This window comes from Rhodococcus aerolatus (genome assembly GCF_054783215.1).
Window position 1 is genome coordinate 113,376 of record NZ_BAAGQZ010000044.1, and the last position, 113,891, is coordinate 227,266.

Genomic DNA, 113,891 nt, shown 5'->3' on the forward strand with positions numbered 1-113,891 from the left:
GTCGAGGCCGCGGCGGTTGGGGACGAGCACGGGCATGCGCACCCCGTCGGGGGCCGGGCCCAGCGCGGCCAGCACCTCGGCGGCGTCGGCCAGCTGGGGCACCCACTCGGGCCGCACGAAGCTGGTGGTCTCCACGGCGGTGTGCCCGGCGGCCAGCAGCCGGCGGAGGAACTCGACCTTGACGTCGGTGGGCACCAGCGCGCGCTCGTTCTGCAGGCCGTCGCGGGCGCCGACCTCGTAGACCCGGACCCGCTCGGGCAGGTCGGTCGCACGGGTCACCCCGGGGTCAGGCACCGGTCTCCTCCTCCTCCTGCACGTCCACCGTGGCCAGCAGCGCGTCGACGGCGACGGACGCGCCGGCCCGGACCTCCACCGCCGAGACGGTGCCGGCGTGCGGGGCGCGGATCGTGTGCTCCATCTTCATGGCCTCCACCACCAGCAACGGCTGGCCGGCCGTCACCTCGTCGCCCGCCGAGACGTGCACGGCCAGCACGGTTCCCGGCATGGGGCTGCGCAGCTGCGCCTCCCCGGCCGCGGCGTCGCGGGCGCGGTCGGCGGTGAGCTCGCGCACGGCCCAGGCGTCCCCGTCGTGGCCCAGCCACGTGGTGGCCGTGGCGGTGTCGGTGGCGACGAGCCAGCGGGTGGTGCGTCCCTCGACGGTCAGGGCCACCTCCCCGGGCCCGAGCTCGCGCAGGGTCGCGGTGCGCTCCGGGCCGTCGTCGACGGCCACCCGGTCCCCGCGCAGGGTGACCGCGCCGAGCGAGGTGGCCCAGCGCAGCGGGGCGTGCTCGCCGGGCCGCCACCCCGACGGCTGCGCCCACGGGTCGCCGTCCTCGGTGGGGTGGTGCGCCCGCGCGTGCAGAGCAAAGGCGGTGAGCGCGTCAGCCGGGTCGGGGGCGACGGTCAGCCCGGCCAGGTCGCGCTCGATGAGCCCGGTGTCGAGGTCGCCGGCGCGGACGTCGTCGTGGCGCAGCAGGGCGCGCAGGAACGCGACGTTGCTCGTCACCCCGAGCACGGCGGTGCGGCCCAGCGCGGCGTCGAGCCGGGCCAGGGCGGTGGCGCGGTCGGGGCCGTGGGCGATCACCTTGGCCAGCATCGGGTCGTAGGCCGAGCCGGTGTCGACGCCCTCGACGAGCCCGGAGTCGACCCGCACCCCGGGCCCGGCGGGCTCGCGGACGAGCAGCGCGGTGCCGCCCGTGGGCAGGAAGTCCCGGCTGGGGTCCTCGGCGTAGACGCGGGCCTCGACGGCGTGCCCGCGCAGCACCACGTCGTCCTGGGTCAGCGTCAGCGGCTCCCCCGCGGCCACGCGCACCTGCTCGGCGACGAGGTCCACCCCGGTGACGAGCTCGGTGACGGGGTGCTCGACCTGCAGCCGGGTGTTCATCTCCATGAAGAAGAACTCGTCCGGGTCGGCCGCGGCGACGATGAACTCGACCGTGCCCGCACCGGAGTAGCCGCACGCGCGGGCGGTCTCGCAGGCGGCGGCGCCGATGCGGGCCCGAGTGGCCTCGCCGGCCGCGTCCTGGCCGAACAGCGCCGAGGGGGCCTCCTCGACGACCTTCTGGTGGCGGCGCTGCAGCGAGCACTCCCGCTCGCCGAGGTGGATGACGCCGCCGTGGCCGTCGGCGAGCACCTGCACCTCGATGTGGCGCGGCGTGAGCACGTACCGCTCGAGGAACAGCGTGTCGTCGCCGAAGCTCGCCGCGGCCTCGCGCCGGGCGCTGACCAGCGCGGCGGGCAGGTCCGCCGCGTCGTGGACGAGGTGCATGCCCTTGCCGCCGCCACCGGCGGACGGCTTGACCAGCACCGGGTAGCCGACGTCGGCCGCCGCGGCGACGAGGTCGTCGTCGGTCATGCCCGGCTCGGACCGGCCCGGCACGACGGGAACCCCTGCCGCGCTGACGGTCCGCTTGGCGCTGATCTTGTCGCCCATGAGCTCGATGGCCGCGGACGACGGTCCGATGAAGACGATCCCGGCGTCCTCGCACGCCTTCGCGAAGCCGGCGTTCTCGGCCAGGAAGCCGTAGCCGGGGTGCACGGCCTGCGCGCCGGTCACGGCGACGGCGCGGAGCACCTCGGCGACGTCGAGGTAGCTCTCGACGCGGACGGCCGTGTCGGCCTCGCGGACGTGGCGGGCGGCGGTGTCGGCGTCGGTGTGGACCGCGACGGAGGTGGTGCCGAGCTCGCGCAGGGTGCGGAACACCCGGCAGGCGATCTCGCCGCGGTTGGCGACCAGGACGGTGTCGAAGGTGCGGGCAGCAGTGGTGGGCATCGCGCTCACATCCGGAAGACGCCGTAGCCCGTGGGCTCCAGCGGGGCGTGGGCGGCGGCGCCGAGGGCGAGGCCGAGGACGGTGCGGGTGTCGGCGGGGTCGATGACGCCGTCGTCCCAGATGCGGGCGGTGGAGTAGTACGGGTTGCCCTGCGTCTCGTACTGGTCGCGGATGGCCTGCTGGTCGACGTCCCCCACCGAGCCGAGCACCTGCGCGGCCTGCTCGCCGCCCATGACGGAGATGCGCGCGTTGGGCCACATCCACAGGAACCGCGGCGAGTACGCCCGGCCGCACATGGAGTAGTTGCCGGCGCCGAAGCTGCCGCCGATGACGACGGTGAGCTTGGGGACCCGTGCGCAGGCGACGGCGGTGACCATCTTCGCCCCGTGCTTGGCGATGCCGCCGGCCTCGTACTCCCGGCCCACCATGAACCCGGTGATGTTCTGCAGGAACAGCAGTGGGATCTTCCGCTGGTCGCACAGCTCGATGAAGTGCGCCCCCTTCACCGCCGACTCGGCGAACAGCACGCCGTTGTTGGCGACGATGCCGACGGGGTGGCCGTGCAGGTGGGCGAACCCGGTGACCAACGTGGACCCGTACTCGGCCTTGAACTCGTGGAACCGGCTGCCGTCGACGAGCCGGGCGACGACCTCGCGGACGTCGTAGGGGGTGCGGACGTCGGCGGGGACGACCGCGGCCAGCTCGGCGGGGTCGTGCACCGGGGGCTCGCTCGGCCGACGCTCCCACGGGGTGGGCGTCGGCGGGGCGAGGGTGTCCACGATGGACCGGACGATCGCCAGCGCGTGGGTGTCGTCGTCGGCGAGGTGGTCGGTGACCCCGGAGGTGCGGCTGTGCAGCAGCCCGCCACCGAGGTCCTCGGCGCTGACGACCTCGCCGGTGGCGGCCTTCACCAGCGGCGGGCCGCCGAGGAAGATGGTGCCCTGGTCGCGGACGATGACGGCCTCGTCGCTCATGGCGGGGACGTAGGCGCCGCCGGCGGTGCAGCTGCCCAGCACGGCGGCCACCTGGGGGATGCCGCGGCCGGACATGGTGGCCTGGTTGAAGAAGATGCGGCCGAAGTGCTCCCGGTCGGGGAAGACGTCGTCCTGGCGCGGCAGGAACGCCCCGCCGGAGTCGACGAGGTAGACGCACGGCAGGTGGTTGTGCAGCGCCACCTCCTGCGCGCGCAGGTGCTTCTTCACCGTCATCGGGTAGTAGGTGCCGCCCTTGACGGTGGCGTCGTTGGCGACCACGACGCACTCGCGCCCGGCGATGCGGCCGACGCCGGTGATGATGCCGGCGCCGGGGGCGTCGTCGTCGTAGAGGCCGTTCGCGGCCAGCGGGCTGAGCTCGAGGAAGGGGCTGCCCCGGTCGAGCAGGGTGTCGACGCGGTCGCGCGGCAGCAGCTTGCCGCGGGCGACGTGGCGCTCACGGCTGCGCTCGGAGCCGCCGCGGGCCGCGGTCGCGAGCCGCTCGCGCAGCTCGGTCACGAGCGCGCCCATGGCGGCGGCGTTGGCGCGGGCCTCGTCGGAGGTGGGGTCGAGCAGCGTGCCCAGCACCGGTGCCGGGCTCGTGGTCGTCGTCACGTCGGCGACGTTAGCAGACGTTAACACCGCGGTGTTAGCGATCGATAACCCCGTCGGGACCGTGCCACGATCGCGCCGTGCTCCTCGTCACCGGCGCCACCGGCTTCGTCGGCTCCGCCCTCGTCGCCCACCTGACCGACCGCGGCCACCGGGTGCGGGTGGTGGTGCGCGACCCGGCCCGGGCGGACGTGCTGCCCGACACCGCGGAGCGGGTGCGGGCCGATCTCGCCGACCCCGACGCGCTGGCCCGGGCCGTCGACGGGTGCGAGGGCGTGTTCCACCTGGCCGCGGCCGTGGGCGCGCCGGGCCCGGAGGCCCACGAGCTCAACGTCGGCGGCACCGCCCGGGTCGTCGAGGCCTGCCGGCGGGCGGGGGTGCGCCGCCTCGTCCACACCTCGACGAGCGCGGCGATCTGCGTGCCCGACCCGGACGGTCCGGGTGCGCTGGTCGACGAGGACGCGGCCGGCGGCACGGCGCTGACCGACACCTACTCCACGACCAAGGCCGAGTCGGAGGCCGTGGTGCTCGACGCGGTGCGCGACGGGCTCGACGCGGTGGTCGCCACCCTGGTCAACGTCTACGGCCCCTCCCCGCGCGGCCCGCTGAGCTACGACCAGCTCTTCGCCGCCGCCGCCCGGGGCGAGGTCGGCGAGGTCGTCGACACCCGCGTCGGCTGGGTGCTGGCCGACGACGTGGCCGCCGGTGAGCTGGCCGCCTACGAGCACGGCGAGGCGGGCCGGCGCTACGTGCTGTGCGGCGAGGTCGCGGCGTTCCCCCGCGTGCTCGACACCTACTGCGCGCTGGTCGGCAGCCCGCACCGCGTCCGGGCGCTGCCGCAGGGCAGCGAGCTGGTCGACCCGCCCCCGTTCGCCGAGCGCTCCGTGGTCTACGGCCACCTCGGCGGCTACCGGGTGCGCGACGACCGCGCCCGCGCCCTGGGGTTCGCCCCGCGCGGGGTGGACGAGGGCCTCGAGCTCACCGCGCGGTGGATGGCCGAGCACGGCTGAGGTTCAGGCGTCGGCGCTCACCCGGACGACCCGCACCGCCTGCGCCGCGGCCACCCCCTGGCGCGCGCCGAGCTCCGCGGCCGCCTCGCGCAGCACCTCCTCGGGCGTGCTGCCGAGCACCTCCCAGTACGTGGCGTGCGCGCGCAGGGCGGCCATGCCCCGGTCGATCGTGGCGCTGATGTCCACGGCGTGGGTGGCCTGCTCGTCACCGACGAGGCCGATCCACCGGACCCCGCCGAACGGCTCGAGGCCCAGGTCGCGGTGCACCCAGCGGTTGCCAGCGTCCCGCACGCCGTCGAGCAGGACCGCGGCGAGCGCGCGGTGGTCGGCCTGGTCGGGCACCCCGCCCCAGTCCTGCGACGCGGGGGCGAGGACCACGTCGGGGCGGACCCGGCGCACGGCCCGGGCGACCTCGCGGCGCAGCGGGAGCCCGGCCTCCAGCACCCCGTCGGGCAGGCCGGCGAAGGCCACGTCGTCCACCCCGACCGCGGCCGCGGCCGCGCGCTGCTCGGTCTCCCGCAGCGGCCCGGCCTGCTCGGGGTCGAGGGTGTCGATGCCGGCCTCGCCGCGGGTGAGCAGCAGGTAGGCGACGCGGGCCCCCCGGTCGGTCCACCGGGCGACGACGGACGCGACGCCGTACTCGAGGTCGTCGGGGTGCGCGGCGACGGCCAGCACGGTGGTGGCGTCGTCGGGCAGGGGGGGCAGCGGCACGGTCACGGACCCACCCTGGCACCCGGGGCCGACGAGTCGCGGCCGACGGTGCGCCGATCCGTGGCGACCGCGGTCCTGGGCGGCGAAGGGGTTAACGACGGCTAACCTCGGGGCGTGAGCACCCCCCGGCGAGAGCAGCTGCTGGGGGTGGCGGCCGGCCTCATGGCCGAGCGCGGCTACCACGGGGTGTCCATCAACGACCTCGGCGCGGCGGCCGGGGTGAGCGGGCCGGCGCTGTACCGGCACTTCGCCAGCAAGCAGGCCGTGCTCGGGGAGATGCTCGTCGGGATCAGCCGCCGGCTGCTCGAGGGCGGTCGGGCCCGGGCCGAGCAGGGCGTGGACGCGTTGCTCGCCTTCCACGCCGACTTCGCGCTCACCGAGCCCGAGCTGATCCGGGTGCAGGACCGCGACCTCGCCTCGTGCTCGGCCGAGGACGCCCACCAGGTCCGTCGGCTGCAGCGCGCCTACACCGAGGTGTGGGTGGCCGCGCTGCGCGTCGAGCTGCCGGGGCTCGGCGAGGACGAGGCACGGGCCCGGGTGCACGCCGTGTTCGGCCTGCTCAACTCGACGCCGTACGCCGGCCGGGGGCTCGACCGGGACCGGATGGCCGCGCTGCTGCGCTCGCTCGGGGCCGCGGCCCTGCGCACCCCCGCCTGACCCCCGCACTCCTCTGGCGGGTCCCCCAGCTCGTCGCGCTCGGCCGGGCCCCGGACCGCGCACTGCCCGCAGTTCGGGCGGCGGCCCGCGGGGCCCCGAGCGCAGTGCCCGCAGTGTGGGCACTGTGCCCGCGGGGGCCCGGGCACAGTGCCCGCAGTGTGCGGGGAGCGGGGCGTAGGGGCGGGGCTGCAGGAGCGGTCAGGGTGACCGTTCGTCCTGCGGGCACGACCGGTCGTCGCACGGGACGGTCAAGAAACGGTCACGGTGTGACGGGGGTCTCCACCTGGGGGAGGCGCGAGCCTGTGGCCCCGGTCACGCTGCCCGCCATGATCACGGTGACTGACCTCGCCGTCCGCTACGGCAAGGCTGTCCAAGCCCTGCACGGAGTGGACCTCGAGGTCCCGGACGAGGGGATCGTGGCCGTCCTCGGCGGCAACGGTGCGGGCAAGTCGACGCTGCTGCGGGCCATCAGCGGCACGCTGGGGCTGCACCGCGGCTCGGTGGTGAGCGGCGAGGTGACGATGGACGGCACCCGGCTCGACACGATGGCCCCGGCGCAGGTCGTCCACCACGGCGTCACCCAGGTGCCCGAGGGCCGCCAGGTGTTCTCCCGGATGAGCGTCGAGGAGAACCTCAAGGCCGGCGCGGCGACGGTGCGGAGCAAGTCCGACACCACCGCGGCCCGGTCGAAGGTGCTCGACCTGTTCCCCCGCCTCGGCGAGCGGCTGTCCCAGCGCGCGGGTCTGCTCTCCGGCGGTGAGCAGCAGATGCTCGCCATCGGCCGCGCGCTGATGAGCGGGCCGAAGGTGCTGCTGCTCGACGAGCCGTCCCTCGGCCTGGCGCCGAAGATCATCACCCAGATCGGCGAGATCGTGACCGAGATCAACCGCACCGGGGTGGCCGTCGTCCTGGTGGAGCAGAACGCCACCATGGCCCTCTCGGTCGCCCACACCGCGACCGTCCTCGAGGTCGGCCGGGTGGCCACCTCCGGCACCGCGGCGGACCTCGCCGACACCGACGACCTCGCCCGGCTCTACCTGGGCGGGCACGCGGAGTCCGACGCGCAGGCCCACGAGGAGGAGGAGGCGGCCGAGCTCGCCGTCCACTCCAGCGGTCACCGCGGCCTGGCCCGGTGGCAGGGATGAGCACCCCCACGCCCAGCCGGGCCCGCCGCCCCGAGGCCTCCGGGCGCCGCGACGACGTCCCCGCCCTGCACCTCGACGAGCTCACCGTCCGCTTCGGCGGCATCACCGCGCTGGACTCGGTGTCGACCACCGTCGAGCCGGGCACGGTGCACGCGCTCATCGGGCCCAACGGCGCGGGCAAGTCGACCTGCTTCAACGTCGTCAGCGGCGTCTACTCCGCCACCTCCGGGCACGTCCGGCTCGGCGACAAGGACATCACCGGCACCCCGGCGCACGCCCGCGCCGGGCTCGGCATCGGCCGCGCGTTCCAGAACATCGCGCTCTCCCCCACCTCCACGGTGCTGGACAACGTGATGCTCGGCCGCCAGGCGCTGACCCGGGGCGGCTTCGCGGCCGCGGCGCTGTACCTGCCCGGCATGCGCAAGTCCCAGAAGCGGCACGCCGCCCGGTGCGCCGACATCTGCGACTTCCTCGGCATCGGCCACGTGCTGGGCCAGCCCGCCGGGACGCTGAGCTACGGCGACCAGAAGCGCGTCGACATCGCCCGCGCCCTCGCCGTGGAGCCGACCCTGCTGCTGCTCGACGAGCCCGCGGCCGGCATGAACGCCACCGAGACCGCGGCCATGGCCGCCACCATCCACGAGGTCCGCGACACCCTCGGCATCTCCGTGCTGCTCGTCGAGCACGACATGAGCCTGGTCATGGACATCGCCGACCGCATCACCGTCCTCGACTTCGGCCGGCGCATCGCCGACGGCACGCCCGCCGAGGTCCGTGCCGACCCCGCCGTCATCCGCGCCTACCTCGGGGGCGCCGACGACGACAGCGACGACGCGGCCGACGACACCCCGGCTGGCACCCACCGCAGCCCCGACAGCACAGAGCTGGAGACCGCACCGTGACCACGTTCCTGCAGCTGGTGGTGAACGGCCTGGGCAAGGGCGCGGTCTACGCGCTGCTCGCCCTGGGCTTCGTCATCATCTACAAGTCCACCGAGGTGGTGAACTTCGCCCACGGGGCGCTGGTGATCCTCGGCGGCTACGTCGTGGTGGTCACCCTGCCCACGCTGGGCTGGTTCCCGGCCTTCGTGCTCGGGGTGGCCAGCGCCGGCCTCGGGGCGCTGGTGCTCGAGCGGCTGCTCATCTCCCGGGCCCGGCTCGCCGACGCGAACAGCCTGGCGCTCATGACGATCGGGATCGACGTCGTCATCACCGAGGAGGTCATCCGCCGCCTCGGGGTCGAGCTGCCCTTCCTCGGCGAGCCGTTCGACGCCAAGCCCATCCAGGTCGGCGACCTCACCATCTTCCGCACCCAGCTGGTGGCGCTGATCGTCGGCGCCGTGCTCATCACCGCCTTCTTCCTCGCCTTCAAGTACACGAGCTGGGGCATCGCGATGCGGGCCCAGGCCGAGAACAAGGAGGCCGCGGCGCTGATGGGCATCCGCTCGTCCCGCGTGACCGCCACGGCGTGGTTGGTCGCCGGGGCGCTGGCCGGGATCGCCGTGGTCTTCATCGCCACGCAGGACTTCTCGGGCATCGGCCTGGGCCGCACCACCCACTCGGTGGCGCTGGCGGCGTTCCCGGCCGCGATCATCGGCGGGCTCGACTCCACCCTCGGGGCCGTCATCGGCGCGATGGTCGTCGGGGTCACCGAGGCCCTGTCAGCGCAGTACATCTCCTACGACTTCTCCAAGAGCGCGGTCTTCATCGTCATGCTCGTCGTCCTCGTCGCCCGGCCGTCCGGGCTGTTCGGCACGAAGGAGCTCTCCCGTGTCTGACACCCTGACCCGCCCCACCGCCGGGGCCGCCCCCGCACCGGCCACCCCGTCCGGACCGCCGCTGTGGCGCCGCCTGCTGGGCCCGGTGGTCGCCGTCGTCGCGCTCGTCGTCCTGCTGGCGCTGCCGCTGTACCTGACCACCGGCTACCTCAAGGCCGGGCAGTACATCATGATCGGCGCCGTCGGGGCCATCGGCCTGACGCTGCTCATCGGCCAGGCCGGGCAGCTCTCCTTGGCCCACGGCTTCTTCCTGCTCGCCGGAGGCACCACCTACACCGTGCTGTCCGGGGAGTCGACGGAGGACCTCGTGGGGTTTGGCCTGCCCCCGCTGGTCGCGCTGCTGGCCGCGGCGCTGGTCAGCGCCCTGCTGGGGCTGGCGTTCGCGCCCGTCGCCGGCCGGGTGCGCGGCATCTACCTGGGCATCGCCTCGCTGTCGCTGGTGTTCATCGGCCTCTACGTCGGCCAGCGGTACTCGGGCCTGACCGGGGGCACCTCGTCGGGCCGGCGCCCGGAGACGTTCTCGCTCTTCGGCTTCTCCTTCGGCAGCTCGGACCCCGACCTCTACGTCCTCGGCGTGGAGTTCGGCCGCACCGAGCGGCTCTGGTACCTGTTCCTCGCCCTCACCGTCATCGCCTACCTGCTGGCCCGCGGCGCGGTGCGCAGCCGCCCCGGCCGGGCCTGGCGGGCGGTGCGCGACAACGAGTCCGCCGCCGCCGTGATGGGCGTGAACGTGGTGCGCACCAAGGCCGTCGCGTTCGCGGTCTCCTCCGGGTTCGCCGGCGTCGCCGGGGCCATGACGGTCATGTGGCTGACCATCCTCAAGCCGGACGAGAGCGAGTTCGGCACCTACGGCATCAACGCCTCCATCGCGTTCCTGGCCATGGTCATCATCGGCGGGCTCGGCTCGATCCCCGGCGCGGTCGTCGGCGCCGTGGTCGTCAACGGCCTGCCGCAGTTCCTGGCCCTGGCCACGGCCGACCAGGCCACGACGGCCAGCGGGGCGTTCACCCCGGTGTTCATCACCCAGATGATCTACGGCGCCGCGATCGTGCTGCTGGTGCTGCTCGAGCCCCGCGGGCTCGTCGGCCTCGGCCACCGGCTGCGCGACGCCACCACCCGCTCGGGGCGCAGCTCCCCGGGCCGCGGCCGCGGCGGGTCCGCGGCCACCCACAGCACGGCCGACGGTGCTCCGCCGCCGGCCACCACCTCGCAGGATGGAGACAAGTGACCGTGACCAACAACTCGACGCAGCGTCGCGCTGGGTTCGGCCGGAGCCGACGGGTCGCGGCCGTGGCCGCCCTCGCCGCCGCCACGCTGACCCTCGCCGCGTGCAGCACCAAGGCGCCCGACAGCTCGGGCGGCAGCAGCGGCGGCGGGGGTGGGGCCGGGGCGATCAAGACCGACGTCGGCGTCACCGCCGACACCATCAGCCTCGGCGCCTTCACCGACCAGTCCGGGGTGTTCAAGAACCTGGGCCTGGGCATCGTGCACGGCAACCAGCTGTGGGCCGACTCGGTCAACAACGCCGGCGGCATCTGCGGCCGCAAGGTGGCCATCGAGGTCGCCGACCACGGCTACAAGGCCGACACCGCGACCACCCTGTACCCGGGGCTGTCGGAGAAGGTCCTCGGCTTCGTGCAGATGCTGGGCTCGCCCGTCGTCGCGGCGCTGGGGCAGAACCTGCAGGAGGACAAGCTCACCGCCATCCCGGCGTCGTGGTCCTCCGAGCTGCTCTCCAACCCCTACATCGCCATCGTGGGCACCACCTACGACCTCGAGATGATCGACGGCATGTCCTACCTGCAGCAGCAGGGCAAGCTCAAGGACGGCGACAAGGTCGGCCACATCTACATCGACGGCGAGTACGGCAAGAACGGCCTGCGGGGCGCGCAGTACTACGCCCAGCAGCACAACATCTCCATCGTCGAGGGCAAGATCGCGTCCACCGACACGGACATGACGAACATCGTCACCGGGTTCAAGGACCAGGGCGTCAACGCCATCCTGCTGACGGTCGCCCCGTCCACCACGGCCTCGACCCTGGCCGCCAACGCCGCGCTCGGGCTCAACGTCCCGGTCATGGGCAACAACCCCACCTGGGACCCGGCGCTGCTGCAGTCCCCGGCCAAGGACGCCCTGGGCAACCTCTACGTCTCCGCCAGCTCGGTGCCCTACTCCTCCGACGTGCCCAAGGCGCAGGAGGTCGCGAAGGCCTACGAGGCCAAGTTCACCGAGCCGCCCAACGCGGGCATCGACGTCGGCTACGCCGAGGGCATGGTGTGGCAGGCGTTCCTGGAGAAGGCCTGCACCAACGGCGACATGACCCGTGAGGGCCTGCACACCGCCGTCGGGCAGACCACCTCGGCCAGCACCGAGGACCTCGTCGCCCCGCTGGACTTCTCCAACCCGGGCTCGCCCGCGACCCGGCAGGTCTACATCGCCCAGCCGGACGCGTCCGCCCCCGGTGGGCTCAAGCAGGTGCAGCCGCTGTTCGAGGCCCCCGAGGCCGCGTCCTACGTGGCCCCGCACCAGAAGTAGTCCCCCGCTCCACCGCTCGAGCCGACGGGCCGGGCCTCCCACACCGGAGGTCCGGCCCGTCGGCCGTGCGGGCTCAGCCCGGCAGCGCGAACGGGTCGTAGACGTGGCTCGGCGGGGCCGGCCGCCGCTCGACGAGCGCGTCGGTGAGCAGCGTGACCAGCGTCTGCAGCTGCACGTCGACGGAGGTGACCTCCTCGTCGGCCCCGTCCAGGGCGCGCGCGGCCAGCCCGGCCTTGCCGTCGATGAGCCCGGCGATGCGGGCGTCGAGGGTCTGCGCGGCGATGATGCGCCACGCGGTGACGGGCTCGGTCTGGCCGATGCGGTGGCTGCGGTCGATGGCCTGGGTCTGCTCGGCGTCGGTCCAGGACAGCTCGGCGAGCACCACGTCGGAAGCCACCTGCAGGTTGAGCCCCACCCCGGCCGCGGTCAGCGAGCACACGGCCACGGCGACCTCGGGGTCGGTGACGAACGCGTCGACGTTGCGCTGGCGCACCGTCGGCGTCTGGTCGCCCCGGATCGAGGCGTACCGCACGCCGCGGGCGGCGAAGGTCTCCTCGGCGGCATCCATGACGTCGACGTGCTTGGCGAAGAAGACGACCTTGCCCGCGCTGCGCGCCAGCTGGGCGGCGTAGTCCGCCGCCAGCCCCGCCTTGGCCCGGCCGATGCGCCGCATCACCGCGAAGACGTTCTCCCCCACGATGTCCGGGCCCGCCTTCTGCTCCGAGCGGGCCACCCGCAGCACCAGCTCGTGGTCGATGCCGTCGTCGAGGGGGTCGGGGGTGCGGGTGCTCGGGCCGCGTCGGGCCAGGGCCGTCTCGTAGCGCTCGACGAGCCGCGCGGCCAGCGCCTGCTCCGCTGCCCGGATGGTGCGGCCCGCGGGGCCGTCGAGCTCGACGGGCAGGTCGGCGACGCGGCGGGCGGGGATGTCCGCGGCCACGTCGACCTTGCGGCGCCGCACGATGCCCTGGTCGACCACGCACTGCCGGGCCGCGGCGGCGAACCCCGGGTCGGCCGGGGTCAGCCCGGTGTCCTCCAGCGCGTCGAGCAGCGCGCCGACGGGCCGGGTCTCGTCCACCCAGCCCAGGAACTGCCAGATGACCCGGAAGTCCTCGATGTCGTTGATCAGCGGGGTGCCGGTCAGCGCCATGAGCAGCGGGGCGGGCCCGCGGGAGCGGATGCGCTGGGAGAGCTCGAGCACGTGCCGCGAGCGCTGCGCGGACTTGTTCTTGATGAAGTGCGCCTCGTCGACGACCATCCCGCGGAAGCCGAAGTCGCCGACCCAGCCCACGTGGCGGTCGAGGACCTCGTAGTTCACGACGACGATGTCGGCGAACCCGTCGATGGTGTCGCCGTCGCCGTTGATCACCGTCGTCCGGCGGTGCGGCGTCCAGCGCTGCGCCTCCCGCGCCCAGCTGGTCTTGACCACGCTCGGCACCACGACCAGCAGCGGGTAGGCGTCCGCGGCCTGGGCGGCGAGCAGCGCCTGGGCCGTCTTGCCCAGCCCCGGCTCGTCGGCGAGCAGGAAGGTGCGGTGCCCCTCGGCGGCGGCCGCGACGAGCCGCGCCTGGTGGGGCATCAGCTCGAGGCCCTCGGGGGCGCGGACCCAGGACGGCCCGGGCAGCGTCATGCACGCCGGGGAGCCGGCGCCGGCGCGCTCGAAGGAGCGCAGCAGCGGCTCGATGAGCTCCCACCCGGCCAGGCGGCGCGGCACGGACACCGTGGCGCGCGCGGCCTCGAAGTCGGGGGCGAGGAAGGGGTTGGCGAGCTGGCGGGAGATCACCGACTGCGGCACCACCTGCCGCTCGGGCGCGGCGCCCACCGCGGTGGCGACCGGCGCGGCCGGCTCAGTGGTGAGCTCGGGCTCGCTGCGGCCCAACAGCTCCCGGGTCCTGGCGCGGGCGGCGGGCGAGACGGTCGCGTCGTCGGAGAGCAGCGCCAGCAGGCCCGCGTCGCGCACCGCGGTGCGGGCCAGCAGGGTGCCGGTGCGGTCGAGCCGCTTGAGCTGCTCGCCGCGCTTCGCCGAGCCGATCGTCTCGTCGGCCCCGACCCGGTCGCGCTCCGCGCGCACGGCGAGGGCGACGGCCTGGAACGTGGTCCGCACCGTGGCGGTGACCCGGCCGCGCTGCACGGCGGTCTCGACGTCCTGGGCGGCGCGGGCGAGGGTGCCGACCACGTCGGTGTCGCGGGCGGCGGGTCGCCGCTGCCGGGCCCCGCCGCGAGCCCTCGTAGGGCGCTGACCGGACCGTGCCACTCGTACCTCCCTGACCTCGCACCACGACCGGTCGGTCGTGGTGCCGCCCGCACGTCCCCACGGACGTCGGCACCCGTCGCGGCCGGCGCGGGGCCGGCGGACGGGCTGCGGGTGCACCCTCCCCCGGGTGGGCCGGACGGCCACGACCAGGACGGGCGAGCACCCCTCGGGGTCCACCACCTCGGACCCGCTACGTGCAGTTTACGGCGTCGCCGGGGGTTGCGCCCCGCACCCGGGCCCCGACCGGGCGCTACGGTCTGCGGCCATGGCCCCACCGACCCGTCTCGGCACCCCGCGCAGCCCCGGCGCGACGCGCGTCATGCTCCTCGGGGCGGGTGAGCTGGGCAAGGAGGTCGTCATCGCGCTGCAGCGCCTCGGCGTGGAGGTCGTGGCCGTCGACCGCTACGACGGGGCGCCGGGCCAGCAGGTCGCCCACGCCCACCACACCCTCGACATGACCGACGCCGCGGCGCTGACCGCGCTGGTCGAGCAGGTGGCACCGGACCTCGTCGTGCCCGAGATCGAGGCCATCGCCACCGACGCCCTGCTGGCCCTGGAGCAGGCCGGGACCACCGAGGTGATCCCCACCGCGCGGGCCACCCGGCTGACCATGGACCGGGAGGGCATCCGCCGCCTGGCCGCCGAGGAGCTGGGCCTGCCGACCTCGCCGTACCGCTTCGCCGACTCGCGCGCCGAGCTGGCCGCGGGGGCGGGCGCGGTCGGCTACCCGTGCGTGGTCAAGCCGGTGATGAGCTCGTCGGGCAAGGGGCAGTCGGTGCTGCGCTCCGCCGACGACCTCGACGCGGCGTGGGAGCACGCGATGTCCGGCGGCCGGGTCGGGGGCGGGCGCGTCATCGTCGAGGGCTTCGTCGACTTCGACTACGAGATCACCCTGCTCACGGTGCGCGGGGTCGGGGGCACGGAGTTCTGCGAGCCCATCGGGCACCTGCAGCGCCAGGGCGACTACGTCGAGTCGTGGCAGCCGCAGGCGATGAGCGCCGCCGCGCTGGCCGCCGCGCAGGACGTCGCCCGCCGGGTGACCGACGACCTCGGCGGGCGCGGGGTGTTCGGGGTGGAGCTCTTCGTCCGTGGCGACGAGGTGTTCTTCTCCGAGGTCTCGCCCCGGCCGCACGACACCGGCCTGGTCACCCTGGCCACGCAGCGGCTCAGCGAGTTCGAGCTGCACGCCCGCGCCTTCCTGGGCCTGCCGCTGGACACCACGCTGCGCTCCCCCGGCGCCTCGGCCGTCATCTACGGCGGGGTGGACGCCGCGGGCATCGCGTTCGAGGGCGTGGCCGAGGCGATGGCCGTGCCGGGGGTGGACCTGCGGCTGTTCGGCAAGCCGGAGAGCTTCGTGCGGCGCCGCATGGGGGTCGCGGTCGCGGCGGCCGACGACGTCGCCACCGCCCGGGAGCGCGCCACCCGGGCGGCGGCGCTGGTCCGGCCCGTCCGCGCCTGACCCCGGGCCTCCCACCGCGAGCGCCGGTGTGTGGTGCCCGTTCGGGGGTCCGACGCCGCGACACACCGGCGCTCGGCGGGGTCAGAACAGGGTGTGCGCGGCGAGCTCGGCGACCATGAGCACACTGGCGTGCGGCCCGCGGCGCGGCACCGTCGGCAGGACCGAGCCGTCGACCACCCGCAGCCCGTCCACCCCGCGGACCCGCAGCCGCTCGTCGACCGGGGACGCGCTGGTGCGGCCCAGCGCGGCCGTCCCGCACGTGTGCTGCGAGGTGCCCAGCCGTGCGGCGACCCACGCGTCGAGCGCGGCGTCGGGCCCGTCGGCCACCTCGTCGGCCGCGGTCGCGCCGGCCACGCCGCCGTCGAGCAGCAGCGCCCGGGCGGCGCGGACGCCGTCGCGCAGCACGGCCCGGTCGTGCGGGTCGGCCAGGTAGGCGAGGTCGACGTGCACCCCGTCGTCGGTCACGGTGAGCGTGCCGCGTCCGCGGGGGGCCATCGCGGCGACCCCGACGACCAGGTCCCCGGGCGCGCCCGAGCCGGGCACGAGGCGGTCGAACCCGGCGACGTAGGGCCGCAGCTCGAGCTCGTCGCCCGCCGGGTGGACGGCCACCTCCAGCCCCGCGCGGTGGGTCCCGTCGACGGGCACCGCGGGGGTCCAAGTCAGCGGCAGCTCGGGGTGGTCGGACAGGCCCTCGACGTGGTGCGGGCCCAGGCCGGAGCGGGCGAGCAGCGCCGGGGAGGCGAGCGCGCCGGCGCTGAGCACCACCTCGTCGGCGTCGACGACGGTGCCGTCGGCCAGCTCGACGCCGGTGGCGCGGCCGTGGGCGTGGACCACCCGGCGGACGACGGCGTCCCCGCGGACGACGAGGCCGTGGCGCAGCACGGCGGGCACGGCGGCGGCCAGGCCGAGGTTCTGCCGCACCCCGTCGCGGACGGTGAGCGGGACGGGGCCGACGCCGTGCGCGCCGGGGGCGCTGAGGTCCGGCTGGGCGGGGTACCCGGCGGCGAGCGCGGCGGCGGTGACGGCCGCACTGACCGGGTGGTACTGCTCTGCAGGCGTCCGCGCAACGGGCACCGGCCCGCCGCTGCCGTGCCCTGGGGTGCCGCCCAGGTCGGCGTCGTCCTCGGCGCGCACGCACGCGGCGGTGGTGGCCTCGACCGACCACAGCGGCCCGCCGACCTCGGCCAGCTCCTGCAGGTCCGCGGTGGTGGCCCGGACGAGGTAGCCGCCGTTGACCGCGGACGACCCACCCAGCGCCCGGCCGCGGACGAGCACGGTCGTCCGGTCGGCCGTGAGCCGCGCGGGGACGTCCCAGATCCACCGGCTGCCGGCCGCGGCGGGGATGACGCGGGCGTCGAGCAACGCATCCGGCCAGCCCTCGACCCCGCCGGCCTCGAGCAGGCACACCGAGCGCGTGGCCGAGAGCCGGGCGGCGAGCAGGCAGCCGGCCGAGCCGCCGCCCACCACCACCACGTCGTAGCCCACGGACCCATCCTCCCCGCCCGCGCCGGGCACGGTCGGGCAGCACCCGTCGTCACCACGACCACGCCCGCTGCCCGATCGCGACCGAAGCCGTCGCCGGATGCACGTTTCCCCGGTTCCCGGCGCCGGTCGGGCAGCACCCGTCGTCACCACGACCACGCCCGCTGCCCGATCGCACCCAGGGCCGCCGCCGGACGCACGTTCCCCCGGTTCCCGTGCCGGTCGGGCAGCACCCGTCGTCACCACGACCACGTCTGCTGCCCGATCACGGCTGGCCCCGGCCGATGCCCAGTTGCGTAGGAACCCCCACGTCCGGGCGGGGGTCCCGGACGTCCCACCGTCATGGACGAGACAGCGCTGCACCGGACTCTGGCCACCCACGCCGGGGTGGTGACCCTCGCGCAGGCGCGGGCCGCGGGGTTCACCGCCACCATGATCAGCGACCGCGTGTGGGCCGGGCGGTGGCACCGCGTCGGTCCGCGCACCTACCAGGTCGCCGGGCACGACTTCGGCGACGAGGCCCGGCTGCGGGCGGTCGCGGCGTCGACGGACGGCGTCGTGCACGGCCTGGCCGCCGCGTGGTGGCACGGCCTCGTCGCCCGGGCCCCGGAGACGCCCACGGTCACGGTGCCGCCCGGGAGCTGCCCCCGACCGCTCGACGGGGTGCGGGTGCGCCGGCGCGACCTCGACCCGCTCGACGTGGTGGAGCGCCACGGCCTGCGGGTGACCGGGGTGCCGCTGACCGTGCTCGAGGCGGCGGTCGCGATGCGGGGCGGCTCGACGTTCCTCGACCGCGTGCTGCAGCGCGACACCTCGCTCGGCGCGCTGCTGCGGGCCCACGAGCGCAACCTCGGCCGCACCGGGTCGGCGGCGGCGGGTCGGCTGCTGGCCGCGGCGACGGACCCGGGCAGCTCGGCCGCGGAGCGCCTCCTGCTGCGGCTGCTCCGCCGGGCAGGGGTGCGTGGGGCCCGCTGCGCCTACCCGGTGGCGGGGTACGAGGTCGACGTCGCGTTCCCGCTCGCCCGCGTCGCCGTCGAGGTCGACGGGTGGGCGTTCCACAGCGACGCGGTCCGCTTCGGCCGCGACCGGGTGCGGCAGAACGTGCTCGTCGCCGACGGCTGGCGGGTGCTGCGCTACACCTGGCACCACCTCAACGACGAGCCGGACCGCGTGGTCGCGGAGATCGCCGCTGCCGTGGGGGCGACGTCGACGCGCTGACCGGTCGCGATCCGGCAGCGTCCGTCGTCACCACGACCACGCACGCTGCCCGATCGGCCGGACCGCGCTCGGCCAGGCGATCGGCTGCCGGTCGACGGGCGATCCGGCAGCGCCCGTCGTCACCACGACCACGCACGCTGCCCGATCGGCCGGACCGCGCTCGGGCGCGCAGTCGGCTGCCGGTCGACGGGCGATCCGGCAGCGCCCGTCGTCACCACGACCACGCACGCTGCCCGATCGGCCGGACCGCGCTCGGGCGCGCAGTCAGCGGCCGGCCCAGGGGCCCATCCGGCAGCGCCCGTCGTCACCACGACCACGCACGCTGCCCGATCGGCCGGACGCCTCGGCCGACGCCGCCGGCCGCCCGACCCCGGACGCACCGGAGGCCCGGCACCACGTGGGTGCCGGGCCTCCGGGGTGGATCAGGGGGCGGGACTCAGAAGTCCATGCCGCCCATGCCGCCCATGTCGGGCGCCCCGCCACCGGCGGGGGCCTTCTCGGGCTTGTCGGCGACGACGGCCTCGGTGGTGAGGAACAGGGCCGCGATGGACGCCGCGTTCTGCAGCGCCGAGCGGGTGACCTTCACCGGGTCGTTGATGCCGGAGGCAAGCAGGTCCTCGTACTCCCCGGTCGCGGCGTTGAGGCCGTGACCCTGGGGCAGGTTGCGGACCTTCTCGGCGACGACGCCGGGCTCGAGGCCGGCGTTGAACGCGATCTGCTTGAGCGGGGCCTCGAGGGCGACGCGGACGATGTTCGCGCCGGTGGCCTCGTCACCGGTCAGGGACAGGGTGTCGAACGCGGCGGTCGCCTGCAGCAGGGCGACGCCACCACCGGCGACGATCCCCTCCTCGACGGCGGCCTTGGCGTTGCGCACGGCGTCCTCGATGCGGTGCTTGCGCTCCTTGAGCTCGACCTCGGTCGCGGCGCCGGCCTTGATGACGGCGACGCCACCGGCCAGCTTGGCCAGGCGCTCCTGCAGCTTCTCGCGGTCGTAGTCGGAGTCGCTGTTCTCGATCTCCGCGCGGATCTGGTTGACCCGGCCGGCGATGGCGTCGGTGTCGCCGGCGCCCTCGACGATCGTGGTCTCGTCCTTGGTGACGACGACCTTGCGGGCACGGCCCAGCAGGGAGATGTCGGCGGTCTCGAGCTTGAGGCCGACGGTCTCGGAGATGACCTCGCCACCGGTGAGGATCGCGATGTCGCCGAGCATGGCCTTGCGGCGGTCACCGAAGCCGGGGGCCTTGACGGCGACCGACTTGAAGGTGCCGCGGATCTTGTTGACGACCAGGGTCGCCAGCGCCTCGCCCTCGACGTCCTCGGCGATGATCGCCAGGGACTTGCCCGACTGCATGACCTTCTCCAGCAGCGGCAGGAGGTCCTTCACGGTCGAGATCTTCGAGTCGACGATGAGGACGTACGGGTCGTCCAGCGACGACTCCATGCGCTCGGTGTCGGTGGCGAAGTAGGGCGAGATGTAGCCCTTGTCGAAGCGCATGCCCTCGGTGAGCTCGAGCTGCAGGCCGAAAGTGTTGGACTCCTCGACCGTGATGACGCCTTCCTTGCCGACCTTGTCCATGGCCTCGGCGATCAGCTCGCCGATGGACGGGTCGCCCGCGGAGATCCCGGCGGTGGCGGCGATCTGCTCCTTGGTCTCCACGTCCTTGGCGGACTTGAGGAGCTCGGAGGTGACGGCCTCGACGGCCTTCTCGATGCCCTTCTTCAGCGCCATCGGGTTCGCGCCGGCCGCGACGTTGCGCAGGCCCTCGCGGACCAGGGCCTGGGCCAGCACGGTCGCGGTGGTGGTGCCGTCGCCGGCGACGTCGTCGGTCTTCTTGGCGACCTCCTTGACCAGCTCGGCCCCGATCTTCTCGTAGGGGTCCTCGAGCTCGATCTCCTTGGCGATGGAGACGCCGTCGTTGGTGATCGTGGGGGCGCCCCACTTCTTCTCCAGCACGACGTTGCGGCCCTTGGGGCCGAGCGTCACCTTGACCGCGTCGGCGAGGCTGTTCAAACCCCGCTCGAGGCCGCGGCGGGCCTCCTCGTCGTACGAAATGATCTTGGCCATTGGGAAGTGATTCCTCCGATGGGGGGGTGACACGACGGCTGGTCGGTCCAGGTGCCCGCGACGGACGACCGGGGCTCACGTCCGCCCGGTCTCACCGATCCGACCTGGCACTCGGGTGTCGGGAGTGCCAGGTCAATTCCTAGCACTCGCCCCCGACGAGTGCAACGTCCTCCCGGGCGGGATCAGCCCAGGACGAGCACCAGCAGCAGCACCACGAGCACCAGGGCGAGCACCCCGACCGCGGGCCAGACCCAGGCGGGCGTCGACGAGCCCGCGGCCGGGCCGGTGAACGCGTTGCCCGAGCGGGTCGGCGCGGGCGCCCGGACCCGCATGGCGTCGATCCCGACCGGCGGCGGGGCGCCGGGCACGGTCGGCGGGCCGTAGCCCCCGGTGTCGGACGGCGACCACGCCGCGGCGGGCACCGGGCCGGACGGGCCCGAGCCACCGGGACCCGACGGGCCCGACCCGAGGGACCCCCCGGCGGGGCCCGACCCGAGGGACCCCCCGGCGGGACCCGACCCGAGGGAGCGCCCGGCGGGGCCGGAGCCGGGGTCGGGCGCACCGGGCCGGCCGGCGCCGCGCGGCCGTGCCGGGGTGTCCTGCGGCGCGCCGGCCAGGGCGCGGCGGGCCAGCTCGACGAGCTCGGTACAGGAGCCGGGACGCCCGGCCGGGGTGGGGGCCATGCCGCGGGCGAGCACCTCGTCCACCGCGGCGGGCACCTCGACCTCGTCGCCGACCCGCGGCACCCGCCCGGCGAGGTGGCCGTCGATGACCTCGTCGACCGTGCCGCGGTACGGCGCGTGCCCGGTGAGGCAGGCGTGCAGCACGCAGGCCAGGGAGTAGACGTCGGTGCGGGCGTCGACCCGGTCGCCGCGCAGGTGCTCCGGCGCGGCGTAGGTCGGGGAGCCGAGGAAGTCGCCCGAGGCGGTGCGCTGGCCGGTCACCCCGCGGCGGGTGAGCCCGAAGTCGGCCAGGTAGACGTGCTCGGTGCCGTGGCCGGCCCGGCGGGTGACGAGGATGTTGGCGGGCTTGATGTCGAGGTGCACGAGGTTGCGCGCGTGCAGCGCGTCGAGCGCGTCGGCCACCTGGGCCAGCAGCGCGACCGCGCGTCCCGGGGCCAGCGGCCCGTCGGCGAGAAGCTGGGCCACGTCCACGCCCTCGACGTAGCGCATGGCCAGGAACAGCGTGCCCTCGAGGTCGCCGAAGTCGTAGAGCGGCACCACGTGCGGGTGGTCGAGCGCGGAGGTGTTGCGGGCCTCGTCGACGAAGCGCTCGCGGAACTCGGCGTCGTCGGCCAGCGCCTCGGACATGATCTTCAGCGCGACCGCGCGGCCGAGCCGCAGGTCGGTGGCCCGGTAGAGGATGCTCATGCCACCGCGGCCGATGACGGCCTCGACGCGGTAGTGGCCCAGCCGCCGCCCGACGAGGTCGCTCGCGGGCGCGTCGGCCTCGGGCTCGGGCACGGGATCGGGCACGCCCCGCACCCTAGCGTCGCCGCCGCCCACCCACCGGCGCCCCGACGGGCGCCCCCACGGTCGACCTTGCCCTGGCCTGGCGTGTCACTGACGGTGTCTTTACCATCACGGAGCGACACACGGCGACGAGGGGGCGGCACGATGGCGGGTCCGACGGCGGGGGCACGGGCACGACGCGGCGGGGTGGTCGGTGTGCTGGCCCTGACGCTGCTGCTGCCGGCGTGCAAACCGCTGGCGGGAGGCTCGCCGGGCGGGTCGGGCACCGCGGCGCCGAGCGGGACTTCGGCACCGGGCTCCTCGCAGCCCGGGTCGTCCGTGCCCGGCTCGTCCCAGCCCGGGACCCCGACGACGTCGAGCACGCCACCCACCACCCCGACGACCACCACGACGACCGCCCCGTCGACCACGAGCACCCCGCCCCCGGACCGCGTCCCCACCCTCACGGTGACCGAGGAGATGACGGGGCTCACCAAGCCCTGGGACGTCGTCGAGCTGCCCGACGGGACGCTGCTGACGGGGGAACGCAGCGGCACGGTGTTCGCCGCCGCCCCCGGCGGGCCGCGTCGGCAGGTCGCGTTCGACACCACCACGCTGTACGCCAACGGGGAGACCGGGCTCATGGGCCTCGAGCTCTCGGCCCGGTTCGCCGACGACCGGACCGTCTACGCCTGCCAGGGCCGCCTCGCCGACGCGGGCGGGCCCAACCGCATCGAGGTCGCCCGCTACACCCTCGACGCCGGCGCCACCGCGCTCACCCGCACCGGCACCGTGGTCGACGGCATGCCCACCGCGACCGGCCGCCACGGCGGCTGCCGCGTCCGTGACCTCGGGGACGGCTCGCTCGTCATCGGCACCGGGGACGCGGCCATCGGCACCACCCCGCAGGACCGGTTCTCCCTCGGCGGCAAGACGCTCCGCGTGGACGCCGCGACCGGCGCCGGGTGGCCCGGCAACCCGTTCCTCGGCGGTGGCGGTGACCCGCGCGTCCAGAGCTACGGCCACCGCAACGTCCAGGGCCTGGCCGTGCGGCCGACCACGGAGCAGCTCTACAGCGTCGAGCAGGGCACCTACCGAGACGACGAGGTCAACCTGGTCACCGCGGGCGCGGACTACGGGTACAACCCGGTCTACCCCTTCGGCGCCGCGGGCTACAACGAGACCGTGCCCATGACCCGTCCGGGCGGCACCCCCGCGGTGTGGAGCTCGGGCCCGTCGACGATCGCGACCAGCGGCGCGGCGTTCACCCGGGGGGCCGCCTGGGGCCGCTGGGCCGACTGGCTCGCCGTCGGGGTGCAGAAGGGGAACGAGCTCATGCTGCTGCAGCTGCCCGCCGACGGCGGCCCCGCCACGGCGCGGGTCGACGTGCTCACCGACCGCGGACGGCTCCGCTCGGTCACGGCCGCGGCGGACGGCTCGCTGCTCGTCACCACCGACAACGGGGGCGGCACCGACGTGGTCCTGCGGGTCACCCCGGGCTGAGGCGTCGCCGGACCCGCGGCGCGTGCGGACAACCCCGGGAGCGGGGGGCAGGATCGGGCGCGTGCGCACCGTTGCCGAGCACCAGGCCCTCGTGGCCTCGCTCCTGCCCCCGACCACCCCCGTCGCGCTGCCGCTGGAGCGGGCCGCGGGACGGGTGCTCGCCCACGACCTCGTCGCGGCCCGGCCGCTGCCCGCCTTCGACAACTCGGCCATGGACGGCTACGCCGTGCGCGCCGCGGACGTCGCCGGCGCGAGCGCCGAGCACCCCGTGCGGCTCGTCGTGGCCGCGGACGTCCCGGCCGGGCGGGTCGACGGCCCGCCCCTGGAGCCCGGCACCGCGCACCGCATCATGACCGGTGCCCCGCTGCCCGAGGGCGCCGACGCGGTGGTGCAGGTGGAGGCGACCGACGGGGGCACGGGCACCATCGGCGACGGCGGCACCGTGGAGGTCCGCGAGGCCCGCGAGGCGGGGCACCACCTGCGCCGCGCCGGGGAGGACGTCGCGGCCGGGGAGACCGTGCTGCGGGCGGGCACCGTGCTCGGCGCCGCCCAGGTCGGCCTCGTCGGGGCGCTCGGCGAGGCGACGGCGACGGTGCACCCCCCGGTGCGCGTGCTGGTGCTCTCCACCGGCAGCGAGCTCGTCGCCCCCGGGGAGCCGCTGGCCCACGGCCAGATCCACGAGTCCAACGGCGTCATGCTGGCGACCGCGGTCCGCGCGGCCGGGGCCGTGGCCGAGCAGCTGCTGTTCGTGCCCGACGACGTGGACGCCTTCCTCGGCCGGCTACGTGAGCGGCTGGCCGACGTCGACCTCGTCGTCACCTCCGGCGGGGTCAGCGCGGGCGCCTACGAGGTGGTCAAGGACGCGCTGGCCGACCGGGGCGTCGAGTTCACCAAGGTCGCGATGCAGCCCGGCATGCCGCAGGGCGCGGGCACCCTCGACGGGGTGCCGGTGGTGACGCTGCCGGGCAACCCGGTGAGCTCGCTGGTGTCGTTCGAGGTGTTCGTCCGCCCCGCGCTGCGCCGGGCCATGGGCTACCCGGACGTCGACCGGCCCGTGGTGCGGGCCCGCCTCGGCGAGCCGCTGCGGTCCCCGGCGGGCAAGCGGCAGTTCCGCCGCGGCAGCCTGGACCTCGACACGGCCACGGTGGTGACGATGGGCCCGCCGGCGTCGCACTTCCTGCGCTACCTCGCCGCGTCGGACTGCCTGCTCGACGTGCCCGCCGACGTCACCGACGTCGGTGTCGGCGACGAGGTCGACGTCTGGCTGCTCGACCCCGCCTGAGCCCCCCGCGCCGGGACGGTGGCCCGCCGCGTCCCACCCGTCCCACCGGCCCCGCAGCCGTCGTTGGGTGCTCGATGATCGTTGGTGCCACGATCGTCGCGAGGACCGCCCGGACGGGCGGCCCACCCAACGGAGGAGTCGTCATGCTCGGTCTCGGAATCATCGGCTGGATCATCATCGGCGGGCTGGCCGGCTGGATCGGCAGCAAGGTCATGGGCACCGACGCCCAGCAGGGCATCATCCTGAACATCGTGGTCGGGATCGTCGGGGGCCTGCTCGGCGGCTTCCTGCTCAACCTGTTCGGCGTCGACGTCAAGGGCGGCGGGATCATCTTCTCGTTCCTCGTCGCGCTCCTCGGCTCGATCATCCTGCTCTTCATCGTCAAGGCGGTCACGGGCAACAAGGCCCGTCGCTGAGCCACGTCCCGGGGGCCGCCCAGCCGGCCCCCGGACGCCCCCAGCGCCGCCTGCCTCTCCCGTAGCGTGGGGCGGGCCGGCGCGAACCGGGGCCAGCCGTCACCACCCCCGGCCCGCGCGCCCGTCGCGCCGACCGCCGGAGCAGCCGGCCCGACGACCGAGGAGTGACGGACGAGATGGCCCGCCGACCCCGCCCCGCGCGAGACGAGGCCACCGCCCCGCTCGAGCACCCCGGCCCCGCGCGCGAGGGGCTCGACCCCGGCCACGTGCTGGCCCTGGTCCGCGAGGCGGTGCCCCCGCTGCACCCCGCCGGCCTCCCGTTCGTCGTGGCCCCGGCCGTGGTGGGCCTGCTGGGCCGCCGCTCGCGGCTGGTCCGTCGCACCGCCACGGCCACCGCGCTGGCGTGCGCCACGTTCTTCCGCCACCCGGCCCGCGTCCCGCCGACCCGGCGCGGCGTGGCCGTCGCCCCCGCCGACGGCACCGTCGCCCTCGTCGACACGGCCGTGCCGCCCGCCGAGCTGGGCCTGGGCCCGGCCGCGCGCCCCCGGGTCAGCGTCTTCCTCTCGGTGCTCGACGTCCACGTGCAGCGCAGCCCCGTCGGCGGCCGGGTCGTCGACGTGCACCACACCCCCGGGGCGTTCCTCTCGGCGGACCTGCCCGAGGCCAGCGAGCGCAACGAGCGCACGGCCCTGCTGCTGCGCACCACCGAGGGGGACCACGAGGTCGTCGTCGTGCAGATCGCCGGGCTGCTCGCGCGCCGCATCGTCTGCAGCACCGCACCGGGCGCCACCCTGGCCCGCGGCGAGACCTACGGGCTGATCCGCTTCGGCTCCCGCGTCGACACCTACCTGCCCGAGGGGTCCCGGCTGCTCGTCGAGGTCGGCCAGCGCACGGTGGGGGCCGAGACCGTCCTCGGCGAGCTGCCGTGACCGCGGGCCGCGCCGGGGGCCGGTCGGCGCCGTCGCGCCGCCGCGGCGACGCCCCCGGCGGGTCGCGCGCCGCGCCGCGCACCCCCGGCCGCATCGACGCCGCCGACACCGAGACCCGCAGCACCGTGCGGGTGCTGCCCAGCGCCGTCACCGTGCTCGCGCTCTGCGCCGGCCTCTCGGCCATCAAGTTCGCCCTGGACGGCACCCCCGCGGCGAGCCTGGCGATGATCGGCGCCGCCGCCGTGCTCGACGCCCTCGACGGCCGCATCGCCCGCATGCTCGACGCGACCAGCCGCATCGGCGCCGAGCTCGACTCGCTGGCCGACGCGGTGTCCTTCGGCGTCGCGCCCGCGCTGGTCCTCTACGTCACCCTGCTGGAGGGCTCCCGGCTGGGCTGGGTGGTCTCCCTGCTCTACGCGGTGTGCCTGGTGCTGCGGCTGGCCCGGTTCAACACCCTGCTCGGCGGGGAGGACGAGCAGCCCTCGTGGACCAAGGAGTTCTTCGTCGGGGTGCCCGCCCCCGCGGCCGCGGTCATCGTGCTGGCCCCGGTCACGGCGTCGCTCGAGCTCGGCGAGGGCTGGTGGAGCTCGACGGTCGTCGTCGAGGTGTGGGTGGTGCTGGCCGCCGGCCTGGCCATCAGCCGGGTGCCGACGCTGTCGCTGAAGTCCGCGCGGGTGCCGCCGCGGCTCGCGGCCGCGCTGCTCGTCGGGGTCGGCGCGCTCGCGGCGGGCCTCATCACGTTCCCGCTGCTGGTCCTGCTCGGGCTCGTGCTGGCCTACCTCGCGCACATCCCCTACGCGGCGCACCGCAGCCGGTGGCTCGCCGCGCACCCCGTCGCCTGGGACTCCTCCCCGCGGGAGCGCCGCGCCATCCGCAAGTCGCTGCCCCGCCGCCGCCCGCGGCTGCGGCGCCGCTCCCGCGCCGTCGCCGGGCGCAGCCGCCCCGCCCGCTGAGCCGGACCCGCACGGTGCGCACCCCTAGCCTGGGGCGGTGGCGCCGACCCTCACGCTGACCGTGCGGCTCAACCCGTCCGCGGCCGACGCCCGGCGCGGGGTGGTGCGGCTGCACCCGGAGGTGCTCGCCGCGCTGGGGCTGCGCGAGTGGGCGGCGGTCTCGCTGCTCGGGGCGCGCCGCACCGCCGCCGTGGCCGCCGCGGCCCCTGGTGACACCGCCCCGGGCACGGCCCTGCTCGACGACGTCGCCCTGTCCAACACCGGGCTGCGCGAGGGCGCGGCGGTGGTGGTCGAGGCCGTCTCCCCCGCTCCGGCCCGCCGGGTCACCCTCGCCGGGTCCACGCTGGCCACCCGCTCGGTGCCGGCGACGACGCTGCGCCAGGTCCTGCTGGGCAAGGTGCTCACCACGGGCGACACCGTGTCGCTGCTGCCCCGCGACGTCGGGCCGGACACGGGCGCAGCCGCGGCCCGCGGCGCGCTGTCCGGGGCCATCGGCCCGACGTGGACCACGGAGCTGCTCACCGTCACCGCCACCGAGCCTGCCGGACCGGTCGCGGTCGGGCCCGGCTGCGCCGCCGGCTGGGCGGGCGCCGCCACCACCGACGGCGCGGCCGGCGGCGCGGTGGCAGGCGGCGCGGTGGCGGACGGCGGGGCGGACGGTGCCGCTCCTGACGGCCACCCCGCCGCGGCGCCGACTCCCCCGAGCACGCCGTCCCGCCCCGACGCCACCGGGCCGGACCTGCGCTCCCGCGCCCACGCCGGCGAGCCGTCCCCACCCACCCCGGTGACGCGGCCGCTGGCCGTCGCGGACCTGCTCGGCGCGCAGGACGTCGCCGCGCGGTTGGCCGAGTGGCTCGAGCTCAGCCTCGACCACCCGGCGCTGCTCGCGGGCCTCGGGGCGAGCGGGCACCTGGGGGTGCTGCTCTCCGGCCCGGCCGGGGTCGGCAAGGCCACCCTGGTGCGCACCGTGGCCGCGGACCGCACCGTGGTCGAGCTCGACGGCCCCACCGTGGGCGCCGTGGACCCGGGCACCGCGCTGGACCGGGTGCGCGCCGCCGTCGCCCGGGTCTCCGGCGGGGGCGTGCTGCTCGTCAGCGACGTGGAGGCGCTGCTGCCCGACGCGAGCCGCACGCAGGTGCCGCCCGCGCCGGTGGCCACCCTCGTGCTCGACGAGCTGCGCGCGGCCACCGCCCGCCCCGGGGTGGCCCTCGTCGCCACCACCTCCGAGCCCGACGCGGTGGACCCCCGGCTGCGCGCCCCGGACCTGTGCGACCGCGACCTCGGCATCGCCCTGCCCGACGCGCGGGTGCGGGCGGGCCTGCTCGAGCTGCTGCTGCGCGACCTGCCCACCACCGGGGTCGACGCCGCCGCGGTGGCCGCCCGCACCCCCGGCTTCGTCGCCGCCGACCTGCTGGCCCTGCGCCGCGACGCCGCGCTGCGGGCCGCCGCCCGGGCCCGCCGCGGGAGGGCCGAGCCGGCGATCAGCCAAGCGGACCTGCTCGCCGCGGCGGCCGCGACCCGGCCGCTGTCGCGCTCCGGCACCGACGAGCTCGCCGTGGGCAGCCTCGCCCTCGACGACGTCGGGGACATGGTCGAGACCAAGGCCGCCCTGACCGAGGCGGTGCTGTGGCCGCTGCAGCACCCGGACTCGTTCACCCGCCTCGGGGTCGAGCCCCCGCGCGGGGTGCTGCTCTACGGCCCGCCCGGGTGCGGCAAGACGTTCCTCGTCCGGGCGCTGGCCGGCTCGGGACGGCTCTCGGTGCACGCCGTCAAGGGCGGCGAGCTGATGGACCGCTGGGTGGGTGCGTCGGAGAAGGCGGTGCGCGACCTGTTCGCCCGCGCGCGCGGCTCGGCGCCGTCGCTGGTGTTCCTCGACGAGGTCGACGCGCTGGCGCCGCGGCGCGGGCAGAGCTCGGACTCCGGGGTGGCCGACCGGGTGGTGGCCGCGCTGCTCACCGAGCTCGACGGGGTGGAGCCGCTGCGCGACGTGGTGGTGCTGGGGGCGACGAACCGGCCTGAGCTGGTGGACCCGGCGCTGCTGCGCCCGGGCCGCCTCGAGCGGCTGGTGTTCGTCCCGCCGCCCGACGCGCAGGCCCGGGCGGCGGTGCTGCGCGCGGCGGGGGCGGCGGTGCCGCTGGCCGACGACGTCGACCTCGACGCGCTGGCCGACGACCTGGACGGCTTCTCCGCCGCGGACTGCGCCGCGCTGCTGCGGGAGGCGGCGATGGCAGCGATGCGCCGGTCGGTCGACGCGGCGGCGGTGTCCGCCGCCGACGTGGCCGCCGCCCGCGCGGCGGTGCGGCCGTCGTTGGATCCGGTGCAGGTGGCGGCCCTGCAGGCCTACGCCGACCGGCGCTGACCGCGCAGCCGACTCGCGCTGACGGCGCAGCTGTCCGGCGCTGACCGCGCAGCCGCGGCGGCCCCGTCGCGCCCCCCGGTAGGCTGGGAGCACGCTGTGGCGCAGCCGGACGACATCGTCGCGCGCCCCCGCCGGCCACCGCCCGACCGCTCGCCCTGACCGACGGAGCTCCCCCCTTGCTCGCCCTGCTGCTCGTCCACGCCCTGGCTGCGCTCCTCGCGCCGCTGCTGGTGCGCGTCCTGGGCCGCTCGGCGTTCCTGCTGCTCGCCCTCGCCCCGCTGGCCGCGCTGGTGTGGACCGCCCTGCACTGGGGCCAGGAGCTGCGTGCCGAGGTGGCGTGGGCCCCGTCGATCGACCTCAGCGTCACCCTGCGGTTCGACTCCCTCGCCCAGGTGATGGCCGTGCTGGTCTCCGGGGTGGGGGCGCTGGTGCTGGTCTACTGCGCCCGCTACTTCACCGACGGCGAGCCGCGGCTGGGCCGCTTCGCCGCGTACCTCACCGCCTTCGCTGGCACGATGCTGCTGCTCGTCGTCAGCGACAACATGCTGCTGCTCTACGTGGCGTGGGAGCTGACGACGGTGCTGTCGTTCCTGCTCGTCGGGCACTACAACGAGCAGGCCACCAGCCGCCGCGCCGCCACCCAGGCCCTGCTGGTCACCACCACCGGCGGGCTGGCGATGCTGGTGGGCATCGTCGTGCTGGGCCGGCTCGCCGGCAGCTACCTGCTCTCCGACGTCGTCGAGCGCGCCCCCCACGGCTGGCTGGCCGGGGTGGCCGTCGCGCTGGTGCTCGTCGGTGCGCTGAGCAAGTCCGCCATCATCCCCATGCACTTCTGGCTGCCCGGTGCGATGGCCGCCCCGACCCCGGTCAGCGCCTACCTGCACGCCGCGGCCATGGTCAAGGCCGGGGTGTTCCTGCTGGCCCGCCTCGCCCCCGCCTACGCGGACTCGGCGCCGTGGCGGCCGGTGGTCATCACCCTCGGGCTGGTCTCCATGCTCGTCGCGGGGTGGCGCGCCCTGCGGGAGTACGACCTCAAGCTCGTCCTCGCGTTCGGCACCGTCAGCCAGCTCGGCTTCCTCGTCGTCCTCGTCGGGTCGGGCAGCCGCGACGTCGCCCTGGCCGGGCTCGCGATGGTCGTCGCGCACGCCCTGTTCAAGTCGACGCTGTTCCTCACCGTCGGGGTCATCGACCACGCCAGCGGCACCCGGGACCTGCGCGACCTCGCCGGGCTGGGCCGCCGCCACCCCGTGCTGGCCGCCGCCGGCGGGGCCGCGGCGCTGTCCATGGCCGGCATCCCGCCGTTCATCGGGTTCGTCGGCAAGGAGGCGGCGTTCGAGACGCTGCTGCACGACGGCATCCCCACGACCGCGGGCGTGCCGGCCGCGGTGTGGTCGGTCACCGCCCTCGTCGGGGTGGTCCTGGGCTCAGTGCTCACCGTCGCCTACAGCCTGCGCTTCGTCTGGGGCGCGTTCGGCGCCAAGGGCGACTCGCGGCCGTCGCGCGCGGTCCGGGAGATGCACGCGCCGGGGTGGCTGTTCCAGGCGCCGCCGGTGGTGCTGGCCGTGCTCAGCCTCGCCGCCGGGCTGGCCGCCCCGCTGCTCGACGACCTGCTCGCCCCCTACGCCGACACCCTGCCCCCGGCGCCTGGCGTCGAGGAGACCTACCACCTCGCGGTGTGGCACGGCCTCGGCGTGCCCGTGTGGCTCTCGTTGTTCTGCATCGTCGGCGGGCTGGTGCTGTTCCGCTACACCGACCAGGTCATCCGGCTGCAGTTCGCCAGCCCGGCCCTGGGCAACGCCGACCGGGTCTACGACGGCTCGCTGCGGCTGGCCGACACGCTGTCGCTGCGCTTCACCCAGCTCACCCAGCGCGGCAAGCTATCGGTCAACCTGGCCACCATCGTGCTCACCCTGGCCGTGGTGCCGGGCGTCGCGCTGCTGGTGGGGGACCGACCCGCGCTGTCGGTGCGGCTGTGGGACTCCCCCGGGCAGGCCGTGGTGCTCGCGCTGGCCACGGTCGCCGCGGTGGCCGCCGTGGTGGTGCGCGGCCGGCTCTCCGCGGTGCTGCTGGTCGGCGCCACCGGGTACGCCGCGGCCGTGGTGTTCGCCCTGCACGGTGCGCCCGACCTGGCCCTGACCCAGGTGCTGGTGGAGACCCTGACGCTGGTCATGTTCGTGCTGGTGCTGCGCAAGCTGCCGCCCCGGATCGCCCAGCGCAAGCCCGTGGCCCGGCGCTCGCTGCGGGTGCTGCTGGCGGTGTCGGTGTCGCTGGTGCTGACCACCCTGGCCGCGTTCGCGGTCAACGCCCGGAGCACCACGCCGATCTCGGTGCTCTTCGCGGAGGCCGCCTACGGCCGGGGCGAGGGGAAGAACGTCGTCAACGTCACGCTGGTCGACATCCGCGCCTGGGACACGATCGGCGAGATCTCGGTGCTGCTCGTGGCGGCGACCGGGGTGGCGAGCCTGGTGTTCCGGCACCGCCGCTTCGGCAGCGCCCCGCGGGTGACCGACGCCCAGCTCGCGAACGCCCCGGACAGCGCGCGGGAGGGCGGGACGACCTGGCTGCGCGGCGGCGAGCTCGTCGACCCCGAGCTGCGCTCGCTGGTGCTCGAGGTCGCGGCCCGGCTGGTGTTCCCGACGATCATGGTGCTCTCGGTGTACTTCCTGTTCAGCGGGCACAACGCCCCGGGCGGCGGGTTCGCGGGCGGCCTGACCGCCGGGCTGGCCCTGGTCGTGCGCTACCTGGCCGGGGGCCGCTACGAGCTCGGCGAGACGGTGCCCGTCGACGTGGGCGCGATCCTCGGCGTGGGCCTGCTGCTGGCCGGCGGCACCGCGGCGGCGTCGATCGCGCTCGGCGCCCCCGTGCTCTCCTCGGCCGTGCTCGAGGTGACGCTGCCCGTGCTGGGCGACGTCAAGCTCGTCACCGCCCTGTTCTTCGACGTGGGGGTGTACCTGATCGTGGTCGGCCTGGTGCTCGACGTGCTCCGCAGCCTGGGCGCGGGCCTCGACGCGACCGACGAGGGGGAGGACGCGGACGACGCGAACCCGACGCTGGCCGACGCCGGCACCGACACCTCCCCCGCCATCCGCGAGGGGTACCGGGCGTGACGGGCGACGGGGTGCAGCCGTGAGCGCCAACCTGGGGCTGCTGGCGGTGGTGGCCGTGCTCTACGCGTGCGGGGTCTACCTGCTGCTCGAGCGCAGCCTGACCCGCCTGCTGCTGGGCGTGCTGCTGCTGGGCAACGCCACCAACCTGCTGCTGCTCACCTCCGGCGGGTCGGGGGGCGGGCCGCCGATCGTGGGCCGCTCCGGGGACGGGCCGGTGGCCGACCCGCTGGTGCAGGCGCTGATCCTCACCGCGATCGTCATCACCATGGGTCTGACGGCCTTCTTCCTGGCCCTGACCTACCGCGCCTTCGTCAACTCCCGCGCCGAGGAGGTCCAGGACGACCCGGAGGCCGCCGCGGTGGCCCGCCGCACCGGGGCCGACGCGCCGGACCGCGACCGCTCCGACGACCCCGCCACCGGCGCCGACACCGCCGCGGGCGACCGCTTCGGACCCGACGGGAGCCCCACGTGACGGCCACCTCCGCGGCGTCCGTGCTGACCCCGCTGCCGACCCTGCTGCCCCTGCTGGGCGCGGGGGCCACCCTCGTGCTGGGGCGCCGCCCGCAGCTGCAGCGCCTGGTGAGCACCGGTGTGCTGACGGCGACGCTCGCCGTGGCCGTGACGCTGCTGGTGCTCGCCGACCGCGACGGCCCCACGGCGCTGCAGGTGGGCGGCTGGGCGACCCCGATCGGCATCACCCTGGTGGTGGACCGGCTCTCGGCGCTGATGCTCGTCGTCGCCGCGGTGGTGCTGCTCTCGGTGCTCGTCTACGCCATCGGCCAGGGGGTGCGCGACGGCGACGAGCGGCAACCCGTCTCGATCTTCCAGCCGACCTTCCTGGCCCTGGCCGCGGGGGTGAACAACGCCTTCCTCGCCGGGGACCTGTTCAACCTCTACGTCGGCTTCGAGGTGCTGCTGGTCTCGAGCTACGTGCTGCTGACCCTCGGCGGCGGGCAGGACCGCACCCGCGCCGGGGTCTCCTACGTGGTCGTCAACCTGCTGACCTCCCTGGTCTTCCTGGGCTCCATCACGCTGGTGTACTCGGCCGTCGGCACGCTGAACATGGCCGAGATCTCGCTGCGCACCGGGGAGCTGCCCGGCGGGGTGCGCACCGCGATCCACGCCGCGCTGCTGGTGGCCTTCGGGGTCAAGGCGGCGGTGTTCCCGCTCTCGGCGTGGCTACCGGACTCCTACCCGACGGCCCCCGCCCCGGTGACGGCGGTGTTCGCGGGGCTGCTGACCAAGGTCGGCGTCTACGCCATCATCCGGACGCAGACCATCCTGTTCCCCGACGGGGACCTCGACACGGTGCTCATGGTGGCGGCGCTGCTGACCATGGTGCTGGGCATCTTCGGCGCCATCGCCCAGGCCGACGTCAAGCGCCTGCTCTCGTTCACCCTCGTCAGCCACATCGGCTACATGGTCTTCGGCGTCGCGCTGGGCACGGCCGCCGGCCTGTCGGGGGCCATCTACTACGTGGCCCACCACATCGTGGTGCAGACCGCGCTGTTCCTCGTGCTGGGGCTCATCGAGCGCCAGGGCGGCTCGGCGTCGCTGCGCCGCCTCGGCGGCCTGGCCGTGGTCAGCCCCTTCCTGGCCGGGCTGTACCTGGTGCCCGCGCTCAACCTGGGGGGCATCCCGCCGTTCTCCGGCTTCATCGGCAAGACCGCGCTGATCCAGGCGGGCGTGGCCGACGGCAGCGTGCTGGCGTGGGTGCTGGTCGGCGGCAGCGTGGTGACGAGCCTGCTCACCCTCTACGTCGTGGCCCGGGTGTGGACGAAGGCGTTCTGGCGCTCCCGAGACGACGCGCCCGAGGGCGACCGCACCGACGAGGGCCCCATCGAGCAGGTCGACGACGCCGCCAACAGCGCCGTCGCGCAGCGCACCCTGGCCGGGACCATGCCGGCCGGGATGGTCGCCCCCACCGTCGCCGTCGTCGGGGTGAGCCTGCTGCTGACGGTGGTGGCCGGGCCGCTGCTCGGCGTGGCCGACCGGGCGGCGACGGACCTGCACGACCGCAGCAGCTACGTCACCACCGTGCTGGGCGGCGCCCCGGGCGGGGAGCAGCCGCGGTGAGGGGCGGACGCGGCCCGGGCCGGCTGGGCACCACCGTCGCCGCCGTGGTGTGGCTGGCCGCGGTGTGGGTGCTGCTGTGGGGCACCCTGTCGTGGGCCAACGTGATCGCCGGGCTCGCCGTCGCCGTGCTGGTGCGCTGGGCGCTGCCGCTGCCGCCGGTGGTGCCGGAGGGGCGGCTGCGGCTGCTGCCCTCGCTGCACCTGGTGGCCATCGTGACCGGGCAGCTCGTCGCCTCCAGCCTGCAGGTGGCCCGCCTCGCCCTGCGCCCCGGGCCGCCGCCGCGCACCGCGGTGGTGGCCGTGCAGCTGCAGACCGACTCCGACCTGGTGCTGGCCCTGGTCGCCCTGGTGGTGACCCTGGTGCCCGGCAGCATGGTCGTGGAGATCGACCAGGCCCGGCGGGTGCTCTACTCCCACACGCTCGACTGCGACGAGGACGGCGGGGCGGCGCAGCACCGCGCGCAGGTCCGCCAGCTGGAGGACCTCATGATGCGTGCCCTGCCCACCCGGACCCGGAGCGACGTGACCGTCGTGGCGGAGGAGCCGCGGTGAGCGTCGTCGCCGTCGTCGTCGCGGTGCTGCTGCTGTCCGCCGCCGCGCTCACCGTGGTCCGGCTGGTGCGGGGCCCGACGAGCCTGGACCGGGTGGTGGCCACCGACACCCTGGTGGCCGTCGCCATGTGCGGGGTGGCCGCGCACACCGCGTTCACCGGGGACTCGACCGTGCTCGCCGGGGTGGCGGCGCTGACGCTGCTCGGCTTCCTGGGGTCCATCTCGGTGGCCCGCTTCCGCGCCCGGGGTGAGCAGCGGTGAGCGCCGTGCTCGACGTCGTCTCCGCGGTGCTGCTGATCTCCGGCTCCGCCCTGGCCCTGACCGCGGCGATCGGCCTGCTGCGCTTCCCCGACGTGGCCACCCGGATGCACGCCGGGACCAAGCCGCAGACCCTGGGCCTGCTGCTGGTGCTGCTGGGCACCGCGCTGCAGCTGGGCAGCTCGATCGACCTCGGGCTGCTGGTGCTGGCCGGGTTGTTCCAGCTCATCACCGCCCCGCTGGTCGGGCAGCGGCTGGGCCGGGTGGCGTACCTGGAGGGCGAGGCCTCGCAGGACCTGCTGGTGGTCGACGAGTGGGCGCGCGACCGCGAGGCGGCAGCCGCCGACGCGGAGGACGACGCCCGCTCGCAGGCCGGGGCGCCGGAGCGGCCCGAGGCCTGACGGGCGGCCGCGCTCAGCCGGGGAAGTCGTTGGTGACGATGAGGATGACGCCCGGCGAGGCGTCCTCCAGCCCCGCGAAGCGCTGCTCCACCCGGGTGCCGAAGGTGCTGGCGATCTGCTGCGCGGCCGCCTGCTCGGCGGTGCCCGGGCGGTAGTAGACCGTCGAGGTGGGGATGATGCCCTGCGGGTAGTTGCCCACGGTGACGTCCCGCCAGCCCGAGCGCTGCAGCTGGGAGGCGGCGTCCGCGGCGAGGCCCGTGGTGGTGCTGTTGTTGAGCACGCGCACCGGGACGGCGAGGTCCGGCGTGGCCGTGCCGCCCGAGGTGCCCGACCCGCCACTCGAGGTGCCGGTGCCGCCCGCGGTGCCCGTGCCGCTGCCTGCTGTGCCGCCGGTGCCGCCGCCCGCGGCGCCCGTGCCGGGGGCGGGGGACGCGGCCGGCGGGCTGCCCGGCGTGTTGGCGGTGCTGCCGGGTGCGCTGCTGCCGGGGGCGCCGGACGGGTCGGTGCTGGACGGGGACGCGCTGGACGGGGACGCAGCGGAGGGGTCGGTGCTGGACGGAGACGTGCCGGACGGAGAGGTGGTCACCGTGCCGGTCGGGGTGCCCTCGGCGCTCGCCCCGGAGGAGTCGTCGCTGCTGGAGAGCACCCCCACGGCGCCGAGGACCAGCGCCACGGCGACCAGGCCGACGCCGGCCGCGCGCAGGACGGGCGAGGGCTGCCCGGACGGGGTGCTCACCGGCTGAGGTCGATGCCGAGCCGCCGCGCCGCGCGCGCCTTCTGCCGCGTCGCCCGGAGCCGGCGCAGCCGCTTGACCAGCATCGGGTCGGCCACCAGGGCCTCCTGGCGGTCCACGAGGGCGTTGAGCACCTGGTAGTAGCGCGTCGCGGACATGCCGAAGAGCTCCTTGATGGCGTCCTCCTTGGCGCCGGCGTACTTCCACCACTGGCGCTCGAAGGTGAGGATGTCGTGCTCGCGGCGGGTCAGCCCGTCGGCCGGGGTGCCGTCACCGGGGCTGTCCTCGCGGGCCGCGGAGGCGTCCATGGGGGCTCCTCGCCAGGATCTGCGGGCCGGGCGGCGCCCGGCGCGGGGGTCTGCTGCTCCGCCGGTCGGCGGGCGCACCGGGACGAATGACACGGGTGTAGTTCGCCCGTGGTGCGTGGTCATTCAACCACGCTGGGGCGGGCTGCCCGGGGAGCGCGCGGGCGTGGCGCGGGCGGTGTCGGGGTGCAGAGTGTCGCGGCGGTGCTGCAGCGGTGCTCAGGCCGGCCCGGCGCTCGAGCCCGCGGTGGTGCCGGTCGGGTCGGTGGTCGCGTCGGTGGTCGTGCCGGTGCGGGCGCGGCGGCGGCGGACGCGGAGCACGACGAGCAGGACCACCAGGGCGACGGCGAGCACCACCAGCGCCCCCCAGGTCACGTCGTGCAGCGCGGTGATGGCCGCGTCCCCGAGCAGGTAGACCGCGGTGACGGTGCCCCCCGCCCACACGACGCCCCCGGTGACGTTGGCGACGAGGAACTTCGGGTACGGCATGTGCAGCGAGCCGGCGAGCGGGCCCGCCAGCACGCGCAGCAGCGCGACGAAGCGACCGGCGAACACAGCGAGCGCCCCCCAGCGCTGCACCAGCCCCACGGCCCGGTCCTGCCGCGCCTGGCCGAGGTGGTGGGGGAACCGCACGGCGAGGTGGGCCAGCAGCCGGACCCCGTGGCGGCGGCCCAGCGCGTAGCCCACGGAGTCGCCCACGACCGCGCCGACCATCGCGGCCAGCGCCACCCACCACGGGGCGACGACGCCCTGGGTCGCGAGGAGGGTGGCCGCGATGAGGACGGCCTCCCCCGGCAGCGGGACGCCGATGCTCTCCACACCGACCACGAGCCCGACGACCACGACCACCCACAGCGGGGGGATCGAGGTCAGCAGGTCGATCACGGGCGCGGGCTCACGTGGTCGGCACGCCCAGCTGGCTGGAGAACTCGTCGGTGCACTGCTGGACCTTCGCCTGGTCGCCGCCGGCGTCGTTCACGCAGCTGATGAAGTCGCTCCCGCCCGAGCTGTTGAACAACGACACCCCGACGACGACGAGCAGGATGCCCAGCACCAGGCCGACCAGGCCGGTGATGATGCCGGCGAGGGCGACCCCGCCGTTGGTGGCCTGCCCCTTCTTGGCACGGCCGCGGCCGACGAAGCCGAGCACGACCGCGAGGAGGCCGAGGAGCACCCCGCCGATGACGGTGAACGAGGTGAGGATGGCCAGGATGCCGAGGACGAGGGCGGCGACGCCCAGCCCGTTGCGCGGCGACGCCGGCGGCTGCCCGCCCCACGGGTCGCCACCCTGCTGCGGGTAGGACCCTTGCTGGTAGCCGCCCTGCTGGGGGTAGGACCCCTGGCCGCTCTGCTGGTAGCCACCCTGGCCGTACCCGCCCTGCTCGTACCCGCCCTGCTGGGAGCCGACGTCCCGGAAGCCGCCGTCGCCGGAGCCGGCGGCGTGGGAGCCGCCGCGGTCGGCGTCGCGGCCGCTCTCGGACGGGTCGTGGGGCTGGCTCACGGGAACCTCCAGGAATGGGGCGGATCGGGCGTCGCCGCTCACGCTAGCGGCCCGGGGCCCGTGCGGACCAGGACGGCGCGGGCGGGGGCGACCCCGTCACTCCGGCGGGGCGTCGGCCTCCGTCATGGAGCGCTCCAGGGCGGTCAGCCCCACCAGCAACCCCTCGCGCTGCGCCTCGTCGAGGCTGCGCATCCGCTCGGCCAGGGCGCGGGAGCGCTGCGAGGTGACCCCGCGCACCAGGGCGGTGCCGGTCTCGGTGGCGGCCAGCAGCTGGGCGCGGCCGTCGCTGGGGTCCGGCGTGCGGCTGAGGTAGCCGGCCTGCTCGAGCACCGTGACGATGCGCGACACCGTGGGCGCGGCGAGCTGCTCCCGGGCGGCCACGTCCCCGAGGCGCAGCGGGCCGGCCCCCACCACGGTCGCGAGCACCGACGCCGACCCCGGGGAGAGGTCGGCCGCGGTCCCCGCCCGCCGCAGCAGGCGCAGCACCCGGCCCAGGGTCAGGTAGAGCTCGGCGGCCTGACCCACCACGGGGTCGGCGGGCTCGGTGCCGTCCAGCGCGTGCGCCACGGGCGGTGCTCCTGCTCGTCGTCGGGTCCCGGCCTGGGCACCCGGGGGTCCGAGGCTACCGGCGCGGGCACCCACAGGACCCTCACAGCGTTCCCCCAGTGACGGGGCAGCGGGTCACCGCAGGGTGGTCACCAGGACGCCACGCACCCACCCGCACCACCACCCCGCACAACCCCCCGGAGGAACCATGGATCCCGCCACCGGCCGCCGCCGCGCCCGTCTGGCCACCGCGGCCCTCGTCGCGCTCGGCGCGCTGGGGATCGGCGGTGCCACCGCCGCGGCCGCCGGCCACACCGCCGACGCGGCCTCGACCGGCACCGCGGCCACCAGCACCGAGTCGTCGAGCAGCACGAGCTCGTCCAGCACGAGCACGACCAGCAGCACCCCGACCACCAGCAGCACCCCCACCTCGACGCAGACCACGGCACCGACGACGGTGTCCCCGGGCTCCGGCGCGGCCCAGACCCGGTCGAGCGGCTCGTGAGCACCCCGGAGCCGGTGGCCCGACGCTGGTCGGTCTGGAGCACCACCGCGGAGGTCGTCGTCACCGACCCGACGGTGGCCGCCGAGGCGGAAGCCCTGGTCCGCGACGAGCTCGCCGCCACCGACGCCGCGTGCAGCCGCTTCCGCCCCGACTCCGAGCTGGCCGCCGTGCAGTCCGCGGGCGGCCGCCCGGTCGCGGTGACGGCCGTGCTCGCCGACCTCGTCGCGGTCGCGGTGCAGGCGGCCGTCGACACCGACGGGGCCGTGGACCCGACCCTGGGCGGGGCGATGGCCGCGCTCGGCTACGACCGGGACCTCACCCTGCTCGAGGCACCCCGCAGCACCGACCCGGGCGCGCGGACCGCGCCGCCGCGCGTCGTCGTCCGCCGCCGGCCCAGCTGGTCGCGCATCGTCCTGGACGGGCGCACCCTCACCCTCCCCGCCGGCGCCGAGCTCGACCTCGGGGCCACCGCGAAGGCCCGCACCGCCGACCGTGCCGCGGCCCGGGTGCGCGCCGAGCTGGGCTGCGGCGTGCTGGTCAACCTCGGCGGTGATCTCGCCACGGCCGGACCCGCGCCTGCCGCCGGCTGGCAGGTCGAGGTGGGCGACCCGGGCGACGAGCCCCGCACCCAGGTCTGCCTGCCCGGCGGGCACGCGCTGGCCACCTCCTCGACCCTGCGTCGGCGGTGGCGCCACGACGGCACCACCCACCACCACGTGCTCGACCCCGCGACGGGGCTGCCCTCGGCCCCCGCCTGGCGGACGATGAGCGTGGCCGCGGCGACGTGCCTGCGGGCGAACACGCTGGCCACCGCGGCCCTCGTGCACGGCGCCGGCGCCCGGGCCGACCTCGACCGCGCCGGCACCCCCGCCCGGCTCGTGGCCGCCGACCGCCGGGTCCACCTGCTCGGCGGCTGGCCCACCGAGGTCGCGGCGGTGGCGGCGTGAGCGGCGTCAGCTCCGAGGCGCTGTGGGCGCTGGGCCGGGGCGCCGGGGTGGTCCTGCTCGTGCTGATGAGCACCACCGTGCTGCTCGGCCTGCTCACCCGCTCCGGGCGGCCCGCCCCCGGCCTGCCCCGCTTCGCGGTCACCCTCGTGCACCGCAACGCCTCGCTGCTGGCGGTGGTGTTCCTCGTCGTCCACATCGGCACGCTGTACTTCGACCCCTACGCCCAGCTGTCCCTGGTCGACGCGGTGGTCCCCTTCCTGGGCAGCTACGAGCCGTTCTGGCTCGGCCTGGGCACCCTCGCCCTGGACCTCACCGCGGCCGTCGTGGTGACCAGCCTGCTGCGCGCCCGGCTCGGCCCCCGCGCGTGGAAGACCGTGCACTGGGCCGCCTACGCGCTGTGGCCCCTGGCCGTCGCCCACTCCCTGGGCACCGGGACCGACAGCGGCTCGGCGTGGTTCCTCGTCGTGCTCGCCTGCTGCGTGGTCCCCGTCCTCGCCGCCACCGCGTGGCGGGTCAGCACCGGGTTCACCGAGCACGCCCACCGCCGCGCCGGTGCCGCCCCCGACCGCCGGCTCGACCCCACCCCGAGCAGAGAGGTCGCCCACCCGTGACCACCACCGCGCCCGCACCCCGCACGCCCGTCCCCCCACCCGACCCGCGCGACGCGGCGACGCACCGTCTGCTGCCGCCGGGCCCCGAGAACCTGGCCGCGCACCGCCAGCGCGTCGGCCCGCTGCACCCCCTCGGCGCCGACGAGCTCCTCGCCCTGCTCCGCGACAGCGGGCTCACCGGCCGCGGCGGCGCCGCCTTCCCCACCTGGCGCAAGCTCGACGCCCTGCTGCGCGCCACGGGCGGGCGCCGGGGCCGCGCGGTCGTCGTCGCCAACGGCGCCGAGGGCGAGCCGGCCAGCCACAAGGACGCGCTGCTGCTGGCCACCGTGCCGCACCTCATGCTCGACGGCCTCGCGCTCGTCGCCGCGGCGGCGGGCACCGAGCGCACCCACCTCTACGCCCCCGAGCACACCCACCCCGCGCTGACCCGGGCGCTCGCCGAGCGCCGCGCCGCCGGCTGGGCAGGCGCCACCCCCGCCCTGGTCGTCGCCCCGGACACGTTCGTCGCCGGGGAGGAGTCCGCCGTCGTCGCCGCCGTCGAGGGCCGCCGCGCCCTGCCGTGGGACCGCACCGAGCCGGTCGTGTCCCGGGGCGTCGGGGGGCGGCCGACGCTGGTGCACAACGTCGAGACCCTCGCCCACGTCGCGCTGCTCGCCCGCTGGGGCGCCGCCTGGTTCCGGTCCGTCGGCTCGGCGGACGACCCCGGCACCCGGCTGCTCACCCTGTCCGGCGACGTCACCCACCCAGGCGTGGTCGAGGTGCCCGGTGCCGTGCCGCTGGAGTCGGTGCTGGCCGCGGCCGGGGTGACCGCCCGCGACCTGCGCGCGGTGCTCGTCGGCGGCTACCACGGCACCTGGCTGGGCCCGGCCGCGCTGCGGGGGGCGCGGCTCTCCCGCGGCGAGCTCGCCGGGCACGGCGCCACCCCCGGAGCGGGGGTGGTCGTGGCGCTGCGCCACGACCACTGCGGGCTCGCCGCCGCCGCCCACGTCGCCGGCTGGCTGGCCGGGCAGAGCGCCGGGCAGTGCGGGCCGTGCGCCAACGGCCTGCCCGCCACCGCGGCCGCCCTGGGCCGGCTCGCCGCCGGGGACCGCGACCCGTCGCTGCCCGGCGAGGTCGCCCGGCTGGCGTCACTGGCCGAGGGCCGCGGATCGTGCCGGCACCCCGACGGCACCGCCCGGCTCGTCCGCAGCACGCTGCACGAGTTCGCCTCCGACGTCCGCGCCCACCTGGCCGGCGGCTGCGAGGCCCGCACCCACCACGACGGAGGACCCCGATGAGCCGCACCCGAGCAGCCACGAGCGCACCCGTGCTCCACGTCGACTGGACCCGCTGCGACGGCCGCGGGCTGTGCACCGAGCTGCTGCCCCGCGTGCTGGGCCGCGACGACTGGGGCTACCCCGTGCCGCGCGACGGGGCCCGCGAGCCGGCGGTGGCGCCCGACGAGGTCGACGACGCGCAGCAGGCCGTCGAGCTGTGCCCGCGGCTGGCGCTGTCGCTGCGCCGCGTCGAGGGCTGACGGCCGGGGCCACGGCGGGGCCCTAGGCTGGTCCCCCGTGGCCGTCCTCCCCATCCGCATCGTCGGTGACCCGGTGCTGCACACCCCGACCGAGCCCGTCACCGCCCACGACGCGGCGCTGCACGAGCTGGTGCGCGACCTCTACGACACGATGGACGCCGCGAACGGGGTGGGCCTGGCCGCGAACCAGGTGGGCGTGGGCCTGCGGGTGTTCGTCTACGACTGCCCCGACACCGACCCGGACGACGAGCAGTCCGTCATCCGGCGGCGCGGCGTGGTCGTCAACCCCGTGCTGGAGACCTCCGCGGTCCCCGAGACCATGCCCGACCCCGAGGACGACGAGGAGGGCTGCCTGTCGGTGCCCGGCGAGTCCTGGCCCACGGGGCGGGCGGACTGGGCCCGGGTGACCGGGACCGACGCCGACGGGGCCCCGGTCGACGTCGCCGGGCACGGCTTCTTCGCGCGCTGCCTGCAGCACGAGGTCGGCCACCTCGACGGGCTCACCTACCTCGACCGGCTCGTCGGCCGCCACGCCCGCGCCGCCCGCAAGACCGTGAAGAAGCAGGGCTGGGGGGTGCCCGGGCTCAGCTGGACCCCCGGTGAGGTCCCGGACCCGTTCGGGCACTGATGGTCCCGCCACCGAGGCCCGGTGACCGGGTGGTGGTGCGCCACCGGCTGCCCGCGGGCTCGAGCCACCCGCTGACCGACGTGGTGGGCGACCTCGTCACCGACGGCGAGGAGCTGGTGGTGCGGCGCCGCGACGGTGCCCTGGTCCACGTTGATCGGCGGGACGTGCTGCGGCTCAAGGTCGTCCCCGCCCGCGCGGTGGCCGCGTCGGCCATCCGGGAGCTCGAGCACGCCGCCGCGCTGGGCTGGCCCGGGCTGGAGCAGGCGTGGCACGCGGGGTGGCTGCTGCGCGCGGGCGGCGGGGTGACCCAGCGGGCCTGCTCGGCCGTCCCGCTGGCCGGACCGCACGGCGACGACGCCCCCGCCACGGCCGATCCCGCGTCCCTGGCCGTCGTCGTCGACTTCTACCGGGCGCGCGGTCTCGTCCCCCGGGTGCTCGCGGTCGACCGGCTCGGGGCGACCCCGCCCGGGTGGCCGACGGGACCGGAGGTGGTGGTCATGACGGGCCGCACCGACGCCGGGACGGGTGCTGACCCGGGGGTGGCCTTCGCCGCGGAGCCCGACGCGGCGTGGCTGGCCCGCTGGGGCCGCGGGGCGGACCGGCCCGCGGTGGCCGAGCGCGTGGTGCGGGCGGCGCTGTCGACCGAGCTCGCGTTCCTCTCCCTCGACGGCGGGGCCGCGATCGCCCGGGTCGGGGTGAGCACCCTGCCCTCCGGTGCGGTGTGGGCGGGCCTGACCGGGGTGGTCGTCGACCCGGCGCGCCGACGGGAGGGGCTGGGGGCCAGGGTGTCCCGAGCGGCCGGCGCGTGGGCGGCGCAGCGGGGGGCGTCGCGGGTGTGCCTGCAGGTCGAGGCGGGCAACGACGCCGGGCGCGCGCTGTGGGCCTCGCTGGGGCTCACCGAGCACCACCGCTACCGCTACGCCACGCCCCCCGCCTGAGGCCCTCCCCCGCACACCGCGGGCAGTGTGCCCCCGGCACGCGCACGCCCCGGCACACCGCGGGCAGTGTGCACTGGACCGTGGTGGGTGCGGCCGCACATAGCGGGCTGTGTGCGCCGGATCGTGGTGGGCCCGTCCGCAGGTAGCGGGCTATGTGCGCGGCCGGACGGGGGTGCGGCCGCAGGTAGCCCGCTACATGCGCTGGGCGACGGGGGTGCGGCCGCAAGTAGCCCGCTACATGCGCTGGTGGATGCTCAGGCCCGGACGGGGAGCGCCTCGTCGTCGGCGGCCACGGCAGCCTTCCACGCCGGCTTCTCCGCACGCCACGCCTCGTCGGTGCGGCCGCGCCGCCAGTAGCCGGAGGCGGACAGGCCCTCGCGCGGCACCCCGAGCTCGGCGCGCACCCAGCGCCGCACGGTGCGCACCATCGACGCCTCGCCGTGCACGAACACCTCCGGCACACCCACGGGCAGCTCGGCCGCCGCCAGCGCCGCGACCACGGCGTCACCGCCCCCGTCGGGCCCCACGCGCAGCACCCGCAGTCCCGCGGCGCTGCGCAGCGGCTGCTCCTCGTCCTCCCGGGTGTCGAGCACGACGACCGCGTTTCCCCACGCGGGCAGCCGCTCCATGCTCACCGCCACGGCGGGCAGCGCGGACCCGTCGGCGACGAACAGGTGCCACGCCGCCCCCGGGTCGGGCGCCCAGTCCCCGCCCGGTCCCTGCAGGTGCACCCGGTCACCGGGCTGCGCCCGCGCCGCCCACGCCACGGCCAGGCCGGCGCCCCCGTGCCCGGCGTCCCCGTGGCCCACCACGTCGAGGGTCAGCTCGCCGTCGCGGTAGGCGCGCACGGTGTAGCTGCGGGGCACCGGCCACTCCGGCTGCGGCCGGGACGCCCGGATGTCCGCCAGGTCCCACGGCTCGGGGTGGGTGACGCCGGCCGGGGTCAGCAGCAGCTTGACGTAGTGGTCGGTGTGCGCGCCCAGGTCGAGCCCGGCCACGCCGTCCCCGCCGAGCACCACCCGGACGACGGCCGGCGCCGGGTGCTCGACGCGCAGGACGGTGGCGACGCGGAGCGGTCGAGGAGAGGCCATGCGAGTTAGCCTACCCTTACCGAGCCGGGGCCGTCCGGCGGCCGGGCCCTCAGCGGGCGGCGGCCAGCTCGCGCTCCGCGGCCGCGTCGGCCTCGGCCACGTCGCTGGTCCGGCTGCCGCCGAAGAACGACGCCACCGCGCCGACCAGCATCATCAGCGCCGCCGCGACGAACACCACGACCAGCCCGGAGTGGAACGGCCCGGAGATCAGCCGCGGGAAGAACTCCTGCCCGGTGAGCACGCCGGCGTCCACCCCCGGCCGGGTCAGGGCACCCGTCGGCCCCAGCAGTGCCTCGACGGGGTTGAACCCGAGGAACGCCGCGAACAGGCTGCCCACCGGAGGCAGGCCCGCGACCTGGTCGGCCGTCGCGCCCGGCACGCCCTGCGCGACGAGCCCGGAGCGCAGCGCGTCGGGCAGCGTCGTCGACAGCCCCACGATCATCAGCGAGAAGAAGACGCCGATGGACAGGGCCGTGCCCGCGTTGAAGAACGTGGCCCGCATCCCGGAGGCCACCCCCCGCGCCCGGGCGGGGACGCTCGACATGATCAGCGCGGTGTTGGGCGAGGAGAACAGCCCCGAGCCGATCCCGTTGAGGCCCACCAGCAGCGCGAACAGCCAGTAGGGGAAGTCGACGGGGATGAGCAGCAGCGCGACGAAGGTGGCGGCGACGAGCACCAGCCCGGTGACCGCGAAGGGTCGCGCGCCGTACCGGTCGGACAGCAGGCCCGACACGGGGCCCGACAGCAGGAAGCCGATGGTCAGCGGCAGCAGGTAGATGCCCGCCCACAGCGGGGTCGACTCGAAGTCGTAGCCGTGCAGCGGCAGCCAGATGCCCTGCAGCCAGATGATGAGCATGAACTGCAGGCCACCGCGGCCCACCGACGCCATCAGCCCGGCCAGGTTGCCGAGGCCGAACTGCCGGTTGCGGAACAGGGCCAGGTCGAACATCGGCTCGGCCACCCGCGTCTCGACGACGCAGAACACGGCCAGCAGCGCGATGCCGCCGAGCACCGCGGCCAGCACCAGCGGGTTGGTCCACCCCGTCGGGGAGCCGCCGTGGGGCTGGATGCCGTAGGTGATCCCGGCGAGCAGGATCGTCAGGCCGAGGGCGAAGCTCACCGTGCCGGGCCAGTCGAGCGAGCCGCCGCCGCGCTCCCCCTCCTCGTGCAGCGACACGTAGGACCACACGGTGCCGAGGACGCTGACGGGCACGCTGACCCAGAACACGGCGTGCCAGCTCCACTCCGAGAGCACGCCGCCGATGATCAGGCCCAGGAAGCCGCCCGCGACGGCCGCGACCTGGTTGATGCCCAGCGCCATCCCCCGCTGCGAGCTGGGGAAGGCGTCGGTGAGGATCGCCGTCGAGTTGGCCATGAGCATGGCCCCGCCGACGCCCTGCACCACGCGCCACAGGATGAGCCACAGCGCACCCCCGCCCCCGGCGAACGGGTCGAGCGAGAGCGCCACCGACGCGGCGGTGAAGACGATGAAGCCGTAGTTGTAGACGCGGACGCGGCCGAGCATGTCCCCGAGCCGTCCGAAGAGGACGACGAGCACGGCCGAGGTGAGCAGGAAGCCCATGAGCATCCACAGCAGGTAGCTCACGTTGCCGGGCGCGAGCGGGTCCAGGCCGATGCCCCGGAAGATCGCGGGCAGGCTGATGATGACGATCGAGGAGTTGATCGTCGGCAGCAGGATCCCCAGCGTGGTGTTCGACAGCGCGACCCACTTGTAGCGGGGGTGGTCGCGCTCGACGCGCAGCCGGCGGCGGACCTGGTCGGGCTCCGGCCCGGGGCCGCCGGGCGGTGGGGGGTGCAGCAGGGACACGGGGCCTCCTCGGGGACGTCCCGGCGATAGTAGTTGCTTGACGCTAAGCAAAACAGTCGTCAAGCCCTGTCGGGGCGGGGGCGCGGCCGCTCGCCTACCGTGTCCCCCGTCCGCGGGAGCGCGCGCCGAGCGCGATGAGAGGACGGCTGGCCGGCCGTCGACCGCCCGAACCTGACCGGGTCACCCCGGCGTAGGGAGCAGACCCACGATGAGCAGCACCGACCGCACCCCGCCGCCCGGTCCCGAGCGGCTGCCGCTGCCCGCCCCCGGCGAGACCCCGGTGCGCGTCATGACGATCGCCGGCTCGGACTCCGGCGGCGGCGCCGGGCTGCAGGCCGACCTGCGCACGTTCACCCTGTCCGGCTGCCACGGCTGCGTCGCCGTCACCGCCGTCACCGTGCAGAACTCGCTGGGGGTGACCGGCTTCGAGGTCGTGCCCGCCGAGGTCGTCGCCGCCCAGGTCCGGTCCGTCGTCACAGACATCGGCGTCGGCGCGGGCAAGACGGGGATGCTCGCGACCGCCGAGATCGTGCGCACCGTCGCCGCCACCTGGTCCGAGCTGGCGCCGGGTCCGCTGGTCGTGGACCCCGTCGCCGCCTCGATGCACGGTGACCCGCTGCTGGCCGAGAGCGCGCTCGAGGCGTTCCGCTCCGACCTGTTCCCGGTGGCCGCCCTGATCACCCCGAACCTCGACGAGGTGCGGCTGCTCACCGGCATCGACGTGGTCGACGACGCCTCCCAGCGCGCGGCGGCCCGCGAGCTGCACACCAGCGGGCAGGCCTGGACCCTGGTCAAGGGCGGGCACCTGCGCTCCTCGGGCAGCAGCACCGACCTGCTCTTCGACGGCACCGACTTCCTGGCCTACCCGGCCGAGCGGGTCGACACCCCGCACGACCACGGCGCCGGGGACACCCTCGCCGCCGCGACCGCGTGCGCGCTGGCCCACGGGTTCGACGTCCCCGAAGCCGTCGCCCACGGCAAGCGCTGGGTCACCCGCAGCGTGGCCGCCGCGTACCCGCTCGGCGCCGGTCACGGCCCCGTCTCGCCCCTGTGGCGGCTGACGCCCTCCTGACGCGGGCGACCGGTCAGGCCGCGACGGCGTAGACGACGATGTTGTCCCGGTAGGAGCGGACCGCCTGGTCGAACACCCCGCCGCAGGTGATGAGCCGCAGCTCGGGGCCGGGGGTGGGCCCGTAGACGGCGGCGCTGGGGAACTGCCCCTTGTCGTACTGGTCGACCCGGGTCACCCGGAACCGCACCGCGGCCCCGTCGGCCCGGGCCACGACCACGTCGTCGCCGGGCACCAGGTCGCGCAGGGCGAAGAACGCGGCCGGGCCGGCCACGGAGTCGACGTGCCCGGCGATGACGGCCGGGCCCCGGTCGCCCGGTGCGGGGCCACCCGCGAACCAGCCGACGTCGCGCAGCGAGTCCGGGGGCACGAGCTCGCCGGTGCGGTCGTCGCGCTGCACCGTCACCACCGGTGAGCTGACCCCGAGCGCGGCGACCGTGACGGTGGCCGGGGCGGGGCGGGCGGAGGCGGGGATGGGCTGCGGGCCGGCCACGACGCTGCCCTGGGGCGCGGCACCGGGCCGCGGCGTCGCGGGTGCCGCGGCCGTCGGGGTCGGCGTGGTGGTGGTGGCCTGCGGCAGGGCGGACGCCCGGGCCGCCCCCACCTCGGTGGGGGCCGCGGCCTCGGCGCTCGCGTCGCTGACCCGACCCGGGACCACCGTGCCCGCCGGCAGCGCGTCGGTGGCCACCAGCGCGGCGACGACGAGCACCAGACCCGCGACCGCGGCCAGCGACGTGCTCATCCACCGGGGGACCGACGCGCCGGGCCCCAGCAGCGAGGTCATGCCGCGCCGCCGGCTCACCGCGGCGCTCCCGCGGGGGTCACGAGCGGGCGAGGACCAGGCGCCGCACGGCGAGCAGCGAGCCCGCGACGAGGACGAGCAGCGAGGCGGCCGCCCAGCGGGCACCGGCGGAGTCGAGGCCGAGCGCGCCGCCGCCGAACCCTGCGGGCACGGAGCCCGTGGGCACCTGTGCGGCGGGGACGCCCGCGCCGTCGACGACGGGCAGCACGTCGAACCCGCCGGAGCGGTTGTCCACGACCACCAGGGTGTTCACGGAGCCCTCGGCGAGGTCGAGGGTGCGGACGTCGGGGGTGGTGCTGCCCGGCTCGCTGACCTGCACAGACCAGCGTCCGGCGGGCACGGTGCCGTAGGGGCTCGCGGTGCCGTAGGCCTGGTCCTGGGCCAGCAGCGGGCCGCCCACGGCCTGGAAGGTGGCGTCGGCCGCGCGCGGCGAGGCCTGCACGACGCGGGCGCGGGCCTCCCCGGCCGGCACGGGCGCGAGGTCGTCGGTGGTCACGGTGGAGGTCAGCGTGCCGCCCGTGCCGGTGACGAGGACGGAGTAGGCGTCGCCCGCGGCCACGGTGGCGGAGGTGTCGAACACCGGGGCGCTCGTGGCGGGGGCGCCGGCGGGCCGCATGTCGACCGTCCACGAGCCGGGGGCCAGCGCGAGGTAGTCGCTCACGGCGCCGTAGGCGACGTCGCGGACCACGGTCGGGGCCGGGCCCCCCTGCTGGGCGAGGTACACGTCGACGGCCGGGGTGTCCGGCGAGAGGTGCGCGAGGCGGACCAGGGCGTCCGGGTTGGCCCCGGTCGCCTCCTGCGCGAACGCGCTGCCCGCACCGGCGGCGCCGCCGAGCAGCACCACCGCACCGACCACCAGGGCCCCGAGAGCTCCGCGCACCGTCTTCTACCTCCTCCGGGGCCTGCGCCCGCATCCTGCCGTCTCGACGAAAGATCACTAAGAGTAACCGATGGACGCCGGATCCACCCGTACAGGGACCCAGGTCCTCATCACGGGGGCCGTTCGTCGCTCACCGTGGTTCGCACCCAGGTGCCGGGCCGGTTCGCCCACCGTCCGTGCCCGGTGGACCGAAGGCCCCGCGCCGCCGCCACGCCCCCGCTACGGTGAGCGCTGTGTCACACCCGCGCCGCCCCGGGCGCAGCACCGGCAGCACCCCCGTCCCCCCGCCACGGACCACGGCGCGGTCCGTCGTGCTCGCCGTGCTGCTGGGCGCCGCCCTCACCGTGGGCGTGGCGCCGGGCGCGCTGGCCCAGCCCGCCCCGGTCGGCCCGACCACCACGGCGCCGGGACCGGCGGTCCCGACCCCGGTGACCCCGACCCCGACGACCCCGGGCGCGGCACCGGGCACCTCCGCGCCGACCCCCACCACGTCCGGGACGGCGGCCCCGAGCCCCACCGGTGACCCGACCGCGGGCGAGGGTGCCCCCGCCGAGCAGCTCCCCGGCACCGACGCCGCCGCCGTCCCGGACCCCGCCGCCGTGCCGGCCGCGCCCGTCGAGCCCGCCGTGACCCCGGCCCAGCTGGCCGACGTGGCGGAGATCAGCCGGCGCCTCACCGAGCTCGACGCGCTGACCACCACCCTGCTGGCCCAGGTGGCCGCCGCGCAGGACACCCTCGACGCCCGGCGGGCCGAGGTCGCCACCGCCGCCGCCGCGGAGGACCGGGCCACGGCCGCTGCCCAGCAGGCCCGGGCCGCCGCCGAGGCCAGCCGCACCCGCGTGGACCGGCTCGTCGCCGCCACCTACGACGGGGCCCGCACCAGCCGGCTCTCGGCCGTCCTCGTGGCCACCGGCCCGCAGGACCTGCTCGACCGGATGACGGGCCTGACGCTGGTCAGCGAGGACGCCGGCCGCGGCATGACCGACGCCCGGACGGCCCTCGACGCGGCCGACCGCGCGGACGCCGACGCCCGCGCCGCCAGCGCCGCGGCCACCGCCGCCGAGGCCGAGGCCACCGCCGCCCAGGCCGCGGTGGTCGCCCGCCGCGGCGAGCTGACCACCCGCGCCGCCGAGGTGTCACGGCTCGTGGCGCGGGTGCAGGCCGGTGCCGCGGCCGGCCTGCTCGCGGGGCTCGACACCAGCACGCTCACCGGCCGGATCTCGGCGGTCGACCGCATCCGCGACGCCGCATCGGGCCGCCCGCTCTACGTCATGCCGACCACCGGCACCTACACCTCCGGCTTCGGGGTGCGCTGGGGCGCGCCGCACCAGGGCATCGACCTCGCGAACAGCATCGGCACCCCGGTGCTGGCCGTGGCCGACGGCACCGTCGTCGACGCCGGGCCCGCCTCCGGGTTCGGGCAGTGGGTGCGCCTGCTGCACCCCGACGGCACCATCACGGTGTACGGCCACGTCGACACCTACGTGGTGCGGGTGGGCCAGCGCGTCCTGGCCGGGGACCTCATCGCCACCATGGGCAACCGGGGCCAGTCCACCGGGCCGCACCTGCACTTCGAGGTCGTCCAGCCCGGTGGGGCGCACGTCGACCCGGTGCCGTGGCTCGCGGCGCGCGGGCTCACCGTCCGCTAGCTACCCGGCGTCCCAGAACGCGAGCTCGAGCGCGGCCACCCGCGCCTGGGCCCGGAGCTGGCCGGCCGTGGGCGCGCCGTCCCCGAGGAGCCGGGCCAGCTCGGCGACGTAGCCGGCGAACCCGTCGGAGGACCAGTTCGCCACGAACGCCAGGTACGGCGAGCCGGCCGCCGCGGCCTCGGCCCGCACCGAGCGCCACACGTCGAGGTAGGCGTGCTCGACGGCGTGCAGCACCGCCAGCGCCACCGGGTACCCGTCGAGCGGGGCCGCGCGCAGGTAGCTGGTGTAGGCCAGGCACACCGGGCTCGGGTCGGCCGCGTCGTCGGTGACGGCGGGCAGCCCGCGCGCGGCGAGCTCGCGGCGGAACAGCGCCAGCTCGGGGGTCAGCGCCGCCAGCCCCCCGGCCAGCACGTCGCGGTGGTCCTCGTCGGGGGCCAGCGCCAGCACCGCGGCCAGGAAGCGGCGGAACTCGACGACGAAGAGGTGGTCGGCCACCAGCCAGCGCTCGAAGTCCGCCTCCGGCAGGGTGCCGTCGGCCACCCCGCGCACGAACGGGTGGGTGAGGCTGCGGGCGTGGACCTCGGCCCCCGCTGCGACCAGCGCGGCCGCCGTCCCCGACCCCGTCGCGCCCGTCCCCGTCACGCCGCGTCCCAGAAGGCGAGCTCGTGGTCCAGCCCGGCGCGGAACGCCGCGCCCGCCTCGTCCTCGGCCACGTCGCCGGCCGCGACGGCCTCGTCGAGCATCGCCGCGCAGCGCCGGGCCAGGGCGGCGAACTCCTCGCTCGCGTAGTCCGCGACCCAGCGACGGTAGCGGGGGTCGGCGCCGGGCACCGGGTCGACGCGGGCCAGCTCCTGGCCCAGCCGGGAGTAGCCCCACATGCAGGGCAGCAGGGCAGCCAGGCCGCGGCCGTAGGAGGCGGCGGCGTCGAGCAGGAACCCGGTGTAGGCCACGCACTCCGGGGCGGCCACGGCCCCGTCGAGGTCGGCGCCGAAGGGGGCGGCCAGCTCGCGGTGCAGCGCCAGCTCGTCGTGCGCGGTGGCGTGCGCCAGGTCCACCAGGTCGGTGACCCGGTGGGCCGGGGCCTGCCACGCGAGCCGGGCGAACACCCGCACGTAGGCCTGCAGGAACAGGAAGTCCTGCTCGAGCCAGGCCCGGAACCGCTCCGGGGCCAGGTCGCCGCGGCCGATGCCCGCCACCACGGGGTGGGCGAGCTGCGCGGCCACCGCGGCCTCCCCGGCGGCCTGCAGCCGCGCCGCCGCGCCGACCGGGCTCACCGGCGCCGCACCCCGACCAGCAGGGCGGTGAGCACGCCGGAGACGACCAGGGCCACCAGCGACGCCGACCACCCGGTGGGGATGCCCAGGGACGTCTGCAGGCCCGTCCAGAACGAGGTCCACCCGGCGCCGGTGCCCTCGAACAGGGTCGGGGCGGTCAGCTGGTAGGCGACGAACCCCGCCACCCACGGCACCAGCATGGTCCAGCGCGCCGGTGCCGAGCCGGTGATGTCCCAGTGCCCGCCGGCGCGGCGCGCCCGCAGCGCGAAGGCGGTGAGGAACGTGGCCGTCAGCGGGACGAACACGGCGCCGATGAGGAACAGGAACGGCTCGTAGGTGTAGGCGTCGACGACGAGGGCCAGCAGGGTGGCCAGCACGCCGATGCCGACGGCGAGCCGGCGACGGTCCCAGCGGGGCGCGAGGTTCTGCGCGCTGACCGCGGTGGAGTAGACGTTGGCGAACGCCTCGTCGAGCTCGTCGACGACGAGGACGAGCACGGCCAGCCCGGCCGCAGGCAGCACCAGCAGGGTGTCGATGACGTCGAAGCCGGCCGCGCCGGTGGCGGCCACCGCGAGGATGCCGAGGGCGAAGAAGACGATCGTGGCGCTGCCGTAGCCCACCCCGGCCCCGACGAACGCGGCGCGCGGGCTGCGGGAGTGCCGCGAGTAGTCGGCGGCCAGCGGGACCCAGGAGACGGGCAGCGCGATGGCGAGGTCGACGCTGGTCCAGAACCCGCCGAACCCACCGTCGGTCAGCGACGGCAGCGGCTGGCGCAGCACCTGGACGAACAGGTAGACGGTCGAGGCCAGGGCCAGCCAGACGGCGTAGCGGGCGAGCACGTGGACGACGCCGAGCGGGCGCACCGCCATCAGCGTGGCCAGCACCCCGGCCCCGAGCACGAAGGGCCAGCGGGGCAGCCCGGTGAGCCGGGCGGAGACCTCGGCGATGAGGTAGACCTCGAAGACCGCCCAGCCCAGGCACTGCAGCAGGTTGGCCACCGTGGGCAGGGCGGAGAGCCGCGCCCCGAGCAGGCCCCGCAGCAGCACCATCGCGGGTGCCCCGGTGGCCGCGCCGGTCGCCGCCGCGGCGCCGAGCAGGGCGCTGCCGATCACCGCGCCGACGACGACGGCCAGCAGGGTCGCCAGCAGTGACTGCCCCTGCAGCACGGCGAACGTCGCCGCCACGGGCAGCAGCAGGGAGATGCCGAGGTTGCCCCACAGCCCGAGCTGCGACCAGGTGCCCAGCGTGCGCGGGGTCTCGGCGTCGAGGGTGGTGGGGGCCTCGGCGCGGGGCTCGGTGGTGCTCACGTCAGGCCTCCGGGTCGGTCGGGGTGGGTCGGTGCTCGGGGTCCTCGGCAGCGTCGGGGACGTCAGTGACGTCGTCGGGCAGCGGGGGCGACGACGCCTGCGCCCACTGCCGGCGCGGGATGCGGCCCGCGCACCGGGCGTCGTGCCCGGCCTGCACGGCCGCCTGCATGGCCCGGGCCATCCGCTCCGGGTCCTCCGCGCGGGTGACGGCGGTGGCCAGCAGCACGGCGTCGCACCCCAGCTCCATGGCCAGCGCCGCGTCGCTGGCCGTGCCGATCCCGGCGTCGAGCACGACGGGGATCCCCGCGTCGTGCACCGCCTCGACGACCATCGCGATGTTGTGCGGGTTGGTGATGCCCAGCCCGGTGCCGATGGGCGAGCCCAGCGGCATGACCGCCGCGCAGCCGACGTCGGCCAGCCGGCGGGCCAGCACCGGGTCGTCGGTGGTGTAGGGCAGGACGGTGAAGCCGTCGTCGACGAGCTGCTCCGCGGCGTCGACGAGCTCGACCGCGTCGGGCAGCAGGGTGCGCTCCAGGGACCCGCTCGCGACCACCTCGAGCTTGATCCAGCTCGTCTCCAGCGCCTCGCGGGCGAGCTGGGCGGTGAGCACGGCCTCGGCGGCGCCGCGGCAGCCGGCGGTGTTGGGCAGCACGGCGATGTCGAGGCGGCGCAGCAGGTCCAGCACCCCGGTGCGGCCGTCGGCGTCCACCCGGCGCATCGCGACGGTGGTGAGCTCCGTGCCGGAGGCCACCAGCGCGCGCTCGAGGACGGCGAGGTTGGCCGCGCCGCCGGTACCCATGACGAGCCGGGAGCCGAAGCGGCGCCCCGCGACGACCAGGTCGTCGCCGCCCGCGGGGCCGCCGTGGTCAGCCACCCTGCACCGCCGTGAGGACCTCGACCCGGGCGCCGTCGTCGAGCCCGTCGGACCACCGGGCCCGGGGGCGCACGGTGTCGTCCACCGCGACGGCGACGCCGCGGTCGGGGGCGCCGAGCAGGGCGAGGACGTCGGCGACGGTGGTGCCCGCCGACACCTCGCGGGCCGTGCCGTTGACCACGATCGTCACGTGTCGAACCTCCTGGGGTCGGCGGCGGCGACCTCGGCCAGCGGGGTGCCCGCCAGCTCCGCGAGGACGGCCGCCGCGGTGAGCGGGGCGAGCAGGATGCCGTTGCGGCCGTGCCCGGTGGCGAGGACGGTCCGCTCGTCGAGGCGGCCGAGCAGGGGCACCCCGTCGGGGGTGGTGGGCCGCAGCCCGGCGGCGGCCTCGGTGAAGCCGTACTCCGCGATCGAGGGCAGCACGGCCTCGGCGTCGGCCAGGAGGTCGCGCACCCCGCCGGCGGTGGGCTCGTCGTCGAAGCCCGCGTCGTGCTGGGTGGCGCCGACGACGAGGCCGTCCGGGCGGGGCACCAGGTAGACGGGCCGGCCGTGGACCAGCGCGCGCACCGTCACCGACGGGGGCGGCAGCACCCCGCGGCGGTGCCGCAGCCGCAGGATCTCGCCCTTGACCGGGCGCACGGCCAGGCCGGGCAGCAGCGCCGCCGAGCGCGCCCCCGCGGCGACGACGACCTGGTCGGCGTCGAGGTCGGCGAGGTCGGTGACCGGTTCGGTGACGGGCTCGACCCCGGCGGCGGCGGCCGCGGCGGCCAGCGCCGCGAGCAGCGTCCGGTTGTCGACGCTGAGGTCGCCGGGCACGTCGAGGCCCCGGCGCACCTGCTGGGCCAGGGCGGGCTCGCGGCGGCGCAGGTCGCGGCCGCGGACCTCGGTGACGGTGCGGCCGTGGGCGGCCAGCCAGCCGGCGAGCACCTCGAGCTGGCCGTGGTCGGCGGTGTCGAGGCCGACCACGAGCGTTCCGGTGGTGCTCAGCCCGGCGGGGCGCCCGGCGGCGGCCTCGAGCTCGGCGGCGAAGCCGGGCCAGCGGTCGGCCGAGTCGAGGCCGAGGGCGAGCGAGACGTCCTCGCCCGGCCAGCCCTCGGTGAGCGGCGCGAGCATGCCCCCCGCGACCCACGAGGACCCGCGCGCCGGGGCCGGGTCGTGCAGCCGCACCGCGTGGCCCGCCCGGGCGGCCTGCCAGGCCACGGACGTGCCCACGACCCCGGCGCCCACGACCGCCACGCGTGCCCGCACTGCTCCACCTCCGCTCCCTGCGCCGGCATGACCCGGATCAGGTTCGACGGTCGGAGCGGGCGTGCTCCCTCTCAGCCCCGCGTTCCCCGGGACTCCCGTGCTCGTTCGCGGCGACCATACTCGCCCCGTGATCCCTCGCGACCGTGCCGCCCGCCTCGCCCGCCTCGACGCCGCCCGCCTCTACCTGTGCGTCGACGCCCGCCGCGAGCGCGGCGACCTCGCCGAGCTGGCCGACGCCGCGCTCGCCGGGGGGGTCGACGTGCTGCAGCTGCGCGACAAGGGCTCCGAGGGCGAGCGCCGCCACGGCCCGCTGGAGGCCCGCGACGAGCTCGCCGCGCTGGCGGTGCTGCGGGAGGTGTGCGACCGCCACGGCGCACTGCTGGCGGTCAACGACCGCGCCGACGTCGCCCTGGCCGCCGGCGCGGACGTGCTGCACCTGGGCCAGGACGACCTCCCGGTGCCCGACGCCCGACGGGTGGTCGGCGCAGACGTCGTCGTCGGCCGCTCCACCCACGACGAGGCGCAGGCCGCGGCGGCGGCGACCGAGGACGGTGTGGACTACTTCTGCACCGGGCCGTGCTGGCCCACCCCGACCAAGCCGGGCCGGACCGCGCCGGGCCTGGACCTGGTGCGCGCCACCGCCGCTGCGGCCCCGGTGCGCCCGTGGTTCGCGATCGGCGGCATCGACGCCGAGCGGCTCCCCGAGGTGCTCGCCGCGGGGGCGTCGCGGGTGGTGGTGGTCCGGGCGATCACCGGCGCGGCCGACCCCCGCGCCGCCGCGGCCGCGCTGCGGGCCGGCCTCGGCTGAGCCGCACCGGCGCGCCGGTCACGGTCCACGTCGGACGGTCCCCTCAGGACGGAGCCCACACGACGGGGACCGAGGAGGAGGCGACCCGGTCGCACGTCACGCGCACGGCCGGGTCGCCGGGGAGGTGGGCACGTCGTCGGGCCCGTCCCACCGGGTCTCGGGGGCCTAGGCGGCGCCGTGCTCCAGCTGCGCCAGCGCGGCCGGCTGGGCCAAGCCGGGCTCGGTGTCCACCGTGGACAGCCGACGCCCGCTGCGCTGCAGGGACTTGCGCTCCTGGGCGGAGAGTCCGCCCCAGATGCCGTAGGGCTCCTGCACCTGCAGCGCGTGGCTGCGGCACTGGGCCACCACCGGGCACGAGCTGCACACGGCCTTGGCCTGGGACTCCCGGCGCTCGCGGGCCGGGCCGCGCTCGTAGTCCGGGTGGAAGAACATCGATGTCTGCAGCCCGCGGCACGCCGCGGACTCCTGCCAGGTCCAGTGGTCCTCGACGGGACCCGGGAGACGGCTGTAGTCGGCCATGGTGGCACCACCCTCGATGAAGAGACGGGATGGCTGAGACCCACCTGCTGGAGCGTCAGCGCGATTCACGACCGACGCGGTGGACCCGGACGGGCCCGCGCTGTCGATCGCTGCTGACCCTACGCCTGTTCACCGCCCCGCTGTCCACCCCCGCGCGGCGGCAACCGGGCCGGCCCGGCTCCGTACCGATCCGGAACGCGTCGCCTGGACCGGTCAAGCCGCCCGGGCGGACGGCGGGGGTCAGGCGGTGGCGTCGAGCCAGCCGAGCAGCTCGCCGGGGCCCAGCAGCGCGGCCGCCCCGAGCCGGTCGCGCAGGCCGCGGTCGGCCGTCACCACGAGCACCACGGCCCCGGTGGTGTCGTCGCCGGCCCGGGTGACCACCTCGTCGTCCCCGCTGCCCGCGGCCCGGTGCACCCGCACCCCCGGCACCGCCCCGGCGTCGCGCGCCGCGCCCTCGAGCACCGCCTCCGGCTCGGCGACCCAGCCCCACGCGCCGCCGGGCAGCGCCACGGTGCGGGGGAACGCGGCCGCGAGCCGGCCCAGCAGCCGGGTGGTCGCCCCGGCGCGGTCGCGCCACCAGCCGTCGGGCCGCGAGCCCAGGACGTTCGCCGTGTCGACCAGCAGCCGGGCCGGCCGGGCGTGCAGGGCGGGCCAGCTGGCGGCCAGGCCCGGGTGCAGCGGCATCCCCGCCACCTCGGCCTCCGCCACCCAGCGCAGCTCCTCGCTCTCCTCGTTGGCGGTCGTGGCGAGCACGCCGGGGGCGTCGGCGACCACCGTGGTGTAGGTCCACCCGCCGGGTTCGCCGGAGGTCAGCACCTCGCCGCGCACGGCCAGCGCCCCGGGGCCGAGGCCGGTCTCCTCGCCCGCCTCCCGCACGGCGGCGTCCACCGTGGACTCGTGGCTGTCGCGCGCCCCGCCGGGCAGGCCCCACGTCCCGCCCTGGTGGCTCCACACCGCCCGGTGCTGCAGCAGCACGGCCGGGCCCGCCGGGGTCGCCGCGCGCAGCAGCAGGCCCGCGGCACCGTGACGTCCCCAGCGCCGCAACCCGTCCGGGCCCGCGGCCCAGCCGTTGCCGTCCCCGCGCACCCGCTACCCCAGCGCGCGCAGGCGCGGCAGCAGGTCGGTCTCGACGTGGCCGAGGAAGCGTCGCTGGTCGTGGCCGGGGGCGTGGAACACCAGGTGCGTGAGCCCGGCGTCGACGTAGGGGCGCACCAGCTCGACGACCTCGTCGGGGTCCGAGCTGACGATCCACCGCGACGTGACCTGCTCGAGGGGCAGGCCGTCGGCCAGGCGCTCCATCTCCTGCGGGTCCGACGTGCCGTGCTTCTGCTCCGCGGTGAGCGAGAGCGGCGCCCAGAACCGGGTGTTCTCCCGCGCCAGCGCGGGGTCCGGGTCGTAGGAGAGCTTGACCTCGATCATCCGGTCGATGCCCGCCGGGTCCCGCTCGGCCTTGGCCGCACCCTCGTCGACGGCGGGCAGGAGCTTGTCGGTGTAGAGGTCCATGCCCTTGCCGGAGGTGCAGATGAAGCCGTCACCGGAGCGGCCGGCGTAGCGGGCCACGACGGGTCCGCCCGCGGCGACGTACACCGGCACCCCGCCCTCGGGCCGGTCGTAGACCGTGGCGTCCTCGGTCCGGTAGTAGTCGCCCTCGAAGGTGACGCGCTCGCCGTCCCACAGCGCCCGCATGAGCCGGACGGCCTCGCGGAGGCGGGCGAAGCGCTCCTTGAACTCGGGCCACTGCCCGCTCGTCGAGGACCCCACGGCGGTCTCGTTCAGGGCCTCGCCGGTGCCGACGCCGAGCATCACCCGGCCCGGGTAGAGGCAGCCCATCGTCGCGAACGCCTGGGCCACCACGGCGGGGTTGTAGCGGAAGGTCGGCGTCATCACCGAGGTGCCCAGCAGGACGCGCTCGGTGCGCTCCCCCACGGCCGTCATCCAGGCCAGCGAGAAGGGGGCGTGCCCGCCGGTGTGGCGCCACGGCTGGAAGTGGTCGCTGACCAGCACCGAGTCGAGCCCCACCTGCTCGGCGAGCACGCCCAGCTCGACCAGCTCGCGCGGGCCGAACTGCTCCGCCGACGCCTTGTACCCGAACCGCAGAGCCACGCCGCCACCTCAGTCCTCGTGCCCGCACACCGTCACCGCCGAGGCTATCCCCCGGCGGTGACGGCGGCTCCGGTCACGCGGCGGCGGGGGCCGTCACGCCCCGGCGGGGGCTGTCACACCGCGGCGGGGGCTGTCACACCGCGGCGGGGCCGAAGGGCTCGTCGCCCTTGAGGGTGATGCGGTGCATGACGCGGCGGGCGGTGCCGTAGTCGCGGTTGGCGTAGTGCAGCGTCGAGCGGTTGTCCCACATCGCGACGTCGCCGGTGTGCCAGCGGTGGCGCACCAGGTGCTCGGGCTTGGCCAGGTGGGCGTAGAGCATGTCGAGGATGGCCCGACTCTCGGCGTCGGAGACCCCGACGACGTGGGAGGTGAAGCCGGGGTTGACGAACAGGCCCTTGCGGCCGGTCTCGGGGTGGACCCGCACGACGGGGTGCTCGACGGGCACGAGCTCGGCGACGGGCTTGCCCTCCCAGGTGCTCGACGGGGTCTCCCCGCGCGCCTTCTTCTGCGCGAGGTAGTAGCCGAACTCGCGGTTGCCGTCGTGCATGGCGGTGAGGCCGTCGACCAGGTCGCGCACGCCGCGGCTCAGCGACTCGTAGGACAGCTGTGCGTCCACCCAGTTCGTGTCCCCGCCGTGGGGCGGCAGCACGACCGCGCGCAGGATCGAGCCCATGGGCGGGCGGGGCATGAAGGTGACGTCGGTGTGCCACACGTCGGCGAAGCCGTTGTCGGCGGAGTCGAGCTCGTAGATCTCCGGGCGGGAGGCGTCGGCCGCCCCGACGACGGGGTGGGCGTCGGTCAGCTGGCCGACGCGCCGGCCCAGGTCGACCTGCGAGGCGGGGGTGAGCGCGTCCTGGCCGCTGAAGAACAGCACCTTGTGCTCGACGAGGGCGGCGCGCACCGCGGCCACCTCGGCGTCGGTGGCGGTGGCCAGGTCGAGGCCGTGGACGTCGGCGCCGAAGCTCGGGCCCAGCGGCTCGAGGTCCAGGGTGGTGCTGCCGGCGGTGGTGGTGACGGGGCGGTCGGGGGCGATGGTCATGCGGGGTCTCCTGGCTGTGGGCGCCGACCGGTGCCGGGCCGGGGTGGACCCGGGGCGGCGACGAGGTCGGCTGGGGGGCGTGCGGGCGGCGGACGGCACGGGGCCGTCGGCGCCGGGGCGGGCTGACGGTCCTGCGGTGGTCACGTCAGCGGCGACAGGCCCAGTTGGTGCGGCGGCAAAAGTCCACGTTGAGCCGGCGGACGAGGACGACGCTGACGTACAGCGCGTCGGTCCCGTCGTTGCCCATGCCCTATTCCTACTCCTCCCCAGGTATTACCCGCAAGGTCAGGTTTCGGGGCGGACGCCTCGCCGTCCGGCGCGCGCTGGGTCAGCGGCGGGTGCGCCAGGTGGCCGGGTCGGCGGTGAGCTCGTCGACGAAGCCGGGCAGCTCGCCGGCCACGAGCTGGCCGATGGTCACGCCCTCCAGCACGGCGCGCAACGAGGAGCGCAGCGCGATCCACACGTGCTGCAGGGGCTCGGCCACCCCGTCGTAGTCGAGGTCCTCCGGCCACTGCCCGCGGACGGTCGACAACGGCCCGTCCACGGCGCGGAGCACGTCGGCCACCGTGATCTCCCCGGCCGGGCGGGTCAGCCAGTAGCCCCCGTCGGGGCCGCGCTGGCTGCGCACCAGCCCCGCCTTGCGCAGGTCGGTCAGCACGGCCTCGAGGTACTTCTGCGGCAGGTCCTGCGCCGCGGCCAGCGCCTCCGTGGTCACCGGGCGCTCCCCGCCCACCTCCGCGAGGCGCAGCAGGGCACGGACGGCGTAGTCGGCCCTCGCGGAGACGTGCATCCCGGAGAGCATGCCAGCGTCGCGCCGCCGGTGGCCGCCCGAGCGCGGGGCGTCCCGCAACGCAGACGTCACCGCGGACACGCAGAGGTGTTCCGGGGGCAACGCGGGGGACACACGCCGCCGGTGGACTGGTCGGCATGCAGCACACCGGTCTAGACGGGTCGCACCACGAGGCCGTCGTCGTCGGCGCGGGCCAGGCCGGCCTCGCCACCAGCTGGTGGCTGGCCGAGCGCGGCGTCTCCCACGTCGTCCTGGAGCGCGCGACCGCCGGGCACGAGTGGCGGGACCGCCGCTGGGACAGCTTCTGCCTCGTCACCCCCAACCGGCAGTGCACCCTGCCCGGCCACCCCTACGACGGCGACGCCCCGGACGGGTTCATGGTGCGCGAGGACGTCGGCCGCTACCTCGACGCCTACGTCGAGCGGACCCGGCCGCCGCTGCACGAGGGCGTGACGGTGACCGGGCTGCGCGCCGGCGCCGCGGGCGGTTTCACGCTCACCTTCGTCGACGGGTCCGGGTCCGGCGCGCTGACCGCCGACCAGGTCGTCGTGGCCACCGGGCCCTACCAGCAGCCCAAGGTTCCGGCAGCCGCGGCGAGCCTGCCCCCGCACGTCACCCAGCTGCACTCCAGCGAGTACCGCAACCCCGCGCAGCTGCCCGCCGGCGCGACCCTCGTCGTCGGGACCGGGCAGTCGGGCTGCCAGATCGCGGAGGACCTGCACCTCGCCGGGCGCACCGTGCACCTGGCCACCGGGTCCGCGCCGCGGGTGGCGCGCAGCTACCGCGGCCGCGACGTCATGACGTGGCTCAGCGACCTCGGGCACTACTCCCGGGGCATCGAGGAGTTCCCCGACGGGGACGCGATCCGCTTCCGCGCCAACCACTACGTCACCGGCCGCGACGGCGGGCACGACCTCGACCTGCGCGCCTTCGCCGCCGAGGGCATGGTGCTGCACGGCCGCCTCGGCGAGGTCACCGCCACCCGGGTCACCTTCGCCGACGACCTGACCGCCAACCTCGACGGCGCCGACGCGGTCTACAACTCGATCAACACGATGATCGACGGCTACATCGACGCCCAGGGCCTCGACGCCCCGCCGCCCTCGGTCTACACCCCGGTGTGGGAGCCCACGGAGCCCGCGACCGAGCTCGACCTGGCCGAGGCCGGCATCACCTCCGTCGTCTGGGCGACCGGCTTCACCCGCGACTTCTCCTGGGTGCGGCTGCCGGTGTTCGACGGCACCGGCTACCCCACCCACGAGCGCGGCGTCACCTCCTGGCCCGGGCTGTACTGGATCGGCCTGCCGTGGCAGCACACCTGGGGCTCAGGACGTTTCGGCGGGGTGGCGGCCGACGCCGAGCACGTCACCGCGACGCTGGCCGACGGCACCCTGACCGACCGGGCCGCGGCACTGCTGCGCCCGGCCACCGCGGCCCCCCACCACCGGTCGAGCGCCGCGTGAGCACCCCCGCCCCCGCCCGGCTCACCGACGCGCACCGCCACGTCGGCGTGCTGCCCGCCCACCCGTTCTACGGCGGCCCGCCGGTGAACCCCGACACCACGGCCCGCGCCACCATCGCGGAGCTGCTGGCGGACATGGACGCCGAGGGCACCGAACGCGCCCTGGTCATCCCCAACTACGGCACCCCCGACCCGACGGCGTCGTTCGCGCTCAACGAGCTCGTCGTCGAGGCGGCGGCCCGCGACGACCGGGTGCGGGCCGGGATCTGGTGCTCGCCGAGGCCGCAGGACGCCGAGCAGACCACGGCCGCACTGGGTCTGGCCGGGGAGCGGGGCGTGCGCGCGCTGAAGATCAGCTTCCTGCTCGGTGGCGCGCCGGACGACGAGGCGTGCCGGCCGCAGCTGGACGAGATCTTCGCGACGGCCCGCGCCCACGACCTCACCGTGCACGTGCACACCTCGCCGGGCGCCGCGTCCGACGTCGACCGGGTCGGCGCGCTCGTCGACCGCTACGCCGACGACGTGCGGCTGCACCTGGTCCACCTCGGCGGCGGGATGAGCGGGCACATCAAGCTCATCGGCGGCCGCTTCTTCGACTGGATCAGCGCCGGCAAGCAGGTCTACACCGACCTGACGTGGTCGATCGGCTTCGCCCCCGCGTGGCTCGCCCGCGAGATCGACCGCCGCGGGATCGGCGGGGACCGCGTGCTGTTCGCCACCGACCAGCCGTGGGGCGACTTCGCCGGCGAGTACCACCGGGTGCTCGGCGCCGCCGCCGGCAGCGAGCTCTCCGCCGCCGTCTTCGCCGACACCTTCGACCGGCTCTACGGCTGAGCCCCCGCACCAGCCGCACCGCCCTGCTGCCAAACCCCCCGACCACCCGACCCGACCAGCACCACCAACCAGAGGAGAAGACCCCGTGGCCGACGACCAGATCGCCGACAACATCGCCGCCAGCCTGGCCGAGATCCCCCACCCGTCGCTGCCGGCCGGCAGCAACATCTACGGCAGCACCAAGATCTTCCCCGACTACCAGGCCGAGGCGGGCGAGTCCTACTTCACCCTCGTCCACGGCATCGCCCACGAGTCGTCGGTCAGCTTCGTGGCGATCCTGCAGGCGACCCGCGCGCTGCGGAAGGGCTACGAGTCGGCCCTGTACTTCTACGGCCCCGGCGCGATGAACTGCATGGCCACCCGCGGGTTCCCGACCACGGGCGACTCCGCGTTCCCCGGCGAGCAGAACATCAACGGCCAGATCGCCACCTTCATCAGCGAGGGCGGCACCGTGTTCTGCTGCCGGTTCGGCCTGAGCCTGCACGGCCTGCGCGAGGAGGACCTCATCGAGGGCGTCATCCCCGCGCACCCGCTCGACGTCCAGGACGCCCTGATCCACTACGCACGCAAGGGCGCCATCATCAACAGCACGTACATGGTCTGAGCCGTGGTGGCCCCGCAGGTCTCGGACGGCCGCACCTTCGTCGACCTCGCCTCGGTGGGGGTGCGCGTCAGCGCCCCCGTGCACCGCCGCGGCGGGGCGGGCCCCAGCGACGACGGCCACGTCGTGCTGGGCGGGCGCAGCGCCGCGCTGCGCGTGAACCCCGACTCCCCCTGGGAGATCCGCGACGGCAGGCTGTTCCACACCGACGCCGGCGGGACCACGGACATGGGGGTGGACGCCAGCGCCGTCGCCCGCCCCCGGTTCTACGACCTCACCACCGCCGACGGCGTGCCCTACGAGAAGATCGCCCGGCTGCACGGCCGCGACGTGCTGGCCACCACCGTGGTGCAGACGTGCACCCGCTACGCCGTGGACCAGCGCTGCCGCTTCTGCACCATCGAGGAGTCGCTCGCCGCGGGGTCCACCGTCGCCGCGAAGACCCCCGCCCAGCTGGCCGAGGTGGCCGCGGCCGCGGTCCGCCTCGACGGGGTGCGCCAGATGGTCCTGACCACCGGCACCACGGCCGGCCCGGACCGGGGCGCGCGCACCCTGGTGCGCAGCGTGAAGGCGGTGCTCGAGGCCGTGCCCGGCCTGCCGGTGCAGGTGCAGTGCGAGCCGCCCGCGGACCTCGCCGTCATCACCGAGCTGCACGAGGCGGGCGCGGCGGCCATCGGCATCCACGTCGAGTCGCTCGACGACGCCGTGCGCCGGGCGTGGATGCCCGGCAAGGGCTCCGTCCCCATGGCCGAGTACGAGGCGGCCTGGGACGAGGCGGTGCGGGTGTTCGGCCCCAACCGCGTGTCCACCTACCTCATCCTCGGCCTGGGCGAGGACGCCGACGAGACCGTCGCGGCCGCAGCCGGGGTCATCGACCGCGGGGTGTACCCGTTCGTCGTCCCGTACCGCCCCATCGCCGGCAGCCTGGCCACGGCCGACGGGGTCGGCCCCCCGCCGGCGGACCACGTGGCCGACGTGACCGAGCGGATCGGCGCGCTGCTCGTGGCGGCCGGGATGCGCGGCGAGGACCAGCAGGCCGGCTGCGCGGCGTGCGGCGCCTGCAGCGGCCTCAACCGGGTGGGGGCCTGAGCACCGTGGACGGACCCTCGCGCCCTGGATGCAGCAACCACACACGGAGGCCCCTGTGACCCTGACCATCGCCGCTGCGGCGGCCCCGTTCGACCGCGACCTCGAGGCCGGGTTCGCCCGCATCACCGCGATCGTCGCCGACGCCCGCGAGCAGGGAGCCGACCTGCTCGTGCTGCCCGAGGCCGCGCTGGGCGGCTACCTGCTCAACCTCGACGGGGCGGAGGCCAGCCCGCCGGCGCTCGCGCCCGACGGCCCCGAGATCGCCCGGCTGGCGCGGATCGCCGGGGACCTGGTGGTCACCGCCGGCTACACCGAGGCCGCCGGTGACACCGTCTACAACAGCGCGGTGTGCGTGCACGGCGGGCAGGTGCTGGCCAACCACCGCAAGGTGCACCAGCCGCTGCGCGAGGACGCCAGCTACGGCGCCGGCGACGGCTTCACCGCGTTCGACACGCCCGTGGGCCGGATGGGCATGATGATCTGCTACGACAAGGCGTTCCCCGAGGCGGCGCGGTCGCTGGCCCTGCAGGGCGCGGAGGTCGTGGCGTGCATGTCCGCCTGGCCGACGAGCGCCACCAACGCGGCCCCCCGCCTGGAGGACGACCGCTGGACGCACCGCTTCCAGCTGTTCGACCAGGCCCGGGCGCTGGAGAACCAGGTCGTGTGGGCCTCGGCGAACCAGTCCGGCACGTTCGGCTCGCTGCGCTTCGTCGCCCACGCGCAGGTCGTCGGGCCCGGCGGCAACGTGTTGGCCACGACCGGGGCCGGGGAGGGCCTCGCGGTGGCCGAGGTGGACGTGCGGCGCAGCCTGGACGACGCACGGCGCTTCATGGGCCACCTGCGTGACCGCCGGCCCGAGACCTACCCGCCGCTGGGGACGCTCGAGGAGGCGTCCGGGTCCGGGCTGCGCCGCGTCAGCTGACGGCGGGTCCGCCGTAGGCTCACCGCGTGGCCACCGTCGGCATCGCCGCCGCCGCAGCGTCGTTCGGCCGCGACCTCGACTTCTGCCTCGGCCGCGTCGGGGCCCTTATCGAGCACGCGCGGCGCGACGGGGTCGGGCTGCTGGTGCTGCCCGACGCCGCGCTCGGCGGCTACCTCGACCGGCTCACGAGGGACGACGGACCGGGTGGGGCCGACCTGCCGCCCGCCCTGGAGCCGGACGACCCCCGGGTCCGCGCGGTCGCGGAGCTGGCGCGTGAGATGGTGGTGTGCTTCGGGTTCTGCGAGCTCGACGGCGGGCGGCGCTACAACACGGCGCTGTGCGTCACCGGGGACGGGGTGCTGGGCCGGCACCGCAAGGTCCACCAGCCCCCGGGCGAGCGCCACGCGTACTCCGCCGGGGACGGCTTCGCCGCCTTCGACACCCCGGTCGGCCGGCTGGGGATGCTCATCGACTACGACAAGACGTTCCCGGAGTCGGCCCGGGCCCTGGCCGTGGACGGCGCGCAGGTGCTCGCCTGCCTGTCCGCCTGGCCCACCTCGATCACCAACCGGGCCCCGCGGATGGCGCAGGACCGCCAGTCCCGGCTGTTCGACCTCTACGACCAGGCCCGGGCGGCGGAGAACCAGCTCGTCCTCGCCTCGGCCAACCTCACCGGCTCGCAGGCCGGGCTGCGGTTCCTGGGGCAGGCCAAGGTGGTCGGCCCGGGCGGGGACGTGCTCGCCCGCACCTGGTCCAAGGCCGGCCTGGCGTGCGCGCGGGTCGACGTGACCGCCGAGATCGCCGCCGCCCACCGGGTGCACGACCACCTCGCCGAGCGCCGCCCGGAGACCTACCGCTAGAGGCCGGTCAGTCGCGGGACCAGTAGCCGCTGCGGAAGTACACCAGCGGCTGCACCTCGCCGTCCGCGGCCGCGTCGGTGACGGGGCGGTCGAGGCTGGGCGCGTCGAGCGCGAGGACCCGGCCGACGGCGATGACGTGGTCGCCCGCGTCGTGCACCACCTCGAGCAGGCACTCCACGTGGGCGATCGACCCGGCCAGCAGCGGCGACCCGGTGGCGCCGGCGCTCCACTCCTGGCCCAAGAACTTGTCGGTGCCGCGGCGGGCGAAGGCCCGGCTCGTGTCCTGCTGGTGCGCGCCGAGGACGTTGACCGCGAAGCGGCCCGTCGCGGCGATGCGCGGCCACGTCGACGACGTCTTCGCCGGGCTGACCATGACCAGCGGCGGGTCGAGCGAGAGCGAGGTGAACGACTGGCAGGTCATGCCCACCGGGGTGCCGTCGGCCTCCGTGCTGGTGACGACGACGACCCCGCTGGCGAAGTGCGACAGCACGGTGCGGAACCGCGCCTGGTCCACCACCGGCTCCTGGCCCGGGGTCCCGCCGTCGGTGCTCACCCCGCCACGCTAGCGCCCGGGCCGCCGCTCGTGACCGGGCCGGGGCCCGCCGTCGCTCGTAGGCTGGCAGGCGTGACCCGTCCGCTCGTGCGTGCTCCCGCCCCGGTGCTGCCCACCGGCCCGCGGCCACGGCCCGGCACGCTCGGCGAGGTGATCGAGCTGCTCACCGGCAGCCGCGTCACGGTGCTCACCGGGGCGGGGATCTCCACCGACTCCGGCATCCCCGACTACCGGGGGCCCGACTCGCCGGTGCGGGTGCCGATGACCTACCAGCAGTTCGTCTCCGACCCGGACTTCCGCCGCCACTACTGGGCGCGCAACCACGTCGGGTGGCGGCACGTGCACGCCACCGCGCCCAACGCCGGGCACCGGGCCCTGGCCGCGCTGGAGCGCCGCGGCATCGTCCAGGGCGTCATCACCCAGAACGTGGACCGGCTGCACCACGTCGCCGGCAGCCGCACCGTGGTCGACCTGCACGGCAGCTACGCCGAGGTGGTGTGCCTGGACTGCGGGCACCGGGTGACGCGGGCCGCGCTGGCCGAGCGGCTGGAGGCGCTGAACCCGGCCTTCGCCGACGTGCACGCGGTCTCCGACGCCGAGATCGCCCCCGACGCCGACGCGGTGCTGGCAACCACGGCCGGGTTCCGGGTGGCCGACTGCGCGGTGTGCGGCGGGATGCTCAAGCCCGACATCGTCTACTTCGGCGAGACCGTGCCCCGGGAGCGCGCGCAGCGCTGCTACGACCTGGTCGACGCCGCGGACGCGCTGCTGGTGGCGGGCTCGTCGCTGACCGTGATGAGCGGGCTGCGGTTCGTCCGGCACGCGGCAGCGACGGGCAAGGACGTGGTGATCGTCAACCGCGGCGCCACCCGGGGCGACCCGCAGGCCACCCTCACCCTGGACGCGGGCTGCTCGGAGACCCTCGAGGTCCTCGCCGCCACCCTCTGACCGCCGCACCACCCCGCCACTGGAGTGCCATTGGTCGTCATTCTCGGGCAATGACGACCACTGGCACTCCAACGGCCGGGACGGTCAGGTGATGGGCTCGCAGAGGAAGACGGGGATCTCGCGGTCGGTCTTCTCCTGGTACTCGGCGTAGGCCGGGAACGCCGCCACGCAGCGCTCCCACCACACGGCCTTCTCCTCGCCGGTGATCTCCCGGGCGACCATGTCCCAGACGCTGGTCTCGTCGCGCACCTCGACCTGCGGGGTGGCCTTGACGTTGAAGTACCAGACGGGGTGCTTCGGCGCGCCGCCCAGCGAGGCCACCGCGGCGTAGACGCCGTCGTGCTCCACCCGCATCAGCGGCGTCTTGCGCAGCTTGCCGGACTTGGCGCCCTTGGTCGTCAGGATGATGCAGGGCAGGCCGGTCTCGCGGAGCGTGGTGCCCCGCGTCCCGCCGGACCCCTCGTACTCCTCGACCTGCTCGCGCACCCAGTCCGTCGGGCTCGGCTCGTACTCACCGCTCAGTGGCATGGGGTGATCTCACCGCGGCCGGCCCGGCCCGTCCACCCCCGCCCCCCGTGACGGGACCGCATCGAGCCCGCGCGACGCAGCGCAGGGGACGGCAGGACTGCATCGAGCCCGCGCGATGCAGCTCAGGGGACGGCCGGACGGCATCGAGCCCGCGGGATGCGGGGTGGCCGGGGTCAGGACCAGTGCGGGCCCTCGGCGTAGCCGGGCACGTCGACGGCCGGGTCGTACGGCTCGCGGGTGAGCACGAAGCTGGCCAGGTCGAGGTGGGACAGGGTGCCGTCCGCCCGGCGGTGCACCCGCAGCGCCTCGCCCGCGTAGTAGCCGTCGCGCCCGGTCCACGCCTCCTCGCCCGCCGGGGTGAACCGGCTGGCCCGGCCACCGCCCACGGGCGCCAGGTCCAGCCCACCCCCGGGCAGCGCGCTCAGCACCAGCGGCCGCGGGCCCCAGTACCAGGTGCCCAGCAGGGTGAGCGTCGACGCGGGCACCGCCGCGGGCGTCCACGGCGCGGGCACCGGCGGCTCGTGGGCGTGCAGCACGCCGAGCAGGTCCGCGGGCAGCCCGGCCGAGAGCCCGGCGGTGGCGTTGGCCAGCACGACGACCCCGTCGCCGCTGGCGTCGTCCACCGTGAGCGCGGCCAGGAAACCGGGCATCGACCCGCCGTGCCCGCGGCTGCGCCGGCCACCGTCGTTCCACACCTGCACCCCCAGGCCGTGCGCCGCGCCCCACGGCTGCCCGGGCCGGTCGTCGAGCGCCTGCGGCTCGACCATCTCGGCCAGGGTGTCCGCGGCCAGCACCCCGCCGGTGTCCCCGGCCCAGAACGCGGCCCACCGGCCGAGGTCGGCCACCGTGGACCACAGCTGCCCGGCCGGGCCCATGGCCGCGGCGTCGTGCGCGGGCTCGGGGTGGCGCACGTCGGCGTGCGGGTGGACCGCGACCCCGTCGGCCGCGGGGGCGACGGGCCCGGTCGTGGTGCGGCCCATCCCCAGCGGGGCCAGGACCTCGTCGGCCAGCGCCTCGTGCCACGGCACCCCGCGGTGGCGGGCGACGAGCTCCCCGAGCAGGCCGAACCCCACGTTGGAGTAGTGGAAGCGGCGGCCCGGCCGGCACAGCGGGGTGGTCGAGGACGCGGCGAGCTCGGCGTAGGTCGTGCCCGGGGAGCGCTCCCACCACGGCCCGGCCGTCTCCGCGGGCAGTCCTGCGGTGTGGCTGAGCAGCTGGGCCAGCGTGGCGTGGCCGACCCCGGTGCCGGGAAGGTGCTGCTCGACCCGGTCGGCGAGGTCGACCCGGCCCTCGTCGCGCAGCCGCAGCACCTGCACGGCGACGAAGGTCTTGGTGATCGAGCCGCACCGGTACTGGGTGTCCGGCCCGGGCGTCGCACCGCCGACGAGCCCGGCCCCGCCGTGCCAGGCGAGCGCACCGTCGCGGACCACCCCGGCCACGACGGACGGCAGCCGGCTCGCGGCCTGCTCCCGGGCCAGCCGGGCGTCGAGGGCGGCGGTCATCGGGGACGCGGGACGGGGAGCCACCCCGAAGATGTACCAGCCCGGGCACCCCGCGGGGCCCGCCCGCCTCACACGTGCCGCGCGCGACGGCTGGCATGCTGGCGCCGACCGTCCGACGACCGCCCGGGGGCCCTCCTGATGACCGACCGCGCGACCACGTCCTCGGCGAGGCTCGCCCTCGTGGCCGTGATCCTGCTGGTCGTCAGCGCCTGCTCGTCGTCGTCGCAGCCCGACCCCGCGGTCCCGGCCCGGGCCACCGCCCAGGCCTGGGTGGACGCCCTGACCAAGGGCGACCTGCCCGCGGCGGCGGCACTCACCGACGCCCCCGTGGCCGCGCAGCAGACGTTGCAGCAGGTCTTCGCCGGCCTCGACGCGCCCAGCGCGCGCTTCACCGTCGACTCGGTCACCGGTCCCACCGGCGACACCGCGGGCCTGGCGACGACGTGGAACTGGGACTTCGGCAACGGCCACACCTGGGTGTACTCGACGGCCGGGGACCTGGTGCAGGGCCCGGACGACACGTGGAAGCTGCGCTGGGCGCCCACGCTGGTCCACCCCCAGCTGCAGGTGGGCCAGTCGCTGCAGTACTCGGTGCGCGACGCGCCGTCCGTGGCCGTGACCGACCGCAGCGGCACCGTGCTGATGAACCAGCAGGTGGTGACCGTCGTGGTGCTCGACCCCACCCGCACCACCACGCTGGACACGGACCTGCAGCAGGTGGCGGCCGCGCTCGCCCCGATCGACCCCACGATCACCGCGGCCTCGCTGCGCGCCCAGCTCGACGCGACCCCCGGGCAGCCCGTCACCGCGATCACGCTGAGGCAGGCCGACGCGACGGTCGTCGGGGACGCGCTGGGCGCGGTGCCGCTGGTGTCGCTGCAGCGCCAGCAGCGGGTGCTCACCACCCCGCGGACGCTCACCTCGCCTGCGCTGGACGCGCTGCCCGACCTGGTCCGCGCGAAGCAGGCCCAGGCCGACGGCTGGGAGGTCACCTCCGTCGACCCGGGCGGCGCGGTGGTGACACGGCTCGCGGGGGCGGACCCGTCGGCGGCGGGCAACATCCGCACCACCCTTGACCTGCCCACCCAGGACGCCGCGCTCTCGGCCCTGGCGTCGGTGCCGCAGCAGGCCGCGCTGGTGGCGCTGCAGCCCTCCACCGGCCAGCTGCTCGCCGTCGCGCAGAACGGGGCCGCGGACGCCCAGGGGCCGATCGCGCTGACCGGGCTCTACCCGCCGGGGTCGACGTTCAAGACGGTCACCGCGACGGCGGCGCTCACCGCCGGCACCGTCACCCCGGAGACGCCGCTGGCCTGCCCCGGCACGGCCACCATCGAGACCCGCACCATCCCCAACGAGGACTCGTTCGACCTCGGCACCGTGCCGCTGCGCACCGCGTTCGCCAAGTCGTGCAACACCACCTTCGCCGCGCTGGCCGACCAGCTGCCCGACGACGCGCTGCCCACCGCGGCCGCGCAGCTGGGGCTGGGCGTCGACTACGTGGTGCCGGGGGTGACGACGGTGACCGGGACGGTGCCCACCCCGACGACCCCGGCCGAGCGGGTGGAGTCCGGCATCGGGCAGGGCCAGGTGGTGGCCAGCCCGTTCGGCATGGCCCTGGTCGCCTCGACGCTGGCCTCGGGCACGCTGCGCAGCCCCACCCTGCTGGCCGACCAGCCCGGCACCCCCGACCGCACGCCCGCCCCGCTGGCCGACGGGGTCGCCGCCCAGGTCCGCGGGATGATGGCGCAGGTCGTGGCCGGCGGGACGGCGAGCCAGCTGGCCGACGTGCCCGGGGTCATCGGCAAGACCGGGACGGCCGAGTTCGGCTCGGCCGGGCAGTCCCACGGCTGGTTCGTCGCCGTGCAGGGCGACCTGGCCCTGGCCGTGCTCGTCGTCGACGGCGGCAGCTCGACGCCCGCCGTGGAGGCCGCCGGACGGTTCCTGCGCACCCCGCGCTGACGGGTGCTGCGATGACGTGGCCCGCGGTGGTTGCCCCCGCTAAGTTCTTCCGCGGGCGCCCTGCCCCGACCGACCCGACCACCCCGAGGGAGACCCGGTGACGCGCAGCAGCACCGCACGACGGACCGCGACCACCCTGGCGGCCGGGGCCGCCGCGCTCGTCCTCGCCGGGTGCGGGGGCGGCTCGGGCAGCTCGGCCGCCACCACCGGCAGCGTGCTGCCGGCCATCACGTCGTCGGCCGCGCCGTCCTCGAGCACCACCACGACGGCCTCGTCCGCCCCGGCGTCGACCACCACCACGACCACCACGCCCGCCCCGACCACGACCGCCCCGGCCGGGGGCGGCGGGAGCGGGCCGGCCGGCTGCCCGGCCGCGACCCTGTCGCTGAGCCTGGGCCAGTCGAGCTCCGGGGCGGGCACCCAGGGCATCCCGCTGGTGTTCACCAACACCGGCTCCACGGCGTGCACCCTGAGCGGGTTCCCCGGCGTCTCGTTCGTCGCGGGGGACGCGGGCGACCAGGTCGGTGCGCCCGCCACCCGCACCGGGCCCGACGGCGGGGCGGTGGTCCTCGACCCGGGCGGCGTCGCGAGCGCGCTGGTGCTCGTTGCCCAGGCGGGCAACTACCCGGCCGCCGACTGCTCCCCGACCCCGGTGCGCGGCTTCCGCGTGTACCCGCCGAACGACACCGACGCCCTGTTCGTGCCCTCCCCCGACACCGGGTGCGCGAACCCGTCGGTCACCCCGCTGCGCGTGCAGGCCGTCGCCGCGGGGGCCAGCGGCGGGCTGTAGCCGCACCCCCCGGGGCGCGAGCCCCGACCACACCCGCACGAGGACTGGAGCACACGGTGGAGTACACGACGCTGGGCACGACGGGCCTGCAGGTCTCCCGGATCGCGCTGGGCTGCATGAGCTACGGCGACCCGAAGCGGGGCGGTCACCCCTGGAGCCTCGACGAGGAGGCCAGCCGGCCGTTCTTCCGGCAGGCCCTCGAGGCGGGCGTGACCTTCTTCGACACCGCGAACGTCTACTCCGACGGCTCGTCCGAGGAGATCACCGGGCGCGCGCTGAAGGACTTCGCCCGCCGCGAGGAGGTCGTCGTCGCGACCAAGCTGTTCAACCGGATGGGCCCGGGGCCGAACGGGGCGGGGCTCTCCCGCGGCGCGGTCATGACCCAGGTCGACGCGAGCCTGCGGCGCCTCGGCACCGACTACATCGACCTCTACCAGATCCACCGCTGGGACCACGCGACCCCGGTCGAGGAGACGGTCGAGGCGCTGCACGACGTGGTGCGGGCGGGCAAGGTGCGCTACCTCGGGGCGTCGTCGATGTGGGCGTGGCAGCTGGCGAAGGCCCTGCACGTCGCGGACAGCAACGGGTGGACCCGCTTCGCGACGATGCAGGACCACTACAACCTGCTGCACCGCGAGGAGGAGCGGGAGATGCTGCCGCTGTGCGCCGACGAGGGGGTCGGCTCGATCCCGTGGAGCCCGCTGGCCCGCGGCAGGCTCACCCGGCCCTGGGACACCACCTCCGCCCGCAGTGAGACCGACGAGTTCGGGGGGTCGCTCTACCAGGACGGCGACGAGAAGATCGTCGACGTGGTGACGGCCGTGGCCGCGGAGCGGGGGGTGACCCCTGCGCAGGTCGCGCTGGCGTGGGTGCTGCGCCACCCCGTGGTCGACGCGCCCATCGTCGGGGCGACCAAGGCCCACCACCTCGACGACGCCGTCGCCGCGGTCGACCTCGAGCTCTCCGACGACGAGTGCGCCCGCCTCGAGGAGCACTACACCCCGCGCGAGCCCGTCGGCTTCCGCTAGCGGGGCACGCGGTGGGCGGGGCTCGCGGTGGGCGGGGCTCGCGGTGGGCGGGGCTCGCGGTGGGCGGGGCTCCCCGGGCGGCGCCGTCCTCACTACCGTGGGCGGGTGCCGACCCGCCCCGAGGAGCTCCTCGACGCCGCCCTGGTCGTGCTCGCCGAGCGGGGCCCGCTCACCGAGGTCGACCTGGTGGCGGCGCTGCTGCTCGCCGGGCACGACCTGCGGCCCGACCCCGCCGGGGCCGTCGCCGACCTGCTGGAGCACGAGGCCGGGGACGCGCTCGTCGACCTGCCCGACGGCCGGCTCGCGGCGCTGCACCCGCTGCTCGACGGCCGGGTGCTCGCCCACCGGCTGACCGGGCCCGAGGTCACCCACGGGGTCGTGGCTGCCGACCTCGACCTGACGGCCCTGACGGGCGCCCTGGGCCGGGAGGCGCGGTGGACGGACGGCACGCCGGTGCAGCACCTGCTGGCGGGCTTCGACGACGACGAGCTCGCCGAGGCCGGGCTGCCGGAGGCCTCAGAGGCGCTCGTGGCCCCGGCCGGCGCCCTCGACGGTGCCGGGGTCGGTGACCTCGTCGGCCTGCGCCGGGGTCCGGACGGCTGGTCGCTGGCGCCGGTCGTGGCCGGGCCCGGCGAGCTCGGCGCGGCCGCGGCGGGGCTGCTGCCCGCCGGGAGCGGGCCGGTGCCCGTCGACACCGCCGTGGTCGGGCTCTGCGCGGCCGACCCGGCGCTGTTCACCACCCCGCTCGCACCGGTCCGCGAGCTGCTCAGCGCGGCCGGTCTCGTCGTCACCGGGGAGTGGGTGGCGCTGCCGGGCACCGACGTCGAGGCGTGGCACCAGGATCGGCAGCGCGCCTTCCTGGCCGCCGAGCACGGGCTGGACGACGCCGCGGCGGGCGCGCTGCTGGTGCTGCTCGAGCTGCACGACGAGATCGCCGCCGGGGCCGTCCGGCCGCGCGGCGACGACGCGGACGTCGCCGCCCGCCGCGCCGAGCTGGCCGGGGCGGCAGCCCGTCTCGCGGACCCGACCGTGGCGGCCGCCCTGCTCGCCGAGGCCGTCGACACCGGGGACGAGGAGGACGTCGACGCCCTGGCGGCGCTGGCCCGGTCGCTGGAGCAGGTGGCCCCGCGCGGGGCGCTGGCGGGGGTGCGCTGGGTGCGGGCGGCCGCGCTGGAGCTGCTCGGCGAGACCCTGGAGGCGGAGTCCGCGCTCGAGGCAGCGGTGGCGGCGGACCCCGAGCACCCGGCCGCGCTGCTGGACCTGGCCCGCTGCGCCGGGGACCGCGGCGACGGGGAGCGGGCGCTGTCGCTGCTGCGCCGCGCCGGGGTGCCCGGCGACGACGAGGAGCTGCTCCTGCTCGAGGAGGTCCGGGAGCGGCCCCGGCCCGGGCTGGGCCGCAACGAGCGGTGCTGGTGCGGGTCGGGCCGCAAGTACAAGCAGTGCCACCTCGGCCGGGAGGGCACCACCCTGGCCGAGCGCGCCGACTGGCTGCACGCCAAGGCGCTGCGGTGCCTGGAGCGGGGACGACCGGGCCTGGAGCTGCGGGTGCTCGACGAGGTGCACGAGGTGGCGCTGGCCGACGCCGGCCTGGCGTGGGAGGAGGACGGCGACCGCTTCCTCACCGACGTGGCCCTGGCCGAGGGGGGCGGGCTGGCCGCGTTCCTGGCGACGCGCGGGGTCCTGCTGCCCGATGACGAGCGCAGCGCCGCGGCGGCGTGGGTGAGTGCCCGGCGCACGGTGCTCGAGGTGCTCGAGCTGCCCCCGCGGGGCGGGGCCCGGTTGCGCGACCTCCGCGACGGGGCCGAGGTCGTGCTCGCCGACCGGGGCCGGGCCGACGGGCTGCGGGTGGGCGACGTGGTGTGCGCCCGCCCGGTGCCGGTCGGCGAGGAGCTGCGGGCCCCGGGCGGGGTCGAGGTGGTGCGGCCGGGGTGGCGGGACGAGCTGCTGGCGGTGCTCGACGCGGAGCCGTCGGCCGCGGCCGTCGCCCGGGCGCTCACCCTGGCGACCCGGACCGATCACCCTGAGTGACACCCGTCCGGACGACGACCGGTCGCACGCCCGCTTTCCTCTGCGAGCGCCGACGCACCACCCGGCGCGGCGGTCGGGCCCGGTGGACACGCACGGCCGCGCACCGGGCAGCCTCGGTGAGGCCATCCGCGCCGCGCTGGTGCGCCGACGCGTGCAGAGAACAGCGGCGGGCAGGAGGGTGCTCCAGCGGGCCGTCGGGGCCCGTCGACCGGCGCCCTGTTGAGGTTAGCCTTGCCTGGTGCAACACTCGGGAACATGAACCTCGACGGGGTGCGGACGGGTCGGACGGTGCTGGTGACCGGGTCGGGCCTCTCCCCCGCCCGGGTGCGCCGGCTGGCCGAGCTCGGCATCCGGACGGGCCAGCCCGTGCAGGTCCTGGGCCGCACCGCCGGCGGCGGCCGCCTGCTCGCGGTGGGTGACGCCCGCGTCGCCGTGGACCGGTCCACCGCCCGCGGCATCGAGGTCACCGAGACCGCCGCCGACACCGTCACCGAGACCGGGCCCCCTGCCCGCACCGACGCCCCCCGGCTGTCGGCGCGGGCGCACGCGGCGTGAAGCTGGGCAAGTCGGTCGCGTCCTGCCACAGCGAGGGCACCCAGGTCGTCACCGCCCCCGGCGCGGCCGTCGTCGCCCTCGCCGGCAGCCCCAACGTCGGCAAGTCGACGCTGTACAACGCGCTGACCGGGCTGCGGCGCGACACCGGCAACTGGCCCGGCACCACCGTCGCCGTCGGCCGCGGGGTGTGGACCCTGCCCCACGGCGAGGCCGCCCTCATCGACCTGCCCGGCGCCTACAGCCTCGACCCCGTCAGCCCCGACGAGGAGCTGACGCGGGCCCTGCTGGTCGAGCAGCCGCAGGCCGAGCGGCCCGACGTCGTCGTCGTCGTGGCCTCCGCCGCCCACCTCAGCCGCGGGCTGTACCTGCTGGCCCAGCTCCGCGAGACCGACCAGCGCTGCGTGCTGGCCCTGACCATGGCCGACGTCGCCGAGCGCCGCGGGGTCACCGTCGACGCCGCCGCCCTCGCCGACGCGGTCGGGGTGCCCGCCGTGCTGCTCGACCCCCGCCACGGCACCGGCCTGCCGGGGCTCGCCGCGGCGGTGGAGCGCAGCCGCGCAGCCGCGGCCCCGGCCCCGCGGGAGACCGACGGGCACACCGGCGACGCCCCCGACGAGCTGGCGGTGGCCGACGACCGGTTCGCGTGGATCCAGGCCGCCGTCGCCGCGGCCACCACCCGGGACGACCGCAGCTCCACCTCGCTGAGCGACCGCATCGACCGCGTCGCCACCTCCCGCGTCGGCGGGCCGCTGCTCTTCCTCGCCGCGATGTACCTGGTCTTCCAGCTCACGACGACGATCGCCGCCCCCATCCAGACCTTCCTGGGCGACCTCGTCGACGGGCCCGTCTCCTCGGCGGTCACCGCGGTGATGACGGCGGTCGGCCTCGGCGGCACGTGGGTGACGGGCTTCGTGGTGGACGGCCTCGTCGCCGGCGTCGGCATGCTGCTGACGTTCGTCCCGCTGATGGCCATCATGTTCTTCCTGCTGGCCCTGCTCGAGGACTCGGGGTACATGGCCCGCGCCGCCGTGGTGACCGACCGTCTCATGCGCACCATCGGCCTGCCCGGGCGCGCGTTCCTGCCGCTCATCGTCGGGTTCGGCTGCAACGTACCCGCCATCAGCGGCACCCGGGTGCTGCCCGACGCCCGCGACCGGCTGCTCACCGCCCTGCTGGTGCCCTTCACCTCCTGCTCGGCCCGGCTGACGGTGTACGTGCTGGTGGCGGCCACGTTCTTCGGCTCCAGCGCGGGCACGGTCGTGTTCGTCATGTACGTCGTGTCCATCCTGCTGGTCGTGCTCGCCGGGCTGCTGCTGCGCTCCACGCTGCTGCAGCGCGTCGACGACGACCCGCTGGTCATCGACCTGCCCGCCTACCAGCTGCCGGTGCCGCGGCTGCTCGTCGCCGACGCCTGGGTGCGGGTGAAGGGCTTCCTGCGCACCGCCAGCGGGATCATCGTGGCCACGGTCGTCATCGTGTGGGCGCTCAGCGCGACGCCCCTGCCCGGCGCTCAGGGCGGCTTCGGCGAGGTCGCCATCTCCGACTCCGTCTACGCCGGGGCCGCGAAGGTCGTCGCGCCGGTGTTCGACCCCGCCGGGTTCGGCGCGTGGGAGACCACGGGCGCCCTGGCCGTGGGCTTCGTGGCCAAGGAGGCCCTCATCTCCTCCTGGGCGCAGACCTACGCCACCGCCGAGCCCACCGACTCCGACCCCGGCTCGCTGGGCCAGGACCTGCAGGCCACGTTCGCGCAGACCTCCGGCGGCCACACCACCGCCGCCGTGTGGGCGTTCCTCGTCTTCCTGCTCGCCTACACCCCGTGCGTCGCGACGATCGCCGCCCAGCGCCGCGAGATCGGGCTGCGGTGGACGGTGTTCAGCGTCGGCTTCAACCTCACCGTGGCCTGGGTGCTCTCGGTGGCGGTGTTCCAGGTGCTGCGGGTGTTCCTGTGAGCGCCCCCAGCCCGCTGCGCGCCGTGCTCGGCGCGTTCGACGCCGGGGCCACCTCGCTGTCCGACGTCGCGCGCCGCACCGGCCTGGACCGCGACGTGGTCGACGCCTCCGTCGAGCACCTCGTCCGGATGGGCCGGCTGTCGGCCGGGACGCTCTCGACGGGGTGCCCAGACGGCGGCTGCGGGTCGTGCGCCTCGGGGGACGACGGGTCGGCCGGCTGCGGCTCGTCGGGCCCGTCGTCGGGCCGGCAGCGCCCGGTGCTGGTGACCCTCTCGGTGACCCGCGCGGGCTGAGGGCACGCCCGTCCCGTCGGACCCCGTTGCTAGGTTCGCGGGGACCCGCAGCCGGGGGGCTGGGGCGGGACGGGGGCACGCATGGCACCGGGGTCGGCGCACGGCACGGGCTGCACGGTCACCGGGTACGGCCGGGCCGCGCTGGACGCGCTGCGGGAGGCGGTCCTGGCGGCCAAGGCCGGGGACCCGCTGGCCCCGGTGACGGTGCTGGTGCCGTCCGGGGTCGCCGGCATGGTCGCCCGCCGCCACCTCGCCGCCGGGCTCGGCGACGGCCACGCCGGGGTCGCCGCCCTGCACCCGACCACGGTGGTCCGGCACGCCGAGCAGCTGGCAGCACCCACCCTCGCCGGCCGTCGCCCCGCCACCGGTCCGGTGCTCGCCGCCGCGTGGCGTGCCGCGCTCGAGCACGACCCGGGTGGGCTGGCCCCGGTGGCGGAGCACCCGTCCACCGTCCGCGCCCTCGTCCGGGCGGGCCGCGAGCTGCGTGACCTCGACGACGACGCGCTCGACGCCGTGGCGTGGGTGCCGCCGCTGGGGTCGGACCTGGTGCGGCTGCACCGCGACGTGCGCCACCGGCTCGCCGCCTGGTACGACGACACCGACCTGCTCGACGCCGCCGCCGCCCTGTGCCGCACCCGGCCCGCCCGCGCCGCGGAGACCGGACCCGTCGTGCTGCACCTGCCCCAGGCGCTGACCCGGGCGGAGTGCCGCTTCGTCGAAGCCCTCCGCACCGCCGTCGACGTGACCGTGGTCGCCGGGCTCACCGGTGAGCCGCGGGCCGACGGTGGGGTCCTGCGCACCCTCGACCGCGTCGGTCTGCCCGCGCCGGCCGGCCCCACCACGGGCACCGCCACCGCGACCGCCGTGCTCACCGCGTCCGACTCCGACGACGAGGTCCGCTGCGTGGTCCGGCAGGTCGTGGCCGCGCTGCGCACCACCCCGGCCCACCGCGTCGCCGTGCTGCACGCGGCCCGCAGCCCCTACGCGCGGCTGCTGCACGAGCACCTCGCCGCCGCCGGGATCACCGTGAACGGCCCCGGCACGCGGCCCGTCCACGAGCGGGCCGTCGCCCGCACCGTCCTCGAGCTGCTGGAGCTCGGGCCCCGCGGGCTGCCCCGCGGCGAGCTGTTCCGGGCCCTGTCGGCCGCCCCGGTGCGCACCCGCGACGGTGCCCGGGTGCCGGTGTCGCGCTGGGAGCGGCTGTCCCGCGCGGCCGGGGTCGTGGCGGGCGACGACTGGGACACGCGGCTGCGCCGGCACGCCGACGACGAGCGCGGGCGGGCCGCCGCCGAGCAGGCCGGTGACGACCCGAGCCCCGGTCGGGTGGCCGCCCTGGAGCGCAGCGTGGCCGACGCGGACGCGCTGCGCGCCTTCGCCACCGGGCTGCGCGACGACCTCGCCCGCGGTGCCGCGCTCACCTCGTGGGCGGAGCTGGGCGGCTGGGCGCTCGACCTCGTCGCGGGCCTCGTGGGGGAGCTGGACGACCTGGGCGCGCTGCCCGCCGACGAGCGCTACGCCGCCGTGGCGCTGGACTCGGCGCTGCGCGGGCTGACCACGCTCGACGCGTTCGGCGCGACCGCGAGCCTGCCCGCCCTGGTGCAGACCCTGACCGAGCAACTCGAGACGGCCCAGCCCCGCGTCGGCCGCTTCGGCGACGGCGTGCTGGTCGCCCCGGTCGCCGCCGGGGTCGGGCTCGACGCGGACGTCGTGTTCGTCCTCGGGCTGGCCGAGGGCCTGTTCCCCACCCGCCTGCGGGAGGACCCGCTGCTGCCCGAGCGGCTGCGCGAGCAGAGCCTCGGCCAGCTCGTCAGCACCCGGGAGCGGCTCGACGCCGAGCACCGCGGGCTGCTCGCCGCGCTGGCGGCCGCACCCGTGGTGCACGCCTCGTTCCCCCGGGGGGACCTGCGCACCAAGAGCCGGTACCTGCCCAGCCGGTGGCTGCTGCCCAGCCTGCGCGCGCTCTCCGGCGAGGCCGGCCTGACGGCGGGCGGGTACGACGAGCACGGCACGGGGTGGCTCACTGAGTCCCCCTCCTACGCCAGCTCGCTGACCACCACCGCCGAGCCGGCGAGCGAGCACGAGTGGCGCACCCGGGCGGCGCACGACGGCACGCTCGGCCCCGACGAGGTGGTCCGGGCCGCCCGCGCCCTCATCACCGCCCGGGACGCGCCGACGATGACCCGCTTCGACGGTGACCTGACCGCCGTCGCCGACGGGCTGCCGGACTACTCGACCCGCGCCGTGTCCCCCACCTCGCTGGAGCGCTACGCCGGCTGCCCGCACGCCTTCCTCGTCCGCGAGCTGCTGCGCGTCAGCCCGCTGGAGTCGCCGGAGGACGTCGTCGTGGCGAGCCCGGCCGACGTCGGCACCCTCGTGCACGGCGCGTTCGACGCCCTGGTCCGGGAGGACCCCGCGAGCCTGCCCGGGTACGGCGAGCCGTGGAGCGACGAGCACCGCCGCCGCCTGGCCGCGCACGCCGACCGGCTCGGCGCCGACCTGGTGGCCCGGGGGCTCGCCGGGCACCCGCGGCTGTGGGCGCAGCTGCTCGACCGCGTCCAGGGCGACCTCGCGCTCATGCTCGACGACGACGACGCGTGGCGGGCCGCGCACGGGGCGCGGGTGGTCGACAGCGAGCTGGCCTTCGGGATGGACGGCCACCCCCCGGTCCCCGTCCCGCTGCCCGACGGGTCCACGGTGCTGCTGCGCGGCAAGGCCGACAAGGTCGACGCCGACGCCTCCGGCCGGCTCTGGGTCACCGACGTCAAGACCGGCAGCGCGTGGCGCTTCGAGGGCCTCGGCGAGGACGACCCGGTGGCCGGGGGCACCAAGCTGCAGCTGCCCGTCTACGCCCACGCCGCCCGGGCCCGCCACGGCGACCCCGGGACCCCGGTCGAGGCCCAGTACTGGTTCGTCGGGCCCAAGGACCGCGGGGCCCGGGTCGAGCTGACGCTGACCGACGCCGTCGAGCACACCTACGCCGCCACCCTGGCCACGCTGACCCGCAGCATCGGCCGCGGGCTGTTCCCGCCGCGGCCGCCGGCGGACCCGGACTTCCTGTGGGTGCAGTGCGACTACTGCAACCCCGACGGCCTGGGCCACGGGGAGGCCCGCACCCGGTGGCTGCGGGCCAAGCACGACCCGCGGCTGGCCGAGCTCGTCGCGCTGGTCGAGCCGGTCGAGAAGGACGCATGAGCACCACCACCACCGCGCAGCCGCAGCCGGCCGGGGCCGACCTGCCCGACGCCGAGGCCCGGGCGCGCATCGCCGGCGACACCGCCGCCACCCTGTTCGTCGAGGCCGGCGCCGGGTCGGGCAAGACGAGCAGCCTGGTGGCCCGGCTGCGCCGGCTGGTGCTGGCCGACGGCGTGCCGCTGACGAGCATCGCGGCGGTCACGTTCACCGAGAAGGCGGGCGCCGAGCTGCGCGACCGGCTGCGGGCCGAGCTGGAGACGGTCGGCGCCGACGAGCCCGGCGCGGACGCCGCGGCCCGGGCCCTCGACGACCTCGACGGCGCCGCCATCGGCACCCTGCACTCGTTCGCGCAGCGCATCCTGGCCGAGCACCCCGTCGCGGCCCGGCTGCCCCCGCTCGTCGAGGTGGCCGACGAGCTGAGCTCCGCGGTGGCGTTCGAGGAGCGGTGGTCGACGACCCGCCGGGCCCTGCTCGACGACCCGGCGCTGACCGACGCGCTCGACCTCGCGATGGCGGCGGGGGTGACGCTGGAGAACCTGCGCTCGCTGGCCAAGCTGTTCAACGCCGACTGGGACCTCGTCGCCGACCGGGTCCTCGTCGGCGACCCGCCCGCCGCGGCCCGGCTCACCGGGCTCGACGACCTGGTGTCCCGGGCCGCCGGGCTCGCCGCGCGGGCCGCCGGCTGCACCGACCCCGAGGACAAGTTCCTGCCCAGCCTGCTCGCGTTCGGCGACTGGGGCCGGGCGCTGGGCGCGGCCACGGACGACCGCACCCGCGTCGCGCTGCTGCTGCACGCCGCCACCCTCAGGACCTCCTGGGGCAAGCAGGGCAGCTGGGGCGGCAAGGACGCGCTCGCCGCGATCAAGGACGACTGCGCCGCGCTCAAGGCGGACGCCGCCGAGGCCCTGCAGCGGGTGCTCGACGCGGCGCTGCGGGTGCTGAGCCGGTGGGTCGCCGCCCGGGTCCACGCCGACGCGCAGGCCCGGCGCGACGAGGGCCGGCTCGAGTTCCACGACCTGCTGGTGCTCTCCCGCGACCTGCTGCGCCACGACGGGCAGGTGCGCGCCGCGCTGGCCCACCGCTACCCCCGGCTGCTGCTCGACGAGTTCCAGGACACCGACCCCATCCAGGTCGAGCTCGCCGTCCGCATCGCCGGCGGTGCGGCGGCCACCCAGGCCGACTGGGCCGACGTCGTCGTCCCGCCCGGGTCGCTGTTCGTCGTCGGGGACCCCAAGCAGTCCATCTACCGGTTCCGCCGGGCCGACGTCGCGATGTACCTGCGCGCTCAGGACGTCCTCGGCGGCGCGCGCGGCGGCGGCGAGCAGGTCAGCCTGACCACCTGCTTCCGCACCGTGGCCCCGGTGGTCGACTGGGTGAACGGGGTGTTCGGCCGGCTCATCACCCACGAGGTCGACGCCCAGCCCGCCTACGCCGCGCTCACCGCGCACCGCCCGGCCGACCCCCGGCCGCCCGCCCCCGGCGTGCCCGGGGTGACGGTGCTGGGCGCCGAGGGGCACCCCGACAAGCCCGTCGCGGCCGAGCTGCGCACCCGGGAGGCGGCCGACGTCGCCGCGGTCGTCCACCGCGCGGTCACCGAGGGGTGGCCGGTGCAGGACCGCCGGACCGGCCGGTGGCGGCCCGCCGAGCTCGACGACGTGGCCGTGCTCGTCCCCGCCCGCACCTCCCTGCCCTACCTGGAGGAGGCCTTCGACGCCGCCCGCGTGCCCTACCGGGCCGAGTCGAGCTCGCTGGTCTACCAGGCGCAGGAGGTCCGCGACCTGCTGGCGGCCGCCCGGGCGGTGGCCGACCCGTCCGACCAGCTGTCGCTGGTCACCGCGCTGCGCTCCCCGCTGTTCGGGTGCGGCGACGACGACCTGTGGACCTGGCGCCGCGACGGCGGGACGTTCTCCGTCCTGGCCCGGGCCCCGGACCCGGCGGCCGACCCGGACCGTGCTGCGCACCCCGTCGCCCGGGGGCTGGCCGCGCTGCGGGCGCTGCACCACGAGTCCCGGTGGTGGCCGCCGTCGGAGGTGCTCGGCGCCCTGGTCGAGCGGCGCCGGGTGCTGGAGACCCACGCCGACGGCCCCCGGGCGCGCGACGCGTGGCGCCGCACCCGGTTCGTCGTGGACCAGGCGCGGGCGTGGTCGGAGTCCGAGCACGGGGGGCTGCGGGCCTACCTGGTGTGGGCGGCGCAGCAGGGGCAGGAGGCGTCCCGGGTGGCGGAGGCGTCGCTGCCGGAGACCGACGCCCGCGCCGTCCGGATCATGACCGTGCACGCCGCGAAGGGCCTGGAGTTCCCGATCGTGGTGCTCAGCGGGACCACGGCCGCACCGCAGAACCGGGGTGGGGTGCGGGTGCTGTGGCCGCGCGAGGGCGGGTACGCGGTGTCGCTGCGCAAGGGGGTGACCACCGGGGACTTCGCCGCGGCCGCCCCGGTGGACGAGCAGATGGACGAGCGGGAGCGCCGCCGGCTGCTCTACGTCGCCACCACCCGCGCCCGGGACCACCTGGTGGTCTCGCTGCACCGCGCGGCCGGGTCGACCCGCCGCACCAGCGCCTTCCTGCTGGCGGGCGAGGGCCGCGCCGCGGACGGGGCGACCGCGTGGGAGACCACCGGGGCGGGGGTGCTGCCCGACGCCGGGGCGGCGCCACCCGCTCCGCTGCCCGACTGGACGACCTGGTCCGAGGCCATGCAGCGGGTGCGCGAGGCGACGCGCCGGACGTGGGCGGTCTCGGCGTCGGGGCTCGAGGGCACGGAGCCCGCCGTGGCCCAGGCGGAGCGTGACGGTGCGCCGACCGAGCCCGGGGCCGGGCCCGGGGCCGAGGCGGGCCGCGCGAAGGGCGGGGTCGACGTCGAGCTGCCTGCCTGGACCAAGGGCCGCTACGGCACCGCGATCGGCCGGGCCGTGCACGCCGTGCTGCAGGCGGTGGACCTCGCGAGCGGGGAGGGCCTGGACGACGCGGTCGGTGCGCAGAGCATCGCGGAGGGCGTCACCGAGCACGCCGGGGTGGTGGCGGACCTGGTGCGGTCCGCGCTGGGCTCGGAGCTCGTCGCCCGGGCCGCGGCGCGACGGCACTGGCGGGAGATGTACGTGGGCGCAGTGCAGGACGACGGCACGGTGCTCGAGGGCTACGTCGACCTCGTCTACGCCGAGGACGACGGGTCGCTGGTCGTCGTGGACTACAAGACCGACGCCGTGCCGAGCGCTGCGCTCGGCGCCCGGGCCGCGTTCTACGCACCCCAGCTGCGGGCGTACGCCGGCCTGCTCGCGGCCTCGACGGGGTACGCGGTCGCACCGGCCCAGCTGCTGTTCCTGCACCCCGGCGGCCCCGCCCGCGCCGTGCCGGTCGCGGTCGGGCAGGGCTAGCGGTCCGGGTCGACGACCAGCTCGACCTGGACCTCGTCCCCGGCCCCGCGGCCCGTCTTCTTCCGGGTCTCGGCGTTGAACGACACCAGGTAGCGCCCGCCCATCACCCCGGTCGTGGTCCGGTAGGTGTACCCGTCGTCGATCGTCACCACGACGGGCACCCGCTTGCCCCGCTCGAAGCCGAGCAGCACCTCCTCGGGCACGACGATGCCCACGTTGTTGCCGCCGGTGGCCTCGAGCACGGTGCGGAACACGGTCATGGCCGCCATCCTGCCCCCCGTCCCCCCGTCCCCCCGCGGCCCACGGATCCGGGCCGGCGACGTCGCGACACGTGGGCGCAACGCAGGGGTGGTTGGGTGCCGGGGGTGAGCACCACCGAGGAGTCCAGGCCGGCCGGGTGGTCCGCCGTGCTGCGCAGCGCGGACGTCGGCACCACCCCCGTCCCGCTGCGGGCGCACGGCGCCGACTGGGTCGCGGTCCGGCTGGCCCCCGGGGCCCCGGTCAGCGTCCTGGCCGCCCGCTGCCCGCACCGGCTGGTGCCGCTCGCCGGGGCCGCGGTGGTCGACGGCCGCGTGCAGTGCCCGTACCACGGCTGGCAGTTCGACGGGTCCGGCGCGTGCGTGACGGTGCCGTCGCACCCGGGGTCGACCCCGCCGCCCCGGGCGTCGCTCGCCACCCCGCCCGCCGTCCGCGAGACCGACGGCACGGTGTGGGTCGCCGCGCCCGAACCGGTCCCCGGTGCGCCGACGCGGGCAGAGCACAGCGGCGGTCGCGACGTGCTCGGCAACGACCACCCCGCCCTCGCCCACGCCTGGCACCCGGTGGGCCTGCTCGACGACCTCCCCACCGACGGGTCCGCCCGGCCGCTGCGCCTGCTCGGCCGCACCTGGACCCTCCGCCGGGCCGGCGACGGGCGGCCGGAGGTCGACGAGCCCGCCCACGGCGTCGAGGTCCGCCACGGCATGGTGTGGCTCGCCCCCGCCGAGCCGCGCGACGTGCCGCTGGTGGTGCCCGAGGCCGACGACCCCCGCTTCGTCGCCGCCTGGCTGCCGCCGTCGACCACGTCGGCCCCCGCGGGCCTGCTGGCCGACAACTTCCTCGACGCCGCGCACTTCCCGTTCGTCCACGCCGCGACCATCGGGGCCGAGGCGCCGGAGGAGGTCGAGCCCGTCGACCACGTCGTCGAGCCGGGCGGGTTCACCAGCGTGGCCGAGCAGCTGTTCGCCAACCCCGAGGACCCGGGGGTGCTCGCCGGGGTGCGGCCGCTGCAGCAGCGGCGCCGCGCGACCTACGTCTACCGCGCCCCGTTCCAGCTGCTGCTGCGGCTCGAGGAGCTCGACGCCGGGGCGGTCAAGACGATCCTGTTCGTCCTCACCCCCGCCGACGCGGACCGCACCGTCGTGCACACCTGCATGCTGCTGCACGGCATCGGCGGCCGGGAGCGCCCCGACGCCGCGACCGTGGCGGCCGAGGTCGCGTTCGAGGAGCGCGTGCTGGCCGAGGACCTGGCGCTGCAGGACCGGATGGACTCCCCCGGCCTGCCGCTGGTGCTGCGCGACGAGGTCCACGTGCGGGCGGACCGGCTCGGCGTGGCCCTGCGCCGTGCGCTGCGCGCCTTCACCGAGCGGGCCGCCACCCCCTGAGCGGGCGCCCGACCCGCCCGGTCAGTAGCCGAAGACGTGGAACGTGGCGGCGAAGCGCAGGAAGACCCCCTGCAGCAGGGCGAGGAAGCTCGGCGCGGCCGCCACGTCGACAGCCAGGGTCGCCGACGACGGGGCCACGGCGGCGTCACCGCTGTAGCGGGCGGTCACCTGGTGCGTCCCGGCCGTCGCGAAGGTGGTCACGCAGGCGGCCCGGCCGCCGGCCACGGGCACCGCGGCGCAGCCGGGCAGCGCCGCCCCGCCGTCGGTGAACGTGACCGTGCCGGTGGCCGAGGCGGGCGTCACCGTCGCGGTCAGCCCCACCCCGGCGACCCCCACCCCGGCGTTGCCGGTGGTGCTCAGGGCGACCGACGAGGCCGTGGGCGTCGTCGCGGACCCGGCGCAGGCGGTGATGGCCCGGCAGACGTCGAGCCGGCCGCCGGTGACGGTGCGCCCCACCAGGGACGGGACCCGGTCGACCGCACCCAGCAGCCGCGCCTTGAGCTGGGCCACGCTCAGGCCCGGCTCGGCGGAGAGCACCAGGGCGGCCGCCCCGGCGACCTGCGGCGTGGCCATGGAGGTGCCGCTGAGGTAGCCGTAGGCCCCCCCCGGCAGCGTCGAGAGCACGGTGCGCCCCGGCGCCCCCAGGTCGACGGAGGTGGCGCCGTAGTCGCTGAACGAGGCCAGCTGGTCGCGGTTGTCGGTGGCCGCCACGGAGACGACGCCGGGCAGGTCGTAGGCGGCCGGGTAGCTGGGGTTGGCGTCGGCGTCCTGCCCGACACCGTTGACCCCGTTCCCGGCGGCGGCGACGAACAGGATGCCGTAGCCGGTGGCGCGGGCGATCTCGGCGCGCAGCGACGTCGACGCGTCCGGCCCGCCCCACGAGGCGTTGATGACACGGACGTCCTGGCCGGCGATCTTGGCCTGCACGGCGAACTCGATGGCCTTGATGGCGTCGGCGGTGGACCCGTTGCCGTTCGCGTCGAGGAACTTCAGGCCCATGATCGAGGCCTGCTGCTCGACGCCGCTGACCCCGCGGCCGTTGCCGCCGACCGCGCCGATCGTGCCGGAGACGTGGGTGCCGTGGCCCTCGTCGTCGGCCGGGTCGCAGGTCCCGGTGATGACGTTGACGCCGTGGGTGCCCCGGGCGCACCCCCCGATGCCGCCGGGGTTGGACCACGTGTTGGCGGCCAGGTCGGGGTGGGCGTAGTCGATGCCGCTGTCGGTGACCGCCACGACGATCGAGCGCGAGCCGGTGGTCGTGTCCCAGGCGCGGGTGGCGGCGATGTCGGCCCCGGGCGTGCCGGTCTGCCCCCCGACGGGCTGCCCGGTGTTCTGCAGCGCGTAGAGCTGGCCGAAGGACGGGTCGTCAGGGACGGCGGTCGACCGCACGACGTAGTTAGGCTCGACCGACGCCACCTCGGGGGCCGCGTCGAGGGTGGCGATCGCGGCCGGGGCGGCGGCGGGGTCGACGGCCAGGACGGTGGTGCCCGCCCCGACGGTGCCGGTGTCCGCGGCACCCGCGGCCTGCTCGACGGCCGTCTTGGTGCCCTCGCTGGTGCCGGGGGCGTAGGTGACCAGCAGGCTGCCGGGCACCACGTCGCCTTTGGCCGGGGGGGTGGCGGGCGCTGCGGGGTCAGGTGCTACGGGGTCGGGTGCAGCGGGGGCGGCGCCGGCGAGCGGGGCGGCGGCGGCGCCCAGGCCCACGGCCAGCAGGAGGGCCCCGGTGAGGGCGGTGGCGCGGGTGGTGGTGGCTCGGCGCACGGGGCGCACCTCCTGGCTGCTGGGCTCCGGACTGGTGGGGCGCGGTCCCGGACCCCCGGTGCCGACCGCTGGGATCGTCGCACCTCGACGCATGTCCCGCTACGCACGAGAGCAACCCGGTGACCCTGCGTGGTGGAACCGGACAGACCGCCCTCGAGGTCAGCCGGGCCCGAGCAGCGTGTCGGTGTCGATGACGACCTGGCCGTCGACGGTGGCCATGCCGAGGCGGTGCCGCTCGACGATGGTGGTGCCGCCGCGCTGGAACGCCTCCACGGTCGTCACGGTCGAGCCGTCCGCGCCGGCGGTCGCGCTGCGCAGCTCGAACCCGCTCAGGCCCGACCAGAACGCGTCGTAGGCGGGGAACCCCTGGGCGGCCAGGGTCGGCCCCAGCCGGGAGTAGGCCTGCTCGGTGCCGCCGGGCAGCAGCGCAAAGTAGTCGCGCACCGCCTGCTCGGCCCGGGCGCCGGCCGCGAGCGACGGGGTCGTCGGCGGGGGTGTCGTCGGCGGGGGTGTCGTCGGCGGGGGTGTCGTCGCCGGGGGTGTTGTCGTGGTCGTCGGGGGCGGCGTGGTGGTGGACGTCGGCACCGTCGTCGTGGTGCGGGGGGTGGTCGTGCTCGGGGGCGCGGTCGTGGGCGCCGGTGCGCGCGTGGTGATCGGCGCGGGGTCCGCGACCGGGGCCGTCGGGGTGTCGCGGCCGGTGAGCAGCAGCGCCGCGCCGAGCAGAAGGGCGGTGAGCACCCCGGCCGCCGCCAGCACCCGGCCCGCGCGACCCCGGTCGCGCCCCGCCACAGCCGGGGAGGTCGCGGCCGCGTCGTCGGTGTCCGCGCCGGCCGCGACCCGGGCGAGCGCGTCGCGCACCTCCGCCATGCCGGGGCGACGGGCCGGGTCGCGGTCGAGCACCGCCAGCAGCACCGGGGTCAGCGGGCCGCTGCGCCGCGGCGGGTCGATCCGCCCCGCGGCCACCCGGTGCAGCAGCGCCACGGCACCCTGGTCGGCACCGAAGGGTGGTTGGCCCTCCACGGCGGTGTAGAGCGTCGCCCCGAGGGAGAACACGTCGCTGGCGCCGGTGGCCTCGTCGCCCCGCGCGACCTCCGGGGCGACGTAGGCGGGGGTGCCGGTGATCCGACCGAGGTCGGTGACGGTGACCGTGAGGTCGCCCCGGGCGCTGGAGATGCCGAAGTCGGTGATCTTGACCGGTCCCAGCGGGCCGGCGCCGTCCCCGGTGTCGGCGATGAGGACGTTGCCGGGCTTGACGTCGCGGTGCACGATCCCGACCGCGTGGGCGGCGGCCAGCGCGTCCGCCAGCTGCGCGCCGACCCGGGCCGCGACCCGGGGGTCCAGCGGGCCGTCCGCCAGCAGCACCGCGGCCAGGCTGCGGGAGGGCACGTGCTCCATGACCAGCCAGGGGCTGCCGTCGCCGTGGCGGCCCTGGCGCACCCCGTCCCCGTCGTCGATGACCACGTCGTACATCGCGACGGCGTGCGGGTGGCTGAGCCGGGCGGCGATGCGGCCCTCGCGCAGGGTGTTCTCCCGCTGCTCGGCGGTCGCGGCCGGGTCCAGCAGGGGCGAGCCGTGCACCTGCTTGACGGCCACGTCCCGGTCGAGCACCTGGTCGCGCGCCCGCCACACCGCGCCCATGCCGCCGGTGGAGATGCGCTCGAGCAGCCGGTAGCGCCCGCCGACGACGTACCCGGGTGTGACCACGTCCCACCTCACCCCCGGTCCTGCCTGCGTCGACCCTGCGTCCCGACCCTGGGTACCAGCCTGCCCGCTCCGGCACCGAATCGTGTGACCTACCTGGCCGGAGGGTCGCGTGGCAGGCTGGGCGGGGTGAGGGAGCTGGCCCGCGGGGAGAACTGCCCGGCGCCGTCGTCGGTGGTGACGGTGTCGGTCACGTGCGCCTCGGCGGTCGACGTCTCCGCCCTGCTGCTGGGCCCCGACCGGCGCGTCCGCAGCGACGACGACCTCGTCTTCTACAACCACCCGGCCGGCCCGGGCGTCGACTTCCTCGCCCGCGGACCCGCCGGGGTCAGCGCGGTCCGGGTGGACACCGAGCGCATCCCCACCGACGTCGGCACCGTGCTCGTCGCCGCGAGCCTGGACGGCTCGGGGCCGGCGACGTTCGCCGGGGCGGGGTTCCTGCGCGTCGTCGTGCACGACGCCACCGGCGCCGAGGCGGTGGGCTTCGACGTCACCGGCCTGGGCACCGAGGCCGCCGTGCTCGGGGTCGAGGTCTACCGCAGGCAGGGGGCGTGGAAGGTGCGCGCCGTCGGCCAGGGGTACGACTCCGGCCTGGCCGGGGTGGTCTCCGACCACGGCATCGCCGTCGACGACGAGCCGGCCGCCGCGGCCCCGGCGCCACCGCCCGCCGCACCCCCGCCTGCCGCACCACCGCCCGCTGCCCCGGCTCCGCCGGTTCCCCAACCGCCCCCGTCCGCCGCCGTCGCCCCTCGACCACCCGCCGTGCCCGCCAGCCAGGGAGGCCCCCCGATGCAGAGCAACCTCTTCTCCCCCGAGCACGCCGAGGTGAGCGGCCCGGGCATCCAGCTGCAGGGCAGCAAGATGTGCAAGGTCGGGATGAACGGCGAGGTCATGGCCCGCGCGGGCTCGATGGTCGCCTACCAGGGGCAGATGCAGTTCAAGGCCCTCGGCGCGGGCGGCATCGGCAACGCCATCAAGCAGAAGCTCTCCGGCGAGGGCGTCCCGCTGATGAGCGTCTCCGGCCAGGGCGACCTGTTCCTGGCCAACAACAACTCCGACGTCCACCTCATCGACCTCGACGGGTCCGACGGGCTGACCATCAACGGCGCCAACGTGCTCGCGTTCGACACCAGCCTGCAGTACAGCATCCAGCGCGTGCAGGGCGCCGCCATGGCGGGCGGGGCCGGGCTGTTTAACTGCGTGTTCACCGGCCGCGGCCGCATCGCGGTGACGACCAAGGGCACGCCCGTGGTGCTCACCGTGGACCAGCCGACGTTCGCCGACCCGCAGGCCGCGGTCTGCTGGTCGGCGAGCCTGCAGACCGGGGTGCAGCGCAACGACCAGCTCAACCTGGGCACGCTCATCGGCCGCAGCACGGGCGAGCGGTTCACCCTGAGCTTCTCCGGGCGCGGCTTCGTCGTCGTGCAGCCGTCCGAGGAGCCCCCGGGCGGGATGATCGGCGGCACCGGCGGTGGACAGCAGGCCGGGGTCGGCGGCGCGCTGGGCGGTCTGCTCGGCCGCTGACCGGGACCGGCCCGCTCCGGGGGCGCCATCCCTTCCCGAGCCCGCCGGCCCCCGGCTACCGTCGTCGCGTGACGGGGGCACGCTCGGTGGCGGCTCGGCTGCTGCGCGCGCTCGGCGGGGTGCGCGCGGTGGCGGCCCTCCCCGTGCCCGGGCGCGCCGCCGCGCCGGGACCTGCCGTCCCGCCCGCCGCGCCGGACGAGGTCGTCGCCCTGCGGGTGCTGCACGGGGTGACCCAGCGGGTGCACGCGAGCCTCGACCTGTCCGACACCCTCGACGCCGTCGCCCGGGGCGTGCTCGAGGCCACCTGCTTCGGCGTGGTCGTGATCAACCTGCGGCGGGAGACCGGTGACTTCGAGGTCGTCTCCGTCGAGGGGCACCCCGGTGCGCGGGAGGAGCTGCTGGGGATGGTCGAGCCCGAGGAACAGTGGTCGCGCGTGCTGCAGCGCGCCGAGCACTGGGGGGCGCTGCGGTTCCTCGACCACACGCTGGCGGGGGTCGACGGCGACACCATGCTCTCCTGGGTCCCCGACGCGCCCGCGGTCGACCAGGACGGCGCCTGGCACCCGATGGACGCGTTGTTCGCCCCGCTGACCACGTCCACCGGGGTGCTGGTGGGCGCGCTCAGCGTCGACCTTCCGGAGGGTGGGCGCCGTCCCACGTGGGCCCAGTGCGAGGTGCTCGAGCTGTTCGCCGAGCACGCCACCCTCGCCATCGAGCACGCCCGGATGACGGCCGCGCTGCAGGCCAGCCGGGACGACATGGCGCACGCGGCGCACCACGACCCGCTGACCGGGCTGGCCAACCGGGCCCTGCTCATGGAGCGCGGCGCGGAGGTGGTGGCCCAGGGTGGCGGGCTCGGGGTGCTGGTGCTCGACCTCGACGGGTTCAAGGCCGTCAACGACACCGCCGGGCACCTGGCGGGCGACGAGGTGCTGCGGGTGCTGGCGGCCCGCATGCGGTCCTGCGTGCGCGGCTCGGACCTGGTGGCGCGGGCGGGCGGGGACGAGTTCGTCGTCGTCGTGCCGCTGCACGGTGGGGCGGGCGCGGAGGTGACCGACGACCTGGCGGAGCGGATGCGCCGGGCGTGCGCCGAGCCGGTGGTGGGCCGGCTCGGCCGCCACCAGGTGGGGGTCAGCGTGGGGGTGGCGCTCTCCGCGTACCCCACGTCGTTCGAGGACGTCCTCGCCGTGGCGGACGCGGAGATGTTCGCCGAGAAGCGGGCCGCGCGCCGCGCCCAGGCGTGACGGCGGCTCCCCGCCGGAGCGGTCGGGCCGGTGCTGTCGAGGACGGGCCGCCCCGTTCGTCTCGGAGGTGGAGCGCCCCGGACCCGCCGGGACGCCGGCAGACCAGGAGGTCACCATGTCCCAGTACCTGCTCAGCGTCGTCACGCCGACCGACGGCACGCCCCCGTCGCCCGCCGAGCTCGACGAGATCATGACCCGGGTCGCCGCGCTGCAGGCCGACCAGCGGGCCGCCGGGGTGTGGGTGTTCTCCGGCGGCCTCGACGCGCCGGCCACCGCGACGACGGTGCGGCCCGGCGGGGGCGCGGGTGACGACGAGGTGCTCCTCGTCGACGGGCCGTTCGCCGAGGGCAAGGAGTACCTCGGCGGGGTCACGGTGCTCGACGTCGCGGACCTCGACGCGGCGCTGGAGTGGGGGCGTCGGTCCGTGGCCGCGATCGGTCTGCCCGTCGAGGTGCGGCCGTTCGTCGGGTCGTGACGGGTCCGGCGGCGGGCAGCGTCGAGGCGGTGTTCCGGGAGCAGCACGGCCGTGCGGTGGCCGTGCTGACCCGGGCCCTCGGTGACCTCGACCTCGCCGAGGACGCCGTGGCCGAGGCGTTCACCGCCGCCGTGGCCACCTGGCCGCTGCGCGGGGTGCCGCCCAGCCCGGCCGGCTGGATCATCACCACCGCCCGGCACCGGGCGATCGACCGGCTGCGCCGCGAGGCGGTGGGCCGCGAGAAGCTGGCCGCGCTGACCCGGCTGCAGGCCGAGCCGGAGGCCCCGGAGGTGGGGGCCGTGCGCGACGACCAGCTGCGGCTGCTGTTCACCTGCTGCCACCCCGCGCTGGCCCCCGCCACCCGGGTGGCGCTGACGCTGCGGCTGGTGGCCGGGCTGAGCACGGCCGAGATCGCCCGCGCCTTCCTCGTCCCCGAGCCGACCGTGGCCCAGCGCATCTCCCGCGGCAAGGCGAAGATCCGGGGTGCCCGCATCCCCTTCCGCGTGCCGTCCGAGTCGGACCTGCCTGCCCGGCTGCGCTCGGTGCTGGCCGTGGTGTACCTGGTGCTCGCCGAGGGCCACACCGCGACCGGCGGACCCGAGCTGGCGCGGGCCGACCTCAGCGCGGAGGCGGTGCGGCTGGCCCGGGGGCTGCGGGAGCTGCTGCCCGACGAGCCAGAGGTGGCGGGCCTGCTCGCCCTGGCGCTGCTCACCGAGTCCCGCCGTCCGGCACGGGTGGTGGCCGGGCGCGGGGTGGCGCTGGCGGAGCAGGACCGGTCGCGGTGGCGCACCGAGCTGGTGGCCGAGGGCCAGGACCTGGTGCGCGAGTGCCTGCGCCGCGGCAGCCCGGGGCCCTACCAGGTGCAGGCGGCGATCGCGGCGGTGCACTCCGACGCCGCGTCGTCCGCCGGGACCGACTGGGCGCAGGTGGTCGCGCTCTACGACCAGCTGCTGGCCCTGACCCCCACTCCGGTGGTGGCCCTGAACCGGGCGGTCGCCGTCGCCGAGCGGGACGGTCCCGCCGCGGCGCTGGCCCTGGTCGACGAGCTCGAGCTGGACCGCTCCCCGGTGCTGCACGCGGTGCGGGCGGACCTGCTGCGCCGGCTGGGCCGGGACGGGGAGGCCCGGGACGAATACACGGCCGCTGCCGACCGGACCGGCAACGAGGTCGAGCGGGCGTGGTTGCTGGCCCGGCGGGCGGGTCTGGACGGGCGTTGACGCCTCCCGTTCCGGCTCGACACACTGCCCGGCATGGACGACCTGCCCACCGTCAGGCGCGCCGAGGCCGGGCTGCCCGGCACCCTCGAGCTCGGGGCGTTCTCGGTGTCCCTGCCCGTGGCGGACCTCGCCGCGTCCCGCGCCTTCTACGAGGCGATCGGGTTCGTCGTCACCGGTGGGGAGGCCGACGAGGGCTGGCTGGTGCTCACGAACGGCGCCGCCCGCATCGGGTTGTTCCAGGGGATGTTCGACCGCCCCATGCTGACCTTCACCCCGGGGCTCACCGGGCGCCGCGAGCGCCTCGAGGAGTTCACCGACGTCCGCGAGGTGCAGGCCCGGGTGCGCGCGGCCGGCGTCGAGGTGGCGGACCCGGTGGACGAGACGAGCACCGGGCCGGCGTCGATCATGCTGACCGACCCCGACGGCCACCCGGTGCTCATCGACCAGTTCTTCTAGGCCGGTCCCGACCCGAGACCGGCGCGGCTCAGACCAGCAGCTGGGACGCGGCGAGCTCGGCGTACAGCGACGACGACGCCAGCAGCTCGGTGTGCGTGCCCGCCCCGACCACCCGGCCGTCCTCGAGGACCACGATCTGGTCGGAGTCGACCACCGTGGAGAGCCGGTGGGCGACGATGAGCAGGGTCCGGCCGTCGGAGGCGGCGGTGTCGATGGCGTCGCGCAGCGACTGCTCGTTGCGGGCGTCGAGGCTGGCGGTGGGCTCGTCGAGCAGCATCAGCGCCGGGCGGGCCAGCAGCGTGCGGGCGATCGCGAGCCGCTGGCGCTCCCCGCCGGAGAGCAGCACCCCCTCCTCGCCGACCGGTGCCTCGAGCCCCAGCGGGGAGCGGCGCGACACCGAGCCGAGGTTGACGGCCTCGAGCACGGCCTGCTGCTCGGCCTCGGTGGCGTGCGGCGCGGCCAGCACGAGGTTCTCCCGCAGCGTGCCGGCGAGGACCGGCGAGTCCTGCTCGACGTAGCCGAGCCCGGCGCGCAGCGCGTCGCGGGCCACCTCGCGGACGTCCACACCGTCGACCAGCACCGCCCCGCCGGTGACGTCGTAGAACCGCTCGACCAGCGAGAGCACGGTGGACTTGCCCGCCCCCGAGGGCCCGACCAGCGCGACCCGCGCCCCCCGCGGCACCCGCAGGCTGACGTCGTGCAGCACCTGGGTGCCGTCGGCGTGGGTGAAGTCGACGTGGCGCAGCTCCAGGGCCGGCGCGCCGGCCGGCGCGGTGGCCCCGGTGACGACGTCGTGGTCGGTCTCCGACGGCAGGGTGCGCAGCTCCTCGATGCGGGCCAGGGCGCCGAGGCCGGTCTGCAGCTGCGTCCAGCTCTGCGCGAGGCGGGCCAGCGGGAAGATGAGCAGGAACAGGTAGAGCACGAACGCGACGAGCTCCCCGACGGTGATGACCCCGGACGCGACGCGCGCGCCGCCGATGCCGAGCACGGCCAGGAACGAGCCCTGGGTCGCGATGGTGGTCGCCGGCTGCACCAGCGCCTGCACCTTCGCGGTGGAGACGCCGACGGTGTAGGCCTCGCGGGCCGCGACGTTCACCCCCTCGGCCTCGTGGTCGGTGGCCCCGCTGGCGCGGATGGTGCGCACGGCGGACAGGGAGCGCTCCACCGCCGAGGTCATCTCCCCCACCCGCACCTGGGTGAGCTTGGACAGGTACCGGATGCGCTTGGACGCGACGACGATGGTGACGAACCCGAGCACCACGGCGGTCATGGTCACCGCGAGCAGCACCACGTCGGTGACGGCCATGAGCACCACCGCACCGATGACGACGAGGACGTTCGCGACCGCGTCGACGAGGCCGGAGGTGATGACGGCGCGCAGCAGCGTGGTGTCGGTGCCGATGCGCGACATGAGGTCACCCGTGCGGCGCTGGTCGTACTCGATGACGGGCAGGGCCAGCAGCCGCTGGGCGAGGGTGCGCCGGGTGGAGAGGACGACGCCCTCGGCGGTGCGGGCGAGCAGGAACGACTGCACCGCGCTGAGTGCGGCGCCGACGACGAGGACGGCGGCGAGCAGCCCCGCGAGGCCGCCGGCGGGGCTGCTCTGCTGCACCGCGGCGATGACCCGGCTGACCAGCAGGGGCTGGGCCAGCGAGGTGCCCGCCGTGACCAGCGACAGCAGCGCGACGACGACCAGCGCGGTGCGGTGCTCGCGCAGGTAGGGCAGCAGCTGGCGCAGGCCGGCGTCGCGGGGGGTGCTGGGTGCGGTCACGCGGTCAAGTCTGCGGTGGGGACGACGGGGCCGCGCGGCGCGCCCGTCGGACCCCGTGCCCAGGGCGTCGCCAGGGGTCCGACAGGTCTCAGACCGGCGCGGAGAGCACCACCCGCACCCCGGTCAGCGCGTACCCACCCCGGTCGAAGGCCGCGGCCATCGGCGCGTTCGTGGTGTCGGTGGTCCCCGTGATGCGCTCGGCGCCCTGGCTCGCGTGCTGCCGGGTGATCTCGGCGAGCAGCTCGTCGACGTGACCCCGACCGCGGCGCTCCGGCACCACGCCGAGGTAGCTGACGCTGGCGTCGTAGGCGCTGCGGGACGGGACGACGAGCCCGACGAGCGCGCCGTCGGCGTCCCGCGCCAGCCGCCATCAGCTCCGCCTCCCCGGCAGGCCGGCGTAGAAGGCGAGGTCGTCGCGTGCCTGCGCCTCGGGCCCCAGCACGGCCACGGTGCGCACGGTCAGGTCGTCCAGGCTGCCCACCGCCACCTGCGCCAGCACGTCGAGCACCACGTCGTCGTCGGGCTCCGGGGTGAAGGTCAGCCGGGACGACGGTGCGGGCACACCCCGGTCCGCGGTCCAGGTGAACGAGAGCCGCTCGAGGCGGTGGCTCAGGCCCGCCCGCCGCGCCGCCGCCTCCCGCCACGCCAGTGCTGCGACGGCCGCGGGGTCGTCCCGCCACCCGGGCGCGACGTCGACCTCGAGGTCCGGGGTGCACCCGAGCGCCTCGTGCCCCGCCCGCAGCAGCGCCGCGGCCACCTCGACCCGGTCGCCGTCGACCCGCAGGCAGTCCAGCGCGGACGGTGACGTCGCCCCGGGCCGGCCCCACCACACCGCCCGACCCACCACGGCGTCCCCGTCGACGGCGAGCCACGTCCACGCCGGCCGGTACGAGCCGGTGTCCAGCTCGCGCCGGTACCGGTCGGCGTCCACCCCGCCGACGGGCTCGCGGCCGGCGACGCCGAGCACGGCGTCGAGGTCGGCGGGGGAGGACGCACGCACGACGGTCATCCCCGCAGCCTGTCGGTCGCCGCGCGCGACGGCCACCCCGTCACCGGGGCGAGCCGACGAGGGGACTTGAACCCCTAACCGCCCGATTACAAGTCGGGTGCGCTACCAGTTGCGCCACGTCGGCCTGCGCCGGGCTCGGCCCGCCGCACCCGGGAGCCTAGAGCGATACCGTCGCCGCCATGAGCACCTCGGAGATCGCCACCGTCCTGGCCTGGCACGACGCCCTCAACGACCGCGACGTGGACACGCTGCTCGACCTCTGCACCGACGACGTCGACCTCGGCGGGGCGGACGCCTCGCTGCAGGGCAAGACCGCGGTGCGACGCTGGGCCGAGGGCCTCGGCGCCACGCTCACCGTCGGCCGCACCTACTACCGTGACGGCATCGTCGTGGCCGAGGCGGAGCTGGCCACGCCCTCCGAGCCGGCCACCACCACGGTGGCCACGGCGTTCCGGGTGGTCCACGACCGGGTCGCCACGATCTTCCGCCACGACAGCCTCGCCGAGGCCCTCGAGCAGACCGCCATGACCGAGTCCGACGAGTGGACCGGCTAGCCGGGGATGAGGCCGCTGCGGTACTCCATCAACGTCACCCTCGACGGCTGCTGCCACCACGAGGCGGGCCTCCCGCCGGACGAGGAGTCGATGCGCTACTGGGGCGAGGAGATGGCGCGCGCCGACGCCCTGCTCCTGGGCCGGGTGACCTACGAGATGATGGAGCAGGCGTGGCGCCGCCCGGCGTCGGGCACCTGGCCCGGCTGGATGGACGAGTGGGAGGTCCCGTTCGCCGAGGCCATCGACCGGGCGCCGAAGCACGTCGTGTCCGGCACGCTCACCACCGTCGACTGGAACGCCGAGCTGGTGCGGGGCGACCTCGGCGAGGCGGTCCGACGGCTGAAGCAGGAGCCCGGCGACGGGTTGTGGGTGGGCGGGGTGACGCTGCCCCGGGCGCTGGCGGACCTGGACCTGATCGACGAGTACGAGCTCGTCGTGCAGCCGGTTCTGGCCGGGCACGGGCCGCGGCTGCTGGACGGTCTGCGCGAGCGCGTAGCCCTCGAGCTCGTCGACCGGCGGACGTTCGCCTCGGGCGCGACCGCCCTGCGCTTCCGCCCCGTCCGCCCCGCGTGACCGCACCGAGGATCACCACTGGAGCGCCAATGGCGTTCATCCCGCGTTGATGACGACCACCGGCACTCCAGTGGCGGGGGCTACCGGGAGGTGAGCACGTCCAGGCCGTCGCCCTTGAGGCCGTCGAGCACGACGCCCTTCCGCCCCGTCATGGCCATGACCAGCAGGATGAGCGGCCCGACGACCTCCTCGGACCCCGTGCCGTGCGACCAGTCCGCGTCCGTCGCCCGCAGCGCCAGGCCGTCGATGCGCTTCCTGGCCCCCGTCAGCGCGTTCGAGCCGGCGTAGAAGTCGGCCACCCGCACCACGTCGGCCACCGCGTACTCGTGCGCCATGCCCAGCGGCAGCCGGATGTCGGTGCCGTGCACGATGATCTCGCCCAGCCACGCGTCGACCGGCCCCGGAGGCGCGTCCTGCGAGACGGCCAGGTCCTTCAGCTCGCCGAGCAGCTCGCTGTGGTGCCGCGCGCCCTCCCTGCGGGCCGCCTTGTCGGAGAACCGGGAGAACTTGCCGAACGCGGTCGCCATGCCCACCGCGAACTTCGGGGGCGTCAGCTTCGCGGTGGCCACCACGTGCCCGAGCACCACCCGGTTGCTCCAGCCCGCGCACAGCGACTCGTGGTCCCACTTCGACCCGTGCACGTCGGCCAGGTCCTCGGCCAGCGCCAGGCGCTCGTAGGCGATGCTCGGCCAGGGACTCGTCGGCGCCACGGGACAGCCTTCCTCACGGGCACCGGCCCGGGACCCCGGCGGCCCCGGCGCAGGTGCGGCCCCATGGGTACCCCGCGCGGTGACCGGGCACAAGACGAGCCGCCGCCGTCACGTGCGTCACCCTCGTGGCACGGTCCTGGACACACCTGGATCATGGGTCGCGGCCCTCGAGCCACCACAGACACCGGGTGCGCGCAACTCGAGCGCGCGCCGCGAGCGAAGGAGTGAGAGCCGATGACGGACCGCAGTCCCAGCCGGGGCAGCGTCGAGCAGTGGGCGGCCGCCGCCCGCCGCGCGCGACCCCGCGGGCGCGGTCCCCAGGGTGGCCCCGCCACGCCCCCGGCCGGCGCCGCGTCCCCGTCGGGGATGATCCCCGCCGCCCCGTTCGCGGTGCGCCCCGACGAGCGGCTGGCCGACGACGCCCACGTCACCCAGGTGCTCGAGCTGGGCCTGCGCGTCGGGGAGGTGCTGCTCTCCTCGGGCACCGGCTCGAGCGACTGCATCGCCGGCATCGTGGCGGTGTGCGGGGCCTACGGCCTGCCCCACGTCGAGGTCGACGTCACCTTCACCTGCATCACCGTCAGCGCGCACCGCGGCCTGCAGCACACCCCGGTGAGCGCGATGCGCGTCGTGCGCTACCGGTCCATGGACTACACCCGCCTCGCCGAGGTCGACCGGCTGGTCCGCAGCTCGCAGCTGGGCCACCTCTCCCCCGCCGAGGCCCACGCCGAGCTCGACCGCCTCACCCGCGCCCCGCACCCCTACCCCCGTCGGGTCGCCACCCTCGCCTGGGCCACGATGGCCGCGGCCGTCTCCGTGCTGCTCGGCGGCGGCGTGCTCGTGGCGGTCGTCGCGTTCCTCACCACCGGCGCGATCGACCGGGTCGGCCGGGTCGTCAACCGCACCGGCCTGCCGTTCTTCTTCGTGCGCGTGCTGGGCGCGTTCATCGCCACGGTCCCGGCGGCGCTGCTCTACGCGGTGCAGGACCGCATCGGCGTCGACGTCGCGCCGTCGCAGATCGTCGGGGCCGGCATCATCGTGCTGCTCTCGGGGCTGTCGCTGGTCGGCTCCGTGCAGGACGCCATCACCGGCTCGCTGGTCACCGCGGCGGGCCGCTTCCTCGAGGTCGTCGTGCTGACCGCGGGCATCATCGTCGGCATCGCGCTGGCCCTGAAGCTGGCCTCCGGCCTCGGCATCGAGCTGCCCGCGCTGGGGACGGCTCCGCAGTCGTTCGCCCGGCTGCCCGTGCAGGTGGTGGCCGCCGCCGCGGCCGCCGCGGCCTTTTCCCTGGCCAGCTACGCCGAGCGCAAGGCCGTGCTCTCCGCGGCCGTCGCGGGCGGCGCCGGGTACCTGCTCTACGGCCTGGGCACCCGCTTCGGCGTCGGCATCGTGCTCTCCACCGCCGTGGCCGCCCTCGTGGTCGGCCTCGCCGGTGGCGTGATCTCCCGGCGGACCCGCATCCCGCCCCTGGTCATCGCCGTCGCCGGCATCACCCCGCTGCTCCCCGGTGGTGCGATCTACCGGGCGATGTACGCGCTGACCAGCAACGACCTGGCCACCGGCTCCGCCGAGCTGGCGGGCGCGCTGGCCACGGCGGCGGCGCTGGCCTCCGGCGTCGTCCTGGGCGAGTGGTTCGCCCTGCCCGTGCGCCAGGGCCTGAGCCGCCTGGAGCGCCGGGTCACCGGCCCGCCCCTCGCCGGACCGGCCGACGTCCGACCCGGGGGGTCCTGAGCACCTCCAGCCCGGTTCGTGTTGTCCACGACCCACCGCCACTCCTAAGGTGATCTTGCGGGCTGTGACGCCGTTCACAACGGACGGGTCGGGCCGCGCAGCACCCCGGGGAGGTGGCATGACGAACGTCGCACGGCTGCACTACGACGGCGGCCACGAGTGGCAGTGGCAGCAGCTCGGAGCCTGCCGCGGGGTGGAGGAGGCGCGCTTCTTCCACCCCGAGAACGAGCGCGGCTCGGACCGCGAGCGCCGCGAGGCGGGCGCCAAGCGCGTCTGCGCCGGCTGCGAGGTGCTCGAGCGCTGCCGCGAGCACGCCCTGGCCGTCCGCGAGCCCTACGGGGTGTGGGGCGGGCTCGGCGAGGGCGAGCGGCGCCACATCCTCACCGAGCGGCGCCGGCTGGGCCCCCGCACGCTCGGCGGCGACGACTAGGACGGGCGGGGCCGGGCCGGCCCCGCCCCCAGGCTGAGAACTCCCTGGGAAAGCCGCTCGGGCGTCCGGTGCGGGCCCCGGGGTGGGGCACACTGACCACCACCGACGACCCCCAGGACCGTCGACCCAGCACCGAGGAGCGTGGCCCGTGGCCGACTCACAAGCCCCCGACCCCGACGAGGTCGAGGCGGTCAACAACGAGACCGCCCGCAAGGCGCAGCGCGTCGTCGCCGCCTACGCGACCGACGCCGACGAGTGCCGGATGCTGCTCGACATGCTCGGCATCTCCCCCCTCACCGCTGCCTGACCGCGCACGGCCCGGGCGCCGCCTCGCCGTCCGGTGCGGCCCCCCGGCGGCGCACTAGGGTCGGGGTTGATCACCGCCCCCCAGCAGCGAGGTGCCCGCTCGTGCCCGATGCAGTACCTGCACCCCCGGCCGACGGCGCGGACTTCGTCGTCGTCGCCAACCGGCTGCCCGTCGACCTCGAGCGGCTGCCCGACGGCGGGACCCGCTGGAAGCGCAGCCCCGGCGGCCTGGTGACCGCGCTGGAGCCCATCCTGCAGGCCGAGGCCGGCGCCTGGGTGGGCTGGCCCGGGGTTCCCGACGTCGAGGGCGACGAGCTGGACCCGTTCGAGTCCGACGGCATCACCCTGCACCCCGTCCCGCTCTCCGCCGACGAGGTCGAGGACTACTACGAGGGCTTCTCCAACGGCACCCTGTGGCCGCTGTACCACGACGTCGTCGCGACCCCGGCGTTCCACCGGCACTGGTGGAACGCCTACGTCACCGTCAACCGCCGCTTCGCCGAGCACACCGCCCGGGTCGCCGCCCGCGGCGCCACCGTGTGGGTGCAGGACTACCAGCTCCAGCTCGTGCCGCGGTACCTGCGCGAGCTGCGCCCCGACCTGACGATCGGGTTCTTCCTGCACATCCCGTTCCCCCCGGTCGAGCTGTTCATGCAGCTGCCGTGGCGCACCGAGATCGTCGAGGGCCTGCTCGGCGCCGACCTCATCGGGTTCCACCTGCCCGGCGGGGCGCAGAACTTCCTCTACCTGTCCCGCCGCCTGGCCGGCCAGCCCGCCAGCCGCGCGGCGGTCGGGGTGCGCTCCAAGCCGGGCACGGTGCAGGTCGACGACCGCACCGTGCGGGTGGGCGCGTTCCCCATCTCCATCGACTCCGCCGGGCTCGACGCGCTGGCCCGCTCCGAGGCCGTGCAGCAGCGTGCGAGGGAGATCCGCGAAGAGCTGGGCAACCCGGCCCGGATCATGCTGGGCGTCGACCGGCTCGACTACACCAAGGGCATCGACGTCCGGCTCTACGCGCTCGGGGAGCTGCTCACCGAGGGCCGCGTGGCGCCGGAGGACACGGTGCTCATCCAGCTGGCCACCCCCAGCCGGGAGCGGGTGGACCACTACATCCGCATGCGCGAGGGCATCGAGCGCGCGGTGGGCCGGATCAACGGCGAGCACGGCAGCTTCGCCCGGCCGGTCGTGAACTACCTGCACCAGCCGGTGCCCAAGGACGAGCTGGCCGCCTTCTACGTCGCCGCGGACGTCATGCTCGTGACCCCGGTGCGCGACGGGATGAACCTGGTGGCCAAGGAGTACGTGGCCTGCCGCGCCGACAACGGCGGGGCGCTGGTGCTCAGCGAGTTCGCCGGGGCCGCCGCCGAGCTGCGCCAGGCCTACCTGGTCAACCCGCACGACCTCGACGGGGTCAAGGACGCGATGATCAGCGCGCTGGAGCAGGAGCCCGAGGAGGGCCGGCGCCGGATGAAGGCGATGCGCCGCCAGGTGATGACCCACGACGTGGACCGCTGGGCCCGCTCGTTCCTCGACGCGCTCGACCCGCAGCTCGCCGAGGACGCGGCCTCCTAGCCCTCCCGGGGGCAGACAGCAGGCTTCCAACCCCCCGGACGTTCCTGGGAGGGCGGGAAGCCTGCTACCTGCCGGTGGGGACCGTCAGTCGGGGATCATGTCGAACGTGTCGGGGTTGGGGCCGGTGCGGCCGTCCTCGCCCTGGTCCAGACCCTCGATGGCGCTCATGTCGGCGTCGGTCAGCGAGATGTCGAAGATGTCGAAGTTCTCGCGGACGCGCTCCGGCGTCGTCGACTTCGGGAAGATGATGTCGCCCCGCTTCAGGTGCCAGGCCAGGGTGACCTGCGCGGTCGACTTGCCCACGCGCTCGGCGATCTGCGTCAGCGTCGGGTCGTCGAGCACCTTGCCCTGCGCGATCGGGGACCACGCCTCGGTGGCGATGCCGTGCTCGGAGCCGTAGCTGCGCACCGCGTCGTTGTGGAAGTAGGGGTGCACCTCCACCTGGTTCACGGCGGGGACCAGGTCGGTCTCCTTCGCGAGGCGCTCGAGGTGCTCGACCTGGAAGTTGGACACGCCCGCGGCGGCGAGCTTGCCGGAGCGGTACGCCTCGGCCAGCACGTTCCAGGTGGAGACGTAGTCGCCGTCGTACTTCGTCGGCAGCGGCCAGTGGATGAGGAACAGGTCGAGCTGCTCGAGGCCCAGCTTCTGCAGCGACTCGTCCAGCGCGGCCCGGGCCTTGTCCGGCTCGTGGAAGCCGTTGTTCAGCTTCGAGGTGATGAACAGCTCGGAGCGGTCGAGCCCGGAAGCGGCGATGGCCTTGCCGACCTCGGCCTCGTTGCCGTACATCTGCGCGGTGTCGATGTGGCGGTAGCCGGCCTCGAAAGCGGTGAGCACGGCCTTCTCGGTGTCGGACGGGTCGATCTGGAACACGCCGAACCCGAGCTGCGGGATGGTCGTGCCGGAGTTGAGGCTGACGGTGGGGACTGCCATGGGGTGTTGCGTCCTCTCGATCGGGGTCCTGGTGAGCCGCTGCGGACGGCGACGCGGTGCGTCGCGGCGCGCGGTCGTACCCAGGGGAACCGGTGGGCCGGGGGGCTTTGTTCCGCCCCCGGTGATCCGAACGTAGGACGACCGTGCGGCTGCCGCCCGACGACGGCCGACCCCGCTACGGTCAACGGTGATGACCGCCGTCGGGAGTGCCGGGTTCGTCCTGGTCGCCAACCGGCTGCCCGTCGACCTGGTGCCGGGCGAGGACGGCACGACCACGTGGCGGCGCACCCCCGGCGGCATGGTCAACGCGCTCGAGCCGGTGCTGCGGGCGCGGGACGGCGCGTGGGTCGGCTGGGACGGCAGCGTCGACGGCACCGCCGAGCCGCAGCTGGTCGAGGGCCTGCGGCTGCACCCGGTGCCCTTCTCGCAGGCCGACGTCGACGACCACTGGGAGGGCTTCGCCAACACCACGCTGTGGCCGCTCTACCACGACGCGATCCACGCCCCCGAGTTCCGCAGGCACTTCTGGCACGGCCACGTCGAGGTGAACCGACGCTTCGCCGAGGCCACCGCCGCGGTCGCCGCGCCGGGCGCCACGGTGTGGGTGCAGGACTACCAGCTGCAGCTGGTGCCCAAGATGCTGCGGATGCTGCGGCCCGACCTGGTCATCGGCTTCTTCCTGCACATCCCCTTCCCCCCGGTCGAGCTGTTCCTGCAGCTGCCGTGGCGCACCGAGGTCGTCGAGGGGCTGCTGGGGGCGGACCTGGTCGGCTTCCAGCTGCCCGAGGGCGCCCGGAACTTCCTGCAGCTCGCCGCCCGGCTGACCGGGCACCAGGCCACCACCCGCGGGGTGGGCGTGCGCTCCCGGCCCGGGGTGGTGCGGGTGGGGTTCCGCAGCGTGCGGGTGGGCGCCTTCCCCATCTCCGTCGACGTCGCCGCGCTCGACGCGATGACCACCGACCCGGGCGTGCGGGCCCGCGCCCGGCAGATCCGCCACGAGCTGGGCGACCCGCGCACGCTGCTCCTGGGCGTGGACCGGCTCGACTACACCAAGGGCCTCGGGGTGCGGCTCACCGCGCTGGAGGAGCTGCTGCGCTCCGGCCGGCTCGACCCGGCCACCACCACCGTCGTGCAGCTCACCACCCCCAGCCGGGAGCGCGTCGAGGCCTACGCCCGCACCCGGGAGGAGACCGAGCGCCACGTCGCCAGCATCAACGGCGAGCTCGGCACCGTCACCCGCACCGTGGTGCACCACGTGCACCGCACCGTGCCCCGCGCCGAGCTGGTCGCCTTCCTGCTCGCCGCCGACGTCATGCTCGTCACCGCCCTGCGCGACGGGATGAACCTGGTCGCGAAGGAGTTCGTCGCCGCCCGGGCCGACCTGGGCGGCGCGCTGGTGCTCAGCGAGTTCGCCGGGGCCGCGACCGAGCTGGCGGGCGCCCACCTGGTCAACCCGCACGACGTCGACGGCGTCGCCGACGCGGTGGTCGCAGCCGCCACCGAGCCCCGCCGGGCGGCGCGGGCCCGGATGCGCGGGCTGCACCGCCAGGTCCGCACCCACGACCTCGACGGCTGGGCCGCGGGCTTCCTCGCCACCCTGGCCGAGTCCGCCCCCGGGCCACGGCCCCACGACCCGGGTGCGGACTCGGGTGCGCCGGGAGGGGCCGCGGACGGGTCGTAGACTGCACCGCGGTCCTGCCACCGTCGGCGTGCCCGTCGGCCCCGCGTCGCCAGTGCTGGCCCCCAGCGCTGTCCCGCCCGTGCTGCCCCGCCCGGTCCGGGCCGACGCCCCACCCGTCCCGAGAGGGTCCCCGTGAGCGCCGAAGACCTGCCCCTCGAGCTGCGCCGTGCGCTGGTGGCCGTCGCCCGCGTGCCGCGCCTGCTCGTCGCCTCGGACTACGACGGGACGATGGCGCCGATCGTCGACGACCCCACCGCCGCGCGGCCGCTGCCCGAGTCGGTGCGCGCCATGCGCGGGCTGGCCACCCTGCCCGCCACCAGCGCCGCCGTCATCTCCGGGCGCGCGCTGCGCGACCTGGCCACGCTCTCGCGGCTGCCCAGCGAGGTGCAGCTCGTCGGCAGCCACGGCTCGGAGTTCGACGCCGGCTTCGTCACCTCGCTCGGTGACGCGGCCACCGAGCTGCTGCACTCCATCAGCGACGAGTGCCGGGCCATCGTGGGCGGCCGGTCCGGCGTCAGCCTGGAGCTCAAGCCCGCCAGCGTCGCGGTGCACCTGCGCAACGCCTCCGCCGACCTGGCCGCCGAGGTGGTCGATGCCGTCCGGCAGGGCCCCGCCGCCCGCGAGGGCGTGCAGGTGACGGAGGGCAAGGCGGTCATCGAGCTGGCCGTCATCTCCACCGACAAGGGCTACGCGCTGGACGTGCTGCGCCACTCCGACGGGGTGAGCGCCGCGGTGTTCCTGGGCGACGACGTCACCGACGAGAAGGCCTTCCGCCGGCTGCACGGGCCCGACCTGGGCATCAAGGTCGGCGACGGGACCTCCGAGGCGCTGTTCCGCGTGGGCTCGCCGCAGGACGTGGCGACCGTGCTGGCGTTCCTGCTCGAGGAGCGGCGCACCTGGCTGCTCGGCGAGGACGCCCCGCCCATCGAGCGGCTCACCATGCTCGCCAGCCCGGACCAGGTCGCGCTGCTGACCCCGGAGGCGTCGCTGTGCTGGCTGTGCCACCCCGGCCCCGACTCGGCCGCGGTGTTCGCCGAGCTGCTGGGCGGCCCGTCGGCCGGGCACTTCGCCGTCGGCCCGGTGCGCGAGGCGCTGCCGCTCTCGCAGCGCTACGTCGACTCCACCATGACCGTCGAGACCCGCTGGGCCAGCCTGCTCGTCACCGACTACCTGTGCCACGAGGTCGGCCCCGGGGAGACCCGGCTGACCCGGGTGGTCTCCGGGACGGCCGCGGCCCGCCTCACCTTCGCCCCCCGCCCGGAGTTCGGGCAGGTCTCGGTGCGCCTGGTCGCCGAGGCCGACGGGCTGCGCGTCATCGGCCACAACGACCCGGTGGTGCTGCGCTCCCCCGGCGTCACCTGGGAGATCGTCTCCGACGGGGTGCAGGAGTCGGCCACCGCCGTCGTCGAGCCCGCGCAGGGCGACGTGGTGCTCGAGCTGCGCTGCGGCACCGACGACCTCGGCCCGCACGCCGTGGCCGAGCCGGAGCGCCGGGCCCGCGCCGAGGCCTACTGGCACGACTGGGCCGCGGGGCTGGAGCTGCCCGGCCTCAAGCGCGACCTCGTCAAGCGATCGGCGCTCACCCTGCGCGGGCTGGTGCACGCCGAGTCCGGCGCCATCATGGCCGCGGCCACCACGTCGCTGCCCGAGGAGATCGGCGGGGTCCGCAACTGGGACTACCGCTACTGCTGGCTGCGCGACGCGGCGCTGACCGCGCAGGGGCTGGTGACCACCGGCTCGACCGCCGAGGCCGAGGGCTTCCTCGCCTGGGTGCACGGCGTGCTGGAGACGCTGCCGGGGCCGGAGCGGCTGCACCCGCTCTACACCCTGGCCGGGGGCGGGCTGCCGCCCGAGGCCGTCATCGACTCGCTGCCCGGCTACGCCGGCTCGCGGCCGGTGCGGGTGGGCAACGCGGCCAACCAGCAGGTGCAGCTCGACGTGTTCGGCCCCGTCGTCGACCTGGTGGCCACCCTGGCCGACGCCCGCGCCGCGGCCGGCGACCCGCAGCCGCTGCGCGACGAGGACTGGGACCTGGTGCAGGCCATGGTGTCCGCGGTCGACCGCCGCTGGGCCGAGCCGGACAACGGCATCTGGGAGATCCGCGGGGCGCCGCGGCACCACGTCTACTCCAAGGTGATGTGTTGGCTGACCGTCCAGCGTGGGCTGGAGCTGGCGGAGCGCTACGGCCGGGAGGCCGCGCTGGGCTGGCCGGTGCTGCGCGACGTCATCGCCCGGCAGGTCACCGAGCGCGGCTGGAGCGAGGACGCGCAGTCCTACACCGCCGCCTACGACGGCACCGACCTCGACGCCGCGACCCTGCACATCGGCCTGCACGGGCTGGTCGACCCGACGGACGAGCGCTTCGCCGCCACCGTCACCGCGACCGAGCGCGAGCTGCGCAGCGGGTCGACGGTGTACCGCTACCACCACGACGACGGCCTGCCCGGCGGCGAGGGCGGCTTCCACCTGTGCGCGGCGTGGCTGGTCGAGGCCTACCTGCTCACCGGGCGGCGCTCGCAGGCGGAGGCGCTGTTCGCCCAGATCGTCGACGCGGCGGGGCCGACGGGGCTGCTGGCCGAGGAGTACGACCCGGTGGCGGAGCGCTCGCTGGGCAACCACCCGCAGGCGTACTCCCACATCGGGCTCATCCGCTGCGCCCAGCTCCTCGCCGCCGACGCCGGCTGACCGCCCCTCGCGCAGGTAGCGGGCTTCCTGCGCACGACCCCCCCGGGGGTCGGCGACAGGTAGCCCGCGACATGCGAGTCAGAGGCCGGAGAACCAGGCCTGCTGCTCGACGGCGGGGCCCGTGGTGGTGCCCACGACCAGCTCGGTGGGGAGCACGGTGGTGCGGGGCTCGCCGGCCTGCGGCCGGGTGACCAGCAGCCGGCCGGCCTCGCGGCCCTTGTCCTCCACCGGCTGGCGCACGGTCGTCAGCCCGGACCGCAGGGCCTCGTCCACGCCGTCGAAGCCCGTCACCGACAGCCGCCCGGGCACGTCGAGGTGCCGCTCGCGCGCCTCGGCCAGCGCCCCGGCGGCGAGCACGTCGGTGGTGCAGACCAGCGCCGTCACCCCCGGGTCGGCGTCGAGGGCCTGCGCCGCGGCCGAGCGCCCGGCGCTCTCCAGGTGGTCGAAGCGCTCGACGACGCGCACCCCGCTCATGGGCACGCCCACCGTCTCCAAGGCGTCGGCCACCCCCAGCAGCCGCTCGCGCTGCACGTGGAAGGTCGCCCGCCGCCACCGCGCCTCGTCGACCAGCCCGTCGTGGCGGTCGCGGCCCAGCCGCATGCAGAGCACGGCGATGCGGCGGTGGCCCAGGCCCAGCAGGTGCTCGGTGATGCCGCGCATCGCCGCCCGGTCGTCCACCCCGACGCGGTCCACCCCGGGCACGTCGCGGGGCTGGTCGCACAGCACGGTGGGCACGGGCCGGTCGAGCACCGCCTGCAGGTTGGGGTCGTCCCCGGCCACGGAGTACACGACGAAGCCGTCGACGCCGGCCGAGCGGACCGCGGTGGAGACCTCGTCGGCGTCGCGGCTCGGGTGCGCGGGCACCAGCAGCAGGCCCTGCCCGGCGTCCTCGCACGCCTCGGACAGCCCGGCCAGGAACTGCACCGCCGCCGGGTCGCGGAACGCGTAGGTCAGCGCCTCGCTGAGCAGCAGGCCGACGGCGCCGGCGCGGCGGGTGCGCAGCGACCGGGCCACCGGGTCCGGGCCGGGGTAGCCGAGCCGCTTGGCCTCGGCCAGCACCCGCTCGCGCAGCGCCGGGGAGAGCTGGTCGGGCCGGTTGTAGGCGTTGGACACCGTCGTCCGCGACACCTTCAGCTCGGCGGCGAGGGAGGCGAGGGTGGCGGGCCGTCGGGACCCCGGTGGTCGTGCCATGCGCCCACGGTATCGGTCAAGGGGGGACAGGAGCCCTGGTGACGGCCCCGCCACCCCTCACCTGACGATGACAACGGTTTCCATTACAGTCTGAGCGGCCCCCGTCCCGACCCCAGGAGCGACCACCGTGACCCGCCCGACCCCCCGCCTCGCCGCGCTCGCCGCCACCGGCGCCGCCACCTGCCTCGTGCTCGCCGGCTGCGCCGGGGGCACCACCGCCGCCGACGCCCCCACCGGCACCCTCTCGGTGGTCGCCTCCACCGACGTGTGGGGCAGCGTCGCGCAGGCCGTCGCGTTCGGCCTCGGCGACCGTGTGCGGGTGAGCAGCATCGTCAGCGACCCGGGGGCCGACCCGCACTCCTACGAGGCCAGCCCGAGCGACGCCGCCGCCGTGGCCGACGCCGACCTCGTCGTGGTCAACGGCGGCGGGTACGACCCCTACGTCACCGACGTGCTGTCGAGCACCGGGTCCGGGGAGAAGGCCGTCGTCACCGCGACCGACGTCCACGCGGCCACCGGCACGGAGCCGACGGACGACAACGAGCACGTGTTCTACGACGTCGCCACCGTCAACGGGGTCGCCGCCCGCATCGCCGAGGAGCTGGGTCGGCTCGACCCCGCCGACGCGGGCACCTTCACCGCCAACGTCGCCCGCTTCACCGAGGGGTCCAAGCAGGTCGCGGCCACGACCGAGCGCATCCGGTCGCAGCGCAGCGGCACGCAGGTGGCCCAGACCGAGCCGGTCGCGCACTACCTCCTCGACGCCGCCGGGGTCGTCGACGCCACCCCCACCGACTTCCTGCGAGCGGTCGAGGACGAGACCGACCCGCCCGCGGCCGCCGTCGCGGCCACCACCGACCTGCTGTCCGCGAAGCGGGTCGCCGCCCTGGTCGACAACACCCAGACCGAGAGCCCGGTGACCGAGCGGGTCCGCAGCGCCGCGCAGTCGGCCGGCGTGCCCGTGGTGGGGGTGACCGAGACGCTGCCCGCCGGGACCGCCGGCTGGGTGGCGTGGATGAAGTCCCAGGTCGACGCCCTGGCCACGGCCCTCGGGGTCGACGTGAGCACCCAGCCGTGACCCGCCCCGCCGGGCGCAGCGGGGACCCGGTGCAGGTCCGCGGGGGCCGGCTCGACCTCGGTGAGCGCACCCTGTGGTCGCAGCTGGACCTGTCCGTCGCCCGCGGGGAGTTCCTCGCCGTGCTGGGGCCCAACGGCTCGGGCAAGACGAGCCTGCTCAAGGTGCTGCTGGGCCAGCTGGGGCTCTCCGCGGGCACGGCCGAGGTCGTCGGGCGCGCCGCCCGCGCCGGCACCCCGGGGGTGGGTTACGTCCCGCAGCAGAAGGCGATCGACGAGGGGCTCACCCTGCGCGGCCGCGACCTGGTCGGCTTCGGCCTCGACGGGCACCGCTGGGGTCCCGGCCTGCGCGGCCGCGGCCGGCGCCGCGCCGACGTCGACGCCGCGCTGGCCTCGGTCGGGGCCACCCACCTGGCCGACGCCCCCGTCGGTCGGCTCTCCGGCGGCGAGCAGCAGCGGCTGCGCGTGGCGCAGGCCCTGGTCGGCTCCCCCGAGGTGCTGCTCTGCGACGAGCCGCTGCTCAGCCTCGACCTGGCCCACCAGCAGACCGTGGCCGGGCTCATCGACGCCCGCCGCCGGGAGGCCGGCACCGCCGTCCTCTTCGTCACCCACGAGATCAACCCGGTCCTGCCGCTGGTGGACCGGGTGCTCTACCTCGTCGACGGCCGCTTCCGCATCGGCCCGCCCGAGGAGGTGATGACCACCGAGGTGCTCACCGACCTCTACCGCGCCCCGGTCGACGTGCTGCGCGTCCGCGGCCGGCTCGTGGTCGTCGGCAGCGGGGACGCGGCCGACGCGGTGGGCACCCCGCTCGGCGAGCACTGCCACGCCGCCCCGCACGCCCCCGGGGCCGGGCTCGCCGGACGGGTCTCGTGAGCAGCCTGCTGCTGGCCGCGGACACCCCGACGGCCGGGGACAAGCTGGGCCAGCTGTTCTCCCAGGTGACCGACGTCGCCACCACCGCCGACCTGCTCGGCCGCGGGTTCGTCCAGCAGGCGCTGCTGGCGGCCGCGCTGCTGGGCCTGCTGGCCGGCGCCCTGGGTCCGATCATCGTGAGCAGGCAGATGTCCTTCGCCGTCCACGGCACCTCCGAGCTCTCGCTGACCGGGGCCTCGGCGGCGCTGCTGGTCGGCGTCGGCGTGGGCACCGGCGCCATCCTCGGCTCGGTGCTGGCCGCGGTGCTGTTCGGCCTGCTGGGCTCGCGGGCCCGGGAGCGCGACTCCGTCATCGGCGCGGTGATGAGCTTCGGCCTCGGGCTGTCGGTGCTGTTCCTGTGGCTCTACCCGGGCCGGGCGTCGAACAAGTTCTCCCTGCTCGTCGGCCAGATCGTCGGGGTCGACTCCGGCGGGCTGACCCTGCTGGCGTGGCTCTCGGCCGCCGTCGTCGTGGTCCTCGTCCTCATCCACCGGCCGCTGCTGTTCGCCAGCTCCGACCCCGACGTCGCGGTGGCCCGCGGGGTGCCGGTGCGGGCGCTGAGCATCGTCTTCGCCGTCCTCGTCGGGGTCGCCGCCGCCCTCGGCGTGCAGATCGTCGGGGCGCTGCTGGTGCTCTCGCTGCTCATCACCCCGGCCGCGGCCGCCGCGCGGGTGACGGCCAGCCCGTGGCGCGCGACCGTGCTGGCGGTGCTCTTCGCGGAGGTCTCGGTGGTCGGCGGCATCGTGCTGTCCCTGGCCCCGGGGGTGCCCGTCTCGACGTTCGTCACCGCCATCTCGTTCGCCATCTACCTCGTCTGCCGGGGGGTCGGCGCGGTCCGCGCGCGCTCCGGGGACGGCCGCGGGGTCCCCGGGGCGGGCCGTCGGGTGCCGGAGGCCGTCGGGCCGTGAGGGTGCCCGCTGCGTCCGGTTCGCCCGCGGGGCCGCTGTGGTCTCTGGCACCATCGGCACGGTGATGACCCGTCGAGCGTCCCGCCCCCTCGTCCTCGCCGCCGGCGCCGTGCTGGCCCTGACCGCCGCGTGCGGCGGGTCCGACGAGGCGAGCTCGACGGCGGCGACCACCTCCGGCAGCACCGCCCCGTCGTCGAGCGGTGCGTCGAGCGCGTCGGCGACCCCGACCTCGAGCGCGCCGCCCACCTCGGGCGCACCGTCCTCCGGCGCGGGCGCACCCAGCGGGTCGGTCGGCGCCGCCACCCCGCCGCCGGCCCCCGGGCTGACGATCCCGCCGGGCCTGCCGACCACGGGCGGCGACGGCGGCACGGCCCCGGGCGCCACCGACCCCGGCAGCGTCCCGCA

At 76.2% G+C, this 113,891-nt stretch carries 103 protein-coding genes, 1 tRNA gene and 2 pseudogenes (2 of these 106 cut by a window edge); 65 read left to right on the top strand and 41 right to left on the bottom strand.

Going from position 1 to position 113,891, the window contains the following annotated elements; translation table 11 throughout:
• The 3 genes in view from ACYVOF_RS16170 to ACYVOF_RS16180 are tightly spaced (at most 5 nt apart) and all read right to left on the bottom strand, a layout consistent with a single transcriptional unit that may run on beyond the window.
• On the bottom strand, window positions 1-294 hold the 5' portion of the coding sequence (locus ACYVOF_RS16170) for a hydroxymethylglutaryl-CoA lyase (RefSeq protein ID WP_460868237.1). 645 nt of this gene lie to the left of the window's left edge; only the first 294 of its 939 coding nucleotides appear in the window; its start codon is at window positions 292-294; its stop codon lies beyond the left edge, outside the window.
• A complete protein-coding gene (locus ACYVOF_RS16175) occupies window positions 287-2,272 on the bottom strand; it encodes an acetyl/propionyl/methylcrotonyl-CoA carboxylase subunit alpha (RefSeq protein ID WP_460868238.1) in 1,986 nt (661 codons plus the stop codon). Before ACYVOF_RS16175 ends, ACYVOF_RS16170 begins: the two co-directional genes overlap by 8 nt.
• Before the next feature lie 5 nt (window positions 2,273-2,277).
• Window positions 2,278-3,774 (bottom strand): carboxyl transferase domain-containing protein, encoded by a 1,497-nt coding sequence (locus ACYVOF_RS16180; protein WP_460868487.1) that lies wholly within the window; start codon window positions 3,772-3,774, stop codon window positions 2,278-2,280.
• Between the two features lie 161 nt (window positions 3,775-3,935).
• Here ACYVOF_RS16180 and ACYVOF_RS16185 point away from each other — a divergent pair, with 161 nt between their 5' ends.
• Window positions 3,936-4,865, top strand: a complete 930-nt coding sequence (locus tag ACYVOF_RS16185) for an NAD-dependent epimerase/dehydratase family protein (protein ID WP_460868239.1) — start codon at window positions 3,936-3,938, stop codon at window positions 4,863-4,865.
• A gap of 3 nt (window positions 4,866-4,868) precedes the next feature.
• Here ACYVOF_RS16185 and ACYVOF_RS16190 read toward each other — a convergent pair whose 3' ends face one another.
• On the bottom strand, window positions 4,869-5,582 hold the full coding sequence (locus ACYVOF_RS16190) for a PIG-L deacetylase family protein (protein WP_460868241.1): 714 nt from the start codon (window positions 5,580-5,582) through the stop codon (window positions 4,869-4,871).
• Between the two features lie 108 nt (window positions 5,583-5,690).
• Here ACYVOF_RS16190 and ACYVOF_RS16195 point away from each other — a divergent pair, with 108 nt between their 5' ends.
• The 6 genes from ACYVOF_RS16195 (at window position 5,691) to ACYVOF_RS16220 (ending at window position 11,693) form a co-directional block, all read left to right on the top strand.
• On the top strand, window positions 5,691-6,233 hold the full coding sequence (locus ACYVOF_RS16195) for a TetR/AcrR family transcriptional regulator (protein ID WP_460868243.1): 543 nt from the start codon (window positions 5,691-5,693) through the stop codon (window positions 6,231-6,233).
• Window positions 6,234-6,559: 326 nt separating this feature from the next.
• Window positions 6,560-7,378, top strand: coding sequence for an ABC transporter ATP-binding protein (locus tag ACYVOF_RS16200; RefSeq protein WP_460868244.1), 819 nt, complete (start codon window positions 6,560-6,562; stop codon window positions 7,376-7,378).
• Window positions 7,375-8,280, top strand: coding sequence for an ABC transporter ATP-binding protein (locus ACYVOF_RS16205; protein WP_460868246.1), 906 nt, complete (start codon window positions 7,375-7,377; stop codon window positions 8,278-8,280). The genes ACYVOF_RS16200 and ACYVOF_RS16205 overlap by 4 nt, the downstream gene beginning before the upstream one ends.
• Window positions 8,277-9,155 (top strand): branched-chain amino acid ABC transporter permease, encoded by an 879-nt coding sequence (locus ACYVOF_RS16210; protein ID WP_460868248.1) that lies wholly within the window; start codon window positions 8,277-8,279, stop codon window positions 9,153-9,155. The genes ACYVOF_RS16205 and ACYVOF_RS16210 overlap by 4 nt, the downstream gene beginning before the upstream one ends.
• Entirely contained in the window at window positions 9,148-10,383 is a 1,236-nt protein-coding gene (locus ACYVOF_RS16215) for a branched-chain amino acid ABC transporter permease (RefSeq protein ID WP_460868250.1), read from the top strand. The genes ACYVOF_RS16210 and ACYVOF_RS16215 overlap by 8 nt, the downstream gene beginning before the upstream one ends.
• A complete protein-coding gene (locus ACYVOF_RS16220) occupies window positions 10,380-11,693 on the top strand; it encodes an ABC transporter substrate-binding protein (protein WP_460868251.1) in 1,314 nt (437 codons plus the stop codon). Before ACYVOF_RS16215 ends, ACYVOF_RS16220 begins: the two co-directional genes overlap by 4 nt.
• Before the next feature lie 73 nt (window positions 11,694-11,766).
• Here ACYVOF_RS16220 and ACYVOF_RS16225 read toward each other — a convergent pair whose 3' ends face one another.
• Window positions 11,767-13,866 carry a DEAD/DEAH box helicase gene (locus tag ACYVOF_RS16225; protein ID WP_460868253.1) on the bottom strand — a complete coding sequence of 700 codons (2,100 nt, stop codon included), beginning with the start codon at window positions 13,864-13,866 and terminating at the stop codon, window positions 11,767-11,769.
• A gap of 343 nt (window positions 13,867-14,209) precedes the next feature.
• Between ACYVOF_RS16225 and purT the strand changes: the two genes are divergently transcribed.
• Window positions 14,210-15,403, top strand: coding sequence for a formate-dependent phosphoribosylglycinamide formyltransferase (gene purT / locus ACYVOF_RS16230; RefSeq protein WP_460868255.1), 1,194 nt, complete (start codon window positions 14,210-14,212; stop codon window positions 15,401-15,403).
• A gap of 81 nt (window positions 15,404-15,484) precedes the next feature.
• On the opposite strand, the gene ACYVOF_RS16235 is transcribed toward purT, so the two are convergent.
• Window positions 15,485-16,888, bottom strand: a complete 1,404-nt coding sequence (locus tag ACYVOF_RS16235; RefSeq protein ID WP_460868256.1) for a GMC family oxidoreductase N-terminal domain-containing protein — start codon at window positions 16,886-16,888, stop codon at window positions 15,485-15,487.
• Between the two features lie 339 nt (window positions 16,889-17,227).
• Between ACYVOF_RS16235 and ACYVOF_RS16240 the strand changes: the two genes are divergently transcribed.
• Complete coding sequence (locus ACYVOF_RS16240) at window positions 17,228-18,103, top strand: DUF559 domain-containing protein (protein ID WP_460868258.1); 876 nt, start codon at window positions 17,228-17,230, stop codon at window positions 18,101-18,103.
• Between the two features lie 436 nt (window positions 18,104-18,539).
• Here ACYVOF_RS16240 and groL read toward each other — a convergent pair whose 3' ends face one another.
• Both groL and ACYVOF_RS16250 read right to left on the bottom strand, forming a co-directional pair.
• A complete protein-coding gene (gene groL / locus ACYVOF_RS16245; RefSeq protein WP_460868260.1) occupies window positions 18,540-20,168 on the bottom strand; it encodes a chaperonin GroEL in 1,629 nt (542 codons plus the stop codon).
• 182 nt (window positions 20,169-20,350) lie between these two features.
• Window positions 20,351-21,643 carry a serine/threonine-protein kinase gene (locus ACYVOF_RS16250; protein WP_460868262.1) on the bottom strand — a complete coding sequence of 431 codons (1,293 nt, stop codon included), beginning with the start codon at window positions 21,641-21,643 and terminating at the stop codon, window positions 20,351-20,353.
• A 315-nt stretch (window positions 21,644-21,958) separates the two neighbouring features.
• On the opposite strand from ACYVOF_RS16250, the gene ACYVOF_RS16255 reads away from it, so the two are divergent.
• The 12 genes and pseudogenes from ACYVOF_RS16255 to mnhG all read left to right on the top strand — a co-directional run bounded on the left by ACYVOF_RS16255 (window position 21,959) and on the right by mnhG (window position 35,453).
• Complete coding sequence (locus tag ACYVOF_RS16255) at window positions 21,959-23,122, top strand: PQQ-dependent sugar dehydrogenase (RefSeq protein WP_460868264.1); 1,164 nt, start codon at window positions 21,959-21,961, stop codon at window positions 23,120-23,122.
• Window positions 23,123-23,183: 61 nt separating this feature from the next.
• Window positions 23,184-24,404: a molybdopterin molybdotransferase MoeA gene (gene moeA / locus ACYVOF_RS16260; protein WP_460868265.1), complete on the top strand. Its 1,221-nt coding sequence runs from the start codon at window positions 23,184-23,186 to the stop codon at window positions 24,402-24,404.
• Window positions 24,405-24,547: 143 nt separating this feature from the next.
• Window positions 24,548-24,820 (top strand): GlsB/YeaQ/YmgE family stress response membrane protein, encoded by a 273-nt coding sequence (locus ACYVOF_RS16265; RefSeq protein WP_460868267.1) that lies wholly within the window; start codon window positions 24,548-24,550, stop codon window positions 24,818-24,820.
• Window positions 24,821-24,996: 176 nt separating this feature from the next.
• Complete coding sequence (locus ACYVOF_RS16270) at window positions 24,997-25,749, top strand: phosphatidylserine decarboxylase (RefSeq protein WP_460868489.1); 753 nt, start codon at window positions 24,997-24,999, stop codon at window positions 25,747-25,749.
• A gap of 92 nt (window positions 25,750-25,841) precedes the next feature.
• Complete coding sequence (gene pssA / locus ACYVOF_RS16275; protein WP_460868491.1) at window positions 25,842-26,702, top strand: CDP-diacylglycerol--serine O-phosphatidyltransferase; 861 nt, start codon at window positions 25,842-25,844, stop codon at window positions 26,700-26,702.
• A gap of 37 nt (window positions 26,703-26,739) precedes the next feature.
• The gene (locus ACYVOF_RS16280) at window positions 26,740-29,061 is read left to right on the top strand and encodes an AAA family ATPase (protein ID WP_460868269.1); all 2,322 of its coding nucleotides are present in this window, start codon (window positions 26,740-26,742) and stop codon (window positions 29,059-29,061) included.
• A 176-nt stretch (window positions 29,062-29,237) separates the two neighbouring features.
• Window positions 29,238-32,168 carry a Na+/H+ antiporter subunit A gene (locus ACYVOF_RS16285; protein ID WP_460868271.1) on the top strand — a complete coding sequence of 977 codons (2,931 nt, stop codon included), beginning with the start codon at window positions 29,238-29,240 and terminating at the stop codon, window positions 32,166-32,168.
• Window positions 32,169-32,187: 19 nt separating this feature from the next.
• Window positions 32,188-32,634, top strand: a pseudogene (locus tag ACYVOF_RS16290) (Na(+)/H(+) antiporter subunit C); the annotation flags it as partial.
• A gap of 2 nt (window positions 32,635-32,636) precedes the next feature.
• Entirely contained in the window at window positions 32,637-34,244 is a 1,608-nt protein-coding gene (locus tag ACYVOF_RS16295) for a Na+/H+ antiporter subunit D (RefSeq protein WP_460868273.1), read from the top strand.
• The gene (locus tag ACYVOF_RS16300; protein WP_460868275.1) at window positions 34,241-34,795 is read left to right on the top strand and encodes a Na+/H+ antiporter subunit E; all 555 of its coding nucleotides are present in this window, start codon (window positions 34,241-34,243) and stop codon (window positions 34,793-34,795) included. Before ACYVOF_RS16295 ends, ACYVOF_RS16300 begins: the two co-directional genes overlap by 4 nt.
• Window positions 34,792-35,055: a monovalent cation/H+ antiporter complex subunit F gene (locus ACYVOF_RS16305; protein ID WP_460868277.1), complete on the top strand. Its 264-nt coding sequence runs from the start codon at window positions 34,792-34,794 to the stop codon at window positions 35,053-35,055. Before ACYVOF_RS16300 ends, ACYVOF_RS16305 begins: the two co-directional genes overlap by 4 nt.
• Complete coding sequence (gene mnhG / locus ACYVOF_RS16310) at window positions 35,052-35,453, top strand: monovalent cation/H(+) antiporter subunit G (protein WP_460868279.1); 402 nt, start codon at window positions 35,052-35,054, stop codon at window positions 35,451-35,453. The genes ACYVOF_RS16305 and mnhG overlap by 4 nt, the downstream gene beginning before the upstream one ends.
• A 13-nt stretch (window positions 35,454-35,466) precedes the next feature.
• Here mnhG and ACYVOF_RS16315 read toward each other — a convergent pair whose 3' ends face one another.
• The 5 genes from ACYVOF_RS16315 to ACYVOF_RS16335 form a co-directional block, all read right to left on the bottom strand.
• Complete coding sequence (locus ACYVOF_RS16315) at window positions 35,467-36,189, bottom strand: LytR C-terminal domain-containing protein (RefSeq protein WP_460868281.1); 723 nt, start codon at window positions 36,187-36,189, stop codon at window positions 35,467-35,469.
• Complete coding sequence (locus ACYVOF_RS16320) at window positions 36,186-36,494, bottom strand: DUF3263 domain-containing protein (protein WP_460868284.1); 309 nt, start codon at window positions 36,492-36,494, stop codon at window positions 36,186-36,188. The genes ACYVOF_RS16315 and ACYVOF_RS16320 overlap by 4 nt, the downstream gene beginning before the upstream one ends.
• A 216-nt stretch (window positions 36,495-36,710) precedes the next feature.
• Window positions 36,711-37,376 (bottom strand): DedA family protein, encoded by a 666-nt coding sequence (locus ACYVOF_RS16325; protein WP_460868285.1) that lies wholly within the window; start codon window positions 37,374-37,376, stop codon window positions 36,711-36,713.
• Between the two features lie 10 nt (window positions 37,377-37,386).
• Window positions 37,387-37,992 carry a DUF4190 domain-containing protein gene (locus ACYVOF_RS16330; RefSeq protein ID WP_460868287.1) on the bottom strand — a complete coding sequence of 202 codons (606 nt, stop codon included), beginning with the start codon at window positions 37,990-37,992 and terminating at the stop codon, window positions 37,387-37,389.
• A 96-nt stretch (window positions 37,993-38,088) separates the two neighbouring features.
• Complete coding sequence (locus tag ACYVOF_RS16335; protein ID WP_460868289.1) at window positions 38,089-38,559, bottom strand: MarR family winged helix-turn-helix transcriptional regulator; 471 nt, start codon at window positions 38,557-38,559, stop codon at window positions 38,089-38,091.
• Between the two features lie 187 nt (window positions 38,560-38,746).
• Here ACYVOF_RS16335 and ACYVOF_RS16340 point away from each other — a divergent pair, with 187 nt between their 5' ends.
• Genes ACYVOF_RS16340 through ACYVOF_RS16370 form a run of 7 tightly spaced genes read left to right on the top strand, consistent with a single transcriptional unit; the run spans window position 38,747 to window position 43,683 of the window.
• On the top strand, window positions 38,747-39,043 hold the full coding sequence (locus tag ACYVOF_RS16340) for a hypothetical protein (protein WP_460868291.1): 297 nt from the start codon (window positions 38,747-38,749) through the stop codon (window positions 39,041-39,043).
• Complete coding sequence (locus ACYVOF_RS16345) at window positions 39,040-39,990, top strand: FAD:protein FMN transferase (protein ID WP_460868293.1); 951 nt, start codon at window positions 39,040-39,042, stop codon at window positions 39,988-39,990. Before ACYVOF_RS16340 ends, ACYVOF_RS16345 begins: the two co-directional genes overlap by 4 nt.
• Window positions 39,987-40,601 carry a ferric reductase-like transmembrane domain-containing protein gene (locus tag ACYVOF_RS16350; RefSeq protein WP_460868295.1) on the top strand — a complete coding sequence of 205 codons (615 nt, stop codon included), beginning with the start codon at window positions 39,987-39,989 and terminating at the stop codon, window positions 40,599-40,601. Before ACYVOF_RS16345 ends, ACYVOF_RS16350 begins: the two co-directional genes overlap by 4 nt.
• Window positions 40,598-41,878 carry an NADH-ubiquinone oxidoreductase-F iron-sulfur binding region domain-containing protein gene (locus ACYVOF_RS16355; RefSeq protein ID WP_460868297.1) on the top strand — a complete coding sequence of 427 codons (1,281 nt, stop codon included), beginning with the start codon at window positions 40,598-40,600 and terminating at the stop codon, window positions 41,876-41,878. The genes ACYVOF_RS16350 and ACYVOF_RS16355 overlap by 4 nt, the downstream gene beginning before the upstream one ends.
• Before the next feature lie 29 nt (window positions 41,879-41,907).
• On the top strand, window positions 41,908-42,117 hold the full coding sequence (locus ACYVOF_RS16360; RefSeq protein WP_460868299.1) for a ferredoxin: 210 nt from the start codon (window positions 41,908-41,910) through the stop codon (window positions 42,115-42,117).
• 37 nt (window positions 42,118-42,154) lie between these two features.
• Window positions 42,155-42,745: a peptide deformylase gene (locus ACYVOF_RS16365; RefSeq protein ID WP_460868301.1), complete on the top strand. Its 591-nt coding sequence runs from the start codon at window positions 42,155-42,157 to the stop codon at window positions 42,743-42,745.
• Window positions 42,745-43,683 carry an N-acetylglutamate synthase, CG3035 family gene (locus ACYVOF_RS16370; protein ID WP_460868303.1) on the top strand — a complete coding sequence of 313 codons (939 nt, stop codon included), beginning with the start codon at window positions 42,745-42,747 and terminating at the stop codon, window positions 43,681-43,683. Before ACYVOF_RS16365 ends, ACYVOF_RS16370 begins: the two co-directional genes overlap by 1 nt.
• Before the next feature lie 254 nt (window positions 43,684-43,937).
• Here the strand turns inward: ACYVOF_RS16370 and ACYVOF_RS16375 are convergent, their stop codons facing one another.
• Both ACYVOF_RS16375 and ACYVOF_RS16380 read right to left on the bottom strand, forming a co-directional pair.
• Window positions 43,938-44,774, bottom strand: coding sequence for a siderophore-interacting protein (locus ACYVOF_RS16375; RefSeq protein WP_460868305.1), 837 nt, complete (start codon window positions 44,772-44,774; stop codon window positions 43,938-43,940).
• A 49-nt stretch (window positions 44,775-44,823) separates the two neighbouring features.
• On the bottom strand, window positions 44,824-46,596 hold the full coding sequence (locus ACYVOF_RS16380) for an MFS transporter (RefSeq protein WP_460868493.1): 1,773 nt from the start codon (window positions 46,594-46,596) through the stop codon (window positions 44,824-44,826).
• A 214-nt stretch (window positions 46,597-46,810) separates the two neighbouring features.
• Here ACYVOF_RS16380 and thiD point away from each other — a divergent pair, with 214 nt between their 5' ends.
• A complete protein-coding gene (gene thiD, locus ACYVOF_RS16385) occupies window positions 46,811-47,674 on the top strand; it encodes a bifunctional hydroxymethylpyrimidine kinase/phosphomethylpyrimidine kinase (protein WP_460868307.1) in 864 nt (287 codons plus the stop codon).
• Between the two features lie 13 nt (window positions 47,675-47,687).
• Here thiD and ACYVOF_RS16390 read toward each other — a convergent pair whose 3' ends face one another.
• Together ACYVOF_RS16390 and ACYVOF_RS16395 are read right to left on the bottom strand one after the other, a co-directional pair.
• The gene (locus tag ACYVOF_RS16390) at window positions 47,688-48,473 is read right to left on the bottom strand and encodes a class F sortase (protein WP_460868309.1); all 786 of its coding nucleotides are present in this window, start codon (window positions 48,471-48,473) and stop codon (window positions 47,688-47,690) included.
• A gap of 19 nt (window positions 48,474-48,492) precedes the next feature.
• Window positions 48,493-49,353 carry a DUF4397 domain-containing protein gene (locus tag ACYVOF_RS16395; RefSeq protein WP_460868311.1) on the bottom strand — a complete coding sequence of 287 codons (861 nt, stop codon included), beginning with the start codon at window positions 49,351-49,353 and terminating at the stop codon, window positions 48,493-48,495.
• Between the two features lie 233 nt (window positions 49,354-49,586).
• Here ACYVOF_RS16395 and ACYVOF_RS16400 point away from each other — a divergent pair, with 233 nt between their 5' ends.
• Window positions 49,587-51,002, top strand: a complete 1,416-nt coding sequence (locus ACYVOF_RS16400) for a M23 family metallopeptidase (RefSeq protein WP_460868313.1) — start codon at window positions 49,587-49,589, stop codon at window positions 51,000-51,002.
• Here the strand turns inward: ACYVOF_RS16400 and ACYVOF_RS16405 are convergent, their stop codons facing one another.
• The 6 genes from ACYVOF_RS16405 to thiO are packed head-to-tail and all read right to left on the bottom strand — an operon-like array spanning window position 51,003 to window position 55,705.
• Window positions 51,003-51,644, bottom strand: coding sequence for a thiaminase II/PqqC family protein (locus tag ACYVOF_RS16405; protein WP_460868314.1), 642 nt, complete (start codon window positions 51,642-51,644; stop codon window positions 51,003-51,005).
• Complete coding sequence (locus ACYVOF_RS16410; RefSeq protein WP_460868316.1) at window positions 51,641-52,276, bottom strand: TenA family protein; 636 nt, start codon at window positions 52,274-52,276, stop codon at window positions 51,641-51,643. The genes ACYVOF_RS16405 and ACYVOF_RS16410 overlap by 4 nt, the downstream gene beginning before the upstream one ends.
• Entirely contained in the window at window positions 52,273-53,583 is a 1,311-nt protein-coding gene (locus ACYVOF_RS16415; RefSeq protein WP_460868318.1) for a purine-cytosine permease family protein, read from the bottom strand. The genes ACYVOF_RS16410 and ACYVOF_RS16415 overlap by 4 nt, the downstream gene beginning before the upstream one ends.
• A 1-nt stretch (window position 53,584) precedes the next feature.
• Entirely contained in the window at window positions 53,585-54,457 is an 873-nt protein-coding gene (gene thiG / locus ACYVOF_RS16420; RefSeq protein ID WP_460868319.1) for a thiazole synthase, read from the bottom strand.
• On the bottom strand, window positions 54,450-54,647 hold the full coding sequence (thiS, locus tag ACYVOF_RS16425; protein WP_460868322.1) for a sulfur carrier protein ThiS: 198 nt from the start codon (window positions 54,645-54,647) through the stop codon (window positions 54,450-54,452). Before thiS ends, thiG begins: the two co-directional genes overlap by 8 nt.
• Entirely contained in the window at window positions 54,644-55,705 is a 1,062-nt protein-coding gene (gene thiO / locus ACYVOF_RS16430; protein ID WP_460868324.1) for a glycine oxidase ThiO, read from the bottom strand. The genes thiS and thiO overlap by 4 nt, the downstream gene beginning before the upstream one ends.
• Window positions 55,706-55,832: 127 nt before the next feature.
• Here thiO and thiE point away from each other — a divergent pair, with 127 nt between their 5' ends.
• Window positions 55,833-56,513: a thiamine phosphate synthase gene (thiE, locus tag ACYVOF_RS16435; RefSeq protein WP_460868326.1), complete on the top strand. Its 681-nt coding sequence runs from the start codon at window positions 55,833-55,835 to the stop codon at window positions 56,511-56,513.
• Between the two features lie 165 nt (window positions 56,514-56,678).
• On the opposite strand, the gene ACYVOF_RS16440 is transcribed toward thiE, so the two are convergent.
• The 5 genes from ACYVOF_RS16440 to ACYVOF_RS16460 all read right to left on the bottom strand — a co-directional run bounded on the left by ACYVOF_RS16440 (window position 56,679) and on the right by ACYVOF_RS16460 (window position 60,964).
• Window positions 56,679-57,032 (bottom strand): WhiB family transcriptional regulator, encoded by a 354-nt coding sequence (locus ACYVOF_RS16440; RefSeq protein ID WP_460868328.1) that lies wholly within the window; start codon window positions 57,030-57,032, stop codon window positions 56,679-56,681.
• Window positions 57,033-57,272: 240 nt separating this feature from the next.
• A complete protein-coding gene (locus ACYVOF_RS16445; RefSeq protein ID WP_460868330.1) occupies window positions 57,273-58,118 on the bottom strand; it encodes an NUDIX domain-containing protein in 846 nt (281 codons plus the stop codon).
• A gap of 3 nt (window positions 58,119-58,121) precedes the next feature.
• Window positions 58,122-59,135 (bottom strand): glucose-6-phosphate dehydrogenase (coenzyme-F420), encoded by a 1,014-nt coding sequence (gene fgd / locus ACYVOF_RS16450; protein WP_460868332.1) that lies wholly within the window; start codon window positions 59,133-59,135, stop codon window positions 58,122-58,124.
• 133 nt (window positions 59,136-59,268) lie between these two features.
• Window positions 59,269-60,174 (bottom strand): TauD/TfdA dioxygenase family protein, encoded by a 906-nt coding sequence (locus ACYVOF_RS16455; protein WP_460868334.1) that lies wholly within the window; start codon window positions 60,172-60,174, stop codon window positions 59,269-59,271.
• Window positions 60,175-60,502: 328 nt separating this feature from the next.
• Complete coding sequence (locus tag ACYVOF_RS16460; RefSeq protein WP_460868495.1) at window positions 60,503-60,964, bottom strand: RrF2 family transcriptional regulator; 462 nt, start codon at window positions 60,962-60,964, stop codon at window positions 60,503-60,505.
• Window positions 60,965-61,101: 137 nt separating this feature from the next.
• On the opposite strand from ACYVOF_RS16460, the gene ACYVOF_RS16465 reads away from it, so the two are divergent.
• The 6 genes from ACYVOF_RS16465 (at window position 61,102) to ACYVOF_RS16490 (ending at window position 66,732) form a co-directional block, all read left to right on the top strand.
• Window positions 61,102-62,427: an MSMEG_0569 family flavin-dependent oxidoreductase gene (locus ACYVOF_RS16465; RefSeq protein WP_460868335.1), complete on the top strand. Its 1,326-nt coding sequence runs from the start codon at window positions 61,102-61,104 to the stop codon at window positions 62,425-62,427.
• Complete coding sequence (locus ACYVOF_RS16470) at window positions 62,424-63,260, top strand: amidohydrolase family protein (RefSeq protein ID WP_460868337.1); 837 nt, start codon at window positions 62,424-62,426, stop codon at window positions 63,258-63,260. The genes ACYVOF_RS16465 and ACYVOF_RS16470 overlap by 4 nt, the downstream gene beginning before the upstream one ends.
• An 85-nt stretch (window positions 63,261-63,345) precedes the next feature.
• Window positions 63,346-63,864 carry an MSMEG_0572/Sll0783 family nitrogen starvation response protein gene (locus tag ACYVOF_RS16475; protein WP_460868339.1) on the top strand — a complete coding sequence of 173 codons (519 nt, stop codon included), beginning with the start codon at window positions 63,346-63,348 and terminating at the stop codon, window positions 63,862-63,864.
• Window positions 63,865-63,870: 6 nt separating this feature from the next.
• The gene (locus tag ACYVOF_RS16480; RefSeq protein WP_460868497.1) at window positions 63,871-64,950 is read left to right on the top strand and encodes an MSMEG_0568 family radical SAM protein; all 1,080 of its coding nucleotides are present in this window, start codon (window positions 63,871-63,873) and stop codon (window positions 64,948-64,950) included.
• Between the two features lie 55 nt (window positions 64,951-65,005).
• Window positions 65,006-65,872, top strand: coding sequence for a carbon-nitrogen hydrolase family protein (locus ACYVOF_RS16485; protein ID WP_460868341.1), 867 nt, complete (start codon window positions 65,006-65,008; stop codon window positions 65,870-65,872).
• 26 nt (window positions 65,873-65,898) lie between these two features.
• Window positions 65,899-66,732: a carbon-nitrogen hydrolase family protein gene (locus tag ACYVOF_RS16490; protein ID WP_460868343.1), complete on the top strand. Its 834-nt coding sequence runs from the start codon at window positions 65,899-65,901 to the stop codon at window positions 66,730-66,732.
• Between the two features lie 7 nt (window positions 66,733-66,739).
• Here ACYVOF_RS16490 and ACYVOF_RS16495 read toward each other — a convergent pair whose 3' ends face one another.
• The gene (locus tag ACYVOF_RS16495; RefSeq protein WP_460868344.1) at window positions 66,740-67,285 is read right to left on the bottom strand and encodes a flavin reductase family protein; all 546 of its coding nucleotides are present in this window, start codon (window positions 67,283-67,285) and stop codon (window positions 66,740-66,742) included.
• Window positions 67,286-67,393: 108 nt separating this feature from the next.
• Between ACYVOF_RS16495 and ACYVOF_RS16500 the strand changes: the two genes are divergently transcribed.
• Window positions 67,394-68,233: an NAD-dependent protein deacetylase gene (locus tag ACYVOF_RS16500; protein ID WP_460868499.1), complete on the top strand. Its 840-nt coding sequence runs from the start codon at window positions 67,394-67,396 to the stop codon at window positions 68,231-68,233.
• Between the two features lie 84 nt (window positions 68,234-68,317).
• Here the strand turns inward: ACYVOF_RS16500 and ACYVOF_RS16505 are convergent, their stop codons facing one another.
• Together ACYVOF_RS16505 and ACYVOF_RS16510 are read right to left on the bottom strand one after the other, a co-directional pair.
• Entirely contained in the window at window positions 68,318-68,761 is a 444-nt protein-coding gene (locus tag ACYVOF_RS16505) for a nitroreductase family deazaflavin-dependent oxidoreductase (RefSeq protein WP_460868346.1), read from the bottom strand.
• Between the two features lie 173 nt (window positions 68,762-68,934).
• On the bottom strand, window positions 68,935-70,263 hold the full coding sequence (locus ACYVOF_RS16510) for a serine hydrolase domain-containing protein (RefSeq protein ID WP_460868348.1): 1,329 nt from the start codon (window positions 70,261-70,263) through the stop codon (window positions 68,935-68,937).
• A gap of 138 nt (window positions 70,264-70,401) precedes the next feature.
• Between ACYVOF_RS16510 and ACYVOF_RS16515 the strand changes: the two genes are divergently transcribed.
• The 9 genes from ACYVOF_RS16515 to ACYVOF_RS16555 all read left to right on the top strand — a co-directional run bounded on the left by ACYVOF_RS16515 (window position 70,402) and on the right by ACYVOF_RS16555 (window position 85,425).
• Window positions 70,402-72,222, top strand: coding sequence for a penicillin-binding transpeptidase domain-containing protein (locus tag ACYVOF_RS16515; RefSeq protein WP_460868350.1), 1,821 nt, complete (start codon window positions 70,402-70,404; stop codon window positions 72,220-72,222).
• A gap of 97 nt (window positions 72,223-72,319) precedes the next feature.
• Window positions 72,320-73,012: a DUF4232 domain-containing protein gene (locus tag ACYVOF_RS16520; protein WP_460868352.1), complete on the top strand. Its 693-nt coding sequence runs from the start codon at window positions 72,320-72,322 to the stop codon at window positions 73,010-73,012.
• A 56-nt stretch (window positions 73,013-73,068) separates the two neighbouring features.
• Window positions 73,069-74,040 carry an aldo/keto reductase gene (locus ACYVOF_RS16525; protein ID WP_460868354.1) on the top strand — a complete coding sequence of 324 codons (972 nt, stop codon included), beginning with the start codon at window positions 73,069-73,071 and terminating at the stop codon, window positions 74,038-74,040.
• A gap of 105 nt (window positions 74,041-74,145) precedes the next feature.
• On the top strand, window positions 74,146-76,068 hold the full coding sequence (locus ACYVOF_RS16530) for an SEC-C metal-binding domain-containing protein (RefSeq protein ID WP_460868356.1): 1,923 nt from the start codon (window positions 74,146-74,148) through the stop codon (window positions 76,066-76,068).
• Between the two features lie 255 nt (window positions 76,069-76,323).
• Entirely contained in the window at window positions 76,324-76,623 is a 300-nt protein-coding gene (locus ACYVOF_RS16535; protein ID WP_460868358.1) for a FeoA family protein, read from the top strand.
• Window positions 76,620-78,572 (top strand): ferrous iron transport protein B, encoded by a 1,953-nt coding sequence (gene feoB, locus ACYVOF_RS16540; protein WP_460868359.1) that lies wholly within the window; start codon window positions 76,620-76,622, stop codon window positions 78,570-78,572. The genes ACYVOF_RS16535 and feoB overlap by 4 nt, the downstream gene beginning before the upstream one ends.
• The gene (locus ACYVOF_RS16545) at window positions 78,569-78,865 is read left to right on the top strand and encodes a FeoC-like transcriptional regulator (protein WP_460868361.1); all 297 of its coding nucleotides are present in this window, start codon (window positions 78,569-78,571) and stop codon (window positions 78,863-78,865) included. The genes feoB and ACYVOF_RS16545 overlap by 4 nt, the downstream gene beginning before the upstream one ends.
• An 81-nt stretch (window positions 78,866-78,946) precedes the next feature.
• A complete protein-coding gene (locus ACYVOF_RS16550; RefSeq protein ID WP_460868363.1) occupies window positions 78,947-82,057 on the top strand; it encodes a PD-(D/E)XK nuclease family protein in 3,111 nt (1,036 codons plus the stop codon).
• The gene (locus ACYVOF_RS16555) at window positions 82,054-85,425 is read left to right on the top strand and encodes a UvrD-helicase domain-containing protein (protein ID WP_460868365.1); all 3,372 of its coding nucleotides are present in this window, start codon (window positions 82,054-82,056) and stop codon (window positions 85,423-85,425) included. Before ACYVOF_RS16550 ends, ACYVOF_RS16555 begins: the two co-directional genes overlap by 4 nt.
• Here ACYVOF_RS16555 and ACYVOF_RS16560 read toward each other — a convergent pair.
• The gene (locus ACYVOF_RS16560; protein ID WP_460868367.1) at window positions 85,422-85,685 is read right to left on the bottom strand and encodes a DUF1905 domain-containing protein; all 264 of its coding nucleotides are present in this window, start codon (window positions 85,683-85,685) and stop codon (window positions 85,422-85,424) included. The two genes, ACYVOF_RS16555 and ACYVOF_RS16560, sit on opposite strands and share 4 nt — an antisense overlap.
• Window positions 85,686-85,790: 105 nt before the next feature.
• Here ACYVOF_RS16560 and ACYVOF_RS16565 point away from each other — a divergent pair, with 105 nt between their 5' ends.
• On the top strand, window positions 85,791-87,068 hold the full coding sequence (locus tag ACYVOF_RS16565) for a Rieske 2Fe-2S domain-containing protein (RefSeq protein ID WP_460868368.1): 1,278 nt from the start codon (window positions 85,791-85,793) through the stop codon (window positions 87,066-87,068).
• A gap of 21 nt (window positions 87,069-87,089) precedes the next feature.
• Here ACYVOF_RS16565 and ACYVOF_RS16570 read toward each other — a convergent pair whose 3' ends face one another.
• Both ACYVOF_RS16570 and ACYVOF_RS16575 read right to left on the bottom strand, forming a co-directional pair.
• Window positions 87,090-88,829, bottom strand: coding sequence for a S8 family serine peptidase (locus ACYVOF_RS16570; RefSeq protein WP_460868371.1), 1,740 nt, complete (start codon window positions 88,827-88,829; stop codon window positions 87,090-87,092).
• Between the two features lie 159 nt (window positions 88,830-88,988).
• Window positions 88,989-90,533, bottom strand: a complete 1,545-nt coding sequence (locus ACYVOF_RS16575; RefSeq protein ID WP_460868372.1) for a serine/threonine-protein kinase — start codon at window positions 90,531-90,533, stop codon at window positions 88,989-88,991.
• Window positions 90,534-90,650: 117 nt separating this feature from the next.
• Between ACYVOF_RS16575 and ACYVOF_RS16580 the strand changes: the two genes are divergently transcribed.
• The 5 genes from ACYVOF_RS16580 (at window position 90,651) to ACYVOF_RS16600 (ending at window position 95,446) form a co-directional block, all read left to right on the top strand.
• Entirely contained in the window at window positions 90,651-92,054 is a 1,404-nt protein-coding gene (locus ACYVOF_RS16580; RefSeq protein ID WP_460868501.1) for an AIM24 family protein, read from the top strand.
• 68 nt (window positions 92,055-92,122) lie between these two features.
• The gene (locus ACYVOF_RS16585; RefSeq protein WP_460868374.1) at window positions 92,123-93,298 is read left to right on the top strand and encodes a diguanylate cyclase domain-containing protein; all 1,176 of its coding nucleotides are present in this window, start codon (window positions 92,123-92,125) and stop codon (window positions 93,296-93,298) included.
• Window positions 93,299-93,413: 115 nt separating this feature from the next.
• Entirely contained in the window at window positions 93,414-93,773 is a 360-nt protein-coding gene (locus tag ACYVOF_RS16590) for a YciI family protein (RefSeq protein WP_460868376.1), read from the top strand.
• Window positions 93,770-94,990 (top strand): RNA polymerase sigma factor, encoded by a 1,221-nt coding sequence (locus tag ACYVOF_RS16595; RefSeq protein WP_460868377.1) that lies wholly within the window; start codon window positions 93,770-93,772, stop codon window positions 94,988-94,990. Before ACYVOF_RS16590 ends, ACYVOF_RS16595 begins: the two co-directional genes overlap by 4 nt.
• A 33-nt stretch (window positions 94,991-95,023) precedes the next feature.
• The gene (locus ACYVOF_RS16600) at window positions 95,024-95,446 is read left to right on the top strand and encodes a VOC family protein (protein WP_460868379.1); all 423 of its coding nucleotides are present in this window, start codon (window positions 95,024-95,026) and stop codon (window positions 95,444-95,446) included.
• 28 nt (window positions 95,447-95,474) lie between these two features.
• On the opposite strand, the gene ACYVOF_RS16605 is transcribed toward ACYVOF_RS16600, so the two are convergent.
• The 4 genes from ACYVOF_RS16605 to ACYVOF_RS16620 form a co-directional block, all read right to left on the bottom strand.
• A complete protein-coding gene (locus tag ACYVOF_RS16605) occupies window positions 95,475-97,217 on the bottom strand; it encodes an ABC transporter ATP-binding protein (RefSeq protein ID WP_460868381.1) in 1,743 nt (580 codons plus the stop codon).
• An 88-nt stretch (window positions 97,218-97,305) separates the two neighbouring features.
• Window positions 97,306-97,581, bottom strand: coding sequence for a GNAT family N-acetyltransferase (locus ACYVOF_RS16610; RefSeq protein WP_460868502.1), 276 nt, complete (start codon window positions 97,579-97,581; stop codon window positions 97,306-97,308).
• 6 nt (window positions 97,582-97,587) lie between these two features.
• Complete coding sequence (locus tag ACYVOF_RS16615; protein ID WP_460868383.1) at window positions 97,588-98,226, bottom strand: hypothetical protein; 639 nt, start codon at window positions 98,224-98,226, stop codon at window positions 97,588-97,590.
• A gap of 51 nt (window positions 98,227-98,277) precedes the next feature.
• Window positions 98,278-98,350: transfer RNA gene (locus ACYVOF_RS16620), tRNA-Thr, on the bottom strand.
• Window positions 98,351-98,405: 55 nt separating this feature from the next.
• On the opposite strand from ACYVOF_RS16620, the gene ACYVOF_RS16625 reads away from it, so the two are divergent.
• Together ACYVOF_RS16625 and ACYVOF_RS16630 are read left to right on the top strand one after the other, a co-directional pair.
• Complete coding sequence (locus ACYVOF_RS16625; RefSeq protein ID WP_460868384.1) at window positions 98,406-98,780, top strand: nuclear transport factor 2 family protein; 375 nt, start codon at window positions 98,406-98,408, stop codon at window positions 98,778-98,780.
• A 6-nt stretch (window positions 98,781-98,786) separates the two neighbouring features.
• Window positions 98,787-99,353, top strand: coding sequence for a dihydrofolate reductase family protein (locus ACYVOF_RS16630; protein ID WP_460868386.1), 567 nt, complete (start codon window positions 98,787-98,789; stop codon window positions 99,351-99,353).
• An 80-nt stretch (window positions 99,354-99,433) separates the two neighbouring features.
• Here ACYVOF_RS16630 and ACYVOF_RS16635 read toward each other — a convergent pair whose 3' ends face one another.
• Window positions 99,434-100,063, bottom strand: coding sequence for a maleylpyruvate isomerase family mycothiol-dependent enzyme (locus ACYVOF_RS16635; protein WP_460868388.1), 630 nt, complete (start codon window positions 100,061-100,063; stop codon window positions 99,434-99,436).
• 234 nt (window positions 100,064-100,297) lie between these two features.
• On the opposite strand from ACYVOF_RS16635, the gene ACYVOF_RS16640 reads away from it, so the two are divergent.
• The 4 genes and pseudogenes from ACYVOF_RS16640 to ACYVOF_RS16655 form a co-directional block, all read left to right on the top strand.
• The gene (locus tag ACYVOF_RS16640; RefSeq protein ID WP_460868390.1) at window positions 100,298-101,794 is read left to right on the top strand and encodes a threonine/serine exporter family protein; all 1,497 of its coding nucleotides are present in this window, start codon (window positions 100,298-100,300) and stop codon (window positions 101,792-101,794) included.
• A 118-nt stretch (window positions 101,795-101,912) separates the two neighbouring features.
• Window positions 101,913-102,224, top strand: a complete 312-nt coding sequence (locus ACYVOF_RS16645) for a WhiB family transcriptional regulator (protein ID WP_460868392.1) — start codon at window positions 101,913-101,915, stop codon at window positions 102,222-102,224.
• A 148-nt stretch (window positions 102,225-102,372) separates the two neighbouring features.
• Window positions 102,373-102,531: a hypothetical protein gene (locus ACYVOF_RS16650; RefSeq protein WP_460868394.1), complete on the top strand. Its 159-nt coding sequence runs from the start codon at window positions 102,373-102,375 to the stop codon at window positions 102,529-102,531.
• Window positions 102,532-102,632: 101 nt separating this feature from the next.
• A pseudogene (locus ACYVOF_RS16655) lies at window positions 102,633-104,069 on the top strand (alpha,alpha-trehalose-phosphate synthase (UDP-forming)); the annotation flags it as partial.
• Window positions 104,070-104,186: 117 nt separating this feature from the next.
• Here ACYVOF_RS16655 and ACYVOF_RS16660 read toward each other — a convergent pair.
• Window positions 104,187-105,032 (bottom strand): aldo/keto reductase, encoded by an 846-nt coding sequence (locus ACYVOF_RS16660; RefSeq protein WP_460868396.1) that lies wholly within the window; start codon window positions 105,030-105,032, stop codon window positions 104,187-104,189.
• A 190-nt stretch (window positions 105,033-105,222) separates the two neighbouring features.
• Here ACYVOF_RS16660 and ACYVOF_RS16665 point away from each other — a divergent pair, with 190 nt between their 5' ends.
• Entirely contained in the window at window positions 105,223-106,713 is a 1,491-nt protein-coding gene (locus ACYVOF_RS16665; protein WP_460868398.1) for an alpha,alpha-trehalose-phosphate synthase (UDP-forming), read from the top strand.
• Between the two features lie 132 nt (window positions 106,714-106,845).
• A complete protein-coding gene (gene otsB / locus ACYVOF_RS16670) occupies window positions 106,846-109,398 on the top strand; it encodes a trehalose-phosphatase (RefSeq protein ID WP_460868400.1) in 2,553 nt (850 codons plus the stop codon).
• Window positions 109,399-109,476: 78 nt separating this feature from the next.
• Here otsB and ACYVOF_RS16675 read toward each other — a convergent pair whose 3' ends face one another.
• A complete protein-coding gene (locus ACYVOF_RS16675; protein WP_460868402.1) occupies window positions 109,477-110,589 on the bottom strand; it encodes a LacI family DNA-binding transcriptional regulator in 1,113 nt (370 codons plus the stop codon).
• A 127-nt stretch (window positions 110,590-110,716) separates the two neighbouring features.
• On the opposite strand from ACYVOF_RS16675, the gene ACYVOF_RS16680 reads away from it, so the two are divergent.
• The 4 genes from ACYVOF_RS16680 to ACYVOF_RS16695 form a co-directional block, all read left to right on the top strand.
• Complete coding sequence (locus ACYVOF_RS16680; RefSeq protein ID WP_460868403.1) at window positions 110,717-111,667, top strand: metal ABC transporter solute-binding protein, Zn/Mn family; 951 nt, start codon at window positions 110,717-110,719, stop codon at window positions 111,665-111,667.
• Window positions 111,668-111,696: 29 nt separating this feature from the next.
• Window positions 111,697-112,539 carry a metal ABC transporter ATP-binding protein gene (locus ACYVOF_RS16685; RefSeq protein ID WP_460868504.1) on the top strand — a complete coding sequence of 281 codons (843 nt, stop codon included), beginning with the start codon at window positions 111,697-111,699 and terminating at the stop codon, window positions 112,537-112,539.
• Window positions 112,540-112,550: 11 nt separating this feature from the next.
• On the top strand, window positions 112,551-113,486 hold the full coding sequence (locus ACYVOF_RS16690) for a metal ABC transporter permease (RefSeq protein ID WP_460868506.1): 936 nt from the start codon (window positions 112,551-112,553) through the stop codon (window positions 113,484-113,486).
• A 64-nt stretch (window positions 113,487-113,550) separates the two neighbouring features.
• Window positions 113,551-113,891: the 5' portion of a DUF732 domain-containing protein gene (locus ACYVOF_RS16695; RefSeq protein ID WP_460868508.1), read on the top strand. The gene runs 259 nt beyond the window's last position; 341 of the gene's 600 nt are visible here — the first part of the coding sequence; it begins with the start codon at window positions 113,551-113,553; its stop codon lies off the right edge, out of view.

Excerpts from the sequence above, each read along its gene's own strand:
- ACYVOF_RS16675 (WP_460868402.1), bottom strand. The coding sequence starts at position 110,589 with ATGGCACGACCACCGGGGTCCCGACGGCCCGCCACCCTCGCCTCCCTC.
- ACYVOF_RS16600 (WP_460868379.1), top strand. The coding sequence starts at position 95,024 with ATGGACGACCTGCCCACCGTCAGGCGCGCCGAGGCCGGGCTGCCCGGC.
- ACYVOF_RS16200 (WP_460868244.1), top strand. The coding sequence starts at position 6,560 with ATGATCACGGTGACTGACCTCGCCGTCCGCTACGGCAAGGCTGTCCAA.
- ACYVOF_RS16510 (WP_460868348.1), bottom strand. The coding sequence starts at position 70,263 with ATGACCGCCGCCCTCGACGCCCGGCTGGCCCGGGAGCAGGCCGCGAGC.
- ACYVOF_RS16535 (WP_460868358.1), top strand. The coding sequence starts at position 76,324 with ATGAACCTCGACGGGGTGCGGACGGGTCGGACGGTGCTGGTGACCGGG.
- ACYVOF_RS16455 (WP_460868334.1), bottom strand. The coding sequence starts at position 60,174 with ATGACCATCGCCCCCGACCGCCCCGTCACCACCACCGCCGGCAGCACC.
- ACYVOF_RS16340 (WP_460868291.1), top strand. The coding sequence starts at position 38,747 with ATGGATCCCGCCACCGGCCGCCGCCGCGCCCGTCTGGCCACCGCGGCC.
- ACYVOF_RS16630 (WP_460868386.1), top strand. The coding sequence starts at position 98,787 with ATGAGGCCGCTGCGGTACTCCATCAACGTCACCCTCGACGGCTGCTGC.
- ACYVOF_RS16555 (WP_460868365.1), top strand. The coding sequence starts at position 82,054 with ATGAGCACCACCACCACCGCGCAGCCGCAGCCGGCCGGGGCCGACCTG.
- purT (WP_460868255.1), top strand. The coding sequence starts at position 14,210 with ATGGCCCCACCGACCCGTCTCGGCACCCCGCGCAGCCCCGGCGCGACG.
- ACYVOF_RS16465 (WP_460868335.1), top strand. The coding sequence starts at position 61,102 with ATGCAGCACACCGGTCTAGACGGGTCGCACCACGAGGCCGTCGTCGTC.
- ACYVOF_RS16625 (WP_460868384.1), top strand. The coding sequence starts at position 98,406 with ATGAGCACCTCGGAGATCGCCACCGTCCTGGCCTGGCACGACGCCCTC.
- ACYVOF_RS16640 (WP_460868390.1), top strand. The coding sequence starts at position 100,298 with ATGACGGACCGCAGTCCCAGCCGGGGCAGCGTCGAGCAGTGGGCGGCC.
- ACYVOF_RS16590 (WP_460868376.1), top strand. The coding sequence starts at position 93,414 with ATGTCCCAGTACCTGCTCAGCGTCGTCACGCCGACCGACGGCACGCCC.
- ACYVOF_RS16440 (WP_460868328.1), bottom strand. The coding sequence starts at position 57,032 with ATGGCCGACTACAGCCGTCTCCCGGGTCCCGTCGAGGACCACTGGACC.
- ACYVOF_RS16505 (WP_460868346.1), bottom strand. The coding sequence starts at position 68,761 with ATGCCACTGAGCGGTGAGTACGAGCCGAGCCCGACGGACTGGGTGCGC.
- ACYVOF_RS16660 (WP_460868396.1), bottom strand. The coding sequence starts at position 105,032 with ATGGCAGTCCCCACCGTCAGCCTCAACTCCGGCACGACCATCCCGCAG.
- ACYVOF_RS16370 (WP_460868303.1), top strand. The coding sequence starts at position 42,745 with ATGGTCCCGCCACCGAGGCCCGGTGACCGGGTGGTGGTGCGCCACCGG.
- thiD (WP_460868307.1), top strand. The coding sequence starts at position 46,811 with ATGAGCAGCACCGACCGCACCCCGCCGCCCGGTCCCGAGCGGCTGCCG.
- ACYVOF_RS16175 (WP_460868238.1), bottom strand. The coding sequence starts at position 2,272 with ATGCCCACCACTGCTGCCCGCACCTTCGACACCGTCCTGGTCGCCAAC.
- ACYVOF_RS16645 (WP_460868392.1), top strand. The coding sequence starts at position 101,913 with ATGACGAACGTCGCACGGCTGCACTACGACGGCGGCCACGAGTGGCAG.
- ACYVOF_RS16665 (WP_460868398.1), top strand. The coding sequence starts at position 105,223 with ATGACCGCCGTCGGGAGTGCCGGGTTCGTCCTGGTCGCCAACCGGCTG.
- ACYVOF_RS16240 (WP_460868258.1), top strand. The coding sequence starts at position 17,228 with ATGGACGAGACAGCGCTGCACCGGACTCTGGCCACCCACGCCGGGGTG.
- ACYVOF_RS16205 (WP_460868246.1), top strand. The coding sequence starts at position 7,375 with ATGAGCACCCCCACGCCCAGCCGGGCCCGCCGCCCCGAGGCCTCCGGG.
- groL (WP_460868260.1), bottom strand. The coding sequence starts at position 20,168 with ATGGCCAAGATCATTTCGTACGACGAGGAGGCCCGCCGCGGCCTCGAG.
- ACYVOF_RS16270 (WP_460868489.1), top strand. The coding sequence starts at position 24,997 with ATGGCCCGCCGACCCCGCCCCGCGCGAGACGAGGCCACCGCCCCGCTC.
- ACYVOF_RS16375 (WP_460868305.1), bottom strand. The coding sequence starts at position 44,774 with ATGGCCTCTCCTCGACCGCTCCGCGTCGCCACCGTCCTGCGCGTCGAG.
- ACYVOF_RS16320 (WP_460868284.1), bottom strand. The coding sequence starts at position 36,494 with ATGGACGCCTCCGCGGCCCGCGAGGACAGCCCCGGTGACGGCACCCCG.
- ACYVOF_RS16615 (WP_460868383.1), bottom strand. The coding sequence starts at position 98,226 with ATGACCGTCGTGCGTGCGTCCTCCCCCGCCGACCTCGACGCCGTGCTC.
- ACYVOF_RS16550 (WP_460868363.1), top strand. The coding sequence starts at position 78,947 with ATGGCACCGGGGTCGGCGCACGGCACGGGCTGCACGGTCACCGGGTAC.
- ACYVOF_RS16560 (WP_460868367.1), bottom strand. The coding sequence starts at position 85,685 with ATGACCGTGTTCCGCACCGTGCTCGAGGCCACCGGCGGCAACAACGTG.
- ACYVOF_RS16180 (WP_460868487.1), bottom strand. The coding sequence starts at position 3,774 with ATGGGCGCGCTCGTGACCGAGCTGCGCGAGCGGCTCGCGACCGCGGCC.
- ACYVOF_RS16460 (WP_460868495.1), bottom strand. The coding sequence starts at position 60,964 with ATGCACGTCTCCGCGAGGGCCGACTACGCCGTCCGTGCCCTGCTGCGC.
- ACYVOF_RS16265 (WP_460868267.1), top strand. The coding sequence starts at position 24,548 with ATGCTCGGTCTCGGAATCATCGGCTGGATCATCATCGGCGGGCTGGCC.
- ACYVOF_RS16515 (WP_460868350.1), top strand. The coding sequence starts at position 70,402 with ATGACCGACCGCGCGACCACGTCCTCGGCGAGGCTCGCCCTCGTGGCC.